This is a genomic window from Streptomyces sp. NPDC111507, from assembly GCF_055638955.1.
The window spans coordinates 565,694-676,852 of the sequence record NZ_JBVKBU010000004.1; the positions used below are offsets into that span (position 1 = coordinate 565,694).

General features: G+C 70.2%; 109 protein-coding genes, 1 tRNA gene and 1 riboswitch (1 of these 111 running past the window's edge). Of the genes, 50 read left to right on the forward strand and 60 right to left on the reverse strand.

Translation table 11 applies throughout. From position 1 onward, the window contains the following. Positions 1-5: 5 nt before the first annotated feature. From ACZ7M2_RS20255 to thrC, 5 genes are all read right to left on the reverse strand, one after another. Positions 6-1,130, reverse strand: coding sequence for an NADH:flavin oxidoreductase (locus tag ACZ7M2_RS20255; RefSeq protein WP_471596403.1), 1,125 nt, complete (start codon positions 1,128-1,130; stop codon positions 6-8). A 190-nt stretch (positions 1,131-1,320) separates the two neighbouring features. Continuing rightward, positions 1,321-2,943 (reverse strand): chaperonin GroEL, encoded by a 1,623-nt coding sequence (gene groL / locus ACZ7M2_RS20260; protein WP_075027029.1) that lies wholly within the window; start codon positions 2,941-2,943, stop codon positions 1,321-1,323. Between the two features lie 365 nt (positions 2,944-3,308). Further along, complete coding sequence (locus ACZ7M2_RS20265) at positions 3,309-3,515, reverse strand: cold-shock protein (RefSeq protein ID WP_019057200.1); 207 nt, start codon at positions 3,513-3,515, stop codon at positions 3,309-3,311. A gap of 460 nt (positions 3,516-3,975) precedes the next feature. Further along, positions 3,976-4,251: a MoaD/ThiS family protein gene (locus ACZ7M2_RS20270; protein WP_075027028.1), complete on the reverse strand. Its 276-nt coding sequence runs from the start codon at positions 4,249-4,251 to the stop codon at positions 3,976-3,978. 114 nt (positions 4,252-4,365) lie between these two features. After that, on the reverse strand, positions 4,366-5,694 hold the full coding sequence (thrC, locus tag ACZ7M2_RS20275; RefSeq protein ID WP_471596404.1) for a threonine synthase: 1,329 nt from the start codon (positions 5,692-5,694) through the stop codon (positions 4,366-4,368). Between the two features lie 17 nt (positions 5,695-5,711). Next, positions 5,712-5,858: riboswitch (SAM riboswitch) on the reverse strand. Positions 5,859-6,045: 187 nt separating this feature from the next. Between thrC and ACZ7M2_RS20280 the strand changes: the two genes are divergently transcribed. Both ACZ7M2_RS20280 and ACZ7M2_RS20285 read left to right on the forward strand, forming a co-directional pair. Further along, positions 6,046-6,990 (forward strand): glucosyl-3-phosphoglycerate synthase, encoded by a 945-nt coding sequence (locus tag ACZ7M2_RS20280; RefSeq protein WP_471596405.1) that lies wholly within the window; start codon positions 6,046-6,048, stop codon positions 6,988-6,990. A 111-nt stretch (positions 6,991-7,101) separates the two neighbouring features. After that, the gene (locus ACZ7M2_RS20285) at positions 7,102-8,490 is read left to right on the forward strand and encodes an alpha,alpha-trehalose-phosphate synthase (UDP-forming) (RefSeq protein WP_471596406.1); all 1,389 of its coding nucleotides are present in this window, start codon (positions 7,102-7,104) and stop codon (positions 8,488-8,490) included. Positions 8,491-8,556: 66 nt separating this feature from the next. On the opposite strand, the gene otsB is transcribed toward ACZ7M2_RS20285, so the two are convergent. From otsB to ACZ7M2_RS20300, 3 genes are all read right to left on the reverse strand, one after another. Continuing rightward, complete coding sequence (gene otsB / locus ACZ7M2_RS20290) at positions 8,557-9,423, reverse strand: trehalose-phosphatase (protein ID WP_471596407.1); 867 nt, start codon at positions 9,421-9,423, stop codon at positions 8,557-8,559. A gap of 63 nt (positions 9,424-9,486) precedes the next feature. Beyond that, a complete protein-coding gene (locus tag ACZ7M2_RS20295; protein ID WP_067371767.1) occupies positions 9,487-9,714 on the reverse strand; it encodes a DUF3263 domain-containing protein in 228 nt (75 codons plus the stop codon). A gap of 34 nt (positions 9,715-9,748) precedes the next feature. Next, the gene (locus ACZ7M2_RS20300) at positions 9,749-11,026 is read right to left on the reverse strand and encodes an ABC transporter substrate-binding protein (protein ID WP_471596408.1); all 1,278 of its coding nucleotides are present in this window, start codon (positions 11,024-11,026) and stop codon (positions 9,749-9,751) included. Between the two features lie 149 nt (positions 11,027-11,175). On the opposite strand from ACZ7M2_RS20300, the gene ACZ7M2_RS20305 reads away from it, so the two are divergent. From ACZ7M2_RS20305 to ACZ7M2_RS20315, 3 genes are all read left to right on the forward strand, one after another. Continuing rightward, positions 11,176-12,135 (forward strand): ROK family protein, encoded by a 960-nt coding sequence (locus ACZ7M2_RS20305; RefSeq protein WP_471596409.1) that lies wholly within the window; start codon positions 11,176-11,178, stop codon positions 12,133-12,135. Continuing rightward, complete coding sequence (nagA, locus tag ACZ7M2_RS20310) at positions 12,135-13,280, forward strand: N-acetylglucosamine-6-phosphate deacetylase (RefSeq protein WP_471596410.1); 1,146 nt, start codon at positions 12,135-12,137, stop codon at positions 13,278-13,280. The genes ACZ7M2_RS20305 and nagA overlap by 1 nt, the downstream gene beginning before the upstream one ends. A 147-nt stretch (positions 13,281-13,427) precedes the next feature. Continuing rightward, the gene (locus tag ACZ7M2_RS20315) at positions 13,428-14,357 is read left to right on the forward strand and encodes a 1-phosphofructokinase family hexose kinase (protein ID WP_352044069.1); all 930 of its coding nucleotides are present in this window, start codon (positions 13,428-13,430) and stop codon (positions 14,355-14,357) included. A gap of 18 nt (positions 14,358-14,375) precedes the next feature. Here ACZ7M2_RS20315 and ACZ7M2_RS20320 read toward each other — a convergent pair whose 3' ends face one another. After that, positions 14,376-15,362 (reverse strand): carbohydrate-binding protein, encoded by a 987-nt coding sequence (locus tag ACZ7M2_RS20320; protein ID WP_471596411.1) that lies wholly within the window; start codon positions 15,360-15,362, stop codon positions 14,376-14,378. 117 nt (positions 15,363-15,479) lie between these two features. Then, a complete protein-coding gene (gene cdgB / locus ACZ7M2_RS20325; RefSeq protein ID WP_352044067.1) occupies positions 15,480-17,204 on the reverse strand; it encodes a diguanylate cyclase CdgB in 1,725 nt (574 codons plus the stop codon). 429 nt (positions 17,205-17,633) lie between these two features. Between cdgB and ACZ7M2_RS20330 the strand changes: the two genes are divergently transcribed. Continuing rightward, the gene (locus ACZ7M2_RS20330; RefSeq protein ID WP_471596412.1) at positions 17,634-18,143 is read left to right on the forward strand and encodes a flavin reductase family protein; all 510 of its coding nucleotides are present in this window, start codon (positions 17,634-17,636) and stop codon (positions 18,141-18,143) included. Positions 18,144-18,166: 23 nt separating this feature from the next. Here the strand turns inward: ACZ7M2_RS20330 and ACZ7M2_RS20335 are convergent, their stop codons facing one another. From ACZ7M2_RS20335 to arfB, 3 genes are all read right to left on the reverse strand, one after another. Next, complete coding sequence (locus tag ACZ7M2_RS20335; protein WP_471596413.1) at positions 18,167-19,141, reverse strand: sigma-70 family RNA polymerase sigma factor; 975 nt, start codon at positions 19,139-19,141, stop codon at positions 18,167-18,169. Between the two features lie 84 nt (positions 19,142-19,225). Continuing rightward, the gene (locus ACZ7M2_RS20340; protein ID WP_067371743.1) at positions 19,226-19,513 is read right to left on the reverse strand and encodes a hypothetical protein; all 288 of its coding nucleotides are present in this window, start codon (positions 19,511-19,513) and stop codon (positions 19,226-19,228) included. A 128-nt stretch (positions 19,514-19,641) separates the two neighbouring features. After that, a complete protein-coding gene (arfB, locus tag ACZ7M2_RS20345; RefSeq protein ID WP_054235131.1) occupies positions 19,642-20,070 on the reverse strand; it encodes an alternative ribosome rescue aminoacyl-tRNA hydrolase ArfB in 429 nt (142 codons plus the stop codon). 204 nt (positions 20,071-20,274) lie between these two features. Here arfB and ACZ7M2_RS20350 point away from each other — a divergent pair, with 204 nt between their 5' ends. Both ACZ7M2_RS20350 and ACZ7M2_RS20355 read left to right on the forward strand, forming a co-directional pair. Continuing rightward, a complete protein-coding gene (locus tag ACZ7M2_RS20350; protein WP_054235130.1) occupies positions 20,275-20,850 on the forward strand; it encodes a TerD family protein in 576 nt (191 codons plus the stop codon). 495 nt (positions 20,851-21,345) lie between these two features. Beyond that, positions 21,346-21,864: a GNAT family N-acetyltransferase gene (locus ACZ7M2_RS20355; protein ID WP_471596414.1), complete on the forward strand. Its 519-nt coding sequence runs from the start codon at positions 21,346-21,348 to the stop codon at positions 21,862-21,864. 1 nt (position 21,865) lies between these two features. On the opposite strand, the gene ACZ7M2_RS20360 is transcribed toward ACZ7M2_RS20355, so the two are convergent. Further along, positions 21,866-23,281 (reverse strand): M1 family metallopeptidase, encoded by a 1,416-nt coding sequence (locus ACZ7M2_RS20360; RefSeq protein ID WP_471596415.1) that lies wholly within the window; start codon positions 23,279-23,281, stop codon positions 21,866-21,868. A 58-nt stretch (positions 23,282-23,339) separates the two neighbouring features. On the opposite strand from ACZ7M2_RS20360, the gene ACZ7M2_RS20365 reads away from it, so the two are divergent. After that, complete coding sequence (locus ACZ7M2_RS20365; protein ID WP_054232473.1) at positions 23,340-23,840, forward strand: hypothetical protein; 501 nt, start codon at positions 23,340-23,342, stop codon at positions 23,838-23,840. A gap of 31 nt (positions 23,841-23,871) precedes the next feature. On the opposite strand, the gene ACZ7M2_RS20370 is transcribed toward ACZ7M2_RS20365, so the two are convergent. Further along, on the reverse strand, positions 23,872-24,573 hold the full coding sequence (locus ACZ7M2_RS20370) for a pentapeptide repeat-containing protein (RefSeq protein ID WP_471596416.1): 702 nt from the start codon (positions 24,571-24,573) through the stop codon (positions 23,872-23,874). A gap of 184 nt (positions 24,574-24,757) precedes the next feature. Between ACZ7M2_RS20370 and ACZ7M2_RS20375 the strand changes: the two genes are divergently transcribed. Together ACZ7M2_RS20375 and ACZ7M2_RS20380 are read left to right on the forward strand one after the other, a co-directional pair. Next, positions 24,758-25,738, forward strand: a complete 981-nt coding sequence (locus tag ACZ7M2_RS20375; RefSeq protein ID WP_471596417.1) for a zinc-binding dehydrogenase — start codon at positions 24,758-24,760, stop codon at positions 25,736-25,738. A 57-nt stretch (positions 25,739-25,795) separates the two neighbouring features. After that, positions 25,796-27,304 (forward strand): MFS transporter, encoded by a 1,509-nt coding sequence (locus ACZ7M2_RS20380; protein WP_471596418.1) that lies wholly within the window; start codon positions 25,796-25,798, stop codon positions 27,302-27,304. On the opposite strand, the gene ACZ7M2_RS20385 is transcribed toward ACZ7M2_RS20380, so the two are convergent. From ACZ7M2_RS20385 to ACZ7M2_RS20395, 3 genes are read right to left on the reverse strand one after another with little or no spacing between them, the layout of a single operon-like run. Then, positions 27,293-27,793, reverse strand: a complete 501-nt coding sequence (locus ACZ7M2_RS20385) for a GNAT family N-acetyltransferase (protein ID WP_471596419.1) — start codon at positions 27,791-27,793, stop codon at positions 27,293-27,295. The two genes, ACZ7M2_RS20380 and ACZ7M2_RS20385, sit on opposite strands and share 12 nt — an antisense overlap. Before the next feature lie 43 nt (positions 27,794-27,836). After that, positions 27,837-29,246 (reverse strand): NAD(P)/FAD-dependent oxidoreductase, encoded by a 1,410-nt coding sequence (locus ACZ7M2_RS20390; RefSeq protein WP_352044059.1) that lies wholly within the window; start codon positions 29,244-29,246, stop codon positions 27,837-27,839. 10 nt (positions 29,247-29,256) lie between these two features. Further along, positions 29,257-29,910: a rhomboid-like protein gene (locus tag ACZ7M2_RS20395; RefSeq protein ID WP_471596420.1), complete on the reverse strand. Its 654-nt coding sequence runs from the start codon at positions 29,908-29,910 to the stop codon at positions 29,257-29,259. On the opposite strand from ACZ7M2_RS20395, the gene ACZ7M2_RS20400 reads away from it, so the two are divergent. Then, positions 29,909-30,910, forward strand: a complete 1,002-nt coding sequence (locus ACZ7M2_RS20400) for an aminoglycoside phosphotransferase family protein (protein WP_471596421.1) — start codon at positions 29,909-29,911, stop codon at positions 30,908-30,910. The genes ACZ7M2_RS20395 and ACZ7M2_RS20400 overlap by 2 nt on opposite strands. Positions 30,911-30,921: 11 nt before the next feature. Here ACZ7M2_RS20400 and ACZ7M2_RS20405 read toward each other — a convergent pair whose 3' ends face one another. Beyond that, complete coding sequence (locus tag ACZ7M2_RS20405) at positions 30,922-32,661, reverse strand: HEXXH motif domain-containing protein (RefSeq protein ID WP_471596422.1); 1,740 nt, start codon at positions 32,659-32,661, stop codon at positions 30,922-30,924. Between the two features lie 11 nt (positions 32,662-32,672). Beyond that, the gene (locus tag ACZ7M2_RS20410) at positions 32,673-32,843 is read right to left on the reverse strand and encodes a hypothetical protein (protein ID WP_159055261.1); all 171 of its coding nucleotides are present in this window, start codon (positions 32,841-32,843) and stop codon (positions 32,673-32,675) included. Between the two features lie 195 nt (positions 32,844-33,038). Here ACZ7M2_RS20410 and ACZ7M2_RS20415 point away from each other — a divergent pair, with 195 nt between their 5' ends. From ACZ7M2_RS20415 to ACZ7M2_RS20430, 4 genes are all read left to right on the forward strand, one after another. Continuing rightward, on the forward strand, positions 33,039-33,341 hold the full coding sequence (locus ACZ7M2_RS20415) for a trypco2 family protein (protein ID WP_095853951.1): 303 nt from the start codon (positions 33,039-33,041) through the stop codon (positions 33,339-33,341). Between the two features lie 3 nt (positions 33,342-33,344). Then, positions 33,345-34,457 (forward strand): effector-associated domain 2-containing protein, encoded by a 1,113-nt coding sequence (locus ACZ7M2_RS20420; RefSeq protein WP_471596423.1) that lies wholly within the window; start codon positions 33,345-33,347, stop codon positions 34,455-34,457. 131 nt (positions 34,458-34,588) lie between these two features. Further along, complete coding sequence (locus ACZ7M2_RS20425; RefSeq protein WP_470055358.1) at positions 34,589-34,759, forward strand: hypothetical protein; 171 nt, start codon at positions 34,589-34,591, stop codon at positions 34,757-34,759. 17 nt (positions 34,760-34,776) lie between these two features. After that, on the forward strand, positions 34,777-36,591 hold the full coding sequence (locus ACZ7M2_RS20430; RefSeq protein ID WP_471596424.1) for an HEXXH motif domain-containing protein: 1,815 nt from the start codon (positions 34,777-34,779) through the stop codon (positions 36,589-36,591). A gap of 10 nt (positions 36,592-36,601) precedes the next feature. Here ACZ7M2_RS20430 and fxsT read toward each other — a convergent pair whose 3' ends face one another. The 6 genes from fxsT to ACZ7M2_RS20460 form a co-directional block, all read right to left on the reverse strand. After that, a complete protein-coding gene (fxsT, locus tag ACZ7M2_RS20435) occupies positions 36,602-40,528 on the reverse strand; it encodes an FxSxx-COOH system tetratricopeptide repeat protein (RefSeq protein ID WP_471596425.1) in 3,927 nt (1,308 codons plus the stop codon). A gap of 370 nt (positions 40,529-40,898) precedes the next feature. Further along, positions 40,899-42,320 (reverse strand): VMAP-C domain-containing protein, encoded by a 1,422-nt coding sequence (locus ACZ7M2_RS20440; RefSeq protein ID WP_352044052.1) that lies wholly within the window; start codon positions 42,318-42,320, stop codon positions 40,899-40,901. A gap of 431 nt (positions 42,321-42,751) precedes the next feature. After that, on the reverse strand, positions 42,752-42,934 hold the full coding sequence (locus ACZ7M2_RS20445) for a hypothetical protein (RefSeq protein WP_308313883.1): 183 nt from the start codon (positions 42,932-42,934) through the stop codon (positions 42,752-42,754). Positions 42,935-43,253: 319 nt separating this feature from the next. Beyond that, positions 43,254-44,615 (reverse strand): tetratricopeptide repeat protein, encoded by a 1,362-nt coding sequence (locus ACZ7M2_RS20450; protein WP_471596426.1) that lies wholly within the window; start codon positions 44,613-44,615, stop codon positions 43,254-43,256. A 180-nt stretch (positions 44,616-44,795) separates the two neighbouring features. Continuing rightward, positions 44,796-45,470: a YdcF family protein gene (locus tag ACZ7M2_RS20455; protein WP_471596427.1), complete on the reverse strand. Its 675-nt coding sequence runs from the start codon at positions 45,468-45,470 to the stop codon at positions 44,796-44,798. Further along, positions 45,467-46,261: a GntR family transcriptional regulator gene (locus ACZ7M2_RS20460; protein WP_471596428.1), complete on the reverse strand. Its 795-nt coding sequence runs from the start codon at positions 46,259-46,261 to the stop codon at positions 45,467-45,469. The genes ACZ7M2_RS20455 and ACZ7M2_RS20460 overlap by 4 nt, the downstream gene beginning before the upstream one ends. Positions 46,262-46,834: 573 nt before the next feature. On the opposite strand from ACZ7M2_RS20460, the gene ACZ7M2_RS20465 reads away from it, so the two are divergent. The 12 genes from ACZ7M2_RS20465 to ACZ7M2_RS20520 all read left to right on the forward strand — a co-directional run bounded on the left by ACZ7M2_RS20465 (position 46,835) and on the right by ACZ7M2_RS20520 (position 56,212). Then, positions 46,835-46,999, forward strand: coding sequence for a hypothetical protein (locus tag ACZ7M2_RS20465; protein WP_382160643.1), 165 nt, complete (start codon positions 46,835-46,837; stop codon positions 46,997-46,999). 127 nt (positions 47,000-47,126) lie between these two features. Next, on the forward strand, positions 47,127-47,393 hold the full coding sequence (locus tag ACZ7M2_RS20470; RefSeq protein ID WP_358573910.1) for a DUF6284 family protein: 267 nt from the start codon (positions 47,127-47,129) through the stop codon (positions 47,391-47,393). Next, positions 47,390-47,833, forward strand: coding sequence for a Pycsar system effector family protein (locus ACZ7M2_RS20475; protein ID WP_471596429.1), 444 nt, complete (start codon positions 47,390-47,392; stop codon positions 47,831-47,833). The genes ACZ7M2_RS20470 and ACZ7M2_RS20475 overlap by 4 nt, the downstream gene beginning before the upstream one ends. After that, entirely contained in the window at positions 47,830-48,720 is an 891-nt protein-coding gene (locus ACZ7M2_RS20480) for a DUF2637 domain-containing protein (RefSeq protein ID WP_471596430.1), read from the forward strand. Before ACZ7M2_RS20475 ends, ACZ7M2_RS20480 begins: the two co-directional genes overlap by 4 nt. Further along, a complete protein-coding gene (locus ACZ7M2_RS20485) occupies positions 48,720-49,136 on the forward strand; it encodes an RRQRL motif-containing zinc-binding protein (protein WP_471596431.1) in 417 nt (138 codons plus the stop codon). Before ACZ7M2_RS20480 ends, ACZ7M2_RS20485 begins: the two co-directional genes overlap by 1 nt. Next, the gene (locus ACZ7M2_RS20490; RefSeq protein WP_471596432.1) at positions 49,106-49,462 is read left to right on the forward strand and encodes a DUF6251 family protein; all 357 of its coding nucleotides are present in this window, start codon (positions 49,106-49,108) and stop codon (positions 49,460-49,462) included. Before ACZ7M2_RS20485 ends, ACZ7M2_RS20490 begins: the two co-directional genes overlap by 31 nt. A 265-nt stretch (positions 49,463-49,727) precedes the next feature. Further along, complete coding sequence (locus ACZ7M2_RS20495; protein ID WP_471596433.1) at positions 49,728-51,512, forward strand: MarR family transcriptional regulator; 1,785 nt, start codon at positions 49,728-49,730, stop codon at positions 51,510-51,512. Positions 51,513-51,535: 23 nt separating this feature from the next. After that, on the forward strand, positions 51,536-51,985 hold the full coding sequence (locus ACZ7M2_RS20500; protein ID WP_471596434.1) for a hypothetical protein: 450 nt from the start codon (positions 51,536-51,538) through the stop codon (positions 51,983-51,985). 89 nt (positions 51,986-52,074) lie between these two features. Next, entirely contained in the window at positions 52,075-52,959 is an 885-nt protein-coding gene (locus ACZ7M2_RS20505) for a bifunctional DNA primase/polymerase (RefSeq protein WP_471596435.1), read from the forward strand. A gap of 1 nt (position 52,960) precedes the next feature. Beyond that, on the forward strand, positions 52,961-54,436 hold the full coding sequence (locus tag ACZ7M2_RS20510; RefSeq protein WP_471596436.1) for an ATP-binding protein: 1,476 nt from the start codon (positions 52,961-52,963) through the stop codon (positions 54,434-54,436). 436 nt (positions 54,437-54,872) lie between these two features. Further along, complete coding sequence (locus ACZ7M2_RS20515; protein WP_319748683.1) at positions 54,873-55,073, forward strand: helix-turn-helix domain-containing protein; 201 nt, start codon at positions 54,873-54,875, stop codon at positions 55,071-55,073. Continuing rightward, a complete protein-coding gene (locus ACZ7M2_RS20520; RefSeq protein ID WP_471596437.1) occupies positions 55,073-56,212 on the forward strand; it encodes a site-specific integrase in 1,140 nt (379 codons plus the stop codon). The genes ACZ7M2_RS20515 and ACZ7M2_RS20520 overlap by 1 nt, the downstream gene beginning before the upstream one ends. Positions 56,213-56,290: 78 nt before the next feature. Here ACZ7M2_RS20520 and ACZ7M2_RS20525 read toward each other — a convergent pair. Then, positions 56,291-56,364, reverse strand: a tRNA-Thr gene (locus ACZ7M2_RS20525). 225 nt (positions 56,365-56,589) lie between these two features. On the opposite strand from ACZ7M2_RS20525, the gene ACZ7M2_RS20530 reads away from it, so the two are divergent. From ACZ7M2_RS20530 to ACZ7M2_RS20540, 3 genes are all read left to right on the forward strand, one after another. Then, positions 56,590-57,726, forward strand: coding sequence for an ABC transporter ATP-binding protein (locus ACZ7M2_RS20530; protein WP_352044051.1), 1,137 nt, complete (start codon positions 56,590-56,592; stop codon positions 57,724-57,726). Between the two features lie 246 nt (positions 57,727-57,972). Further along, positions 57,973-58,422: a hypothetical protein gene (locus ACZ7M2_RS20535; RefSeq protein WP_352044050.1), complete on the forward strand. Its 450-nt coding sequence runs from the start codon at positions 57,973-57,975 to the stop codon at positions 58,420-58,422. Positions 58,423-58,517: 95 nt separating this feature from the next. Further along, a complete protein-coding gene (locus ACZ7M2_RS20540; protein WP_392928385.1) occupies positions 58,518-59,249 on the forward strand; it encodes a nucleotidyltransferase family protein in 732 nt (243 codons plus the stop codon). A gap of 103 nt (positions 59,250-59,352) precedes the next feature. Here ACZ7M2_RS20540 and ACZ7M2_RS20545 read toward each other — a convergent pair whose 3' ends face one another. From ACZ7M2_RS20545 to ACZ7M2_RS20570, 6 genes are all read right to left on the reverse strand, one after another. Further along, positions 59,353-61,035, reverse strand: coding sequence for a DoxX family protein (locus tag ACZ7M2_RS20545; protein ID WP_471596438.1), 1,683 nt, complete (start codon positions 61,033-61,035; stop codon positions 59,353-59,355). 154 nt (positions 61,036-61,189) lie between these two features. After that, positions 61,190-62,134, reverse strand: coding sequence for a 23S rRNA (guanosine(2251)-2'-O)-methyltransferase RlmB (gene rlmB, locus ACZ7M2_RS20550; RefSeq protein WP_181650868.1), 945 nt, complete (start codon positions 62,132-62,134; stop codon positions 61,190-61,192). Between the two features lie 143 nt (positions 62,135-62,277). Further along, a complete protein-coding gene (cysS, locus tag ACZ7M2_RS20555) occupies positions 62,278-63,678 on the reverse strand; it encodes a cysteine--tRNA ligase (protein WP_471596439.1) in 1,401 nt (466 codons plus the stop codon). Positions 63,679-63,806: 128 nt separating this feature from the next. Beyond that, on the reverse strand, positions 63,807-64,325 hold the full coding sequence (gene ispF / locus ACZ7M2_RS20560) for a 2-C-methyl-D-erythritol 2,4-cyclodiphosphate synthase (protein ID WP_352044046.1): 519 nt from the start codon (positions 64,323-64,325) through the stop codon (positions 63,807-63,809). Then, the gene (gene ispD, locus ACZ7M2_RS20565; RefSeq protein WP_471596440.1) at positions 64,315-65,091 is read right to left on the reverse strand and encodes a 2-C-methyl-D-erythritol 4-phosphate cytidylyltransferase; all 777 of its coding nucleotides are present in this window, start codon (positions 65,089-65,091) and stop codon (positions 64,315-64,317) included. The genes ispF and ispD overlap by 11 nt, the downstream gene beginning before the upstream one ends. Before the next feature lie 435 nt (positions 65,092-65,526). Next, on the reverse strand, positions 65,527-66,009 hold the full coding sequence (locus ACZ7M2_RS20570; RefSeq protein ID WP_003953493.1) for a CarD family transcriptional regulator: 483 nt from the start codon (positions 66,007-66,009) through the stop codon (positions 65,527-65,529). Positions 66,010-66,655: 646 nt separating this feature from the next. Between ACZ7M2_RS20570 and ACZ7M2_RS20575 the strand changes: the two genes are divergently transcribed. Beyond that, positions 66,656-67,339, forward strand: a complete 684-nt coding sequence (locus tag ACZ7M2_RS20575) for a copper chaperone PCu(A)C domain-containing protein (RefSeq protein WP_471596441.1) — start codon at positions 66,656-66,658, stop codon at positions 67,337-67,339. 112 nt (positions 67,340-67,451) lie between these two features. Here the strand turns inward: ACZ7M2_RS20575 and phoP are convergent, their stop codons facing one another. Both phoP and phoR read right to left on the reverse strand, forming a co-directional pair. Further along, on the reverse strand, positions 67,452-68,123 hold the full coding sequence (gene phoP / locus ACZ7M2_RS20580) for a two-component system response regulator PhoP (protein ID WP_010985401.1): 672 nt from the start codon (positions 68,121-68,123) through the stop codon (positions 67,452-67,454). A 5-nt stretch (positions 68,124-68,128) separates the two neighbouring features. Next, positions 68,129-69,406 (reverse strand): two-component system sensor histidine kinase PhoR, encoded by a 1,278-nt coding sequence (phoR, locus tag ACZ7M2_RS20585; protein ID WP_054232435.1) that lies wholly within the window; start codon positions 69,404-69,406, stop codon positions 68,129-68,131. A gap of 238 nt (positions 69,407-69,644) precedes the next feature. Here phoR and phoU point away from each other — a divergent pair, with 238 nt between their 5' ends. The 7 genes from phoU (at position 69,645) to ACZ7M2_RS20620 (ending at position 74,169) form a co-directional block, all read left to right on the forward strand. Continuing rightward, the gene (gene phoU / locus ACZ7M2_RS20590) at positions 69,645-70,334 is read left to right on the forward strand and encodes a phosphate signaling complex protein PhoU (protein WP_054232434.1); all 690 of its coding nucleotides are present in this window, start codon (positions 69,645-69,647) and stop codon (positions 70,332-70,334) included. Between the two features lie 187 nt (positions 70,335-70,521). Next, positions 70,522-70,674 (forward strand): hypothetical protein, encoded by a 153-nt coding sequence (locus ACZ7M2_RS20595; protein WP_167552125.1) that lies wholly within the window; start codon positions 70,522-70,524, stop codon positions 70,672-70,674. An 884-nt stretch (positions 70,675-71,558) separates the two neighbouring features. After that, positions 71,559-71,702 carry a hypothetical protein gene (locus ACZ7M2_RS20600; RefSeq protein WP_471596442.1) on the forward strand — a complete coding sequence of 48 codons (144 nt, stop codon included), beginning with the start codon at positions 71,559-71,561 and terminating at the stop codon, positions 71,700-71,702. A gap of 150 nt (positions 71,703-71,852) precedes the next feature. Then, positions 71,853-72,122: a hypothetical protein gene (locus ACZ7M2_RS20605; RefSeq protein WP_471596443.1), complete on the forward strand. Its 270-nt coding sequence runs from the start codon at positions 71,853-71,855 to the stop codon at positions 72,120-72,122. A gap of 336 nt (positions 72,123-72,458) precedes the next feature. Continuing rightward, on the forward strand, positions 72,459-72,989 hold the full coding sequence (locus ACZ7M2_RS20610) for a hypothetical protein (protein ID WP_471596444.1): 531 nt from the start codon (positions 72,459-72,461) through the stop codon (positions 72,987-72,989). Positions 72,990-73,495: 506 nt separating this feature from the next. After that, positions 73,496-73,825 carry a hypothetical protein gene (locus ACZ7M2_RS20615; protein WP_471596445.1) on the forward strand — a complete coding sequence of 110 codons (330 nt, stop codon included), beginning with the start codon at positions 73,496-73,498 and terminating at the stop codon, positions 73,823-73,825. A 23-nt stretch (positions 73,826-73,848) separates the two neighbouring features. Next, positions 73,849-74,169 (forward strand): hypothetical protein, encoded by a 321-nt coding sequence (locus ACZ7M2_RS20620; RefSeq protein WP_471596446.1) that lies wholly within the window; start codon positions 73,849-73,851, stop codon positions 74,167-74,169. Between the two features lie 175 nt (positions 74,170-74,344). Here the strand turns inward: ACZ7M2_RS20620 and ACZ7M2_RS20625 are convergent, their stop codons facing one another. Continuing rightward, the gene (locus ACZ7M2_RS20625) at positions 74,345-75,106 is read right to left on the reverse strand and encodes a phosphoglyceromutase (protein WP_471596447.1); all 762 of its coding nucleotides are present in this window, start codon (positions 75,104-75,106) and stop codon (positions 74,345-74,347) included. A gap of 152 nt (positions 75,107-75,258) precedes the next feature. Between ACZ7M2_RS20625 and ACZ7M2_RS20630 the strand changes: the two genes are divergently transcribed. Next, complete coding sequence (locus ACZ7M2_RS20630) at positions 75,259-76,512, forward strand: MDR family MFS transporter (protein ID WP_352044038.1); 1,254 nt, start codon at positions 75,259-75,261, stop codon at positions 76,510-76,512. 294 nt (positions 76,513-76,806) lie between these two features. On the opposite strand, the gene ACZ7M2_RS20635 is transcribed toward ACZ7M2_RS20630, so the two are convergent. After that, positions 76,807-77,283 (reverse strand): DUF2000 family protein, encoded by a 477-nt coding sequence (locus ACZ7M2_RS20635; protein WP_471596448.1) that lies wholly within the window; start codon positions 77,281-77,283, stop codon positions 76,807-76,809. On the opposite strand from ACZ7M2_RS20635, the gene ACZ7M2_RS20640 reads away from it, so the two are divergent. After that, entirely contained in the window at positions 77,282-78,082 is an 801-nt protein-coding gene (locus tag ACZ7M2_RS20640; protein ID WP_471596449.1) for a helix-turn-helix transcriptional regulator, read from the forward strand. The two genes, ACZ7M2_RS20635 and ACZ7M2_RS20640, sit on opposite strands and share 2 nt — an antisense overlap. A 63-nt stretch (positions 78,083-78,145) precedes the next feature. On the opposite strand, the gene ACZ7M2_RS20645 is transcribed toward ACZ7M2_RS20640, so the two are convergent. The 3 genes from ACZ7M2_RS20645 to mshA all read right to left on the reverse strand — a co-directional run bounded on the left by ACZ7M2_RS20645 (position 78,146) and on the right by mshA (position 81,849). Then, a complete protein-coding gene (locus ACZ7M2_RS20645; RefSeq protein ID WP_471596450.1) occupies positions 78,146-79,828 on the reverse strand; it encodes a glycosyl hydrolase family 28-related protein in 1,683 nt (560 codons plus the stop codon). Between the two features lie 138 nt (positions 79,829-79,966). Beyond that, on the reverse strand, positions 79,967-80,458 hold the full coding sequence (locus tag ACZ7M2_RS20650; RefSeq protein ID WP_352044034.1) for a type III secretion system chaperone family protein: 492 nt from the start codon (positions 80,456-80,458) through the stop codon (positions 79,967-79,969). A 53-nt stretch (positions 80,459-80,511) separates the two neighbouring features. Further along, positions 80,512-81,849 (reverse strand): D-inositol-3-phosphate glycosyltransferase, encoded by a 1,338-nt coding sequence (mshA, locus tag ACZ7M2_RS20655; protein WP_352044033.1) that lies wholly within the window; start codon positions 81,847-81,849, stop codon positions 80,512-80,514. 267 nt (positions 81,850-82,116) lie between these two features. Between mshA and ACZ7M2_RS20660 the strand changes: the two genes are divergently transcribed. The 3 genes from ACZ7M2_RS20660 (at position 82,117) to ACZ7M2_RS20670 (ending at position 86,118) form a co-directional block, all read left to right on the forward strand. Next, complete coding sequence (locus tag ACZ7M2_RS20660; protein ID WP_352044032.1) at positions 82,117-82,938, forward strand: class I SAM-dependent methyltransferase; 822 nt, start codon at positions 82,117-82,119, stop codon at positions 82,936-82,938. A gap of 402 nt (positions 82,939-83,340) precedes the next feature. Then, positions 83,341-84,423, forward strand: coding sequence for a C40 family peptidase (locus tag ACZ7M2_RS20665; protein ID WP_471596451.1), 1,083 nt, complete (start codon positions 83,341-83,343; stop codon positions 84,421-84,423). A gap of 363 nt (positions 84,424-84,786) precedes the next feature. Beyond that, the gene (locus ACZ7M2_RS20670; protein ID WP_471596452.1) at positions 84,787-86,118 is read left to right on the forward strand and encodes a PP2C family protein-serine/threonine phosphatase; all 1,332 of its coding nucleotides are present in this window, start codon (positions 84,787-84,789) and stop codon (positions 86,116-86,118) included. Between the two features lie 175 nt (positions 86,119-86,293). On the opposite strand, the gene ACZ7M2_RS20675 is transcribed toward ACZ7M2_RS20670, so the two are convergent. The 4 genes from ACZ7M2_RS20675 to rox all read right to left on the reverse strand — a co-directional run bounded on the left by ACZ7M2_RS20675 (position 86,294) and on the right by rox (position 89,575). Further along, complete coding sequence (locus ACZ7M2_RS20675) at positions 86,294-86,629, reverse strand: DUF2516 family protein (protein WP_075026970.1); 336 nt, start codon at positions 86,627-86,629, stop codon at positions 86,294-86,296. A 164-nt stretch (positions 86,630-86,793) separates the two neighbouring features. Then, complete coding sequence (locus ACZ7M2_RS20680) at positions 86,794-87,384, reverse strand: hypothetical protein (RefSeq protein ID WP_471596453.1); 591 nt, start codon at positions 87,382-87,384, stop codon at positions 86,794-86,796. 99 nt (positions 87,385-87,483) lie between these two features. Next, the gene (locus ACZ7M2_RS20685) at positions 87,484-88,011 is read right to left on the reverse strand and encodes a helix-turn-helix domain-containing protein (protein ID WP_352044028.1); all 528 of its coding nucleotides are present in this window, start codon (positions 88,009-88,011) and stop codon (positions 87,484-87,486) included. Positions 88,012-88,123: 112 nt separating this feature from the next. Beyond that, complete coding sequence (gene rox / locus ACZ7M2_RS20690) at positions 88,124-89,575, reverse strand: rifampin monooxygenase (RefSeq protein WP_471596454.1); 1,452 nt, start codon at positions 89,573-89,575, stop codon at positions 88,124-88,126. 139 nt (positions 89,576-89,714) lie between these two features. On the opposite strand from rox, the gene ACZ7M2_RS20695 reads away from it, so the two are divergent. Together ACZ7M2_RS20695 and ACZ7M2_RS20700 are read left to right on the forward strand one after the other, a co-directional pair. Next, complete coding sequence (locus ACZ7M2_RS20695; protein ID WP_471596455.1) at positions 89,715-90,041, forward strand: hypothetical protein; 327 nt, start codon at positions 89,715-89,717, stop codon at positions 90,039-90,041. Positions 90,042-90,379: 338 nt separating this feature from the next. Then, positions 90,380-91,228 carry a nitroreductase/quinone reductase family protein gene (locus ACZ7M2_RS20700; protein WP_471596456.1) on the forward strand — a complete coding sequence of 283 codons (849 nt, stop codon included), beginning with the start codon at positions 90,380-90,382 and terminating at the stop codon, positions 91,226-91,228. 114 nt (positions 91,229-91,342) lie between these two features. On the opposite strand, the gene ACZ7M2_RS20705 is transcribed toward ACZ7M2_RS20700, so the two are convergent. Next, a complete protein-coding gene (locus ACZ7M2_RS20705) occupies positions 91,343-93,460 on the reverse strand; it encodes a HelD family protein (protein ID WP_471596457.1) in 2,118 nt (705 codons plus the stop codon). Between the two features lie 98 nt (positions 93,461-93,558). Beyond that, a complete protein-coding gene (locus tag ACZ7M2_RS20710; protein WP_471596458.1) occupies positions 93,559-94,164 on the reverse strand; it encodes a TetR family transcriptional regulator in 606 nt (201 codons plus the stop codon). Positions 94,165-94,292: 128 nt separating this feature from the next. Between ACZ7M2_RS20710 and ACZ7M2_RS20715 the strand changes: the two genes are divergently transcribed. Beyond that, positions 94,293-95,267 carry a zinc-binding dehydrogenase gene (locus ACZ7M2_RS20715; protein WP_471596459.1) on the forward strand — a complete coding sequence of 325 codons (975 nt, stop codon included), beginning with the start codon at positions 94,293-94,295 and terminating at the stop codon, positions 95,265-95,267. On the opposite strand, the gene ACZ7M2_RS20720 is transcribed toward ACZ7M2_RS20715, so the two are convergent. From ACZ7M2_RS20720 to ACZ7M2_RS20740, 5 genes are all read right to left on the reverse strand, one after another. Then, positions 95,218-96,147 carry a hypothetical protein gene (locus tag ACZ7M2_RS20720; protein ID WP_471596460.1) on the reverse strand — a complete coding sequence of 310 codons (930 nt, stop codon included), beginning with the start codon at positions 96,145-96,147 and terminating at the stop codon, positions 95,218-95,220. The genes ACZ7M2_RS20715 and ACZ7M2_RS20720 overlap by 50 nt on opposite strands. A 40-nt stretch (positions 96,148-96,187) precedes the next feature. Further along, positions 96,188-98,290, reverse strand: coding sequence for a phosphotransferase (locus tag ACZ7M2_RS20725; RefSeq protein WP_471596539.1), 2,103 nt, complete (start codon positions 98,288-98,290; stop codon positions 96,188-96,190). A 320-nt stretch (positions 98,291-98,610) separates the two neighbouring features. Next, positions 98,611-99,516, reverse strand: coding sequence for a GntR family transcriptional regulator (locus tag ACZ7M2_RS20730; protein WP_471596461.1), 906 nt, complete (start codon positions 99,514-99,516; stop codon positions 98,611-98,613). 41 nt (positions 99,517-99,557) lie between these two features. Beyond that, positions 99,558-100,346: an HAD family hydrolase gene (locus tag ACZ7M2_RS20735; protein WP_471596462.1), complete on the reverse strand. Its 789-nt coding sequence runs from the start codon at positions 100,344-100,346 to the stop codon at positions 99,558-99,560. After that, positions 100,295-101,176, reverse strand: a complete 882-nt coding sequence (locus ACZ7M2_RS20740) for a GntR family transcriptional regulator (RefSeq protein WP_471596463.1) — start codon at positions 101,174-101,176, stop codon at positions 100,295-100,297. The genes ACZ7M2_RS20735 and ACZ7M2_RS20740 overlap by 52 nt, the downstream gene beginning before the upstream one ends. A 214-nt stretch (positions 101,177-101,390) precedes the next feature. Here ACZ7M2_RS20740 and ACZ7M2_RS20745 point away from each other — a divergent pair, with 214 nt between their 5' ends. Then, a complete protein-coding gene (locus tag ACZ7M2_RS20745) occupies positions 101,391-101,579 on the forward strand; it encodes a hypothetical protein (protein WP_054232404.1) in 189 nt (62 codons plus the stop codon). Positions 101,580-101,597: 18 nt separating this feature from the next. Here the strand turns inward: ACZ7M2_RS20745 and ACZ7M2_RS20750 are convergent, their stop codons facing one another. After that, entirely contained in the window at positions 101,598-102,518 is a 921-nt protein-coding gene (locus tag ACZ7M2_RS20750) for a winged helix-turn-helix domain-containing protein (protein WP_471596464.1), read from the reverse strand. A 170-nt stretch (positions 102,519-102,688) separates the two neighbouring features. On the opposite strand from ACZ7M2_RS20750, the gene ACZ7M2_RS20755 reads away from it, so the two are divergent. Beyond that, entirely contained in the window at positions 102,689-102,874 is a 186-nt protein-coding gene (locus ACZ7M2_RS20755; protein ID WP_054232402.1) for a hypothetical protein, read from the forward strand. Positions 102,875-103,091: 217 nt separating this feature from the next. On the opposite strand, the gene ACZ7M2_RS20760 is transcribed toward ACZ7M2_RS20755, so the two are convergent. The 3 genes from ACZ7M2_RS20760 to ACZ7M2_RS20770 all read right to left on the reverse strand — a co-directional run bounded on the left by ACZ7M2_RS20760 (position 103,092) and on the right by ACZ7M2_RS20770 (position 106,482). Then, the gene (locus ACZ7M2_RS20760) at positions 103,092-104,348 is read right to left on the reverse strand and encodes a GNAT family N-acetyltransferase (protein ID WP_471596465.1); all 1,257 of its coding nucleotides are present in this window, start codon (positions 104,346-104,348) and stop codon (positions 103,092-103,094) included. 187 nt (positions 104,349-104,535) lie between these two features. After that, positions 104,536-105,513, reverse strand: coding sequence for an asparaginase (locus ACZ7M2_RS20765; protein WP_471596466.1), 978 nt, complete (start codon positions 105,511-105,513; stop codon positions 104,536-104,538). Between the two features lie 237 nt (positions 105,514-105,750). Then, a complete protein-coding gene (locus ACZ7M2_RS20770; RefSeq protein ID WP_471596467.1) occupies positions 105,751-106,482 on the reverse strand; it encodes an RsiG family protein in 732 nt (243 codons plus the stop codon). Positions 106,483-106,740: 258 nt separating this feature from the next. On the opposite strand from ACZ7M2_RS20770, the gene dtd reads away from it, so the two are divergent. Further along, the gene (gene dtd, locus ACZ7M2_RS20775) at positions 106,741-107,178 is read left to right on the forward strand and encodes a D-aminoacyl-tRNA deacylase (protein WP_471596468.1); all 438 of its coding nucleotides are present in this window, start codon (positions 106,741-106,743) and stop codon (positions 107,176-107,178) included. A gap of 27 nt (positions 107,179-107,205) precedes the next feature. Here the strand turns inward: dtd and ygfZ are convergent, their stop codons facing one another. The 5 genes from ygfZ to ACZ7M2_RS20800 all read right to left on the reverse strand — a co-directional run. Continuing rightward, a complete protein-coding gene (gene ygfZ, locus ACZ7M2_RS20780) occupies positions 107,206-108,171 on the reverse strand; it encodes a CAF17-like 4Fe-4S cluster assembly/insertion protein YgfZ (protein ID WP_352044009.1) in 966 nt (321 codons plus the stop codon). A gap of 9 nt (positions 108,172-108,180) precedes the next feature. Next, positions 108,181-108,618, reverse strand: coding sequence for a Fur family transcriptional regulator (locus ACZ7M2_RS20785; protein WP_352044008.1), 438 nt, complete (start codon positions 108,616-108,618; stop codon positions 108,181-108,183). 84 nt (positions 108,619-108,702) lie between these two features. Continuing rightward, positions 108,703-109,278, reverse strand: a complete 576-nt coding sequence (locus ACZ7M2_RS20790) for a heme-binding beta-barrel domain-containing protein (protein ID WP_352044007.1) — start codon at positions 109,276-109,278, stop codon at positions 108,703-108,705. Between the two features lie 248 nt (positions 109,279-109,526). Beyond that, positions 109,527-110,465: a hypothetical protein gene (locus ACZ7M2_RS20795; RefSeq protein ID WP_471596469.1), complete on the reverse strand. Its 939-nt coding sequence runs from the start codon at positions 110,463-110,465 to the stop codon at positions 109,527-109,529. Next, a protein-coding gene (locus tag ACZ7M2_RS20800; RefSeq protein ID WP_471596470.1) for a hypothetical protein crosses the window boundary here: on the reverse strand, positions 110,462-111,159 show its 3' portion. 220 nt of this gene lie beyond the right edge of the window; only the last 698 of its 918 coding nucleotides appear in the window; its start codon lies beyond the right edge, outside the window; it ends in the stop codon at positions 110,462-110,464. The genes ACZ7M2_RS20795 and ACZ7M2_RS20800 overlap by 4 nt, the downstream gene beginning before the upstream one ends.

The following is a 111,159-nucleotide window of genomic DNA, read 5'->3' on the forward strand; positions in this document are numbered from 1 at the left end:
GAGGGTCAGCTGAGCGTGCGCAGCGCCGCCGCGTCGTACGCCTTCAGCTCGTCGAACCGCCCGTCCAGCACCTTCGCCGCCCACTCCGGGTCCTGGAGCAGCGCGCGGCCGATGGCGACCATGTCGAACTCGTCGCGCTCCAGACGGTCCAGGAGTTCGTCGATGCCCTTGACCGGGGCACCCTCGCCCTGGAAGCCCTTGAGGAAGTCGCCGTCGAGGCCGACCGAGCCGACGGTGATGACCGGCTTGCCCGTCAGCTTCTTCGTCCAGCCGGCGAGGTTGAGGTCGGAGCCGTCGAACTCGGAGAGCCAGTAGCGGCGCGTGGAGGCGTGGAAGGCGTCCACACCGGCCTCGGCCAGCGGGGTCAGGATCGCCTCCAGCTCCTCCGGGGTCTCGGCGAGCCGAGCGTCGTACGCCTGCTGCTTCCACTGGGAGTAGCGGAAGAGGACGGGGAAGGAGGGCGACACGGCGGCGCGGACCGCGGCCGCGATCTCCGCCGCGAACTTCGTACGGGCCACGGGGTCGCCGCCGTACGTGTCGGTGCGGCGATTGGTGCCCGACCACAGGAACTGGTCGATGAGGTAGCCGTGCGCGCCGTGCAGCTCGACGCCGTCGAAGCCGATGCGCTCGGCCTCGGCCGCGGCCTTGGCGAACGCCTCGACGACGTCGTCCAGGTCCTGCTGGGTCATGGCCTTGCCGGTGACCTCGGCGTCCGCGGAGCCGACGCCGGACGGGCCGACGGCCGGCGCGTCCGCGAACGGCGGCTGTCCCGCCTCGCGCACCATGCCGATGTGCCACAGCTGCGGGACGATCGTGCCGCCCGCCGCGTGCACGGCGTCGGCGACCTTCGCCCAGCCCGCGAGCTGCTCCTCGCCGTGGAAGCGCGGCACGCGGTCGCTCTGCCCGGCCGAGTCGTGGCCCACGTACGTGCCCTCGGTGACGATGAGGCCCACGCCCGCGGCGGCGCGGCGGGCGTAGTACCCGGCCACGTCCTCACCAGGGACGCCGCCCGGGGAGAACTGCCGGGTCATCGGTGCCATCGCGATCCGGTTCGGGACCGTCAGGCCGTTCAGCGAGACAGGGCGGGACAGGATCTCGGCCGCGCGGGAGGCGGGGGCAGTCGTAGACACGTGTGGGGGCTCCTCGGGTACCGGTTGGTATGTGCGTATGCATTGATCATGCGTCAACGACAACTCCCCGGCCGGTCATGTCATTCCGGCCGCCCGGCACCTCGCCCTGTGACCCCGGACACGCCCGAGGGCGGTACCCCCTGTTTCCAGGAAGTACCGCCCTCGGCAGGAAAACCGATCCTCGGAAGGATCAGAAGTCCATGTCACCGCCCGGCATGCCGCCCGGAGCGGCCGCGGCGGCCTTCTCCGGCTTGTCGGCGATGACGGCCTCGGTGGTCAGGAACAGCGCGGCGATGGAGGCGGCGTTCTGCAGGGCAGAGCGCGTCACCTTCGCCGGGTCGATGATGCCTTCGGCGATCATGTCGACGTACTCACCGGTCGCGGCGTTCAGGCCGTGGCCGACGGGCAGGTTGCGCACCTTCTCGACGATGACGCCACCCTCGAGACCACCGTTGACGGCGATCTGCTTGAGCGGGGCCTCCAGGGCGAGCCGCACGGCGTTGGCGCCGGTCGCCTCGTCACCCGAGAGCTCGAGCTTCTCGAAGACCGAGGAAGCCTGGATGAGGGCCACGCCACCACCGGCGACGATGCCCTCCTCGACGGCCGCCTTCGCGTTGCGAACGGCGTCCTCGATGCGGTGCTTGCGCTCCTTGAGCTCGACCTCGGTGGCGGCACCGGCCTTGATGACGGCCACGCCGCCGGCCAGCTTCGCCAGACGCTCCTGGAGCTTCTCGCGGTCGTAGTCCGAGTCGGAGTTCTCGATCTCGGCACGGATCTGGTTGACCCGGCCCTGGACCTGGTCGGCGGAGCCGGAGCCGTCCACGATCGTGGTCTCGTCCTTGGTGATGACGACCTTGCGGGCACGGCCCAGCAGGTCCAGACCCGCGTTCTCCAGCTTGAGGCCGACCTCCTCGGAGATGACCTCGCCGCCCGTGAGGATGGCGATGTCGCCGAGCATGGCCTTGCGGCGGTCACCGAAGCCCGGAGCCTTGACGGCGACGGACTTGAAGGTGCCACGGATCTTGTTGACGACCAGGGTCGACAGGGCCTCGCCCTCGACGTCCTCGGCGATGATCAGCAGCGGCTTGCCGGACTGCATGACCTTCTCGAGGAGCGGCAGCAGGTCCTTGACGTTGCTGATCTTCGAGTTGGCGATCAGGATGTACGGGTCGTCGAGGACGGCCTCCATACGCTCCATGTCGGTGGCGAAGTACGCCGAGATGTAGCCCTTGTCGAAGCGCATACCCTCGGTGAGCTCAAGCTCCAGACCGAAGGTCTGGGACTCCTCGACGGTGATGACGCCTTCCTTGCCGACCTTGTCCATCGCCTCGGCGATGAGCTCGCCGATCTGGGTGTCGGCGGCGGAGATGGAGGCCGTGGAAGCGATCTGCTCCTTGGTCTCGACATCCTTGGCCTGCTCGAGGAGGGCACCGGAGACGGCCTCGACGGCCTTCTCGATACCGCGCTTGAGAGCCATCGGGTTGGCGCCGGCGGCTACGTTGCGCAGGCCCTCGCGGACGAGCGCCTGGGCGAGAACGGTCGCCGTGGTCGTACCGTCACCGGCGACGTCGTCCGTCTTCTTGGCGACTTCCTTGACCAGCTCGGCGCCGATCTTCTCGTACGGGTCCTCGAGCTCGATCTCCTTGGCGATGGAAACACCATCGTTGGTGATCGTGGGGGCGCCCCACTTCTTCTCGAGGACGACGTTGCGGCCCTTGGGGCCAAGGGTGACCTTGACGGCGTCGGCGAGCTGGTTCATCCCGCGCTCGAGACCGCGCCGTGCCTCCTCGTCGAACGCGATGATCTTGGCCATGTGAAGTGGTCCTCCCGGACTGGGGTGGATTGCTCCGGACCGCGCTGGCGCCCGCGACGGACGGCCTGCCTGCCCCGTGGTTCCTTGCACCACCTGGCCTGCGGGCCTCACCGACCCGGTCCTTCGTTATCACTCTCACCTTCAGAGTGCTAACGCCAATGATTAGCACTCGCCCCTGCCGAGTGCAAGCGCCTTCCCTTGATCCGCAGGTGAGAAGGGGCGCGCAACCCGCGCGTCGCGCCGGTGCGCGAGCGGGCCCACGGCCGTGTCGAGCGGGCCCACGGCCGCGTGCGGACAGGCCGAAGGGCTCGTACCCCAGGGGATACGAGCCCTTCGTCACGTCGAACAGTCAGTCGGCGCGTGCTTCAGCTGGTCGCGAGTCGGACCATGTCCGCCTGCGGCCCTTTCTGGCCCTGCGAGATCTCGAAATCGACCCGCTGACCCTCTTCCAGGGTGCGGTAGCCGTCCATCTGAATCGCGCTGTAGTGGACGAATACATCCGCACCACCGTCGACCGCGATGAAGCCGTACCCCTTCTCCGCGTTGAACCACTTGACGGTGCCCTGAGCCATGCCTAACTCCCCTATTACTGGCCCTTGCACAGGACCGCACTTCGCGGACCCGGGTCAGACCTCACCCCCCAACGGTTGGGGGTGTGCGCCGGAACGCGTCGACCGCGGCTGAATGTATCTGTCCAACTGCCGTCTGCAACAGGTCAATCGGACGAGAATTCCGGGCACGACCGATCGGGAATATGGGGAGAATATGCGAAGATTCAGGGCAAGTCGGGCCCCATAAAAGCCGTATAAGGCTCATAAGCGCGGGACACTTTGGCTATTTCTTGCCGGACTTCGGGCGCGAACTCATATGCGCCCGGCATGCAAAGTGCAGCGCGTTCCCCAACTGTACCGCGCTCAACCATGCAGAATTGCCCCCTCCGCTTCTCTCGCGGAGGGGGCAATTCGATGAACTCTCGGTAATTGGCATTACCAAGGGTAACTATCTCACCCTGGGTAACGACTCGCGAGGCGGTCAGCCGCCGGCGACGGCGGGAATGATCGAGACGCCCGCGCCGTCCGGTGTCGCCGTCTCCAGACCCTGCTCGAAGCGGACGTCGTCGTCGTTCACATAGACGTTGACGAACCGGCGCAGCTTGCCCTGGTCGTCCAGGACGCGCGCGGCGATACCCGTGTGGTTCTTCTCCAGATCCGCGATGACCTCACCGAGGGTCCCACCCTCGGCCGTCACCTCGGCCTGACCACCGGTGTAGGTGCGCAGGATGGTGGGGATGCGGACGGAAACGCTCATTCTTGTGACCTCCGGTCAGGTAAGGGCTTTTAGGGGCGCGGGGCGTGACTGAATATGCGGCTCCGCCGCGTGGGCGCGACCAGCCCCCACCGGCCCGCAGACGAACAACGACGCTTACGCGAGCCCGGCTTCCCGGAAGGAGTCCAGGCTCGGACGAATGGTCGCCGTCAGACCCGTACCCGCCACCGCGTCCAGCGTCTTCAGACCATCACCGGTGTTCAGGACCACGGTGGTCAGACTCGGGTCGAGGAGCCCGTTCTCGATCAGCTTCTTCGTGACACCCACGGTCACCCCACCCGCCGTCTCCGCGAAGATCCCCTCCGTACGCGCGAGCAGCTTGATCGCATCGACGACCTGCTCGTCGTTCACGTCCTCCACGGCCCCGCCCGTGCGCCGCGCGATGTCCAGCACGTACGGCCCGTCGGCCGGGTTGCCGATGGCGAGCGACTTGGCGATGGTGTTCGGCTTCTGGGGCCGTACGACGTCGTGGCCCGCCTTGTAGGCGACGGACACCGGCGAGCACCCCTCGGCCTGGGCACCGAAGATCTTGTACGGCTTGTCCTCGACCAGTCCGAGCTTGATCAGCTCCTGAAGACCCTTGTCGATCTTCGTGAGCTGGGAGCCGGAGGCGATGGGGATCACCAGCTGGTCGGGGAGCTTCCACCCCAGCTGCTCGCAGATCTCGTACGCCAGGGTCTTGGAGCCCTCCGCGTAGTACGGCCGCAGGTTGACGTTGACGAAGCCCCAGCCCTCGCCGGCCGGGTCGCCGATCAGCTCGGAGCAGAAGCGGTTCACGTCGTCGTAGTTGCCCTCGATGCCGACGAGCTCGCCGCCGTAGATCGCGGCCATGACGACCTTGCCCTGCTCCAGGTCGTGCGGGATGAACACGCAGGAGCGGAAGCCGGCGCGGGCGGCGGCGGCACCGACGGCGCCGGCGAGGTTGCCCGTGGAGGAGCAGGAGAGAGTGGTGAAGCCGAACGCGCGGGCGGCCTCGATGGCCTGGGCGACGACGCGGTCCTTGAAGGAGTGCGTCGGGTTGCCGGAGTCGTCCTTGACGAAGAGCTTGCCGGCCTCGACGCCCAGCTCGCGGGCGAGGTTGTCGGCCTTGACGAGCTTGGTCCAGCCGGGGTTGATGTTCGGCTTGTCGGCGACGTCGGCCGGGACGGGCAGCAGCGGCGCATAGCGCCAGATGTTCGCGGGGCCCGCTTCGATGCGCGCCCGGAGTTCTTCGGTTTCGTAGGCCGAGAAGTCGTACGCGATCTCCAGCGGGCCGAAACACTCCTCGCAGGCGAACACGGGGCCGAGCGGCACGCGGTGCCCGCACTCGCGGCAGGAAAGCGCGGCGGCGGGTCCGAGATCCACACCGACTACGGTGGTGGTGTCGCCCGCGACAGGGTTCGTGGTGCTTGCAACGGTCGAATGTGCAACAGTCTGCGCAGCCATGGAGGCGAGGCCCTTTCTCCTCATCTTCCTCACGACGCACTTCGCCGTGAGACGGATTTGGCACCTTCCCGAGCCGGGAGCCTCGCCACATCAATGTGACAGGACCAGCTGGAGGGTTGCCGGGGCTTCATCGGGCCGTATCCCTCTGCCCCTCTGGATGAGCGGTATTCGGTTGTGTCGTGCGGTGGTGCGTGTGGAGCGATGGTCCCCAGATGATCTACGACATGCGATGGTCATCCGCGTTGTTCAAGACTGTAACCGAAGGCCAGGACAGTTGAGATAGTCGTCCGAACCGCGAGATGGATCACACCGTGAGACACCGGGTGATCAGACAGTGAGGAGCCGCAGACCGTGCTGAAGGAAACTGAGCGCTGGCTGAGCAATCGCTCCTGGTCCGTGACCGATCGCCCGCTCCACGGACTCATGTCCGCCAAACGGGCCACGGGCTCCTCGGTGAGCGTCGTCCTGCCCGCGCTGAACGAGGAGGAGACGGTCGGCGAGATCGTCGCCGTCATCCGCCACGACCTGATGCAGCAGGTGCCCCTCGTCGACGAGATCGTCGTCGTCGACTCGGGCTCGACCGACCGCACCTCGCAGGTGGCCGCCGCGGCGGGCGCGCGCGTGGTGCACCGGGACGAGATCCTGCCGCGCATCCCGGCCGTGCCCGGCAAGGGCGAGGTGCTGTGGCGTTCCCTCCTCGTGACGAGCGGGGACATCATCTGTTTCATCGACGCGGACCTGAAGGAGTTCTCCTCGGACTTCGTCTCCGGAATCGTGGGGCCGCTGCTCACCGAGCCCGGTGTGGACCTCGTCAAGGCGATGTACGACCGTCCGCTCGGCGGTGCGGCGGGGCAGGGCGGCCGGGTCACCGAACTCATGGCCCGCCCCCTCCTCAACATGCACTGGCCGCAGCTGGCCGGCTTCGTGCAGCCGCTCGGCGGGGAGTACGCGGCCCGCCGCTCGCTGCTCGAACAGCTCCCCTTCCCCGTCGGGTACGGGATCGAGCTGGGCATGCTGGTCGACGCCCTGCACCTGGTGGGCCTGGACGCGCTCGCCCAGGTCGACGTGGGCGTGCGCAAGCACCGCCACCAGGACGGGCAGGCGCTGGGCCGGATGTCCGCCGCGATCTACCGCACGGCCCAGCTCCGGCTGGCCCGCGGCCACCTGATCCGCCCGGCCCTCACCCAGTTCGAACGGGGCGGGGACGGTTTCGAGCCGCACACGTACTCGGTGGACACGGAGGAACGTCCGCCGATGGTCGAAATCTCCGAATACCAGAAACGAAGGGCGGCGTAGAAGCTCCCCGTCAGGGGCGCGGGGCTGCGCGACAAGCCCCCACCGGCCCGCGGACGGCATACGGCTGAAGGGAACGTTTGAGCGTTTCCACCCGGGGCTAAGTTTCGAGGCATGGCTTCAACGCAAGGCGCCCACAACATCCTCGTCGCCTCCAACCGCGGCCCGGTCACCTACGAGGTCCAGGAGGACGGCTCGCTGCGCGCCAGGCGCGGTGGCGGCGGGCTGGTCTCGGGCCTCTCCGCGATCGGGCCGGACGCGGGGGCCCTGTGGGTGTGCTCGGCGCTCGGCGACGGCGACCGCGAGGCGGTCCGGCGCGGGGTCGCCGAGGACGGCGTACGGATGCTGGACATCGACGCCGACGTGCACGCGGACGCGTACAACGGCATCGCCAACTCCGTGCTGTGGTTCGTCCACCACATGCTGTACCAGACCCCGCTGGAGCCGGTCTTCGACGCGGAGTTCCGGCGCCAGTGGGCGTCGTACGAGGCGTACAACCGCGCGTTCGCCGAAGCACTGGCCGCGGAGGCCGCGCGGGGCGCGGTGGTGATCGTCCAGGACTACCACCTGACCCTCGTCCCCGGGATGCTCCGCGAACTCCGCCCCGACCTGCGGATCGGCCACTTCTCGCACACTCCCTGGGCGCCGGTCGACTACTTCCGGATGCTGCCCGACGACATCGCCGAACAGGTGCTGCGCGGCATGCTCGGCGCGGACCGGCTCGGCTTTCTCACCCAGCGCTGGGCGGACGCGTTCACCGCCTGCTGCGACGCGCTCGTCGGCGGGCTCGGCGACACCCGGATCGGCGTGCACGGGCTCGGCGCGGACGCGGACTTCCTGCGCAGGCGCTCGCACGAGGCGGACGTCGCGGACCGGATGGCCGCGCTGCGCGAGCAGATCGGCGAGGGCCGCAGGACGATCGTGCGGGTCGACCGGACCGAGCTGTCGAAGAACATCGTGCGGGGCCTGCTGGCGTACCGGCAACTGCTGGAGGACCACCCGGAGTGGCGCGAGCGCGTCGTCCATGTGGCCTTCGCCTACCCCTCCCGTCAGGACCTGGCCGTCTACCGCGACTACACGGCCGAGGTCCAGCGGGTGGCGACCCAGATCAACTCCCAGTACGGGACCCCGGGTTGGACCCCGGTCGTCCTCCACGTCAAGGACGACTTCGCCCGCTCCCTGGCCGCCTACCGGCTCGCCGACGTCGCCCTCGTCAACCCCATCCGCGACGGCATGAACCTCGTCGCCAAGGAGGTGCCGGTCGTCTCCGACGAGGGGTGCGTGCTGGTGCTCTCCCGGGAGGCGGGGGCGTACGAGGAGCTGGGCGAGGACGCGGTGGTGGTGAACCCGTACGACGTGGTCGGCACCGCGCGGGCGCTGGACGCGGCGCTGACCATGCCGGTGGGGGAGCGGGCGGAACGTACGAAGCGGTTGGCTGCCGCCGGGACGGCGTTGCCTCCGGCGCAGTGGTTTCTTGAGCAGTTGCGGGAGTTGGAGGGCTGAGTAGGGAGTTTGCCGGCCCCGGGTCGTGGGGGCCGGTCGCGCAGTTCCTCGCGCCCCTACGGGGCGCTAGTGCGCCGCCAACGCTCTCAGCAGGCGTACGACTCCCGCGGGGCCGTCGACCACGAGATCCGCCCGTTCGGCCAGTTCGGTGACTTCCGTGCTGCCGCTGCACACCAGCAGGCCCGGGACGCCGTCCGAGCGGAGTTTGTCGACGGCGGCGAAGGCGGGGAGGTCGCCCAGGTCGTCGCCGGCGTACATGACGGCCTCGGCGTGGACCTCGCGGACGTATTCCAGGAGGGCGACGCCCTTGTCCATGCCCGGGGGACGGAGTTCGAGGACCATCCGACCGGGTTCGACGATCAGGCCGTGGCGGGTGGCGAGGTCGGCGAGGGGTTCGCGCAGTGCCTCGAACGCGGCCAGGGGGTCCTCGGCGCGGCGGGTGTGGACCGCGACCGCGCGGCCCTTCTCCTCGATCCAGGTGCCGTGCCAGGCGCCGATCCCGTCGAGGACCCCGGGCAGCTCGGCGCGGACGGCGGCGACGCCGGGGTGCGGGGCGGGGGCGTTGACGGTGCCGGTGCGGGCGTCCCAGCGTTCGGCGCCGTAGTGGCCGAGGACGACCAGGTGGTCCAGGCCCGGTACGCCGGCGAAGCCGCCGTGGCGGACCGCCACGCCGGCCGGGCGGCCGGTGACGACGGCGACGGAGGCGACCCTCGGGGCGAGGGCCGCGAGGGCGGGAACCGCGTCGGGGTGGGCGCGGGCCTGCTCCGGGTCGGCGACGATGGGGGCGAGTGTTCCGTCGAAGTCGAGCGCGATGACGGCCCGGTCGGGCCGGGTGAGGATGGCGTCGAGGCCGTCGCGTCCGGCGGGGGTCACGGGTGTCGGCAAGGGTTCCGTGACGTCCGGGGATTCCGGGTCTTCCGAGTGGCTGCCCATGCTCCGACCCTATCCGCGTGCCCCCGGGCGCACCCACGGCTCACCGAGTCACACCGGGCGGTGTCAGCGTTCCGCGCGGCGGGTGTCCCGGATGCGGCGGAGGCGGTTGACCGTGATCGGGTCGTGGGCGAGGGCGCGGGGGTCGTCGAGGAGGGCGTTGAGGAGCTGGTAGTAGCGGACGGGGGCGAGGCCGAGTTGCTCGCGTATCGCTCTTTCCTTCGCGCCGGGCCCCGCGAAGGAACGGCGCTCCATGGCGAGGATCCCCCGCTCCCTCCCGCTCAGTTCGTCCATGACCGCACCGTAGCGCCCACCACCGACAGCGCGGCTACCCCGCGGAGTCCATCGTGGTCGCTGTCTGCTGGAGCGAGCCAAGGATCCCGGCCGGGCTGCCGTCCGGGGAGACCGCCTTGCCGATCTGCTTCTTGATGTCGGCGCTGACAGCGGCCCAGGACGTCTTGCCCACCGGATAGAGCTGGGAGGAGGGGAGCTCGTCCAGGAACGGGGCGAGGTCCGCGTCGTCGCTGTCCGCCGCCATCGCCTCGGACGCGGACGTCGTGACCGGCAGCAGGTCGTACTTGTGCGAGAAGGCGAGCACGTTCTTCTCGCTGTAGACGTAGTCGAGGAACGTACCGATCTGATCCCGGTGGCCGTTCTTCTTGAAGGCCATCATCCAGTCGGCGACACCCATCGTGGCCCGGGTCTTCCCGCTGACGCCGGGCATCGGCACCATCCCGAACTTCACGCCCTTGTCGGCGGCCGTCTTCATCAGCGTGGGGTGCCCGTTGAGCATCCCGACCTCGCCGCGCGCGAACGCCGCGAAGGCGTCCGCACGATTGAGCTTCGCGGGCGCGACCGGTCCGGTCAGCCCCTTGCCGACCAGGTCGTCCTTGAGCCAGTTGAGGGTGGCGACGTTCTGGGCGGAGTCGAGGCTGTAGGTGCCGACGTCGTCGGTGTAGCCGTCGCCGCCGCTCAGCAGCCACTGCATGGTCTCGGCCTGCGCCTCCTCGGGACCGAGGGGCAGCGCGTACGGGATCTTCACTCCCCGGGCCTTCAGGGCCCGCGCGTCGGCGGCGAGCTCGCTCCACGTCGTCGGCGCGCTGAGACCCGCGGCGGAGAACAGCTTCTTGTTGTAGAAGAGCAGCCGGGTGGAGGCGGCGAACGGCATGCCGTACTGCACCCGGTTCATCTTCCCCGCATCGGTGAGCTGGGCGACGAAGTCGGCCTGGACGGGTATGGAGAGCACCTCTTCGGCCCTGTACAGGTCGCCCTTGTCGGCGTAGTCGGCGTACGCGCCGATCTGCGCCATGTCGGGGGCGTCGCCCCGCGCCACCATCTCCTTGACCTTGCGGTCGACGTCCGTCCACGGGTAGACGGTGACCTCGACCTTGGTCCCGGGGTGGCCGGCCTCGTACGCCTTCACGAGCTCGTCCCAGTACTTCTGGGAGCTGTTGGCCTTGGAGTCCCCGTAGTCGGCGGCCACGAGTCTGAGGGTCACGTCCCCGGAACCGGCCGAGCCGCCGCAGCCCGCGAGGGTCGCCGTCATGCCCAGCGCGGACGCCGCCGCGATCAGTACCGTCCTACGTCCTGTCCTACGCGCCTGCACCGCACTTCTCCCAACCCCCGGCCGCCCCTGTCCCGAGGCTGCCCGTCTTTGCTTCTGCGTCCGTTGCATCCGTCTCGGAATGCGGATACAAGGTCTACACCACGCGAGTGGACTAGACCTCTCCTGGGGTAAGGGGCGACACTGTCCCCGTGAGACATGTCATCGCCCTCGATGTGGGCGGCACCGGGATGAAGGCCGCCCTGGTCGGGTCGGAGGGCGAGCTCCTCCACCAGGCCCGTCGCGCCACCGGCCGCCAGCGCGGTCCGGACGCCGTGGTCGACGCGATCCTCGACTTCGCGGCCGAGCTGCGCGCGTACGGCGAGCACCACCTCGGCGAGCCCGCGGCGGCCGCCGGAGTCGCCGTCCCCGGCATCGTCGACGCCGGCCGGGGCGTGGCGGTGTACTCGGCCAACCTGGGCTGGCGCGACGTCCCGATGCGCCGGCTGCTCGGCGACCGGCTGGGCGGGGTGCCGGTGGCGCTCGGACACGACGTGCGCACCGGCGGGCTCGCGGAGGGCCGGATCGGCGCGGGACAGGGCGCCGACCGTTTCCTGTTCGTCCCGCTCGGCACCGGCATCGCGGGCGCGATCGGCATCGACGGCGGCGTCGAGGCGGGCGCGCACGGTTTCGCGGGCGAGATCGGCCATGTCGTCGTACGCCCCGGCGGGACCCCGTGTCCGTGCGGGCAGCACGGCTGCCTGGAGCGGTACGCGTCCGCCGCCGCCGTCAGCCAGGCCTGGGCCGAGGCCTGCGGGGACCCGGCGGCCGACGCCGCCGACTGCGCGAAGGCCGTCGAGTCCGGGGACGCGCGGGCGCGGCAGGTCTGGCAGGACGCCATCGACGCACTCGCCGACGGGCTCGTCACCGCGCTCACCCTGCTGGATCCGCGCACGCTGATCATCGGTGGCGGTCTCGCCGAGGCCGGGGAAACCTTGTTCACACCGCTACGGGCCGCCGTCGAGCGGCGCGTCACCTTCCAGAAACTGCCCTCCCTCGTCCCCGCGGCCCTCGGGGACACCGCCGGCTGCCTGGGCGCGGGCCTGCTGGCCTGGGACCTGCTGAATCAGCCGAGCACCGCTTCCCGACCGACTTCGGAGGTAACCACCTGATGGCCCCTAGAACGGTTCTCGCCGGTGCCAGGGTGGTACTGCCCACCGGAGTCGTCGACGACGGTCGTGTGATCGTCGACGGCACACGCATCGCCGGCAGCGCGCCCTCGTCGGCGCGCACACTGGACCTGTCGGGCCACTGGCTCGTCCCCGGCTTCGTGGACCTCCACAACCACGGCGGCGGCGGTGCCTCCTTCACCTCCGGGACCGTCGAGGACGTCCTCCAGGGTGTCCGCACCCACCGGCTGCACGGCACCACCACCCTCGTCGCCTCGACCGTGACCGGCGACATGGACGGCCTCGCCCAGCGCGCCGGGCTGCTCTCCGAGCTGGCCGAGCAGGGCGACATCGCGGGCATCCACTTCGAGGGCCCGTTCATCTCGCCGTGCCGCAAAGGCGCGCACTCCGAGGAACTGCTGCGCGACCCGGACCCGGCCGAGGTCCGCAAGCTGATCGACGCGGCGCGCGGCCGGGCCAGCATGGTCACCCTCGCCACCGAACTGCCGGGCGGCATCGACTCCGTACGCCTGCTGGCCGAGCACGGGGTGATCGCGGCGATCGGGCACACGGACGCGACGTACGAGCAGACGGTGGAGGCCATCGACGCGGGCGCGACCGTCGCCACGCACCTGTTCAACGCCATGCCCACGCTCGGACACCGCACGCCCGGCCCGATCGCCGCCCTCCTGGAGGACGAGCGGATCACCGTCGAGCTGATCAACGACGGCACCCACCTCCACCCCGCCGCGCTCCAGCTGGCGTTCCATCACGCGGGCGCGGACCGGGTGGCGTTCATCACGGACGCCATGGACGCGGCGGGCTTCGGCGACGGCCGCTACCGGCTCGGCCCGCTGGAGGTCGAGGTCAGCGAGGGGGTCGCCCGGCTGGTGGAGGGCGGCTCGATCGCGGGCTCCACGCTCACCCTCGACCGCGCCTTCCAGCGGGCGATGACCGTCGACCGGCTGCCGGTCGAGGACGTCGTCGCGGCCCTGTCCGCCAACCCGGCCCGCCTGCTCGGCCTGTACGACAGGGTGGGCTCGCTGGAACCGGGCAAGGACGCCGACCTGGTGGTCCTGGACACGGAGTTCGCCCTCAAGGGCGTGATGCGCCGGGGCGAATGGGCGGTTGACCCACAACTGGGCTGATTCGCCCTCCGGTTGGAGCGCGATGTGACGTACGGCGGTCGTCCCGGGACTGGGCCGACCGCCGTTGTCTTTGGCATGATCGAGCCTCCGGATTCTCCGGAACTCGTCACTGTCGATCAGCGCATTCATCGGGGGAGGTCGGTCCAGGTGATCCTCACGGTCACACCGAACACCGCTCTCGACATCACCTATCGCGTACGGTCCCTGCGCCCGCACACCGCGCACCGGGTGACCGAGGTGACCGAACGCCCCGGCGGCAAGGGCCTGAACGTGGCCCGGGTGCTCGCCGCCCTCGGCCACGAGGTGACGGTCACGGGCTTCGCGGGCGGCGTGACGGGCCGCGCCCTGCGGGACCAACTCGCGGACACACCCGGGGTGGTGGACGCGCTGATCCCGGTCGTGGGGACGACGCGCCGCACGATAGCCGTGGTCGACACGACGACGGGTGACTCGACTCAGCTCAACGAACCGGGACCGGAGATCGCCCCTGCCGAGTGGGCGGCCTTCCAGGAGGCCTACGAGGTGCTGCTGCGCTCCGCGTCGGCGGTGGCCCTGTGCGGCAGCCTGCCGCCGGGGGTGCCGGTGGGCGCGTACGCGGGGCTGATCCGCGCGGCTCGTGCGGCGGCCGTCCCGGTCCTCCTGGACACCAGCGGCGAACCCCTGCGCCGGGGCGTCGCCGCCCGTCCCGACATCGTCAAGCCGAACGCCGACGAGCTGGCCGAACTCACCGGCTCCCATGAGCCGTTGCAGGCGACCCGGGACGCCCGCAGGCGCGGCGCGCATGCCGTCGTGGCCTCACTGGGGGCTCAGGGCCTGTTCGCCCACACCCCGGACGGCCTCTGGCGCGCCACCCCACCGCGCCGTGTCCACGGCAATCCGACCGGCGCGGGTGACTCGGCGGTCGCGGGCCTGCTGTCCGGCCTGGTGGACCACCTTCCCTGGCCCGACCGCCTGGCCCGCGCCGTCGCCCTCGCCACGGCGACCGTACTGGCCCCTGTGGCGGGCGAGTTCGACCGCCAGGCGTACGACACCCTGCTCGACCAGATCACGGTGACGGCGGACGCGACGGCGGCCTGACCGCCGTGGCTCCGGCGACTACGACTTGACCTGGCCTTCCTTCAGCGACAGCTGGTCGAGGAGGACGTTGCAGCTGTCGCCGTCCCCGCAGGAGATGGTGATCGTGTTGGTGCCCTTGGTGAGGGTGGGATACGCGTAGGTCTTCGTCCAGCCCTTCGCGAAGTCACCGTCGGCGGCGTGCGCGAAGTTGTCCATGCGCAGCTTGGAGCCGAAGACCTTGCCGTTGACGGTGAGCGTCATGGATCCGTCGGCACCGGCCGCGCTGTAGCGGGCGAAGAGGGTGTACGCACCATCCTTGGGGATGCCGTTGACGGTCCAGGTGACCTGGGCTCCGGCAGCGTTGAGGCCGGTCACGTACGTGCCGCCGTCGGACTTGGCACCCGCGACGTCCGACGCCGTCGAGACGCCCGTCCCCAGGTTCAGCGCCTTCGCGTCGATCGTCGGAAGCTCACCGGCGGCCGCCGGCTGAGAGGCCGACGCGCTCGGGGAGGCGCTCTCGGAGGCCGCCGGGGTCGAGCCGCCCGCCGTGACCTTGCTGCTGTCGTTCCCGTTGCCGTTCATCATGGCGACGCCGATGCCGATGACGACGGCGGCGACCACGGCGATGGCGCCGATCAGCAGACCCTTGGTGTTCGGTCCGCGGCCACGACCGCCGCCGCCTCCCGACGACTGCCGGCCGGTCGGGGCCCCGCCGGTGACCGTCTCGGGCGCCGCGTAGTGCGCGTTCGGCTGGCCGTAGGCGCCCTGCTGCGGCACCTGGCCGTACGGTGCGGTCGGAGCGGCCTGCTGGCCGTACTGCGCGGTCGGAGCCTGCTGGCCGTAACCGGGCTGCTGCTGTCCGTACTGGCGTTCGCCGACCGCCCGCACCCGGTTGACCGAGCCGGGGTAGCCGTAGCCGCCGCCTCCGCTGGGCGGAGTGGCGCCGTTGGCCTGACCGTCGGCGTACAGATAGCCGAACGGGTCGTCGTCCTCGGGCGTGCTCGCGCCGTTGTTGCCGGGCGTCATCCCTTGGTCTCCTCAACAGGTGCGGTTCAGATGCGGTACATGGATGAATGGCGAGCCTACCCGCTCCCGGGGGGCCAAACGGGTTGGCTTCACCGCATCAACCCACTGACCTGTGACTTATCCGGCACGCCGATGCTGTTTGGGACGAGACCGTTTCTCGACGTACATCCGTTCGTCAGCGGATTTCAAGACCTCGTCCGCCGTCATGCCACAGTGTGCCCACCCGATGCCGAAGCTGGCGCCCACCCGGACGGCCCGGCCGTCCACACGGATCGGCGGGATGATCGCGTTCCGCAGCCGTACGGCGAGGTCAGCGGCGTCGGCCCGGCCGAGCCCGTCGGCGAGCACCACGAACTCGTCGCCGCCGAGCCTGGCCACCGTATCGCCGTCCCGGACACCGTTGGTCAGGCGTCTGGCGACCTCGATGAGCACCGCGTCGCCCGCGTTGTGCCCGAAGCGGTCGTTGATCGACTTGAAGCCGTCGAGGTCGCAGAAGAGCACCGCGAGCCCCTTGGTGCCGTCGTCCGTCTCACCCTCGGGCGCGATGGTGTGCACATGATGGTCGAAGGCTTCGTACGCGTCGAAGCCCTGCCCGAGGTCGAACCCGTGCCCGCTCCCGTTGCCCGCGGCGCCCGCGCCGCCGCCGAGGTGGTTGTCGTAGGAGTTGTGCTCGGCCGCCTGGTCCGCGAACGGACCGTGCCCATATGCCGCGTCCAGCGACTCGACCGTGCCCGGCTGAAGGGCCCCGGGGCGCCGGCAGAGGCGGGAGCCGAGGCGGGAGCGCAGCTCGGCCGAGTTCGGCAGGCCGGTGAGCGAGTCGTGCGAGGCGCGGTGGGCGAGCTGGAGCTCGCGGCGCTTGCGTTCCTCTATGTCCTCGACGTGCGTGAGCAGGAAGCGGGGGCCGTCGGCGGCGTCCGCGACCACGGAGTTGCGCAGCGAGACCCAGACATAGGTGCCGTCGCGGCGGCCGAGTCTGAGCTCGGCGCGCCCGCCCTCGGCGGACGTCCGGAGCAGGGTGCCGATGTCCTCGGGGTGCACGAGGTCGGAGAAGGAGTAGCGGCGCATCGCGGAGGCGGGCCGGCCCAGGAGGCGGCACAGGGCGTCGTTGGTGCGCAGGATGCGGCCGTGCTGGTCGCCGCCCATCTCGGCGATGGCCATGCCCGAGGGGGCGTACTCGAAGGCCTGCCGGAAGCTCTCCTCGCTGGCGCGCAGGGCCTGCTGCTCCCGCTCGAGGCGGACCAGGGCGCGCTGCATATTGGCTCGTAGACGCGCGTTGCTGATGGCGATGGCGGCCTGGAAGGCGTACATCTGGAGCGCCTCGCGTCCCCACGCGCCGGGGCGCCGCCCATTGCGCGGCCGGTCCACGGACAGGACGCCGATCAGCTCACCGCAGCTGGCGCCGGAGATTCCCGGGGTGTACATGGGCGCGAAGAGGCGGTCGGAGGGGTGCCACTCGTCCTCGAAGCGCGGCGCGGGCCCGTCGGTGTACCACTGCGGTACGTCGTCGTCGTCGAGGACCCAGCCCTCGGTGTGCGGAATGAAGCGCAGATCACCCCAGGCCTCGCCCATGTTCAGCCGGCGGTCCCAGGAGGCGCGGGAGCCGACCCGGCCGGTGATCAACGCTTCGGCGGCGGAGTTGCCGGCGAGCGCGGCGACCACGAGGTCGCCGTCGGGGCGTACGAGATTGACACACGCCAGCTCGTAGCCGAGGCCCGTGACCACGCCGTCGGCGACGGTCTGCAGCGTGTCCGCCAGGCTCCGCGCGGTGTTCATGTCCGCCATCACCTGATGGAGCTGCCGCAGGGTCGCAAGACGGACATAGGGCTCCGACTCGGTCTCCATTCGCCCTCCCCTCGAGACCTCGCAGCAACTCCAGGGTTGTCTTCGGCGTACCTGGTTCTCTTACGGTTCTCTCGCGTACTACTTGGTAGCTTCGTGCATAGCTTCCACGCCACTGAATCACAGCGCGCTGCCCACTCGGTACACAGGGTCAACAAAATATGGCTCCTGTGACTCAAGTCACAGCGGAAGATGAGCAATTGAGTGGGGTTTCTGTATTTCCCCGTGTGTTTACTGAACGCTTATTTGGACGCTGTGTAGACACTGTGCGCAGTTGTGTCCGTCCCGAGACCTAGACCCGGCTTAGGACCAGACTTAGGACCCGGCTCGGACCGAGGTCCGATGTGGCTCCCCGGGGTCGGAGACTAGCGTTTCGGCGTGCTGAACACTCCCTCTGCCGCTCCACTCACCCCCTCCGTGCATGCTGAGGGGGTGAGCAACGACGAGTTCCGTGCCGCCATGACCCGGCTGGCCGCGGGTGTGGTCCTGGTGGCCGCACACGAGCCCGCGCTGGACCCGGAAGGCCCCGGCGGCGAGGACGTCGGCATGACGGCGACGGCCTTCCTGTCCGTCTCCCTGGACCCGCCACTGGTCATGGTCAGCCTGCGCGAGGGCTCCCGCATGGACGACCTGCTCGACGAACAGCCCCTGTGGGCCGTCTCCGTGCTCTCCGAGAGCCAGCGCCACATCGCGGGCCGCTTCGCCATGAAGGGCCGCATCAGCGACCGCCTGCTCTTCGAGGACATCCCGTACGTCCGTGGCGAGGCGTCCGGGGCACTCCTGGTCGGCGGCGCCCTGGCGACCCTGGAGTGCCGCACCGAGCAGCGGGTCGCCGCCGGTGACCACACCCTCGTCATCGGGCGGGTACTGACCGCGTCGGTACCGAGCGGGGACGGCGGACCGCTGCTGTACTTCAAGGGGCGCTACCGGCAGTTGGGCTGACGCCCTTTCTTCGAGGGCCGGGGCTACCGGTCGAGGACGGTGACGTCCAGCCCGGCCAGCCGCTCCGGGTCGTTGAGGATGTCGATGACGGCGATCCTGCCCTGCACGACCGTGAAGGCGAGGACACCGACGGGGCGTCCCTCCACGACCACGACCACACCCGCCGCGCCGTTGACGAGCGCGGGCCGCGCGATCCGGGCCAGGTGCGCGTACCCGCTCGCTCCCGAGGCCACGGCGAGGGCACCGGCCGTCACTCCGCCCTCGCTCCGCGCCACCACGTCCGGGTCGAGCACGGCGACGAGCGCGTCGAAGTCGCCCTCCCGCGCCGCCGCGAGGAACGCGTCCACGACCGCCCGCTGCCGCGCCAGGTCGGGATCGGGCACGGGCGCCCCGCCCTGGACCCTGCGCCGGGCCCGGCTGGCGAGCTGACGGGACGCCGCCGACGTACGGCCCACGAGGGGCGCTATCTCCTCGAAGGGCACCGCGAACAGGTCGTGCAGCACGAAGGCGAGCCGTTCGGCGGGCGTCAGCGTCTCCAGTACGACCAACAGGGCGAGGCCCACCGAGTCGGCGAGCAGCACCTCCTGTTCGGGGTCGATGCCCGAGACGGGGCTGAGCACCGGCTCCGGCATCCGGACACCGGGCCCCTCCGCCAGGGGGCCGAGCGGCTCCTCACCGCGACTTCGGCGGGAGCGCAGCATGTCGAGACAGACCCGGCCGACGACGGTCGTCAGCCAGCCGCCGAGGTTGTCGACCCGGTCGGCGTCGACGCGGCTGAGCTTGAGCCAGGCCTCCTGGACGGCGTCGTCGGCCTCCGAGAGGGAGCCGAGCATGCGATAGGCGACAGCGCGGAGGTGACCGCGGTGGGATTCGAATCGCGCGGCGAGAAATTCGTTCGCGTTCGCGCCGTCCTTCGCGTTGTCGGCCTTCTTCGCGTTCGCGTTCTTCGCATTCTTGTCGTCATTCCCGTTCTCTCCGGGAAATTCGCTGTCGCTCATACGTCACATCTCCTGGTCGCCGCCGCGGTCCGGCACGGACGTGCCCGTCATCGCATTGACGTACCGCGGCCTGCTGATGTGACGTCACGTCTCCGGGACGGCGCTCAGTCGCAGTCGGCTGCCGTCCCCGGAGCGCTCCACTTCGACCTCGTTCACGGAATCGTCCGCGAAGCGGAGGGTGAAGTACGGACTGGCCTCGATCAGGAACTGCATGTCCTCACGCGCACCACTGTCCAGCGGCGCGGAGACGACGGCGTCCCACGCACGGGCGTCGGGCACGGCGGCCTGCCGCAACCGGACGGGGATCCGCGCCAGGCAGGTCGATCGATTGGCCCACCACTCGAGGTGCGCCCTGTCCTCGTATCCGTCCATTCCATGAGATTAGCGACAACTCGGCACAAAGGCCTGTCACCTCAGACCCGCGCAGTGGCCGACACGCCCACGGAAGACACGCGGGTGCCGTGGGTGCCGCGGGGTGCCGCGGGGTGCCGCGGGTGCTGCTAACCCCAGTCGCGTCCGGAGCGGCCCCGCTTGGTGTCGGAGCGCTGCTTCTTCTCGCGCAGCCGCCGCTCGTTGATCCCCCGGGGGATGCGAGTGGCCCGGCGGGGCTTGGGCGGTGGCGCGGTGGCCTCGGCGAGCAGAGAGGCGAGCCGCACGGCCGCGGTCTCCCGGTTGCGCCACTGCGACCGGTGCTCGGACGCGCGGACGCCGATGACGCCGTCGACGAGCCGCCCGGCGAGCTTGGCGAGGGCGCGCTCCTTCCAGACCGGGGGCAGCGCCTCGGTCTTCGCAAGGTCGAACCTCAGCTCGACCTGCGAGTCACTGGTGTTGACGTGCTGTCCGCCGGGCCCGCTGGAGCGCGAGAAACGCCACAGGAGCTCGGCCTCGGGGAGGGAGACGGAGCCGCGGATGACGTAAGGACCAGGCATGGGTCCATGGTCGCGTGGATGTCCGGTCCACGTCACCCCGTTTTCGCCGCCGCGTGTCCGCCAAGAGGGTAAAGAAAGTAAAGAGGGCAGGAACCTTCGACACCCCTCTTGGCGTTCTTAGTGGTAGCTGTAGCTTCGTGCCCGTACGAAGCCCATACGTACGGGCACAGCGCACGTACGCAACGAGGGAAGGGACTCCCAACAATGGCTGTAAGCCTGTCCAAGGGTGGCAACGTCTCGCTCACCAAGGAGGCTCCGGGCCTGACCGCCGTCACCGTGGGCCTCGGCTGGGACGTCCGCACCACCACGGGCACCGACTTCGACCTCGACGCCTCGGCCATCGCGGTCAACACCCAGGGCAAGGTCTACTCCGACGGTCACTTCGTCTTCTTCAACAACAAGCAGACCCCGGACCAGACCATCGTCCACACCGGCGACAACCGCACGGGCGAGGGCGCGGGCGACGACGAGGCGATCAACGTCAACCTGGCGGGCCTCCCCGCCGACGTCGACAAGATCGTCTTCCCGGTCTCCATCTACGACGCGGAGAACCGCTCGCAGAACTTCGGCCAGGTCCGCAACGCCTACATCCGCATCATCAACCAGGCCGGCGGCGCCGAGATCGCTCGCTACGACCTGAGCGAGGACGCCGCCACCGAGACCGCCATGGTCTTCGGCGAGCTGTACCGCAACGGCGCGGAGTGGAAGTTCCGCGCGGTCGGCCAGGGCTACGCCTCGGGCCTCGTGGGCATCGCCCAGGACTTCGGCGTCAACGTCTGATCCGTACAAGGCGGTTGAAGGAGCCCCTGACCCGGGACACCGGGCCAGGGGCTCCTCGCGTTCCCACCGCCCGCGCCCCGCTCCCTGTCCGCATAGGAAGCCACCTCGGCGGCCCTGGTCGAAGCGGGCGCGGACAAGCCCGCCGCACGCTTCGCCAACCGCCCCTTCGCCGAGTACCGGGCCATGGACCCGGAGGGCAACTGGTTCGACCTCTCCGCGCACGGCTTCGGCGTCCCCCGTCCCCCGTCCACCGTTGACGAGACCTGACCGTCCCCGCTCGTCCCCACGTGCCCGACCACCACCGGGCACGGAACCGAGCGACCGGCCTGCACCCCGTGACCACGGGACCGATTGGCCAAGCGGGTCGGGCGAAGTCCGCTGCGGTTCGGCGGCGCCCTGAAGGGGCGCGGGGAACTGCGCGACCGGCCACGATGGAGCCGCAGACGATCGACGGCACCTCCCCGCACTTCCAGCGGAGCGCTTAGCCTGCACCGGGTGATTCTCGAAGCGCTCGTGCCCGGCCACGACATCCCCGTCGCCGTCCTCACCGAACTCACTTCCCTCTACGCCTCCCAGCACGAGTTCTTCTCCCTCAGCGGGGACTTCCCCGACGCCCACGACATCCGGCCGGAGCAGGTCGCGGCGACGCTCACCGAGGAGATGGCACATCCGGGGGCCGAGGTGCTGCTCGCACGAAGCGCGGGGCGACTCGTCGGGGTCGCGATCACCCTCGCGCACCACCCCGACCCCACCGATCCGGATCCGTGGATCGGACTGCTGATCGTGGACGCGCGGGAGCGGCGGAAGGGGTACGGGCGTCAGCTCGCGGCGCTCGTCGAGGAGCGGTTCCGCCGCACCGGCCGGGACGCCACCCGCCTCGCCGTCCTCGACAACAACTCCCAAGGCCTCGCCTTCTGGACCACCCTCGGCTACGAGACGATCGGTCACCGCAAGGACCGCCGGCTGGGTCGCCCCTGCGCGGTACTGCGCAAAGCGCTGAACGGAAGGACCTGAGTCACGCCCGGGGCGGCTTGCCCTCCCCGTACAGCCAGTCCTTCCAGATGCCGCTGAAGTCCTTGTCCGGGGCCTTCTTCTCGACGTAGGCCGTGAAGTCGGCCGTGGACGCGTTGCCGTGGCGGTGGGTGGCGGCCCAGCCCTGGATGATGTCGTAGAACGTGTCGTCGCCGACGGTCCGGCGGATCTTGTGCAGGACCATCGCGCCGCGCTCGTAGACGGGCGCGTCGGAGATGTGGGCCGCGCTGGAGGGCTTGGCGGGCGGGAAGGCCCAGATCGCCTTGTTCTTCTCGGGGGTGTCGTAGTAGTCGCCCCGGTAGAGGGAGTTGAAGATCTCGTCGGCGGTCTCGCCGTCGTGGTCCTCCTGGTACAGCCACTCCGCGTACGTGGCGAAGCCCTCGTTGAGCCACATGTCCTGCCAGGACTTGGGCGTGACGGAGTCGCCGTACCACTGGTGGGCCAGTTCGTGGACGAGGGTGCCGGTGTCCGGGGCACCGGGGAAGACGGGGCGGGTCTGGGTCTCCAGGGCGTAGCCCGCGTCGTCGCCGCCGTCCACGATCGCGCCCGTCGAGGAGAAGGGGTACGGGCCGAAGTTGTACGCCTCCCAGTCCATGATCTCGGGGATCTCGGACAGCACCTTCTTCGCGGCCGCGGTCTGCGTCGGGTCCACCGCCACGTACACGGGCAGGCCGTTCTTCGTCGTCGAGCGCGTGATGACGTACCGGCCGATCGCGACCGTGGCGACATAGCTCGCCATCGGTTCGGCGGTGTGCCAGGTGAAGGTTCTGCGGCCGTCGGCCGCCGTCGTCTCGCTCGTCAACTCTCCGTTGGAGACCGCCTGCAGGTCCTTCGGGACGGTGACGGCTATGTCGTACGTCGCCTTGTCGGACGGGTGGTGGTTGCCGGGGAACCACGCCATCGAGCCGGTGGGTTCACCGAGGGCGAGAGCGCCGTCGGCGGTGGGCAGCCAGCCCTCCTGCGAGCCGTCCGTGTCGGTGAGCGTCTCGGGGGTGCCCGAGTAGCGGACCGTCGCGCGAAACGTCTCGCCCTTGTCGAGATCGTCGTGCGGGCGCACGGTCAGCTCCTGGCCCGCCCGGTTCCAGCGCGCCTCCTTGCCCTCGACGGTGACGGCGGCGACGTCCAGACCCTTCAGGTCCAGGTCGAAGGCGCTGAGGTTCTGGGTGGCCCGGGCGGTGATCTCGGCGATGCCGTCGAGATGGTGCGCCTTGGGGTCGTAGGAGAGGGTCAGGGCGTAGTGCGTGACGTCGTAGCCACCGTTGCCCAGCTTCGGGAAGTACGGATCCCGGACTCCGGTGGCACCGGGCTTGCCGTGCACACCACCGCCGCCGCACGCCGTGAGGGTGAGCGCGAGAGCGAGGGCCGGAGCAAAGCGGCCGGCGACGGAAGATCGGGGCACACCAGCGATCCTACGAGGCCCCGGCAACCCCACCCGGGCCCATGACACCATCACCTACGTGCTCGACATCGGCTACGCCCTCTCCAACCGCTTCCCCGACCCCCCGCAGACCGACTACCGCCGCGCGGACGTCCACGCGCTGCGGCACGACCTGTTCTGCGGTGACGTCTATCTCGCCGACACCAAGGCGGACCGGGAGCTGTCCACGGCCTGGGGATGGGTACCGGTGCTCGACTTCGCGTGGGCCCTGTGCGACATCGTGGAGCAGCTCGACCGGGACCCGCGCGGCAGCCGGGCCTCGCGCCCCCAGCACGCGGAGCTCGACTTCACCGAGTCGACGGACCGCATGCTCTTCGAGCGGCGCTTCGGCTGGGTGGACATCGAGGCCGACTGGATGCCGCGCGACGAGGAGCCGCTGACCTTCTCCCACTCCGCACTGCGCCGCGAGGCCCGCGACTTCCTGCACGACCTGATCGCCGACCTCACGGACCTGCACGACGACCTCGCCGAGAACCCGGCGATCTGGACCCTCCAGGCCCGCTTCCCCCGAGTGGGCTGAGACCCCCGTACCCCCACTCGGCCCCGGCTCATCACGCTCCTGGTCCCGGCCCCCCGTCCACCCGCACCCCCAGCGCCGCGGCGAACACGGGCGCCAGGTCGAGCAACTGGCTCGGGCTGATCACCGCCCCCGCCAGCCGGTCCACGCCCCGCGCGATGTCCAGCTCCGCCGCGTGGCGCAGGTCCACGTCCGTCAGGGTGGCCGCGGTGAGGTCCGCCCCCTTCAGGACGCAGTCCACGAACTCCACGCGCTCCAGCCTGGCGGCCCCGAAATCCGGCTCGACCAGCACGCATCCCTCGAAGACGACGTCCTTGAGCCGGGCCTTGCGCAGGTTCAGATAGTCGATCTTGCCGCCGCGGATCAGGACCCGCTCCAGCACCGCCCCGTGCAGCTGCACCCCGCCCAGGCGGGCGTCCACCAACTCGACGTCGCGCCAGGTCGACTCGGCGAGATCGGTGCCCACGCCCCGTATGCCCGTCAGGACCGAGTCCAGCAGCCGCGCGTGGTGCAGTCGCGTCTCGTCCAGCGCGCACCCCGTCAGGGCGCAGTCCATGAAGGTCGCTCCTCCGCCGTCCTGCCCGACGAAGTCCGCCTCCCGGAACTCCAGCCCGTCATAGTCCCCGTCCGGCTCCAGCTCGGAGCCGTCGTGGGGTTCCAGTGACGGCAGCCGCACCTCCGGCCGCCGCGCCCCCTGGCCCCGCCCACTCGCCCTGCCCGCCGCTTTTCGCACCATGCCCCCCATCGTGCACTCCGCCACTGACAACGCCCCCGACCCGTGCCTGCGGCCACGCACACCCCGCACCCGCGCCTTGACCTCAAGCGCGCTTGAGGCTGAACGCTGAGCCGCACCGCACCGAGCGCTCCAGCACGTACCGAGCGCTCCAGCCCGCCTCAGCACGTCAGCGAGGGAGACCGTCATGCACGCCGTCCGCCTGCACACCTTCGGCCCGGCCGAGAACCTCACCTACGAGAAGACCGAGGATCCCGAACCGGGCCCGGGGCAGGTCCGTATCGCCGTGGCCGCGGCCGGTGTCCACCTCCTGGACGCCGCCCTGCGCGCGGGTGCCCGGGGCCCGGCACCGGCCCCCACCCCGCTGCCCACGATCCCCGGCCGTGAGGTCGCCGGCACCGTCGAGTCCCTCGGCGCGGGCGTCGAAGGCCACTGGCTCGGCAGACGCGTCGTCGCCCACCTCGGGTTCGTCCCCGGGGGCTACGCCGAACTGGCCGTCACCGACGCGGACCGCCTGCACGCGATCCCGGAGAACCTGGACTTCGCCCAGGCCGTCGCCATGATCGGCACGGGCCGCACGACGACGGGGATCCTCCAGTTCGCCGAGCTGGGTCCCGGCTCCGTGGCCCTGATCCCCGCCGCCGCGGGCGGCATCGGCACCCTGCTCGTGCAGTACGCCCGGCACATGGGTGCCACCGTGATCGGTCTCGCGGGCGGCCCGGAGAAGGTGGCCCGCGTCCACGAGAACGGCGCCGACCTGGCCGTCGACTACAAGGACGGCGGCTGGCCGGACCGGGTCCGCGCCCATCTGGACGGGAAGCCGGTCACCGTCGTCTTCGACGGCGTCGGCGGTGATGTCGCCCGCGCCGCCGTCGGCCTCCTCGGCCCCGGCGGGAAGCACCTCGTCTTCGGCTGGTCCGGCGAGGGCATCCAGAGCGGCGGGCCACTGCTCGTGGAGGGGGTGTCCGAGCAGGTCCTCGGCCCCGTGATGCTGCGCGCGGCGGGCGGTCCCGACCCCGTCCGCACGCTGGAGCTGAGGGCTCTCGCCGAAGCCGGCGCGGGTCGCCTCACCCCGGCCGTGACCCGTTTCCCGCTGGCCGCGGCGGCCGGGGCCCACCGGGCCCTGGAGACCCGCGCCACCCTTGGAAAGGTGGTCCTGGAGCCGTGACCAGGATCAACCGTCCGGAAAGATGCGATACATACCAATTCATGGTCTTCTGGGCAAGTGAGCGCCACCCGATCAGGTGAACGCGGCACCCCTGGAATCTCCGAAGGCGCCGACTCCCGCCGCTGGTGGGGCCTGGTGATCATCGCCCTCGCGCAGCTGATGGTCGTCCTCGACGCGACCATAGTGAACATCGCGCTTCCCTCCGCACAGCGCGCCCTGGGCATGTCCGACGGCAACCGCCAGTGGGTCATCACCGCGTACACGTTGGCCTTCGGTGGTCTCCTGCTGCTCGGCGGCCGGATCGCGGACCTCGTCGGCCGCAGACGCACCTTCGTCGTCGGCCTCATCGGCTTCGCGGCCGCCTCCGCGATCGGCGGCGCGGCGGTCAACTCCGCCATGCTCTACGGCGCCCGCGCTCTCCAAGGCGCCTTCGCCGCCGTCCTGGCCCCCTCCGCGCTCAGCCTGCTGACCACCACCTTCACCCAGCCGAAGGAGCGCGGAAAGGCCTTCGGTGTCTACAGCGCGCTCGCGGGCAGCGGCTCGGCGATCGGACTCATCATGGGCGGGCTGCTGACCCAGTACCTGAACTGGCGCTGGTGCCTGTACGTGAACATCCCCATAGCCGTCGTCGGCGTCTTCGGCGCGTTCGCGCTGCTGCCCGACCCCCCGGGCAACACCCGCGCCCGGCTCGACATCCCCGGTGTGCTGCTCGGCTGCGGCGGACTGGTCACGATCGTCTACGGAGTCAGCGAGGCGGAGGCGCGCGGCTGGACGGACCCGCTGGTGCTGGCCTTCCTCGCAGGCGGAATCGTCCTGCTGACCGCGTTCGTGTACTGGCAGACGAGGGCCCCGAGCCCGCTGCTCCCGCTCCACATCATCAAGGACCGCACGCGCGCGGGCTGCTTCCTGACCATGGCCCTCGCCGTCATCGGCATGTTCGGCATTTTCCTGTTCATGACCTACTACCTGCAGGTCGTCCTCGGATACTCGCCCGTGTGGGCGGGCCTGGCCTTCCTGCCCATGACGGCCGCGATCGTCATCTGTACGACGCAGATCTCGGCGCGGCTGCTGCGCCGCGTGGCACCGCGCGTGCTGATGGTCCCCGGAGCGCTCCTCGCGGCCTCCGGGATGCTGTTCTTCACCCACCTCACGGTCGACGCCGACTACGCGGGCCGGCTGCTGCCCGGTCTGATCCTGATGGGCCTCGGCATGGGACTGATCTTCATGCCGGTCTTCGCCACCGCCACCGCCGGGGTCGCCCCGCAGGACTCCGGCGTGACCTCCGCGACCGTCAACACCTCACAGCAGGTGGGTGGTTCGATCGGTACGGCCCTGCTGAACACCATCGCCACCACCAGCGGCGCGGTGTACATCGCCGCGCACCTCACCAGCCCCGCCCGGAAGGCCCTGATCGTCCGCGAGGGCGTCGTGCACGGCTACACGGTCGCCATCTGGTGGGCCGCCGGAATCATGCTCCTGGCCGGTCTGGTCGCGGGCCTCATGGTCACCGCGAGGACCCCCAGACACGCGACCGCACCGGCCCCCGTGCCCGAGTCAGTCCCCTGAACCCGTCTTCCCCAGCTCCCGCAGCGCCCCGTCCGTCAGCCGGTACACCGTCCACTCGTCCTGCGGACGCGCACCCAACGCCTCGTAGAACGCGATGGAAGGCCGGTTCCAGTTCAGGACCGACCACTCCAGACGCTCGTACCCGCGTTCGACGCAGATCCGTGCCAGCTCGGTGAGCAGCGCCTTCCCGTGCCCGCCGCCCCGCGCCCCCGGCCGGACGTACAGGTCCTCCAGGTAGATCCCGTGCACCCCGCGCCAGGTCGAGAAGTTCAGGAACCACAGCGCGAAGCCGACCGGTTCCCCCGCCGCCTCCGCGACGTGCGCGAACGCCGCCGGCCGCTCCCCGAACAGCGCCTCGTGCAGCTGCTCCCGGGAGGCCTTCGCCTCGTCCGGCGCCTTCTCGTACTCGGCGAGTTCACGGACCATCGCGTGGATGACGGGGATGTCGTCGGGGGTCGCGGTGCGAATCATGGGCGCAGTTTCACACACACGTGAAGCACCCCTCGCAGGGGGACAGAGGTCCGCTCGGTGGTCAGTGCCGGCCCGCGACGCGGTCCGCCATGCGTGCGAGCCGCGACGACTGCGCACTGTGTGTGGTGAGTTCGCGGCGGTCGGCCGTGCGGTAGGTGGCGTACATGCCCTGCACGCCCAGCCAGCGAAACGGCTCCGGCTCCCATTTGCGGACCTTGTGGTCGACCCACGGGAGGGTGGTCAGGTCGGTCGGGCCCGCCTGGCCCGAGTCCTGCTGGATCAGGTCCCGCAGGGTGCGCGCGGCGAGGTTCGTCGTCGCGACGCCGGATCCGACGTAGCCGCCCGCCCAGCCGAGGCCGGTGGCGCGGTCCAGGGTGACGGTGGCGCACCAGTCGCGGGGGACGCCCAGGACGCCCGACCAGGCGTGCGCCACCCGTACGCCGGCCAGGGAGGGGAAGAAGCGGACCAGGATCTCGTGGAGGGCGTCGATGGTCGCCTGCTGGGTGCGGCCGTCGTTGTCGGTGCGCGAGCCGAAGCGGTAGGGGACGCCCCGGCCGCCGAGCGCGATGCGGTCGTCGGCGGTGCGCTGGGCGTACATGTAGGCGTGCGCCATGTCGCCGAGCGTCTCGCGACCCTCCCAGCCGATCGTCGCCCACTGCTCCGGGGTCAGCCGCTCGGTCGCGATCATGGAGGAGTTCATGGGCAGCCAGGTGCGCCTCTGGCCCTTCAGGGAGGCCGTGAAGCCCTCCGTGCAGCGCAGGACGTAGGGGGCGCGCACAGTGCCGTACGGCGTGACCGCGTGCTTCGGGCGGATCTCCGTGACCGGCGTCTTCTCGTGGATCGTGACGCCGAGTGCCTCGGCGGCCGCCGCCAGCCCCTTGATGAGCTTCACCGGGTGCAGACGCGCCCCGTGCGGGGTCCAGGCCGAGCCGACCGCGTCCGCGACCCGGACGCGCTCGACGGTCTCCCGGGCGCCGTAGAGCTCGCGGTCCTTCTCACCGTAGGAGAGCTCGTGCTCGTGGAAGGCCTTCAGGCGGGCCAGCTGGGCGGGCGTGTAGGCCACTTCCAGGACGCCGCCCTGGTGGACGTCCGCCTCGATGCCCTCTTCGGCGGTGACCCGGACGACCTCGTCGACCGTCTCGTTCATCGCCTTCTGGAGACGGACCGCCGCCTCGTGGCCGTGCAGCTTGGCGTACCGATCGCGGCCCGCGATGCCGTTGTAGAGCCAGCCGCCGTTGCGCCCGGAGGCGCCGTAGCCGCAGAACTTCTGCTCCAGGACGGTGACACGCAGGAAGGGGGCCGCCTTCTTGAGGTAGTACGCGGTCCACAGGCCCGTGTAGCCGCCGCCGACGATCACGACGTCGGCGGTCGCGTCGCCCGGCAGGGGCTCGCGGGGCTCGGGCAGACCGTCGTCCGCGTACCAGAAGGAGATGCCGCCGTTGGTCGTGCCGCTTCCTGTGCTGCTGCTCATGGGCGGGACGTTAACCCCTGAGGGTGGCCAGTGTCTCCTTCGGATTCCATGCTTTTCCGCGGCCTCTGACCAGCGGATAGCAGCAGAGACCTATCAGGATCGATATGAAATGCCCGAAATCGGTGAAGGTGCGGCCGGTGATCAGCGGCAGGCCGTAGACCGCGAGGATGACCGCCAGATAGAGGTACCGCCACGGCACCGCGACGCGGTACGTGAGGACCCCTATGACGCCCGCCAGCGCGTAGCTCACCCCGATGTCCAGGGTGTCGACCGCCGAGTGCGGCGCCGCCCCGCGCCGGATCGCACCCAGCAGTGCTCCCTCGCTGATCAGCGTAGCCAGGACGTGCGCGGCCACCGCGACCGCCAGCCAGCGCAGGGTGCCCAGCCAGCGCTCCGCCTGGGCGTGGAAAACGGTGAACAGGGCGACGTACGGCAGCCACAGACCGCCGTCGATCCACATCGCACTGGTGATCAGCACCCGTACGGGGTTGTCCGACAGCTCGTGGATGTTCGTGGACCGCTGGCGCAGGAAGTCCTCTTCGAAATCCGGAGTCATGTGGTGCAGAGCCACTGTGGTGACGAAGAGGACCGCCAGCCACACATAGGTGCCGGGGGCACTGCGTAGGTAGTTTTTGGCGCGGTGCAGGGCCCCGTCAATGCTCATGAGCCGCCTCACCGCCGCACGTAGGCTCGGCTCCGTGATCGACGTTCCGGCGGGTCTGGCCGCCTCGCAGGCCACCTACAACGGAGCGGCGGGGCGCGCCTTCGTCGCCGGGCTGCCCGAGCGGGCCGCGCACTTCCTGGAGCGCTGGGAGCTGCGCCTCGACGGCCCCTCCATGCACGGTGTCACGGCACTGGTCCTGCCGGTACTGCGGGCCGACGGCACCCCCGCCGTGCTCAAGCTCCAGCTCCTGGACAAGGAGAGCGCGGGTGAGCCGGCCGCCCTGCGTGTCTGGGACGGTGGCGCGGCCGTACGCCTCCTCGCGCACGACGAGGCCACCTGCACCCTGCTGCTCGAACGGCTCGACCACACCCGCATGTTGACGCATCTCCCCGACACACGCGAGGCCGCCCTGGTCGTCGCGCAGCTGCTGGCCCGGCTGACGGCCGTGCCGGCGCCTCAGGGGATGCGGCGGCTCGGTGACATCGCGGAGGCCATGCTGGAGCGGGTGCCGGGGGCCCTGAGACTGATCGCGGACCCGGCCGGGCGTCGTCTCGTCGAGGACTGCGCGGCGGCGGTGCGCGAGGTGGCGACCGAGCCGGGTGACCGTCTCCTCCACTGGGACCTCCATTACGACAACGTCCTCCAGGACCTCCGGGGCCTCCAGGACCCCGACGGTCTCCAGGACCCCGACGCTCTCCGGGACGGGGGCGCCCGCTCCGTCGGCCGCGGGCCCTGGGTCGCCATTGACCCCAAGCCGCTCGCGGGCGACCCCGGCTTCGACCTCTGCCCGGCGCTCGGCAACCGCTTCGAGCCCGCCGAGATCCGCTGGCGCTTCGACGCGATGACCGACGTCATGGGCCTGGATCGCGAGCGGGCCCGTGCCTGGACCCTCGGTCGTGTCCTACAGAACACTCTGTGGGAAATCGAGGGCGGCCGCCCGCTGGAGGCGGTCCAGCTGGAGATCGCGCGTCGGCTGCGGGGCACCCCGCGCGGAGCCTAGGAGGTCGTCCCTCAGGCCCCGTTCGCGAGGGCGCGCCCCAGTGCCAGCGGATCGGCCTGTCCGTCCAGTTCGCCGTGCAGGGCCATCGCCAGTTCCGGGCGGCCCAGCAGTCCGTCTCCCGCCGGGTCCCCGGCGGCCCGCGCGGCGAGGCCGAGCCCCACCCAGGTCTCGGGGTCGCCCTCGCCGCGGCCGATGCGCGCACGGAACGCGCTCAGAGCCTCGGCGGTACGGCCTTCCACCAGGGCGATGTCCTCGGGGCGCGCGCCGGCGACCACCGCGCCGGGGTCGTCACGGAGCGCCGCGAAGCCCGCGGGGTCCGCCAGCAGCCATCGCAGCAGCACCGCCCGGGTGTCGATGCCCCGCGCCGGACTGCCCGGGACGGGCACGGGCTCGGGCTCGTCCGTCGCCCTGGGCAGCGGGTTTCCGTCGGCCCAGGCTGCCGCGTGGGCGTGGAGGGTCCCCGGCGCGGGCCGTAGATGGCAGGCGCGCCAGGTGGCACGGTGGTCGGCGACCGCCAGGTCGGCCGCGGCCCGGATCCGGGCGTCGACCGGTTCGTCGAGCCAGGGCTCGATGCGCCGCGTCAGCTCGGCCACCAGCCGCCGCCCCAGATCGTTGAGCCCGTCCGCCGAACCGACGGCGCGCAGCGCGTACGCGGTCTGGCTGCGCCACAGCGCGAACTCGAACTGTCCGAGGGCGTGGCCGCGCCGCCGCCAGAACGCGGTGACACCGAAGAAGGCGTACACGCCCTGGAGCAGCCCGCCCAGGGGACGGGGGTCGTCGCGCCAGGGGGCGTAGTGCAGCCGGGTGCCCTGGTCGTCGTACAGGGTGAACAGGTGCATGAAGGCGCTGAGCTTGTTGTGCTGGAACTCGTGCACCAGCGTCGAGGCGAACTGCTCGGCGTCGTCCGGGGCCGATGCCAGGGCGGTGCCGAAGGCGTCGCCCGAGGACGCGCTGTGCGGCCGGAACCTCTCGGCGCGCGGACGGGGCACCACCGACACCAGCCCGCCCGCCAGCGCCTCGGCCACCTCGGTGTCGGTGCGCCGCAGGATGTCCCAGGCGGGGCCGAACAGTTCCTGCCACTCGGCGGTGGAGTCGATCGGTTCCACCCCGGCCGGTCCGCGCAGGTCGCGGTAGGGGTCGGTGTCGTCCAGGAGCAGGGTGCAGCCGTCGGCGCGCAGCTCGGTCAGGGCATGCCAGTCCGGCCCTGCGAGGGGGCGTCCGGCGATCCGCACGGATCCCGCGGAGGCGCTGACCTCGGCCACGTCCCAGTCCGCCCGGCCGGGCACCCGCATCGCCCCGAGCGCGGGCAGGACCACCCAGCCGTGGCGGACCGGGACGTCGGTACGGAACTCCAGGCCGACGCGTACGGCCGCGGTGGCGGCGATCGCGTGGAGGTGCCCGGTGTCCGCCCAGAGGGGTGCGGCGTTCTGGGCCGTCCCGCGCAGCCGGCGCAGCGTGTGCGCCGCCCACACACCCACGGCCGGATACGCCAGCAGGTCTTCCACCGCCTCCTTGGACACGGCCCAGGCGCGCGACAGCAACTTCCAGCCGTCCGCCAAGGGGGGCAGGGGGCCGGCCGGTGCCGTCGCGGCCGAGTCCAGCAGGGCCCGGACGACGAGCAGCCGCCAGCTCCGCTCGCTCACCCGCAGACGGTCCACCGTCGCGGGGCCGCCCCCACCGCGCAGCAGTTCGTCGAACGACTGCGAGGGCAGGACGTGGGGCAGGGCATGGGACCGGGCCGTCTGGTGCACCTCTCGCGCCGCTACGCGTCGCGCTGCGGGTTGTAGCCGCCGAGGCTGCTCGCGGGGTCGTCGATACGGCTGAGCAGCCGGCGCATGGAGCCCTGCGCGGACGGCAGGTCCAACTGGGGCCACGCGTCGAGCGGAACGTCGCTGAGGTCGATCAGCTCGGACTCGACTCCGGACTTCTCCATGGCGGCGCCCCTGTGACAGTGAAGTGATGCGATCAATGCCTTACATATCACTGAATATGGCGTTTCCAGGGATTTCAGGCTACTTGGGTGACCCTATTGCATCAAAGTCGTCACGCAGGGCCACAGCGCGGAATCGGCCCGGATCGGGTGACGGAAGGGCGGTGGGAGCACGGGCGGTGCGGGTAGGGAGCGGGTGTGATTGAACTCGCTGAACTGATCGAGGAGTTGCGCAGGGAACTGACCGCGGCTCGGACGGCCGCGGAGGGGGAGGATCTGTACTTCGAGGTGGGTCCGGTGGAGCTGGAGGCGGCCGTGGTCGTGGAGCGGTCGGCGACGGCGGGCGGCAAGATCCGCTTCTGGGTGGTGGAGGCCGGCGCGGACGGCCGGGTGGCGGACAGCGTCACGCACCGGGTGAAGCTGACACTCGACCCGCGCACCCACAGCGGCGGCGGACGGGCCCCGTGGGTGGGCGGCGCCGAGACCGAACGAGAGCGCTGAGCCGTGGCGGCACAGGATCCGCGCCGCGGACTGGATCCGGTCCGGGTGGCGGAGGTGATGGTGCGGCCCCTCGCGGGGCGGGGCCCCGGGCGGCGCGGTTCCGGCTACCGGGTGGGTCCCTGGTGGGTGCTCACCGCCGCACACGTCGTCCGTGACGCGAGAACGGGAGCCACCGACGTACGGTTCGAGGCGGACCGCGCCGACGAGTGGACCGTGGCCGCCCAGGTGGTACTGGCCTCGGAGAAGGCCGACGTGGCGCTCCTGGAACTGGACGGATCCGCTCCGCACGGCGTCCACGCGGCCGTGACCGAACCTCCCTCGTACGGGGCCGTGCCCGACGCGGACCTCGTCCTGCCGTGCAGCGCGATGGGCTTCCCCCGGTTCAAGCTGCGCGAGGACCGGATGCGACGGCTCGACGACGGCTCGGCGTCCCAGTACCGCGACTCCTGCCACGCGACGGGCATGACCTCGGTGCTGTCCAACCGCCGCGAGGGCACGCTCGAACTCGCCGTCAGCCCGCCGGAGTCGGACGCCGAGCCGGACCGGTCGCCCTGGGAGGGCATGTCGGGCGCGGCCGTCTGGCACGACGACGCGATCGTCGGCCTGGTCAGCGCGCACCACCGCACGGACGGTCTCGGCCGCCTCGCCGCCGTCCGCGTGGACCGCTGGTACGAACTGTTGACCAGGTCCGAACTGGCCCTGCTGCACGAGTGCGCCGGCCTGCCCGCGTCGGCGCCCGAGCTGCCCCGCATCCCGTCCGCACCGACCGCCGCGGACCCGGTCACCCTGGCCGGCCTGCGCGACGACCTGCCGCTGCGCGAACTCGACGGCCTGGTGGGCGCGTTGACGGCACTGCCCACGGTGAGCGACCGCACCACCCTGGCCCTGGTCCTGAACAGCATCAACCCGGCCATCGCGGCCATGAGTCCGAGGACACCGGCGCTGAGACCGGACGTGTTCGGAATCCTGCGGACCTGCCTGCGCTACCCGGGGACCTTGGACCAACTCCTCGAAGCGATACGGTTGATGGAGGGCGACTCCGCCGGGGTGGCCCGCATGGACAAAGAGGCGGTGGAGTTGTCCCGGCGCCACCGTCGAGCCGGTGAGAGCCGCTGACCTGATATCGCGCCGCCCCGCGGGTGCGGGGTTTCATCCTGGGCACGGCGGGCCATTATCAGGGGGATGTGAGCAGCCCGCATCCACAAATGCAGCCGGGGGGAAGGGGTTTGGCCGTCATGGAGCCGTCTGTGGCCGCCGTCGAGTCCAGCCTGGTCGATCTCGCGGGGGTATCTCTTGAAACGCTGCGCTCCATTGACAGCCGGGTCCTCGCCTCGTCGCTGGAGGAACTGCAGCGAAGAATCGACCACCAGATGGCCAGCGTCAGCGGAATCGACGGCGGTGCCGAGCGTTTCGACTGACACCTCCGGGGTCGCTCGTGAGTGCTGAGCCGTCCCTGCCGCATCATCGCCTGCCGCCGGACAGCCTGGCCGAACTCGTCCGTGGTGAGGGTGGCCCGGCCACCCTCACCTCTTTGCTCGGGGCCGAACGCAGCCGTCGTCTGCTGTTGCTGAGGATGCTCGACGACGCCACGGATCTCGGCCCCGCGTGGGACCTCCTCAGCCAGGCGCAGCACCGCGCGCCCGCCCTTGTCGACGACCTGCTCATGTATCCGCAGACGGGCATGTGGCTGGCCACCGCGCTGCACCGGCTGCGGGGGACGGCGTCCGGGACGGAGCCGCCGCTATGGGTGGTGCTCGGCCACTTCTCGGCGCTCGCCGCGGCGGCAGCGCTACGCGCGGAGCTTGACTTCGACATCCAGGTGCCGGCGCGGCACGGCCGGGTGCCCTTACCGACCCTGGGCTGTGCGGTGCTCCCCACGAGCGAACCATGGACGACGGCCACCGTGCGGGCCGAGGCCGGGCGCGCCGTGGTGGAAGCGTCCGGGGCCGGGGTCGTGATACCGCTCCCGTTCGGTTCGGCGGGAGCGGGGTGGCATCCGGTGCGCCGACTGACGGTCGGCCCGGCAGGCCGGCGGCTCGAGATCGCGCTGGACGACGTGGATCCGTACCGGACGTATCCACAGCCGACCGAGCCGCGTCCCCTGTCCGAGGAGGCCGCCGCGCACTGGCGGCAACTGCTGGAGCGGGCCTGGGCGGTGTTGCTGGGAGAGCAGACACGCACGGCGGAGGCCATGCGGCGGAGCGTGTTCTCACTGACACCGACGGCGGCCAGGGAAAGGTTTCGGCCACGCAGTGTGACAGCTGGGGAGGCCTTCGGGGGCATCGAGGCATCGGAACCGGACGACGCCATCGAACTGGCCGTCACCCTCGTGCACGAGTTCCAGCACACCAAACTGGGCGGACTGCTTCATCTGACGCCGCTGCTGACGGACAGCTCCGACGACGGTACGGAGCTGTGGTACGCGCCTTGGCGGGATGACCCCCGGCCTCTTGGGGGGCTGCTGCAAGGTGTTTACGCGTTTGTGGGGATCACTCGCTTCTGGCGCGCGCACCGCACGGCCGCGGCCGCGCAGACCGCCATGGCGCAGTTCGAGTTCGCACTGTGGCGGACCCATGTGGCGACGGCGATGGAGCAGATCCACCGGCATCCGCGCTTCACCCCGCTCGGCACTGCCCTGCTGGACACACTGCGCGCCCACTGCGCGCAGTGGCTGGCGGAGCCGGTTCCCGAGGAGCAACGGGCCCTGGCCCGCTTGTGCACCGACGACCACGTCGCGCGCTGGCGGGCACACCACCTGCGGCCCGCCGCGCCCGCGGTCGACGCGGCCGTACGCGCCTGGCTGGACGGGGCGAGCGGCCCGCCCGGTGCCCTGGCGGCCGAGCCCGAGGTCGTGCCCGATCCCTCGGCGCGCTGGCTGGACAGCCTGGCGATGCTCGTCCGCTACCGCCTCGGCGACACGGACGACGGCCGGCCCTCGCCCGACTGGCCCGAGAAGGCCGCGGCCCGCGTCACCGGCGCGGTGACCGGCGACGCTCTCCTGGCCGCGGGCGACGCCACGGCGGCCCGGCACGCCTACCTGGCGGACCTGGCCGTGGAGCCCGACCGGGCCGGAGCCTGGGCCGGCCTCGGCCGTGCCCTCGCCGTGGCGGACACCGAACCGACGGCGGCCCACCTGCTGTGCCACCACCCCGAACGGGCGCGAGCGGTGCACCGCTCCCTGCGACAGGTCACGGACACCCCACCGGACCCGATCCGCCTCGCCACCTGGCTCGGCTCGCCCCCGGTCTGAGCGGGACGGATCACATCGGCATCGGGTCGATGTCGCAGTCGGTCCGCTTCCTGGCCCGTGCCTGCACGGTCGCCGGGTGGGGAGCGGACTCGGCGGACCTGAGGCGGGGCCCGTCCAGGACCCTCTCCATACGGGCCAGGGTGTCCGCGCGCAGCGCCTCGCCCGCCGCCTCCTCCCCGAGGGTGACGAGGTCCAGGGAGAGGTTCGCCGCACCCACCAACGTGGTCGGGTGGTCCTCACCCAGCCGCGCCCGGCACAACGCCAGGGTCTTCTCGCCGAGTTCGCGGGCTTCTTCCACCTGCCCCAGCGCACTCAGATCGCTCGCCAGGTTGATGGCACAGGCCAGCACGATCGGATGGTTCTCCCCGAGGCGCCCGGTCAGTGACTCCAGCGCCGCCTCGTCGAGTTGCCTGGCCTCCCGCGCCCGTCCCAGCAGCCGCAGCGTCACCGCCAGGTCGACATCGGCCGCCAGGACATGGGGGTGGTCGCCCTGGTAGATGGTGCGGAAGCGTTCGCCGGCCTTCTCGCCGCGATCCCTGGCGGCCTCCAGCTGACCGTTCTGCCGCAACGCCACCGACAGGGCGAGCGCGGCGGTCAGGGACTCCGGGTGCGTGTCGCCATAACGGCGGGTGAACTGGTCGAACGTGTCGCGTGCCAGTTCCAGCGCGGTGACGTGGTCGCCCTCCTTGCGGCAGGCCTCGCTCAGCTGCCGCACGGTCCGCAGAGTCGTGGGGTTACCGGCTCCGAAGGCTGCCCGGTAGCCGTCGACGACCGCCTGCTGCAATGACCGCGCGCCCACGTAGTCACCCGTCTCACGCACGTCGACGGCGACGCTCGCCTCGGTCACCAGTGCCTGCTGGTGATCACGGCCGAACAGCCGTGTCTTCATCGCGTGCGTGTGCCGGTCCAGTTCCAGCGCGCGCTGGAACTCGCCGACCAGCCGGAGGCTCACCCCGAGGTTGTGAGCGGTGACCAGCGTGGTGGGGTCGTCCTCGCCGAAGGCGCGCCGAGCACGCTCATAGGCCATCTCGTCCAGTTCGGCACCGGCACCGAAGTCCCCCTGGTGGCGGCGTACCGCGGCTTCGAGGTTCAGCGCCACCAGCGCGTCCTCGCGCGTGTCCTCCTGGTTCGCGGGCGCGGTGCGGTCGTAGACGTTCCTGAGCTGGGCCACGAGCCGGGAGGCGTCGTCGTAGCGCCCCACCATCAAATACAGGAAGCCCAGCCACCAACCCATCAGAAGCGTCTGCTGGTCCTCCTCCCCGAACAGCCGCTGCCACACCTCCCAGGCCTGCTCCGAGAACTCACGGGCGACCTTGTGATCCCCCCAGTACCAGAGGTACTTGGCGACGTTCATCACGAGCTCGCGGACCCACGGCTGGTCGGACTCGACGGCGCCCGACGCGATGACATGGCCGTAGAGCTCGGCGTAGCGCGGCCAGTTGGCCGACTGGTTGGGCCCCTTGGGGTCGGAGGCGGCCAGCAGGGTGTGGGCCCCATTGCGCATGCGGTTCTGTTCCTCGGGGGTCATGCGGTTGATCAGCACGGCCTGCACCAGGCGGTGCATCTCGATCGAGTTGGTCCGGTGGTCGATGCGGGCGAGGGAGTAGCGGTTGATCTCCCGGATGGCGCGGGCGAGCCGCATCGGGTCGTTGAGGGCCCGGTCGAGTTCGGGGTCGATGCTGGAACCGCCGAGGCCGGAGAAGATCGAACGGGAGATGGGGTCCGGCGCGAAGTACGAACAGAGCTGGAGCAGCCGCAGCGCGGCGAGGCTGCGCGTCTCCAAGTGGTCCAGGGAGACGTTCCACGCGGCCGCGACCGGAAGCTGGTAGTCCGGCGGCGGTGACACCTCAAGGAGTTCACTGCGCTTGTCCTCGAACAGGCGCAGGTACTCCGATACCGGCATCCCCGTCTCCGCACGCCAGGCCGCGGCCTGTTCCAGCGCGAGCGGGAGGTCCCCGAGGGCATCGGCGAGGCGGTCCGCCTCGGCGTCGTCGAGGTCCCCGGGGGAACCCGAACGCCGCAGCAGCTCCTTGCTCTCCTCCCGGGTGAAGACATCGACCTCCAGGGAGGGACCCACGACGCTCCAGCGCCGGTTGCGGGAGGTGACGAGGATGGTGCCACTGCCGCCCGTGGGGAAGTAGTCGCGGACGCGTTCGGGACTGTCGGCGTTGTCGAAGATCAGCAGCCAGCGCGAGTACGGCCGTCCCTCGCGCAGCGCCTCGCGCACCGCGGGTCCGGCGATGTTGGCCTCGGCGCTGGTGCCCAGGCCGAGCCGCTGCGCGAGCTCCACCAGCGCCTGGCCGATCTGCCCGGGGCGCTCGGCGGGGATCCACCAGACGACGTCGTACTCGGACTGGTGCCGGTAGGCGTACTCGATCGCCATCTGGGTCTTGCCGACACCACCCATGCCGTGGATGGCCTCGGGCAGCACGGTGGTCGTGCCTTCCCGCAGGCGCTCCCGCAGTCGTTCCAGAAGGTCCACGCGGCCGGTGAAGTTCGGATTGCGCGGGGGGATGTTCCCCCAGATGCGCGGCTGCGTCGAGCGCGCGCTCTCCACCGCGGGCTGCTGCGTGGTCGCCATGTTCGTGGCTCCTTCTGAAGTTGTCTCGGGCCCCCTCGGGGCGTGTGCGGCATCCCGGTGGGCCCGGGTGGTGGGGTCCTGGTGCCGCGTATGGGTACGTGTGTCCTTGCCCAGGTTGACCGTGTTCTGCAGGTCGTACGCGCGCAGTGCCCGCGCGAGACGCTCGGCCTGGGGCAGGAAGCGCCCGGACAGGGCGCGCAGCGCGGCCAGTTCGATGCGCAGGAACGCCACGTTCCGCGGAGTCACGGGTGGCACGTCGGTCGTCTCGAGGAGTTCGTCCGCGGCGGGCAGGACCGGGTCGGAGCCCTCCGGGACCGCCATCCGCACCCGTACGTCGTGCAGCACCCGGACGGTGTCCCGGCGGCGGGCCAGCGCCAATAACTCCTGGCGGATGTTCGGGCCGAAGGCGAAGACCACGTCGGCCGCGCGTTCGGCCTCCGCGCCCGCGGGCCGCACCAGACCGCTCATCAGCAGCTCGGTGAGATGGGCGGGTCCGGCACCCGGCACCGAAGCCGTCAGGGCGCTCATGACGGGCAGCGCCAGAGGAGCCGCCGCAAGCCGGGTGGCCAGGGCGAACGCGGTGGGCGAGGCGGCGGCCCGGAACTCCGAGACGCGCTCCCACGGGGGTACGGCGCTGGCGGGGTCGGGCACGTCGTCGACCCAGGGCACGGCCCGCGCGGCGTCCGGACGCCGCTTCCAGTCGCGGGCCCGCACGCCTGACATCTCCACGCCGTCCGAGGCCCGGCCCGTCACCAGGTCGACCCAGCCGGTGAGGGAGTGACCGGTCCGCTCCAGGACCGGGACGGGCACCACGCCGGCCCGTGCCGCGGTGTCGTCGTCCACCGGTTCCAGGGGTGAGGTGCGCAGCTCCCAGCCCAGGGAGTCGTTGGGCGCCCAGGGGTGCCCGGAGCGCAGGCGCATGCGGTAGACGTCCAAGCCGGTACGGAACCAGAGCCGTTGGGGTAGCAGGTGCATGACCGCGAGGGGCTCGGAGCGGCCCAGTTCGCGCAGCAGCGGCAGCACCGCGTCCGAACGCCAGCCCGCGGCCAGCCCGTCGGTCAGCACCAGCACCACCCGGTGTTCACCCACGGGCGGGGGCAGGTGCTCCAGCCGGATCCGGCCCGGCTCGGTGTCGTCCGAACTCAGCAGCCGTAAGCGGGTGATCGGGCCCAGTGCCTCCTGGCGGGCGAGTTCGTCGGCCAGTCGGGCGACCGTCTCGTCCCAGACCCGCATGGTCACGTAGTCGTCGACCACGAGCAGTACGTCCGGCGGTACGTCGGGGCGGTCCGCGGAAGAAGCCCGCCCGAGGCCACGCAGGGCGTGCGACACCACGTCGAGTGACGCGTCGTCGGACACCGATGCCGATGCGGATGCGGATACCGATGGTGGTCGTGGACCGTCGTCACACTGCATAAGCGCCCTCAGAGCGTCCGGTCATGCCCGACGACGAAGGGAGCACCGAGGAGGAGTCCCGCAGTCCGCGGGCATGCGTGACATCCACGTGCCAAGCCTGGCAGTGGTCTGCTTGCGGTGCAACATGGCAGGCCACAGGAGACGGTAGAAGGGTCCGAAACTCAATCGCCGGATGGTACTTGCCCCCTGGGGACAGCCGATGGCGCTGTCTCGTCAATAGCCTGACAGTCGGCGCTGACGTGTGCAAGACCGTGCGGCATCCGCCTCCGCGCGCCGGTCGGAGGCCCCTTCCGGGCCATGGGCGCATGATGACCTACACCGGTCCGGGCGGACTCGGCTTGCGCTCGGGGTCGTCGAGCAGAATGGCCAGATGGCGACCCACGTGCAGGTCCCACGCCCCGGGGCCGAGCGCCAGCGCGTCCTTGCGCCACTCCCCGACCCGTTCCGCCAGGCTGCCCAGCCCCCGGTCCTGGAGTATCTCGCCGATGGCGTCCTTGAACTTCGGGTCCCCGCAGTCGTTGCGGTGCCAGATCATCGCGGGCACCCCGGCCCGCAGCCCGGCGAGGACCTCGCGGCGGCCGGTGCCCGACTCGTCGCCCGGGGGCTGGCTGAGCACCAGACACACCGCGTGCCGGTCCTCCTTCAGCTCACGCTCCAGATGGAAGAAGTACGCCTCGTCGTCCGCCGGGCTGCTCCAGTGCGGGTGGCTGTCCGCCGGGCGCTCCCGCAGCTGCCGCCACTTGTGGTGCCAGGGCCGGTGCCAGGCGGCCCGCTGCAGGCGCTCGATGCTGCGCACCACCACCGGATAGTCCATGACCAGCGGGGTCGGGGCCTCGGAGCCGGACTCCTTCGACCACCACTCCACGGGCTCGTTGAGCAGCTCCCAGGGCAGGATGAACTCCAGGATCACCGGCTGCCGCAGGTCGGCCCACTTCTCCTCGGCCTCCTCTATCAGCCGCTCCACCGCGCCCGGAAGCTCCTCCCGGCCCAGGTGGACGGTCTCGCCGCGCACGGGATGCCAGCCCTCGGAGTCGGACTGGCGCCAGTGCGAGAGGTAGTACCGGTCCGGCTCGATGCGGTCCGGCTCGAACTGGATCATCAGATACGCGGGGACGAGGGACGGCGCGGGCTGCGGAAAGTCCGAGTGCTGCCAGTCCGCCAGCAGGCCCTCCATGCCCAGGGCGAGGGTCTGGGTGCGGTTGAAGCGGCGCAGTACCTCGGCGGCCTCCGCCTGGCCGTCCTCCATCAGCCGATCGGCCGACAGCGCCAGGAAGGCCATGCTGGGCGGGAGTTCACCGGCCGGGGAGTTCTCGCCCGCCAGCCGCAGGAAGACCTGCCACCCCGTCTGGCACCACCCTGGCAGCTCCTGGACCCGGGAGCGGCTCGCCCGGCGCGCCATGACGGCCAGATCCGTGGAGCCCATCGCCAGCAGGACGGGCCGCAGGTGCCCGAGATCGGCGTTGTTGAAGAAGTCGACGGCCTCCCACTCGTCCACGAGCGGCCACAGCTCGGCAACCGTCGCCGACTGCTGTTCCACGTACTCCAGCGACCGCACCAGGCAGGCCAGGCCGTCACCGACGGCGGTGCACTCCTTCACCACCTGTAACAGCCACGGCCGCAGCCGGTCCCCGCCGAAGGGTTCCACGGGCGCGGCGAGTTCACCGGCCAGCAGATCCCGCCAGACCTCGCGGCTGCTCCCCTGGCTCACCGTGGCCGACCCCTGCAACGCGTCCACGATGGAGACAATGAGCTCGTTGCGGACCCGATCCGGACTGCGCCCTCTCACCCCGTTACCTCCACACAGCTGGCGCGGCACCCTGATGGTGCCCAACAGGGTAAGGCCGTAAAGCGGGGCATGGCAGGGAAAACCACGGGCATCACCGCGGGATGCCCGTGTTGTTTGCGCTGTTGGAGCCCCCTGTCGGATTCGAACCGACGACCTTCGCTTTACAAGTTCCCCCCAACAGCCCAATGACCAGGGGTGATGCCGTCCGGCCTGGCCTGCGCAGTGCGCGGCGGGTTCTCCCGATACGGCGATGTGCACGGGTGTTGCCGTCAAAGACTGCCGTCACGTCATGGGGCCTCGGAGCTGCGGTTTGGCCTGGCGGAACGCCGACCTGCGCGTTCGCCACGCTCTCGCTCAAGCTCCCGTAGGCCCCCATGGGGTTAGGGACGGTAGTGGTCGGTCATTGTGGGTGAAGAGCTGTGCACTGAAGCAGCGTTGTAGGAGACCCTGTCGTTGTGCGCCTGCAGCCGCCGTGCTTGCTCGATCAGGCGACCGTCGACGTTCTCCGTGTTGCCGTTTCTTCGGCGCAGGAGCACGAAGAGCAGGACCAGTACCGCTGCCACCAACAGACCAAATAGCACGCCGAGCTCGACCACAGACGCCCCCCGAGTGAGTGTGTGACGCCCCACGATAACGAGCAGCCTGAGGGGTGCCTACTGAAGACGGCAGCGCGCTGGTGGCCTGCGCCCGCCTGCAACGGTGGGTCGAGCCATCACCGCATTAGGAGCGAGGTGAGGTGGTCACAAGCCTGACCTGCGGGTTCACTGCCTTGGGCAGATTCGGCGGCGTGTCCCCCTGCGTCCCCTGATTCCCTCTGAGTCCCCGCCCGTTCTGGCACGAGAGTGGCACGGGGACCTGCGCTGGTGACCTTCTCGATGCGAACTATTGGCTGCTCGTTCGCTCAGGTCTGCCGGGCTGGTGGCGTCGTTTCTCCTCCCGTTGGGCGGCCACGTCGGGGATGACGGCAATGGCCTCGGTGAGGCGGCCCTGCCGGATCAGCAGTTCGGCCAGGTCGGTCGCGGCCCGTTCGCCGGGCAATGGGCGTAGGAGGGCGATGGCCTCCTCGACGCGGCCGTCCTGGGCAAGCAGCCAGGCGATGGTCAGCTCGCGGTCCTCGACCCTGTCGGCCGGCAACGCCTGGATCTCCGCGATTGCCTCCCTGGCGCGTCCCGACTCTCCCATCAGCCACCACCGGTTGGACCGGAGCCAGAACTCATCGTTCTCCTCCAGGAATTCGGGGCTGCGCCCTTCCGTGAGTCCAACGGCTCTGTCGTGCAGGCCCCGGTCGGCGAGCACGATCAGGGTCGCCTGGAGAAGGTTCCCGTCGAAGAGGTCGTCGAACGTGTGCTCCACCGCCTCGATCGCGTCGTCTACCCGGCCCTGGCGGATGAGCAGTCCCATCAGTGTGCTCTCGTGCCAGCCCGGATGCTTGGCGGCGATGAGGCCGCGCAGGTACGCCTCCGCTTCCCCGGCTCGGCCCAGGTTCTCCAGGGCCGTCACGTACGGGCTTACGGCGGCGTACCTCTGGGTGTCGGCAAGGTCGCGAAGTTCCTCGACCCGACCGTGTCGGGCCAGCAGCTCGGCATAGAACATGACGTTGTTCTGCGGCCCGTACCGGCGTGCGGCCATGTCCGCGCCGAGCAGCCGGATTGCCTGGTCCGCCCGGCCGGACCGCTCCAAGACCCGGGCCTGTGCAGGGAGGGCACCCCACAGGTCGTCGCACTGCTTCGGGTCGTGCCGGAACTCCTCGGCGATCGGGGCCAGCAGCTCCAACACCCGCTCGTCGCATCCCTGGCCCTCGGTCATCTCCACCAGGGCCCCCAGCAGGCGCCCGCCGCGCAGGTGCGGGCCGAGTACGCCGATCGCGTCGTTCACCCGCCCGGCCCGGACCAGCGCCTCGGCGTAGTCCCGCCACGCGTCGACCGCGTTCTCCTGCGCCCTCTTGGGGTGCGCCAGCTCCAGCGCCTGGTCGACGCGGCCCCACCGCAACAGGACGTCGGCGCCCGCCCGCACCGCCGGCTGCCAACCGGTAGCCGCGAACGGCTCCACCACCGTCCAGGCCCGTCCGAACTCACCCACCGCACACAACCCCCGCACCGCACCCACAGCGCAGAACCAATCCTCACGCTCCCGTGCCGCCTCCACCAGGGCCTCCAGGCCGCCGCGTTCGAGGATCTCGTCCACGATCCGCGGCAGGACACCGCCGAGGTTGCTCAACTGCCACTGCAGATCATCCACATTCACGGGGGCACCCTAGGGTCAGCCGCCGACACACCCGCGACGCGGCTTGCCGGTTGGCCCGCCGAGCCTGTCAGTGGGCCACCCGCTCCCGCCCGGAGGAGCGAAGCGACGACGGGTGCTTGATGAGGCAGGGAAGGTTGGAACGGCACTAGAGCGGCGCTGGGACTGTGATCTGCGCTGGCATCACGCGCCAGGACGGGCGGCAACGTCAGCGGGCAGGAGCCGTCCGGTGAAGCCCTCGGCGCACAGCCGCTCGTAGGCAGCCACGATTGCGTCTGGGACTTCCTGTTCGATGGCCAGACCCCAGCCAGGGAACACGAGCACTCGTTGCAGGGCGCCCACGATCATGTCGATCACCATGTGAGCATCCCCGATGGAGTCGGCATACTCCTCCAAGCCCATCGGCGTGGACGCGCACACCACCTCTACCTCGGCCCAGAGCTTCCGCATCATGGCGTATGAGCGCCGCTCTTCATATGGCTTGCTCACGAGCAGGACTGTGGAGACCGTGATGCCGGCCTCTGCCAGCACCGCTTTCGTGAACTCGATATTCTCGCCGGTGTTCGTTGCTCGCGGCTCCAGGAGTACGGCGGAATCAGGTACCCCGAGTTGCAACGCTCGCTCTCGGTAGTGGACAGCCTCTCCACGCGGCATGCGCGCTCGTGTCGTGGGGCTGGTGGCCCCAGTGAACACGATGACCGGCGCCATGCCTTGGTGGAACAGCTCCGCTGTCACGTCAGCCACCCCCAGGTCGTGGCTGCCCAGACCGACGGCCACCGAGCAGGGCCGCGGGTCGTGGTGCATGCGGTGGTAGTCCCACAGAAGTCGGGCATCCGCCCATGCCTGTGCCGAGATCATTCCTGGCCCTTCCTGTCTTGTGCCGAGTCCGGAACTTTGAAGTCGTACTCCCACGCGAAGCGAGAAGCTGAGTGGATACCCACCGCGAACTCGACCACCGTGCCATCTGCGGTGTACGTGGTCCGGTGAAGCTCGACCACGGGTTCACCGACAGGGAGTTGCAAGAGCTGCACCTCGTCAGCGGTCGGGACTCGGGCGAACAAGGCCTCTCTCATGTGGTCGATCTCGTATCCGGCGTCGTAGAGGACCCGGTATCCGCCGCCACGGCCAGCAGGGCCCGGAGTGGGGTCGACGATGCGTGTTCCCTCGACGTGCTCTGGTCTGTAGTAGCTGGTCAGAGTATGGGTCGGCTGCGTTCCCTCCTTCACGAGGCGGGCACGCGCGTACACCTCAGAGCCGACTGAGACACCTAGCCCCTCCGCCACGAGGCTGTTCGCCTGCACGCGGCCCACGGTCTGCGTCTGCTCGTTGCGCTTATACGCCCGGCCTGAGGCAACGCGGTCAGCGATGAACGCGACCTCGTCCCCGTCACGCCACTTCGCCTTGTCGTAACGGGAGATGCCGAGCCGCTTGAGGGGAGTGCGCGGACGCACCACGGTGCCGTGACCGCGTGTAGAGGTCACTAGGCCTTCAGCCTCCAAAGCCTTGTAGGCCTGATGAACAGTGGCCTTAGAGCCTTCCCCCGCGTCGACCAACTCTCTGATCTGGGGCAACTGGGCGCCCGGTGCGTACTCACCGTTTCTGATCTGCTCCGCGAGCCTGTCCGCCAGGTCGCGCCACTTCGGTGCCACGCAGAACTCCTCTCGACGCGAACCAGTGAACCACAGTCCTAGGACTGTTGACAGTCCTAGGACTGCATGCCATTGTCATCTCGGGTCGCTCGCAGTCCTAGGACAGCGAGTCGGGAGGGCTCTTCTTTGGGCTGCTTCCAGGCCGTGCCGGTTCGGGACAGCTCGCCTCTACGTGGGGTGGGGCCCCCTGCTGGTCGTTCCTTCAGAACTCAACAGTGTGACGACTCGACGGGGTGAGATTCCCCGTCCCCGTGGCGACCCGGGTCAAGGTCGCCGGCGGCCACTTCCCCGCGCACCAGCTCTGGACAACGTCCCTCGGGATCATCCCTCCATTCCTGGAGGTCACCCCTTGGTGATGCCACCTGGTGCGCGCCGCCCTGCTGGCGTCAGAGCAGTGACGATGACGCGCCCGATCCACCGGCTCGGGACCGGTCCGCCGCAGCAACGGCGGACCGGTGAAGCCGATCTCTTCCGCCCCGCCATCCGGCCGCGAGGGCGCCGGATCGAATCCGGCCCGGGGTACTGCGGCCGTCCGGCCGCTGGCAAGTTCCGAAGCACGCAGAGGAGATGCACATGGGCGACAACAAGAGCGCTGCCGTCTTCAACTTCGGCGAGGGCGACATCACGTTCGGCGGGTCCGTGGTGATGGGCGACCAGGTCGGAGTGTCCGGCGGCGTCGTCTACGGCGACGTGGTCATGGGCTCCGCCGCCACGTCCGAGGACACCGACGGCGAGTAACAGGCCTTCCCCGGCTCAACGCCGCGCGCAATGCACGCGGCATTCCACCAATCAACGGCGCACCCCCCGGAGCGGCTACTCCGGGGGGTGCTGTCGGGCCGTACCACCTGTGAGAGGAACACGACCCATGCAGGACATCGTCACTGTTCAGGAAGCCGTTACCGCGTTCGCCGAGTGGCTGGAGCCCACGGACGCCGAGCTGGACGCCATCGACCGTGAGATGCCCGTCATCGAGGCGGACATCGACCTGTTGGACGCGCAGATCATCGCCCTGGACCGCACCCCCAACGAGCTGGACACCCGCCGCATCCGCCGGGCCCGCAGCGTGGCACTGGCCTTGCGGCTGGTACTCGCGAACCGGGTCTCGCCGCTGGTTCCGGGGGTGGGCGCGTGAGCACCCCCCAGACGCTCACCGCCGCGCACGCGGAGGTGAAGGCGGAGATCGCGCGGACCGACAGCAAAACCGGTCTGCTGCTGGCGTTCGTCGGCGCCGTCCTCGCCGGCGCGTGGACCGTCGCCAAGGACGTCCCCCTGACCGTCCCCGCCTACGTCACGGGGAGCCTCGGCATGGGCCTGCTGGTCGCTGCGGCGGGTCTGCTGCTGCGGTCGGTGCGCCCGAACCTGGGCGGTGGCCGTGGCTTCCCGCTGTGGGCGACGCTCACGGCCGAGGAGATCCGCACCATCCTCGCCGACGACCAGGCGGCGGACATCGCAGGACTATCCCGCATCGCCGTCGCCAAGTTCACCGGTCTGCGCCGCGCGGTCGACCTGACCTGTGCGGGCGGCGCGCTGCTCATCCTCGCGGCCCTGCTCACCCTCGGGGGTGCGGCATGAACCGCACGGGAAGGGTCCTTCTGGTGACGGCGCTGGTCGCCGTGGTCGCGATGGCGTTCCGCGTCTCGTGGAACGCGTTGCGGGACATCGCCAACGCCATCGGCGCGGACCACACGGCCGCGATGCTCTACCCGTTCGTGGTCGACGGCCTGATGGCCCTCGCTCTGGTCGCCACCCTGGTCCTGGTCGGTCGGGACCGGACATTCGCGCTGCGAGTGCTGGGCACCTACACACTGGCCTCGCTGGTCCTCAACTACGTGCACGGCCTGGTCCCCGCACTGCATGGGGCCACGGTCGACTGGGGACGGCTGGCCGACTGGGACCCCGCCAACTGGGCCCTGGTGCTGCTGGCAACGTCGCTTCCGGTCGGGTCGATCTACTTCGGCTCCGATCTCGTCGCGAAGGTGCTGCACCACCGCCCCACCCCGATCCCCACCCCGGTCACGAATGCGGAGGAATCGACTGAGACCGTGATGAATCGGTCTATGGCTGACCTCACGGAATCGACTCCCGCTCCCGTCGCCGTAACGGCGGTGCGAATGCCCGATCCGGTGACGGTGGACTTCCTGAAGTCGACTCTCCCGCTCAAGCCCGTACCGACCGCCGTCGCCCCGACTCCCGCCCCGGCGATCGAGCGGCGCGCGGTGGCCGCTGAGTCGCCCCGCCCGCGCCGGGCCACCGGTCGGGTTCCGCAGGTCGCCCGATCGAGCCGGCCGAAGCGCACGCCGGATCAACTGCTGGCCGAGGCCCGCACGGTGACGGCTGATTGGCCGGACGCGAAGCTGACCGCCGAAGGGATCCGCCTCGCGGTCCACACCTCGCCGGCGAACGCCCGGACGCTGCGCGAGACCCTGCGCTCTGAGCGGACCGGCAAGGCGGTCGCCTGATGTCGGCCGCGTGGGGCAAGTGCTTCGACCCGTCCGGCGCCCGCTACGGGGTGCCCACCTACCCGTGGCGACTGGCCCCGGACGGGCTGGCCACGCGCCGGCAGTTACGGGAGCAGGGCCTGCGTCCCGGGGGCCAGCCGATCGCGGCGCAGACCATGCGCGTCAACCGGCGCGCGGGCGGGGTGCGGGTCGCCTACCTCTACCGCCTCGACCTGGCTCTGCCGGTACGGCCTATGACCTCCCGGAAGTGGGGCGCGCTCGCGCTGGCGATGCTCGCCCGCCGCACCTGCCCCAAGTGCCAGATCACCTACAGCTACTGCATGCCTCGCTCCCTCGGCATGTGCGTGCTGTGCGCCTACCCCGACAACGCCCCGGAGGGTGCGTCATGGAACAGCTCCCCGCACACCGTCCGTTGACGGTCGTTCAGCTCCCCGACGGCAGCCACGTCTACGCCGACCCCGCCGCCCTGCCCGCCCATCAGCCCTCCGGGCCGCAGGTGGTGCACATCCACCAGGCGCCGCCGGACCGCACGGTGCAGCGCGTCGCGCTCGGCTCCGGTGTCGGTGCCGGGGCGGTCGCGGCCGGCGTCTACTTCGGCCCGCTGCTCGTCGGCGTCCTGACCGCCATCGCCGCGAACCTCGCGATGCTGGCGTTCATCTCGCTCGTGCTCGGCTGGGCCGTGGTCACCGTGGTCCGCTCCGTCACCACCGGCACCAAGAGCACCGGCCGGAAGGGCCGCTGAAACACCCCAAGGCCGTAGGCGGCCCGTGGGGCGTCCGAGGGGCCTTCCGGGTGGGGTTTGACCCCCGGAAGGCCGTTCGGCCGCCAGAGACCCCGTAGCGACGCAGGGTGACGGAAGTTTCCGTCCTCGCGCGCGCACGCGTAGGGGCCGCCTCGGAAACCAGGAAACCGGAAACACGCTCACTCGCCGTAACCAACAGGTGTGGTGACGGGCCGTCGCAGGGCCCGTCACCACCAACCCACTGATCCCGGAAACGAGGACACCCGTGAGTCACGGACAAGTCTGGCGCACCCACCGCCAGTACGCCGCCACCGCCGCCCGCTGGACCGTTGATCACTGGCGCAAGGAAGCCGAGCGCCGCCGCGCCCTGCGTGCCGAACGCAAGCCGCTCGTGCGCGATGCCCGCCGCGCGCTCGCCACCGCACGCGCCATCGACCCCGAAGGCGTCACCCCCATCCGCCACCGTGCGGAGCGCGAGTTGCGCACCGCCAAGCGGCGGCTGCCCGACCCGCTGTGGCTGTTCGCCACCAAGACCACCGCCGCGCTCGCCGTCGCCGGGTACGTGTGGCTGCCCCGGGTCCCCATGCGCGTGTGGGTGTGGTCGGCCGTCGCCCTCGTCGCCGCCGTCACCGCGCTGAGCGTGTGGATCGCCGTGCGCGAGCGCGACACCACCGGATTGAAGCCCACCGCCGAAGAGTCGGCGCTGCTGAAGCGGTTGCAGCCGCAGCACTGGAAGGAGCACGCCGAACAGCGCGGCCTGGCAGGCACGCTGACCGGCCGGCCCAAGCTGACCGAGGCGGGCATCGTGTGCGCTGTCCGCCTCGACGGGACATGGACAGCCACCAAGCTCCGCAGCGCCGAGGACCACGTGCGGGCGCTCCTCGGGGCCCGCACCACCCTGCGGATACAGATCAAGGCAGGCAAACAGGGAGGCTGGGCCGAACTCATCCTGCGCACCCGTTCCGCCGCTGACGGCGACGACCTGAAGTGGACGCCCGAACGGCGCTCGCTCGGGGTCGACACCGTCACCGGCGACCCGGTGACCGTGCCGCTCGGGGAGCGGCTCCTCATCGCCGGACGATCCGGCGCCGGCAAGTCCGTCGCCTCCCGCCCGCTGCTATTCGACGCGTCCGAGGGCGCCACGAACGCGCTCGTCATCATCGACCTCAAGCGCGTGGAAGGGCGTCTGTGGGACCACCGCGCCCGCGTCGCCTCCACCCCGCGCGACGTCATCGACCTGGTCGATGAGCTGGAAACCGAGATGCTGGACCGTCTCAGCATCCTGCCCAAGGGACAGGACACCTGGACCCCCACCCCCGACCGTCCCCGCATCACAGTCGTCGTGGACGAGGGAGCCGAGGTCATGACGGCCGCTGACAAGGTCCCCTACGAGACCGAGACCAGCGACGGCAAGACCCGCACCGTGAACCGGTCCGCGCTGCCGGGGCTGGAGTCCATCGCGCGGATGGGACGCGCGGCCTGCATCGACCTGTGGTGGATGACCCAGAAGCCCACCATCAATGACGGCATCCCCAAGCAGATCGCCCCGCAGATCGGCGTCTCCATCTGCCTCGCCGTACGCACGCCGGCCGAAGCCCGCGTGGTCCTCGGGGAGGACGCACAGGCCAAGGGCTGGAACGCCGACGAACTCCCCGTGCCGGGTGTGGCGCTGATCCGTAACGGCAAGCGCAAGCCCGACCCAGTCAAGGTCCGCTACATGGACAAGGCCGTCGTCATCGCCCTGCCCGACCGCACCCCCTGGTCCCGGTCCGTCGCTCCCACGGTGGAAGCCGCGGGCGCCCCTGCGCTCACCCTCGTCAAGACCACGGCCCCGGATGCACCCGCCACGGACAGCGCCGTCGCCCGCGTCCTCAAGGCCATCGAGACCGCCGACGAACCGGTCCGCCAGAAAGACCTGGCCACGATCACCGGACTGTCCAAGGGCGCCGTGTCCAAAGCCGTCAAGACCCTCACCACCGGCGGCACCATCGCCCGCGCCCTGGACGGACGACTGACCGCCGCACGCGGCGACGAATCCGCCGCCGCCTGACGTCCGACCCCTGAAGGAGCAACGTGTTCGAGATCCGCGTCATCTGCGACCTCGACGACACCGAACGTGTCGTCGCCGCACTCGACAGCACCTTCACGACCAGCACCGTGACCGTCTACCCCAGTCGGAGCGGCGAGAGGAACCGCCTCTACCTCCGCGCCGACCACAAGCAGACCCCCGAGCAGGACGCCACGGACTGGCCCAACGCCACCCAGGCATACGCCACCGCGCCCGAGCTGGGCGGGGAGCTGGTGTGGATCAGTAATGCCGAGGACCGGGGACGTGAGTGGCTGCTGCGCCGCGCAGCCCTCATGGACCGCATGGCCAGTGGCCTCATCCCCGGCTACACAGCCAGCACCAGCAACGCCCTCGACCTGGCCTCGCGGCTGATGGCTCTGGACGGCGCCGTCGTGGGCTGCAACCCGCGCGCCTACGTCCGCCAGCAGTACGCCCAGTGGGCGAACAGCCACTAGCTACGCCAAGGGCGGCCCCCACGTCTCGCCAAAGAACCGGGGCCGCCCTTGCCAACCAGCCCACTACAGACCTGTTGGAGGTCTCCAGCATGACTCAACCGACCGACATCCGGCGAGGGCGCGGCGTACAGCCGCGCGCGCTGGACCTGCACCTGCGGACGGCCCTCAGCCTGGCAGCCGCCGGTGTGCCGCCGTTGCCGCTGCGCCAGGGGAAGCTGCCGTTCGGGAACTGCCGTGCCTGCGCGAACAACGCGTGCGGCGGTCGGCCGAACATGAAAACCCCCGGCCCCTGCACCTGCCCGGCACCCTGCCACGGCTGGGCCGCCGCCACCACCGACCTCGACGTCATCAACTCGCCGACGTGGGGACGAGCCTGGCGCGAAGCGGCAGCCGTGGCCTACCACCCCGGCGGCGCCGGCCTGACCGTGGTCGACCTCGACAACGCGGCCGCCATCGCATGGGCCCGCGACACCCTGCCCGCCACCTGCATCGTGCCGACGACGCGAGGGCAACACTGGCTCTACCGGGGCGTCATGCCCTCCCACAACGCCGTACGGCACGGCGTGGACATCAAGTCGTCCATGCAGTACGCGCGGTGGCTCGGGCCCGGCACGGGCACCCTCACGGCACTCCCGGACGTCGTCCGCGCGCTGATCGTGAAGGAGCCCACCGCAGTCCGAACGACGGCCGTCACTGTGCCCGCGCCAGCCGGGGGCGGGGAGTGCCCGCACCGCACGCCGACCTACTTGGACCGTGGCATCGCCATGGCGGAACAGCGCATCACCGAGGCCCGTGAGGCGGTGCACGCCACCGTCTACCGGACGTTCCTCGCGGTGCTGTCCACGCACGGCCGGTGCGGCTGCCTCACCGAGGCGCACACCGCGCGGCTGTTCACCGCCGCGCAGGCCAAGGGCGAGTCGCCCCGGCACTGCACGGACGCGTGGACCAACGCCCTGACCACGTTGGGACTGTGACATGTCCGAGGACGAGAAGAACCCCGCCCGCGAAGTCATCGCGGACTACGCGCAGGCCCACTTCCGGTACTTCCGCACTGCCGACGGGACCGTGTACGCGCAGCGGAACGGCCACCCCGTGGCCCGGCCGATGCGCTCCCAGGGCACCACCGGCAGCCACCGCCAAGAACTCATCGTCGGCATGTACAGGGACGGAGTCGGCGTGTTCAACGGGACCGCGCTCAAGGAGGCACTGGACCTGATCGAAGCGCTCGCGCTGTACGAGGACACGCACGCCGTACACATCCGCGTGGCCCCCGGGTTCGACGGGGCGACGTGGCTGGACCTGGGCCGCGATGACGGGCAGTCCGTCCGCATCCATCCTTCGGGCTGGGAGATTCTCACCCCTGACCCGCGTGAGGTGTGCTGGCGGCGCACCCAGCTCACCGGGGAACTGCCCCTGCCCGTCAAGGACACCGACGGCAAGGGCATCGACCTGCTGATGCGGCTGTGCAACTTCGCCAACGCCGAGACTGAGTGCCTGGCCATCGCGTGGCTCATCGGCTGTTTGGGCCCGTCCGTGCCCGTCCCTGCGCCGTTCCTTACCGGGCCTCAGGGCGCGGGCAAGTCCACCGGGGGCCGGATGCTCACCAGGATCATTGAGGGGATGAGCGGTGACCTGCGCCGGGCGCCGAAGGATGAGGAAAGCCTGATCGCGGCGGTGGCGGCGGGGTGGGTCACCGCGCTGGACAACCTCTCCCACGTGACGCCGGATCTGTCGGACGCGATGTGCTGCATCGTGACCGGAGCTGAGAGCGTCAAGCGGGCTCTGTTCACCGACGGAGACGTGTTCCGCGTCGGCTACCGCCGCCCCCTGCTCCTGACCGGTATCGACGTCGGTGTCATTCGGCCCGACCTCGCGGACCGGCTCCTGCCACTGCGGTTGGAGCGGCCCAGCGTCCGTCGCACCGAGGCGGAACTGTGGGCGGAGTACGCGGAGGTCCTGCCGCTCGTTCTCGGCTCGCTCCTGGACCTCACGGTCAAGGTCCGGGCCATGGAGGCGGAGACCCCCACCGACCTGCGGATGGCGGACTTCGCGCACCTGTGCGCGCAGTTCGACGCGGCAACCGGCCTCGGGGCGCTCACCGCCTACCGGGCGAGTCTGGACGACCTGAACGACGACGTGATCGAGGGTGACCTCCTCGCGCAGACCGTCCTCAGGCACGCCGAGACCATCGAGCCGGGCGCGGCGCAGCGGATGACGTCCACGGAGTGGCTGTCCTGCCTCAGCAGCCTCTACAGCGGCGACGACTGCCGCCCCCTTCCCAAAGGGTGGCCCACCACCGGCAAAGTCCTCTCCGACCGGCTCAAGCGCCTCCAACCGACGCTGGCCGCCCGGCGCGTCCTTGTCGACTCGGGCCGCACCAGCGCGGGCCGCTACCTCGAAATGACCCGCACGCTCCCCCCGACCCCGCACGAGCAAGCACGGGCGTTCTAACCCGCGATCCGCACGCACAAGCGAACAGCAAGAGAAGCACGTGCTCCTCTTGCTGTTCGGCGGAACGCCGCCCCAAGGTCGCGCCGCGCAGCGGCCCCTTCTCTGCTCTGTGAGGGCACCGAACTACAACAGGCAGACCCTTCTTTGTACTAAGAAGGAAGACGCTGCGTCATGTGCGTCATGCGGGCCGGAAAGCGGCACCTGACCTGCGCCAACAGGCATGACGCAGACGGCTTGCTCTGCGTCATCCTGCGTCATCTGCGTCATCCGATGACGCACGCCGTGACGCGGCGATGACGCACACCCTAACTGCTGCGTCAAGCAACCCGCAGGTCAGAGCCCCGAATGACGCTACCGACGCAATGACGCAGAAATCCACGCCTCGGACACGTGCGCGCATCTGCTGCCTCCGCAAGGCCCCCAGAGGAGTCCCCGCATGACCACCGCCATGCCCCCGAGCCACGAAGCGCTCAAGGTCCCCGAGGTCATGTCCGCCCTGCGCCTCAGCCGCAGCAAGGTCTACGACCTCATCCGATCCCGTCAGTTGGCGAGCTTCACCGTCGGACGCGCACGGCGGATATCCCCCGACAGCCTGCGCGCCTTCATTCAGGAACAGATCGAGGAGAACGCGGCCTGATGACATCCCGCAAGAGGAACCCGAACGGCGCTGGCAGCATCTGGCAGCGCAAGGACGGGCGCTTTGAGGCGCGCGTCTACGTCCCGCAGCCTGACGGCACCCGCAAGCGCAAAACGGTCTACGGCTCCACCTGGGATGAGTGCGACGAGAAGCGTCAGGAACTCGTTCGGCGCGACCGCCAGGGAATCCCGACGCCTTCCCGGTCGGCAAAGCTCTCCGAGTGGCTGCCGTACTGGCTGGAGGAGTGCATTAGGCCGCAGCGGAAGCGGACCACGTACGTGAAGTACGAGATGCACGTCCGGCTCTACCTGGTACCGCTGTTGGGCAGCCGCCGACTGGAGTCGCTCACCACGGCGAATGTGCGACAGATGATCTCCAAGGTCACAGAGCAAGCGTCGGCAGCAACCGCGAAGGAGGCGCACCGCGTGCTGCGAACGGCCCTGACGGCTGCATGCCGCGACGAGCTGATAAGCCGCAACGTCGTGCAGTTGGTGCCCGCCCCGCGAGTCGAGCCGCGCGAACTGCGCCCCTGGTCGCTGGACGAGACCCTGACGTTCCTGGAAGCGGCGCGGACCGACCCGCTCTATCCGGCGTTCGTTCTGGCCGTCGCACTCGGCTTGCGGCGGGGGGAGATCCTCGGGCTCCAATGGCGGGACGTCGATCTTGACCGACGCACCCTCACCGTCCGGACCACGCTGAACCGTGGCGGCAAGGAGCTGTACCTCGACACGACGAAGAATCGGCGAGCGAGGGTGATCCCCATCCCGCTGATGTGCGTGGCGCCGCTCCGGTGGCAGCGTCTACGGCAAACCGCCCGCCGGGACGCGATCGGCGCGGACTGGCACGACAGCGATCACGTCTTCACGACACGCAGCGGTAGGCCGATCGAGCCGCGGAATCTGTACCGGTCGTTCCTGCGGATCGCGGCGTCCGCTGGTCTGCCGCAGGTGCGCTTGCACGACACCCGCCACGGGTGCGCGTCGCTGCTCTTCGCAGCCGGCGTGGCGCCTCGCACCGTCATGGAGATCTTGGGGCACTCGCAGATCGCGGTGACGATGAACGTCTACACCCACGTGAGCGACGACAACCGTCGGGAAGCCATGGGTCACATGGACCGCCTGCTCAAACGGCGCCGTTAAGCGGGATTGCCGTCAGGAACTGCCGTCAACGCTCCCACGATTTTTGATCGTGGGAGCGTTGTCCCAGGTAGTTCGCGGAGCCCCCTGTCGGATTCGAACCGACGACCTTCGCTTTACAAGAGCGGCGCTCTGACCAGCTGAGCTAAGGAGGCCTGCACGCGTGTGCCCGTGCAGTGTACCCAGGTCCCAGCCGCGCCCTCTCGAAAATTTCCGCGAAGTTCACAGGCCCCCAGCTACTGACAGACCAGGTGAACGCCAGGTACCGTCCTGAGCCAGTTCACTCTCGTGGACTACACCACCGCGAAGGCTTCGCGGTGGACACCACCTTTACAACGGATCGTCCGGCACGTTCCTGCCGGTGAAGGGGGCCCCTCACCATGGCCACTGTCTCGTTCGACAAGGCAACCCGGATCTACCCGGGTTCCGAGAAGCCCGCCGTCGATGCTCTGGAGATCGACATCGAGGACGGCGAGTTCCTCGTCCTCGTCGGTCCCTCCGGCTGCGGCAAGTCCACCTCGCTCCGCATGCTCGCGGGGCTCGAGGACGTGAACGCCGGCGCCATCCGCATCGGTGACCGCGACGTCACGCACCTGCCGCCCAAGGACCGGGACATCGCCATGGTGTTCCAGAACTACGCGCTCTACCCGCACATGACGGTCGCCGACAACATGGGCTTCGCGCTCAAGATCGCCGGTGTCCCGAAGGCCGAGATCCGCCAGAAGGTGGAGGACGCGGCGAAGATCCTCGACCTCACGGACTACCTCGCCCGCAAGCCGAAGGCCCTCTCCGGCGGTCAGCGCCAGCGTGTCGCGATGGGCCGCGCCATCGTGCGTGAGCCCCAGGTCTTCCTCATGGACGAGCCGCTGTCGAACCTCGACGCCAAGCTCCGTGTCTCGACCCGTACGCAGATCGCCTCGCTGCAGCGCCGCCTCGGCATCACCACCGTGTACGTCACCCACGACCAGGTCGAGGCCATGACCATGGGCGACCGTGTGGCCGTGCTCAAGGACGGTCTGCTCCAGCAGGTCGACTCGCCGCGCAACATGTACGACCGCCCCGCGAACCTGTTCGTCGCCGGGTTCATCGGCTCCCCCGCCATGAACCTCGTCGAGGTCCCGATCACGGACGGCGGCGTGAAGTTCGGCAACTCCGTCGTGCCGGTGAACCGCGAGGCCCTGAAGGCCGCCGCGGACAAGGGCGACCGCACCGTCACGGTCGGCGTCCGCCCGGAGCACTTCGACATCGTCGAGCACAACGGCGAAGCCGCCAAGTCGCTGACCAAGGACACCGCGGACGCCCCGGCCGGCCTCGCCGTCTCGGTGAACGTCGTCGAGGAGCTCGGCGCCGACGGTTACGTCTACGGCAGCGCCAAGGTCGACGACAAGCTCACGGACCTGGTCGTCCGCGTCAGCGGCCGCGCGGTCCCGGACAAGGGCGCCACGCTGCACGTCGTGCCGCGGCCGGGCGAGACCCACGTGTTCTCGACCTCCACGGGCGAGCGCCTCTCCGACTGATCGCCCTGATCGCCGCGAAAAGCAAGCCGGGGGGACGAAACCCGCGCCGCGGTCGAATTCACCCAAGTTGACGAAGAGGGCCCCACAGCCTGCTGTGGGGCCCTCTTCGTTGTCGACAAATACCCCGGCAAGCCGGTCATTTCGATCCCTGTACGTCAACTCGCCACCCAGCCAAAGCCGTTCCCCTATCCCCCGAACTGATTACTAAATGTCGCCAAATCATCACCCCGCGCTACCCTCACTCGCGTGAAGCACTCCACCACTAACCAACGGACCCGGCGTGGCCGTGGCCCCGCGCGCCGGATCGGTCGCACCCTCGCCCTCGTTCTGCCTGTCGTCCTGGTGCTTTCCGGGACCCTCGCGGTCACCCGAGTCAACTGGTCGGGGAACTCCTCGGACTCGGTGCTCACCGCCTCCTCCTCGGACGTCTCCTCGCGTGCCGTCTCCCGTGCCCCGCAGGACGTGCTGCGCGACCGGCTCCTGCTGGAGCTCCAGGAGGAGAACCCGGGCGTCGCCCTCACTCACCTCCAGGAGGCCGTGAACGGCCGCCCGTCGCTCGCCAAGCACTGCGTCTCCATCGCCCGCGCCCTCGGCCGCGCCGCGGTCCGCGCGTACGGCCCGACGCGCGCCCAGGCGTTCGCGCGCCCTGTCTGCGACACGTCCTTCGCATCGGGGGTCGCGGCCACGCATCTCTGAGCCCCATCGGCCCCACCTGTTCTGTCAGGTAACAGCTGCCTAAGGGAACGGTTGCCGACAGAAGCCGTGAGCGGGGCGCCACGTACAGTTCGGGCATGACCCATCCGAACGCCGCGTCACGCCCCGTTCAAGCCGTTGTCCTGGCCGGTGGTCAGGGCTCCCGACTGCGTCCCTACACCGACGACCGGCCCAAGCCGATGGTCGAGATCCCCGGCACCGGGACCCCGATCATCGGTCACCAGCTGACCTGGCTCGCCGAGGAAGGCGTCACGGACGTCGTCGTCTCGTGCGGCCACCTCGCCGAGGTCCTCCAGAAGTGGCTGGACTCGGCCGACCTCCCGGTCAACATCACGACGGTCGTCGAGACGGAACCGCTCGGCCGGGGCGGCGGCCTGAAGTACGCCGCCGCGCACCTCCCCCACCCGGACAAGCCCTGGTACGCGACGAACGGCGACATCTGGACCCGTTTCTCGCTGCGCGACATGGCGGACTTCCACACCGAGCGCGACGCCGTCGCGACGCTCGCCCTCGCCCGCCCGCGCATCCCGTGGGGCGCCGTCAAGACCGACGGCTTCGGACGCGTCACGGACTTCATCGAGTCGCCGCCGACCACGTACGAGATCAATGCGGGCGTCTACGTCTTCTCCGCCGAGTTCGCCGAACTGCTCCCCGAGCGCGGCGACCACGAGCGCACCACGTTCCCGCACCTGGCCCGCGAACGCCGCCTGGCCGGCTTCCCGCTCCCGCAGGGCGCCTACTGGCGCGCCATCGACACCGCGAAGGACCTCACGGAGGCGGCGAAGGAACTCGCGGCCCTGGGACGCTGAGAGCGGCCCTGGGACGCTGAGAGCCCCTTTGCGGCAGTACGAGGACGGGCCCCGCACATCTGATGTGCGGGGCCCGTCCTCGTACTGCCAGGGGCGTTACGCCTTACCCGAGGAGACCGCCGACCAGCTTGTCCGAGCCGCCGGAGGTGCCGCCACCACCACCGCCGCCGCTCGAACCGCCGGAGGAGGTGCCGCCGGCCGAGCCGCTGCCGCCGGTGCTGGAGCTGCCGCCGCTGGACGTCGGGCCCGCGCTGGTGCTCGGGGCCTGGTGGACCGGCGAGGACTGCTGGGGCGGGACCTGGCCGGTGCCCTGGGTCTGGCTGGGGCCGCTGGTGACCGTGCCGCCCGTCTCACGGACCGTGGCGCCCGGCGTGGTGGCCGCGCCCGACGGCGAGGAGGAGCTTCCGTGGGTGGGCGCCTTGGCCGAGGCCGAGGGAGTGGTGGCCTTGTGCTGGGGCGTGCCGGGCTCGTCGGGAAGCGGGGAACCGGGCAGTTCGTTGCGCGGGGCCTCGCCCGGTCCCGGCACGACCACCCGGTCGGCGTCACGGACGGCGCCGCCGAGGAGCGAGCCGATGAGGAGCGTGAGGCCGACGACGATGGCCGAGACGAGCGCGCCGCGGCGCAGCACCCGGTGCCGCAGGTCCCAGATGTCGGCGCGGGGCCCGAGCGTGCGCCAGGCCTCGCTCGCGAGGCGTCCGTCGACGGAGTAGACGGGCGCGCCCGCGATGATCAGCGGCGACCAGGCGGCGAGGTAGATGATGTCCGGCGCGTCGTACGCGGGAACCGTCTTCCAGCTGACGGTGACGATGAGCGCGGCCGACAGCATCGCGCCGACCACGGCGGCGACCCGCTGCCACAGCCCGAGCACCGTGAGGACGCCCACGATGACCTGGAGGAAGGCGATGACGAGTCCGGAGCCGACGGGGTGCTGGAGCGCGAACTGACGCAGCGGCTCGGCGACGTCCCAAGGGTGCAGCGTGTTCAGCCACTTGACCATGGAGCCGCGCTTGCCGCCGTCGAAGTAGACGGGGTCGCAGAGCTTGCCCATGCCGGCGTAGATGGAGATGAAGCCGAGGAAGACGCGGAGCGGGAGCAGCACCACGCCGAGGTTCATCCGGCGCCCGGGGTAGTAGGCGTGCCGGACCGGGTCCGAGGCGTGCCGCCTGGCGGGTGTGCCGCCGCCGTCGTCGGGGTCCTCCGCCGCGAACTGCCCGCCCGTGTAGCGCGGTTCGTCGTACGCGCTGTCCACGCTGCGCATGTTCGGCAGCAGCCGGGTCCCCGCGGAGTCGTGGTCGTGGCCGCGTTGGCTGCCGACGAGGGGCGTCTCGACCGTGTCGACGGTCAAGTCGCCCGCGTAGCCCTGGTGTTCGTCGAGGCGGGGGATGACCTGGGTGGCGCCGCCGTCGCCCGTCGGGTCCGCGGCGCCGTGGCGCACGCTGGTGCTGCGCACGGCCTGCAGCAGGCGGTGGGCGCCGGTGTCGTCGGGGTCGGACCGCCCGCTCCAGACGACGGGTGCGCGACGGCGGGCCCCGGCGGCCGGGCCGCCCGCTCTGCCCGCCGTACCGACGACGGGGATCCGCGCGGTGTCGTCGGCGCTCAAGTGCCGTGCGACGCGCCAGGATGGGGTCCGCGTCGCGCCGCCTAGCTGCACGCGGAAGCTCGCATGATTGACGATGACCTGCGCCGGATCGCTCGGCACCTTCACCATGCTCAGCGCGGGAGCGTCGTCGAATCCCGACGAGCGGTCCCCCGTGGGTGTGCGGGGTGTTCTGGTGTCCACACTCATCTAACCGAGTGATGTGTGTTTAGGACACTGCTTTGACTGCGCCGATCTGTCCGGACCGCGTCAAGGTCATCCCGAACATCCCGATTGCCCCACGGGGGTGACTCACTCAGACGTCCGCCCAAACGCCTGTTCAGATATCCGTTCGGACGTCTGTTCAGACGCGTCGGCGCGAGGCCTCGTACAGCACGACTCCCGCCGCGACACCGGCGTTCAGCGACTCGGTGCCGCCCGGCATCGGAATCCGCACCCGGAAGTCGCAGGTCTCGCCGACCAGTCGGGACAGACCCTTGCCCTCGCTGCCGACGACGATGACGACGGGACCGCCGAGGGCCTCCAGATCACCGACCTCGACCTCGCCGTCCGCGGCGAGTCCGACGACGACGAGACCGGCCTTCTTGTACGACTCAAGGGCCCGCGTCAGGTTGGCGGCTCGGGCGACAGGCGTACGGGCGGCGGCACCGGCCGACGTCTTCCAGGCACCGGCGGTCATGCCGGCCGCGCGCCGCTCGGGCACGACGACGCCGTGGCCGCCGAAGGCCGAGACGGAACGGACGACGGCGCCCAGGTTCCGGGGGTCGGTCACGCCGTCGAGGGCGACGATCAGCGGGTCCTGGCCCTCGTCGTACGCGGCGGCAGCGAGGTCCTCGGGGTGCGCGTACTCGTACGGCGGGACCTGGAGGACGAGACCCTGGTGGTTGAGCCCGTTGGTCATGCGGTCGAGCTCGGGGCGCGGGGCCTCCATGAGGTGGATGCCGCCGCGCTCACCGGCGAGCTGGAGCGCCTCGCGCACCCGCTCGTCGTTGTCGATGAACTGCTGCACGTACAGCATCGAGGCGGGCACGCCCTCGCGCAGCGCCTCCACGACCGAGTTGCGCCCGACGACCATCTCGGAGGTGCCCTTGCCGCCGCGCCCGCGCGGGGTGGCGGGACGACGCGCGATCTGCTTCGCCTTGGCGCCCGCGATGCGGTTCTTCTTGTGCCCCTTGCGCATCTCGGCGGGCGGGGTGGGGCCCTTGCCTTCCAGGCCCCGGCGTCGCTGGCCGCCACTGCCGACCTGCGCGCCCTTCTTGCCGGACATGCGGCGGTTGTTAGCGGCCATGACCTACCTGTCTGTGTGAGGCGAGCGTGCGTACGTTCTTGAGGTGTCGTATATGCAGTGTGCCGCCCGGAGGCCCGGGCGGCACAATCGATCAAGGCCCAGGGGCCCCGAGGAGGCCCTGAGAAAGCCCCGAGGGGGCCCGCTCAGCGGGGGCCGAGCGTCCAGCGCGGTCCCTGCGGGCCGTCCTCGATGACCAGACCGGACTGGTTGAGCTGGTCGCGGATGGCGTCCGCGGTGGCCCAGTCCTTGCGGGTGCGGGCGGCCTCGCGCTGGTCGAGGACCATCCGGACCAGGGTGTCGACGACGCCGTGCAGGTCCTCACCGCGGTCGCCCTCGCCGGCCCACTGCTCGTCGAGCGGGTCGAGCCCGAGGACGCCGAGCATGGCCCGCACCTCGGCGAGGCGGGCGACGGCGGCTTCCTTGTCGTCGGCGGCCAGGGCCGAATTCCCCTGTCGCACGGTCGTGTGCACGATGGCGAGCGCCTGCGGGACGCCCAGGTCGTCGTCCATGGCCTCGGCGAAGGCGGGCGGCACCTCGGCGGCGGGCTCGACGACGCCCCCCGCCTTCTCGACGACCCGCTGCACGAAGCCCTCGATGCGCGCGAACGCCGATTCGGCCTCGCGCAGGGCCTCTTCGCTGTACTCGATCATCGAGCGGTAGTGCGGGGTGCCGAGGTAGTAGCGCAGCACGATCGGACGCCACGTCTTGACCATCTCGGAGACAAGTACGGAGTTGCCCAGGGACTTCGCCATCTTCTCGCCGGCGATGGTGACCCAGGCGTTGTGGACCCAGTACTTCGCGAACTCGTCGCCGAAGGCCTTGGCCTGCGCGATCTCGTTCTCGTGGTGCGGGAAGATCAGGTCGATCCCGCCGCCGTGGATGTCGAACGCGGGGCCCAGGTACTTGTGGGCCATGGCGGAGCACTCCAGGTGCCAGCCGGGCCGGCCCCGTCCCCACGGCGTCTCCCAGCTCGGCTCGCCCGGCTTCGCGGTCTTCCACATGGCGAAGTCGCGCGGGTCCCGCTTGCCGGTCTCGCCGACACCGGACGGCTGCTGGAGGTTGTCCAGCTCCTGGTTGGACAGCTGGAGGTACCCGGGGAAGGACCGCACGTCGAAGTAGACGTTCCCGTCCGACTCGTACGCGTGCCCGCGCTCGATGAGCCCGCGCATCATCTCCACCATCTCGGTGATGTGCCCGGTGGCCCGCGGCTCGTAGGTGGGCGGCAGGCAGCCGAGCGCGGCGTACCCGTCGTTGAACGCGCGCTCGTTCTCGTACCCGATCGACCACCAAGGGCGGCCCTGGTCCGCCGACTTGGTGATGATCTTGTCGTCGATGTCGGTCACGTTGCGGATGAACGTGACGTCGTACCCGCGGTACTCGAACCAGCGGCGCATGATGTCGAAGTTGAGGCCCGAGCGGATGTGCCCGATGTGCGGTGCGGCCTGCACGGTGGCGCCACACAGGTAGATCGAGACACAACCCGGCTTGAGCGGGGAGAAGTCACGGATCTGCCGGGCGCTGGTGTCGTACAGGCGAATGGTCACCACTCCAGGGTAGTGGGCCACAGGGAGTGCCCCGCGACCTTCCCTCGCAAGGAGGACTTATTCGTGACATCTGCGGGCGGCCACCGGTCTCTCGACACCTCCGGCATCGAGGACGAGGCCGACGCGCGTCAGGGCGTGCGGGCCACCAGAGCCGTGGCGATCGCCATCAGGCCCTCGTCGCGGCCCGGGAAGCCGAGGCCGTCCGTCGTGGCGCCGGAGACCGACACCGGTGCCCCGACCGCCTCGGAGAGGATCTTCTGCGCCTCGTCCCGTCGTTTCCCGATCTTCGGTCGGGGCCCGACGACCTGGACGGCGACGTTGCCGATGGTGAAGCCCGCCGCTCGGACGATTCGCGCGGCCTCCGTCAGCAGCGTGACCCCGGACGCGCCGGACCACTCGGGGCGACCGGTCCCGAAGTGGGCGCCGAGGTCACCGATCCCCGCCGCCGAGAACAGCGCGTTGCAGGCGGCGTGCGCGACGACGTCCGCGTCGGAGTGCCCTGCGAGCCCCGGCCCCTCGCCCTCCCAGAGCAGCCCGGCGCACCACAGCTCCCGCCCCTCTTCGAAGGCGTGGATGTCGGTACCGATGCCGACCTGCGGCAGCACCATGGGCACCGGCGCGGGTGACTCGGAAGCCTCAGAAGCCATCGTTGGCCCTCCTGCGCGCGAGGACCGCCTCCGCGAGGACGAGGTCCAGGGGACGCGTCACCTTGAAAGCCTCCTCGTGACCCGGCACGACCACCACCCGCTCCCCGAGCTGCTCGACCATGCTCGCGTCGTCCGTCACGTTGTCGGTGACGGTCTCGTGGGCGCGGACGAGGGTGGCGCGGTCGAACCCCTGCGGCGTCTGCACGGCCCGCAGCCGCGCCCGCTCGGGCGTGGCGACGACGGGCTCCGGCATCCCCGGCTCGCTCGCCGGCTCGACCTGCTTGACGGTGTCCGAGAGCGGCAGCGCGGGTACGACGGCGGGCGCGCCGTCGCGTACGGCCTCGATGACGGCGTCGACCGTGTCCACCGGTACGAGCGGGCGGGCCGCGTCGTGCACGAGGACGATGTCGACGCCGGGGGGCAGCGCGTCGAGCCCGTACTTCACGGACTCCTGACGGCTGTCTCCGCCGGGGACGACGAGGAAGTCGGTCCTCCCCCAGCTACCGCCGGGGGTGCCCCCAGGCAGCGCGTGCGTGTCGAGCAGCGCCTTCACCTCGGCGGCACCGTCGGGCGGGGCCACGACGACGACCAGCGACACCGCGCGGGAGGCGGCCATGGCGCGCACCGCGTGGATGAGCATGGGGGTCCCGTTCAGCGCGCGAAGCGCCTTGGGGGCGCCTGGACCGAGGCGCACGCCCCGTCCGGCGGCCGGAATCACGGCCGCCGTGCGGCCTCCGGACAGCGAGGAGCGCGAATCGTCAGACATCGGTTCCTGTCAGGTTTGTGTACTCGGCGTGCTTGGGTATGGCCTGGGCGTGCCCCTTGCTCGAGCGAAGCCGAGAGCTCGGGGCAGTGCCGGGCGCGAGCCCTGACCGGACCCTTCCGTGACATCCGGTCGAGCAAGCTGTCCGGGCCCGGCACGCCAAGTATCGGGGACGCGGGTATCGACGCGGCACCGGGGACGCAGGCCCATGGAACACAGGTGTACTCGGTGTACTCCATGGGACACAGGTGAATTCGGAGCCACACGTTTCCGAAATTGCGCGGGTACGAACATGCCGCAGCGCCCGGCGACAGCCATCGTGTGGAGCGACAGCAATTACGTCATCGGGCACCGCGGCATTTCATTGCGCAGCTGTGCGGCCTTGTGTGGACGCCGGGACGACCGCCGGGTGAGCGGCCACCGTCTCGACTGTCTGCGTCAGGACGCGAGAACCTCGTCGAGCAGGGCTTCGGCCTTGTCCTCGTTGGTGTTCTCCGCGAGGGCGAGCTCGCTCACCAGGATCTGGCGGGCCTTGGCGAGCATGCGCTTCTCTCCGGCGGAGAGTCCGCGTTCGCGCTCACGACGCCACAGGTCACGCACGACTTCCGCGACCTTGATGACATCGCCGGAGGCGAGCTTCTCCAGATTTGCCTTGTAACGACGAGACCAGTTCGTGGGCTCCTCGGCGTACGGCGCGCGCAGCACCTCGAAGACCCGGTCCAGCCCATCCTGACCGACCACATCACGCACGCCGACGAACTCCGCATTGTCCGCTGGCACACGCACCGTCAGGTCGCCCTGGGCGACCTTCAGCACCAAGTAGGTCTTGTCCACGCCTTTGATCTGGCGAGTTTCGATGGCCTCGATCAGCGCGGCCCCGTGATGGGGATAGACCACGGTGTCGCCAACCTTGAACGTCATGTGACAGGTACCCCTTCCGTGGCTATCCAGGGTAACACGGAAACGGCGTCTTCTGAATGGCGTTTTCGCAGGTCAGGGCATATCTCGGGGCTTGACAACCGCGACAGGAACGTGCTGCGAAGAGGGAGCGGAAGAGGGTATTCGCAGGTGGGAGCGGCTGTTCAGGGCAAGAGAAACGCGTACGTTACACACACCGGACGTTCCTGACCAGGGTCTGAACATCCCGGTTTGTCCCGCTCCAGGAGCATGACTTCCGCTACTCCGTTCGGTGAGCGGAGTCGGGTACGAGACGAATCCGGAATTGATCACGGACCGCGCCGATCTACCGATGATCAATTTTCCGGACCGCCGTGGATTCCTTACCGGAAAACCCCAAGTGGATCTCGTCGCTACTCTCGCGGCAACCCGTACAGGCACTTATGTGAATGGCGGACGAACAGAAGCTCAAAGTAGCTGATGAGGCGGACCGGAACCACTCGAGGACCGGGGCGCACGAGCGGCGCAACGGGGCTCGCGGGCGCCAAGGGGCGGGTCGGGTGCGGCGGCGTGGGAACGGCTCGGTAACCTAAGGCCGCTGACAGACCCTTAGGGCGGCTTTACACCGGAGCCGCTCTGCTTCGCCCACGTTCAAGGAGTTGCCGCCGCCGTGAGCAGCAGCCTTCGACGCGGCGCTCTTGCCGCCGCCGCCATTGCGTTCTCGATCGCCTCGCTCGCCGCATGCGGCGCCGGCAACAACGCACAGACGCTGGAGGTCAAGCCGGACAACGCGGCGACCAGCGTCGGCGACATCAAGATCCAGAACGCCCTCGTCATCACCCAGCCCGACACGACGTCCAAAGGCCCGGCGGTGGTCTCCGCGACCGTCTTCAACAACGGCCGCACCCCGCAGACCCTCGACTCGGTCACGATCGGCGGCGACGGCGTCGCCCAGATCACGCCCGCCAAGGGCGGCGGCAAGCTGACCATCCCCGCCGGCGGCCACGTCACCCTGGGCGGCGAGGGCAACGCCTCCGCGGCCCTCAGCAACCCCGGCGCGGCCGTCAAGGACGGCAACGCCCAGCCGATCACCTTCACCTTCAGCAAGACCGGTGACGTGAAGCTGCGCGCGTTCGTCGTCCCGGCCGAGAGCTACTTCACCAAGTGGGGCCCCACCACCATCCCCGCGGCGCCCGGCGCCACGGCCACCGGCTCCGCGACCTCCTCGAAGTCGCCGAAGGCCTCGACCTCGCCGTCCGGCTCCGTCTCGGGCACGCCCGGCGACGCGGCCTCGGCGAGCGCGACGGCCACGGGCACGGCCACCGCGACGGCCTCCTCGTCGGCCGGCCACTGATCCAGCACGCACGAAGGGCGGTACCCCGAAGGGTGCCGCCCTTTGTCGCACGTCCCGCCCTTTGCCCTACGGGTGGGTCGCGTCGCACGTACCGCCGTGAGACGGGTTCGGTCTACGGCTCGAACTTGTAGCCGAGGCCACGCACCGTGACCAGGTATCGCGGCGCGCCCGGGTCCGGCTCGATCTTGGCGCGCAGACGCTTCACGTGGACGTCCAGCGTCTTGGTGTCGCCCACGTAGTCGGCCCCCCACACCCGGTCGATGAGCTGCATACGGGTCAGCACGCGGCCCGCGTTCCTGAGCAGCATCTCCAGGAGGTCGAACTCCTTCAGGGGCAGGTCGACCTTGGAGCCGGAGACGGTCACCACGTGGCGGTCGACGTCCATCCGGACGGGTCCCGCCTCGAGAGCGGCCGGGGTGACCTCCTCCGGCTCCCCGCGGCGACGCAGGACGGCCCGGATACGGGCGACCAGTTCGCGGGAGGAGAAGGGCTTGGTGACGTAGTCGTCGGCTCCTATTTCCAGCCCAACGACCTTGTCGATCTCGCTGTCCTTGGCGGTGACCATGATCACCGGGACGTTGGAGCGGCCGCGCAGCTGGCGGCAGACCTCCGTGCCGGGCAGCCCCGGCAGCATCAGGTCGAGGAGGACGAGGTCGGCGCCGTTGCGCTCGAACTCGTCGAGTCCGTCGGGCCCGGTGGTCGCGATGGCGACCTCGAAGCCCTCCTTGCGGAGCATGTACGACAGGGCGTCGGAGAAGGACTCCTCGTCCTCGACGACGAGCACACGGGTCACGGAAGGACCTCCGGAGCGGGAAGCGGTTCATACGGGGATGTGACGGTGGTCGTCCCGTCGGGCTGCCCGTTCTCGTCCTCATCGTCGAGTCCGGGCATGTCGTGGTCGATCCCGCGGTCGCGGGCCGCGGCCGCCTCAGGCAGCCGCAGGGTGAACGTGGAGCCCTGACCCTCGGAGCTCCACACGGTGACCTCCCCGCCGTGCGAGGCGGCCACGTGCTTGACGATCGCGAGACCGAGACCCGTACCGCCGGTCTGGCGGGAACGGGCCGGGTCGACGCGGTAGAAGCGCTCGAAGACGCGCTCCCGGTCCTTCTCCGAGATGCCGATGCCCTGGTCGGTCACGGCGATCTCGATGAGGTCTCCGCCGGGCGCGGTCACCCGGCGCGCGGCTATGCCCACCCGGGTGCGGGCGGGCGAGTAGTTGACGGCGTTCTCGACGAGGTTGCCGAGGGCGGCGGCCAGCTGGCCCCGGTTCCCCCAGATACTCAGGTCGGCGGTACCGCCGGCGGCCATGGTGATCTGCTTGGTGCCTGCCTGGTGACGGCACCGGTCGATGGCCTCGGCGACCAGCTCGTCCACGCGGACCGGCTCGGCGTCCTCGAGGGGATCGTCGTTCTGCACCCTCGACAGGTCGATGAGCTCCTGGACGAGGTTGGTGAGCCGGGTGGCCTCTATCTGCATACGTCCGGCGAAGCGCTCGACGGCCTCCGGATCGTCCGAGGCGTCCATGACGGCCTCGGAGAGGAGGGAGAGCGCGCCGACGGGCGTCTTGAGCTCGTGGCTGACGTTCGCGACGAAGTCGCGCCGTACCGCTTCGATCCGCCGGGCCTCGGTGAGGTCCTCGACGAGGAGCAGCACGAGCCGGGAGCCCAGCGGGGCGACTCTCGCGGAGACGGCCAGGGCCTCCCCCCGTCCGGTCCCCCGCCTCGGCAGATCCAGCTCGACCTGGCGTATTTCCCCGTCGCGACGGGTGTCGCGGGCCATCTGCATCATCGGCTCGACGGCGAGCTTGCCGCCGCGCACCAGCCCGAGGGCGTACGCGGCTGAGCTGGCCTTGACCACGGCATCGGCCTCGTCGAGGACGACGGCCGAGGACCGGAGCACGGAGAGCACCGTGTCGACGCCCGGCGGAAGCACCGGGTCCGTGTGCAGGGATGTGCGGGTGGGGCGTTTCTGGTCGCGCTCGCTCCAGCGGAACGCCAGCATGGCGATGACACCGGTGAGCACTCCGGCGATCGCTGCCGCTGCGGCGACCGCCGCGTTCACGTCCATGCTCCCAGGTTAGGCATGTCGTCATGCCGACCCACAGCCATCGGAGTGCGACCTCGAACACTCGTCGCCCAGAGTTCACCCAGGAGCCAGGGATGGTTCATTTGGGGTGACGGAAACGGACGCGTACGGGCCGGAACGTGGGAGCGTGGGGTTCACGGGGCCCGTCCGACGGTCCGTCCGGCGGTCAGGGCAGCCCGGCCCCCGGGCCCCAAGCTGACGTAAGAGAGGGACAAACCAGATGCGTGACGCGTACCACGAGGAACTTGACTCGATCGGCGACGGCCTGGTCGACATGGCCCGGCTCGTCGGATCGGCGATCGGGCGCGCCACGACGGCCATCCTCGACGCCGATCTGAAGCTCGCCGAGAGCGTGATCGCGGCCGACCAGAAGGTCGACGATCTCCAGCACGAGCTCGAAGCCCGCGCGATAGCCCTGCTGGCCCGCCAGCAGCCGGTGGCGACGGACCTGCGTATCGTCGTCACCTCGCTCCGCATGTCCGCCGACCTGGAGCGCTCCGGCGACCTGGCCCAGCACGTGGCGAAGCTGGCCCGGCTGCGCTTCCCCGAGCGTGCGATCCCGCACGACCTGCACGCCACGATCCTGGAGATGGGCCAGCTCGCGCAGCGCCTGATGGCGAAGGCGGCCGAGGTGATCATCACGAAGGACGTCGACCTGGCGCTCCAGCTGGAGCAGGACGACGACGAGATGGACCTGCTGCACCGCACGCTCTTCCAGCACCTGCTGGACGACCGCTGGAAGCACGGCATCGAGACCGCCGTCGACGTCACCCTCCTTGGCCGTTACTACGAGCGCTTCGCCGACCACGCGGTGTCGGTGGCCAAGCGCGTGGTGTACCTGGTGACGGGTGAGCACGCGGACGAGCTCCAGCCCGACATTCAGCCGGTCACGGGGGCCGAGGGCGTCTGAGGTCCGGGAGCACCCGGGGCTGCCGTCTCACTCCGGGGGCGCGGGCGAGCCTCAGTGCGCCGTTGATGCGCCCAGGGTAGCGGGCATGCAATGGGGGTAGGCACCCGCGCCTACGCCCGGGCGCCTAGGCGTACAGGCGTAGGCACCGGCCTCGATGCCTCATTGAGGCCTCATTGAGGAGGACACCATGGCCGATTCTCCCGCCACGCCCGACCCGACCCTGGACCGCGACACCGACCAGCCCGCCGACATCAAAAGCCTCCCTCTGTTCGGCGCCTGCGGCTGCGGCTCCGGCTGCGGGTGCGGCTGCCAGTCGGGCAACCCGTGCCAGTGCGGCTGATCACCTAGCCCCACCCAGAGGGGCCCCGTCACCACGACGGGGCCCCTTCTGCATGCGTGTCACTCGGCATACGCGTCACCAGACCGGGACCAGAGCGGGGGCCCCGCCAGGACCTATGGCACTGGTCGCAGTCGAGGATGCTGATGCCCCGATCCACCTCGCCCGCGACGCCCGCGGTGGCGTATGCCGGCGGCGGCCGTCACGGAGGGCCGTCACAGAGGGCCGTCACGGAGGGTTGGCCGCCATTCGGCAGGCCCCGTTCGCGGCGCCGCCCGGCGTACCTGCCTGGGTCAGGGCGCTCACACAGCCCCGCAGGTCACCGTGCACCCCTTGGGTGCAGGCCGTTCTGACGGCGTCTGAGACTTGGACGCCCGTTTGTTGGACCATGTTCGTGCAGGCCGGGATGTCCGCGTGGGCGGCGGGGGCGGCGAAGGCCACGCCGCCGAGTGTGAGGGTCAAACCGGTGAGAACACCGGTGATACGGGCCGCCGTGTGCATGGGAGACACCTGCTCTCCGGGGCTGGTCGGGGATTCGCGGCTTCAAGGCGCCGAGCAGCGGACGCGCCCGGTATACGACCGTGCCCTCGGGCCCCCGCACCCGTCCGCTCGGCAGGACTGCCCCTCCTCTCTTCGACGCTAGAACAACCCGCCGCCGCGCGCACCGCGGCCCGACGGCGGGACACTCCCGACCGGCTCATCCCGCTCGTCCGGGCGGTCCCACCGGTGCGGGGCGCTGCGCTCGGCGATCGCGGGTACGACCACGACCAGTACCGCCGTCTCCCCTTCCTTCCTCGGCGTGAAGCCGTTGACTACCCGACGCGGTACCGACCACGACTCCGGGCTGCGCGCCGGACGCCGGGCACCCCGGGCCCCTCTTCGGCTACGTGCCCCAGGGCGAGATCCTCTTCGAGCTGGAGGGACAGCCGTCCCGGGTGCTCAAGGCCGGTGCCGCCGTGTTCGCGCCGCCGGGTACCCCGGTTCTGACCGTGTTCAGCGCGGAGGAACTGGCCGAACGCGGATGGCCTTGAGTGGCCTTGAGCACTCTTCCCTGACACCTCACGATTCGTAGGGTCCGATCCATTCGAGACTGGCTCGGGGGGCGTGTGGCTGTTCCTGCGACTGGGAGTCGTGTCCTACGCGTGATCCGCGGCATTGGCTCGTGCTTGAAAGAATTCCTGGTGGAACTCGTCGGAGAGGCAGTGCTGACGTTGGTCGCCTGCTGTGCCGTGGCGGGTCTGGCTCTGGCGTTCGTCCGGGGATGGGAGCACAGCCCGCCTCTCACCGAGGGTGCAGGTGGTGTCTTGCTGGTCTTCCTCGGCTATGGCGGCTGGGAACTGCTTCGTCCCGCCAGGCCAGGGCGGCGCGGACGACTGGCCGGCGTGGCGGCCGCCGCGTTCGCCGTGGCCGCTCTCTTCATCGCCTACGCCGCGTCCTGCACGTGCCCCTGAACGGTCGGACTGGACACATGCCTGGCAACCGTCGCGGAGGAAGGGGCGCGGAGGTCGGGGCGCGGACCTTCATCGTCCCCACGCAACTTGGGTGAGTGCTTCCCCTCGGCCGGAGTGCCGAGCACCTGCTGCGAAGGTCCACACGCATACGTGGTCGTCCACCAGACACTCACGTTGCCTGGCGCTCTTCGCTGCTGTGCTACCCGCGTGCTACCACTCGGCTCAGCACAAGAGTTGAACGTGTTCAGAAATGGTGCCAGCATGACGGAGCCGTGATCGGTGAGCGGTTGAGCCGCAGTCGCCTGCCGTGCGGCTTCTTTTGGGGAGGGAAGGGCCATGCTGACCCACTCATCCGGCCTCGCCAGAGGGTGGTGGTGGCATGCGGTGTTCGTCGCCTGTCTGCTCGCGCTCACGGGATGTAGTCCCCGTATGTATGACGAAGTGCCCGCGCTGCATGACGCGAAGCGGGCAGAAGTATCGGGGTCATGGATCGGCTACGACCGGACGAACGTTGTCTTCTGGCCTGACGGGAAGGCCAGCATCCGTCTCTTGGACGGACAGGAATGGGACTTCGACGACAGGTGGCGCCTGTCAGGCACGGGAGCCTGGAAACTGACTGACAAGCGGACCGGATGGAACGACGGCCAGCATGTCCGACTGACTCTCACCTCACGTACCGCGGTCGCGACACGTGTGCCGGAGCCGAACGAGCCGCTTGCCCCGCTGGCGGACCGCTCCCAGACGCCCAAGACCTACACGTGGACATTCGAGTTGCGGCGCGACGACAAGGAAGTACTGGAGCTCTACTTCTTCTTCGGCGACCCGGACTCACGCAGCACATACGTCCTGCAGGGAGGTGAGCCATAGTCCATGGCATCACCGTCCGACCAGACGACCCAGTTGCCGGCAGCCGAAACCCCATCCCCTGGGACGGCGCCCCGCGCTGGAGAAGGACCGCCCTGCGGGCGGGCGTTCTTCCGGCGCCGACTGCCCAACTGCCTGCGGCCAACCGCGCGGCTGGCCGCTTGTCGCGTCACTTGTCGTCCGGCTTGTCGCTCGTCTTGTCTTGTCGCTCGTCGGCTCGCAGGTCGGACCACGTTTCGCGGTCCCCTGCCGAGCGCCTCCACCTCGTCGCGCGACAAGCGACAAGCGCAAGGGCCGCGGCGCGCCTGCTCGCGGGTCATGTCCCTCGTCGTGGTGCAGGGGATCAGTTCTCGGTAGCGCTGGGGAACCTGGGCGAAACCCGTCTAGGGGTAACCCGCGCAGGCGGCCGCGAGGCGCTCGGACAGCCGTTTGCGGCGGCGCGGTGGGGCGGTCAGGGACGTGGCCCGAACTGTGATCTGGCGATTGGGCGCGCACGTTACCGTGCGCGGATGACATTCGAAGATCATGGCCGGTTGGCCCCCCGCACGAACGACGCCTGGGCCGACGCCCTGGCCCGCGCGGTGCAGCTCGCGCTCGCCACGCTGCGGTCGGCTCCCTCGGAGGCGGAGGCGTGGGACGTGACAGCCGGTTCGTTGGAGTGGACGTGCTGGGAGACGGCCGAGCACCTGGCGGACGACCTGTTCTTCTACGGCATGCAGATCGGGACGCCCGGCCTGCCGGCCGGCACCTATGTCCCCTCAAGATGCACCGCCAACGGCCCGAAGGGCCGGTCAACGTCCTCCAGGCCGATCGGGAGCCGGGCCCGTCCGGGCTGCTGACGGTCCTGGAGGCGTGCGGTGCGATGCAGGTCTCCCTGACTCGCACAACTCCCCCGTCGGCCCGCGCCCACCACGCCTCCGGTGCCTCAGACCCGGCCGGTTTCGCGGCGATGGGCATCGTCGAGACCCTTCTCCACACATACGACATCACAGCCGGCCTCGGCTTGGAGTTCACCGCCCCCGACGACCTGTGCGCACTGGTCCTCGGAAGGCTCTTCCCGCATGTGGAGAGCGACGAAGAGCCGTGGCCGACGCTGCTGTGGGCGACCGGGCGGGGTGACCTCCCGGGGCGGGAGCGGCTGGAGAAGTGGCGCTGGTACGGGGAGGTCCGTGAGGCAGAGTGAGGCCCCTCGCGCTCGGAACCACGCGGGGTTGAGGAGCATCGCGCGTCAGCGAGGACTCCAGCGCCGAATCTGCTGCCGACCCAGGCCACCAGCGGCCGGGGAGTCGTCGGTCCCAGGCCGTGAAAATGCCCCTGAGTCGCGCCGTATGCGCAGCTCAGGGGCATGATCAGGAAAGCTACTTCTTCTTGCCCTGGTTCTTGACCGCCTCGATCGCGGCCGCCGCCGCGTCCGGGTCGAGGTACGTGCCGCCGGGGTTGAGCGGCTTGAAGTCGGCGTCGAGCTCGTAGGCGAGCGGGATGCCGGTCGGGATGTTCAGGCCCGCGATGTCGGCGTCGGAGATGCCGTCGAGGTGCTTGACGAGGGCGCGCAGCGAGTTGCCGTGGGCGGCGACCAGGACCGTGCGGCCGGTGAGGAGGTCGGGGACGATGCCGTCGTACCAGTACGGCAGCATGCGGAAGACGACGTCCTTCAGGCACTCCGTGCGGGGGCGCAATTCCGGCGGGATCGACGCGTAGCGCGCGTCGTTCGCCTGCGAGAACTCGCTGTCGTCGGAGAGGGGCGGCGGCGGGGTGTCGTACGAGCGGCGCCACAGCATGAACTGCTCCTCGCCGAACTCGGCGAGGGTCTGGGCCTTGTCCTTGCCCTGGAGGGCGCCGTAGTGCCGCTCGTTCAGACGCCAGGAGCGGTGGACGGGGATCCAGTGGCGGTCGGCGGCCTCCAGCGCGAGCTGGGCGGTGCGGATCGCGCGCTTCTGGAGCGAGGTGTGCACGACGTCGGGCAGCAGGCCGGCGTCCTTCAGCAGCTCACCGCCGCGGACTGCCTCCTTCTCGCCCTTCTCGTTGAGATTGACGTCCACCCATCCGGTGAACAGGTTCTTCGCGTTCCATTCGCTCTCGCCGTGGCGGAGGAGGATCAGCTTGTACGGTGCGTCGGCCATGCGTCCGAGCGTAATGGAAGCCTTCGTCCCCTCGCGCCCCTGCCCGGAAGGCGGACAGTTGACGGCATCTGTTAATTGAGTGGCCCCCGGAGACCTCCCGCTCGTAAGTTGCCATCAGTACATGAGCCGCTTACATCCTTGGGGGACGACCGATGCCACTCGCCGTCATGCGACGCGCCGCCCGAGAGACCGTCTCGGGGCTCCCCCGCGAGTTCTGGTGGCTGTGGACCAGCACCCTGGTCAACCGACTCGGTGCTTTTGTCGCCACTTTCATGGCTCTGTACCTGACGCTCGACCGCGGCTACTCCGCCTCGTACGCGGGTCTCGTGGCGTCCCTGCACGGTCTCGGCGGTGTCGTCTCCTCGCTCGGCGCGGGCGTGATGACCGACCGGCTCGGGCGCCGGCCCACGCTCCTCGTCGCCCAGACCTCCACGGCCGCCTCGGTCGCGCTGCTCGGCTTCATGCACGACCCGGTGAGCATCGCCGCGGTCGCCTTCCTGGTCGGAATGGCCAGCAACGCCTCCCGGCCCGCCGTCCAGGCGATGATGGCCGACATCGTGCGGCCCGAGGACCGCGTCCGGGCGTTCTCCCTCAACTACTGGGCGATCAACCTCGGCTTCGCCGTCTCCTCCATGGCCGCCGGTTTCATCGCCGAGTTCAGCTACCTCGCGGGCTTCCTCATCGAGGCCGGCATGACCCTGGCCTGCGCGCTCCTCGTCTTCGCGAAGCTGCCGGAGTCCCGGCCGGCGCAGAACGCCAAGGAGGCGAGGGACGACGTCGGCCTCGGGACCGTGCTGCGCGACCGGCGCTTCATGAGCGTCGTCGGGCTGTCCTTCCTCGTCGCCCTGGTCTTCCAGCAGGGCTCCGTGGGACTGCCCGTCGCGATGGGCGAGGCGGGCTTCACCCCGGCCGACTACGGCATGGCGATCGCCGTCAACGGCGTCCTCATCGTCGCGCTGCAGATCCCGGTCACCCGTTTCATCCAGCACCGGGATCCGCGCCGGCTGCTCGTGATCTCCTCGGTCCTCGCCGGGTACGGCTTCGGGCTCACCGCCTTCGCCGGGTCGGTCGGCGTCTTCGCGCTCACCGTGTGCGTGTGGACCCTGGCCGAGATCGTCAACGCGCCCACCCAGACGGGCCTGGTCGTGCAGCTCTCCCCGACCCACGGCCGCGGCCGTTACCAGGGCATGTACACCCTCTCCTGGTCACTCGCCGCGCTGATCGCTCCCCTGATGTCCGGTGTGGTCATCGACCGGTTCGGGGCCGAGTGGCTGTGGGGGCTGTGCGCGCTGGTGGGCACGGTGGCCGGGCTCGGGTACGGCCTGCTGATGCGGCGGCTGCCCACGGAGGAACCGGCGGTGGAGACCGGTCCGGCAGTGGCGAAGCCCGAGGTCAGCGCGGCCTGACGCCGACTCGCTGCTCCACCGGCACCCGCTTGTCGCTCTCGGCCGGCACTCCGAGGCGGAGAAACTCCTGCGGACCACGAGAGACCGAGCACGAGGGGCCGGCACGGGAGGCCGGGCACGAGGGACCGGGCGCGGGAGGTCTACGCAGTCGACGGCCGTCTGTACATCAACATCACACAACATCACCCGTTTGCCCGGCGACGCCCCGGCGGCCCAGGGAAAGACCTACGACGCCCGGCAGCTGCGAGCTTCCCTCAAGCGCAAGAGCTCCCCGAAAAAACACCCCCGCTGACCTCACGGACGCATCCGCGCCCCCTTCACCACCTTGTCCACCGCGTTCCGAGGCCCGTACACGGCCAGCCCCACCACATCCAGTCCGACCGTGGCGACAGCCCGCACCGCCGCCCGGTTGTCCCGGTCGTTGCCGGTGCTGAAGAGATCCGACGTGAAGACGGCTCGGGGCAGCGCACGGCTGAGCGCCCTGCCGTGTGCCGCCACAAGGACCTCCTTCGTCCCCTCGAAGACCAGCACAGGCTGCCGGAACATCGGCAGATACGGCACCCCGTCCGCGTCCTCGTACGGCTCCCCGATCACCTCGGGGACCTGCGTTCCCAGGCCGCTGACCAGGAAGGACGTGACGTTCAGACGTTGCCAGGGCTCAAGGTCGTCCCGCAGCAGGACGACGATCTTCGTATCGAAGCGGATCGGTTCGCTGTTCATGGATCGAGACTGCCGACCGCCGTACGACGCCGTCTTGTACGTTCTTTGCATGGTCGCTCAGCCGGAGGTCTCCGCCTGGCGCTCGCGCGTTCCGGGTGTCGTGGAGGTCTTCCACGCCCACTTCACCGAGTACGCCTATCCGATGCACGTGCACGAGGCCTGGACGCTGCTCATCGTCGACGACGGGGCCGTACGGTACGACCTCGACCGGCACGAGCACGGCACCCCGCACGACACGGTGTCCCTGCTGCCGCCGCACGTCCCGCACAACGGCTCCCCGGTCACCGCGCACGGCTTCCGCAAGCGCGTCGTCTATCTCGACGACACACATCTGGGCGAGGACCTCATCGGGTCCGCGGTGGACGGGCCCGACCTGCGAGACCCCGTGCTGCGACTGCGCGTCGGCCAGTTGCACACCGCGCTCGGTCACCCCGGTGACGAACTGGAGGCCGAGAGCAGACTGACGCTCATCGCCGAGCGGCTGCGCACGCATCTGCGGACCGGCACTCCCGCCGCCACCCCGCGCGACTCCCCCACCCTCGCCCGCGCCCTGCGCGAACTCCTCGACGGACACCTCACCCAGGGCATCGGCCTCGATGAGGCCGGGCGGCTCATGCACGCCCATCCCGCCCATCTGGTACGGGCGTTCAGCGGCGCCTACGGCATCGCACCCCACCAGTACCTGATGTCCCGCCGTGTCGAACGGGCCCGCCGTCTCCTCCTCGATGGCCGGCCGCCGGGCGAGGTGGCGTCGGCGACCGGCTTCTACGACCAGTCCCATCTCACCCGGCACTTCAAGAAGTTGGTCGGGGTGACTCCGGGGCGCTACGCACGCTCGAGGCCGGCGTGACCCCGTGGGTACGCTCCGCACCCCTCACGGTCACCTTCACCGGGTACGGCGCACTCGGCCGAGTCAGAGGTCCCGCTGGGCCTCGTACAGATTGCGCGGGCGTACGACGTCCGTGGTCCCGTACAGCTCCAGGCGGGAGTGCAGGTCGCCGGTGAAGTCGGGGACGTCGATCTGGTCGAACTCGGTCACCTCGTTGAGGCCGACGGTGGCGGAGTAGGGCGCCAGACCGTCGATCTTCATCAACCCCGCGCGGCCGTTCGTGACACGTATGTTCCAGTGGGTGAAACGTGCGCCGAAGAGCGGACCGGCGCTCGCGTCGCCGCCGTGCCGCCCGTTGTTGTCGACGGTGATGTCGGTGCGGACGTTGGCGAAGGGCAGACCCCGGTGGGAATCGAAGGTGCCCATCTGGAGGTCGCCGCGCGACCAGACGTTGTAGGAGGAGAGGCCTTCCACGTTGATGCCGTGGAGCTGGGTGTTCGACGGGGCCGGGACCGTGCGCTGTTCGATGGTGAAGTCCTCGACGAGGTTGTCGTGCGAGCCCTCGCGGCAGAAGTACGGGTGGTGCGAGCCGCGGCCCGCCACACGGGTGCGACGCAGGGTGCAGGCGGAGGCGGCGACGAATCCGAAGCCGTTGTCGACGTGCCGGACCGTCACGTCGTCGACCCAGCAGTCGTACGCGCACTGGAGGACGACCCCGTTGTAGCCCTTGTCGAGGAGATGCGGGGACTGCGGCGTCTCGACGGCCTCCAGGGTGAGGCCTTCGACGCCGGAGCCGGTCAGCGGCTCGACGTGGGTGATCAGACGCGGGTCCCACTCGGGGCGTATGTCGAGGGGCAGCGGGCGCTCCAGGGTGACCTTCGTGCCCCGCACCCGCGCGACGCGTACGGGCCACTCGTAGGGGACGTAACTCGTGAGCTTGGTCTTGTCGTCCCAGTAGTACGCCTCAGGGCCCGGACCGCCGCCCGCCATGTGCTCCAGAAGGGTGTGGTCGGCGTCGTCGGCGAGCCGCAGGAGGACGAGCCGGCCCGGCTTCAGCGGGCGGGGGTCGGCGACCGTCACCGACCAGGAGCCGCGGGTGGCGGGGGCCACGGCCGTCAGGGTCTCCCACTCGTCGCGCTTGTTGCCGGTCCAGCCCTCGAAGGGCCAGGCCTTGTCCTTGATGGCGGCGACGAGGGAGTCCCAACGGGCCGTGGGCGCGAGCCAGATGAGGCCGCCCGCCCAGGACCAGGACGACTTGTCGCCGCCGTAGCGGGAGCCGTAGACGCCGATCAGCTCGGTGAGGTTCCTGGTCGCGTACAGCTTCGTACGGTCGCTGCCGGCGCCGCGCAGCACGACGTTCGAGTGGCCGATGCGGATCAGGCCGTCGATGCGGAAGGTGCCGGGCGGGATGAGCACCGTGCCACCGCCGGCCCTCCCGGCAGCGGCGATGGCACGGTTGATCGCGGGCGCGCAGTCCGTGGTGCCGTCCGCGACGGCGCCGTAGGCACGGACATCGGCCACTACGGGGCGGCGGGGGAAGCGCGCCGCCCCGCCCCGGTGGCCGGCCCTGCCGACGTACGGGATCTGCGGGTGGGTGAAGGGGGTGCGGGTGAACTCCCGCCAGACGGTGGGGACTCGACCTGGGTCATGGGGGCGTGCGACAGCGGTCGCGGCCGTCGCCGGTCCGCCGGTCACCGTGGCGGCCGCCACCGCCACGGCGCTGCCGAGCAGGCCCCGTCTGGTGATGCTCACGTACTCCTTGCTCATACCCGCCCGCCTTCCGTCGCATTCCATTGACTTTCATGGATGTGAATGACGTTCAGATCTGCGTCGGCGGTGAGCATGCCACTGAGACCCCTGGCTCGGAAGGGGTCATGCACTACTTAGTTGGACTGGACCTGGAATTCAGCCAGCAGGACGCTGAGTCAGGTGGGTGAACGCATCCAGATTGCGGGTCGATTCGCCGCGGGACACCCGCCAGGCGTACTCCTTGCGGATCGCGGAGGCGAAACCGAGCTCAAGGAGAGTGTTGAAAGCGCCGTCGGCGGCCTCCAGGACCGAACCGAGCAGCCGGTCGACCCCGTCCGGGGTGACCGCGACGAGCGGCAGTTTGCCGACCAGATACACGTCCCCCAGGGAGTCGACCGCGTAACTCACGCCATAGAGCTTGAGATTGCGCTCCAGGAGCCAGCGGTGGACGCCTTCGTGGTTCTCGTCGGGGTGGCGGATCACGAAGGCGTTCAGCGACAGGGAGTGCTTGCCGACGATCAGCGAGACGGTCGTCGAGAGCTTGCGGGTGCCGGGCAGTTTCACGACGTACGAGCCCGCCTTGGGGCTCTCCCACTCCAGCTCGGCCTCGGTGAGGACCTGCTCGATGATCGACGCTGCGTCAGCCATGGAGGGAGCGTACGTCAGACGTCCGGCGGACCGGCCCTCGGGCGGTGCGCGCGTCAGCCCTGATGGGCGCGCACCTTGCGGCGGTGGGCCTGTACGGCCGCCGTGTACACGTCCGCCGTGGCGGCGGCCGCGGTGTCCCAGCCGAAGCGCTGCGCGTGCCGGGCGGCAGCCTCGCCCATCCGTGCCGACAGCGCCTGGTCGTCGGCGAAATCGCGCAGCACGCGCGCGTAGGCGACGGGATCGTGCCCCGGGACCAGGAATCCGGTCTCCTGATGGCGCACGGCGACGGGCAGCCCGCCGACCTCGGCCGCCAGGACCGGCGTGCCGGCCGCCTGTGCCTCGATGGCGACCAGCCCGAAGGACTCGCTGTAGGAGGGCATGACCAGCACCGACGCGGCCCGGAACCAGTCCGCGAGCTGCTCCTGGCCGACGGGCGGCCTGAAGCGCACGACATCGGCGATCCCGAGCCGGGCGGCGAGCTTCTGCAGCCCCTCGGGCTTGGCGAGACCGGTGCCGCTGGGGCCGCCCACCACAGGGACGACGATGTTGCCGCGCAGCTCGGGGCGCTCGTCCAGGAGGACGGCGACCGCGCGCAGCAGCACGTCGGGGGCCTTCAGGGGCTGTATGCGGCCCGCGAAGAGCGGGATCAGCGCGTCCTGCGGGAGCCCGAGGCGGGCGCGGGCGGCGGCGCGGCCGTCGGCCGGGCGGAAGCGGTCGAGGTTGACGCCCGGGTGGACGACGGCCACCTTGCCGGGCTCGGCCTCGTAGTGGCGGGCGAGCTCGTCGGCCTCTTCGGAGGTGTTGGCGATGAGACGGTCGGCGGCGCGCACGATCTGGGTCTCGCCGATGACACGGGCGGCGGGCTCGGGGGTGTCGCCCTCGGCGAGCGAGGCGTTCTTGACCTTGGCCATGGTGTGCATCGCGTGCACCAGGGGCGCGCCCCAGCGTTCGGCGGCGAGCCAGCCGACGTGGCCGGAGAGCCAGTAGTGCGAGTGCACGAGGTCGTAGTAGCCGGGTCGGTGCCCGGCCCAGGCCTGCATGACGCCGTGCGTGAAGGCGCACAGCTGGGCGGGCAGGTCCTCCTTGGCGAGGCCCTCGTACGGGCCCGCGTCGACGTGCCGGACGAGGACGCCGGGGGCCAGTTCGACGGTCGGCGGGAGGGCGGCCGTGGTGGCCCGGGTGAAGATCTCGACCTCGATGTTGATCGCGGCGAGGCGCTGGGCGAGCTCCACGATGTACACGTTCATGCCGCCGGCGTCGCCGGTGCCGGGCTGGTGCAGCGGCGAGGTGTGGACGGAGAGCATCGCGACGCGACGGGGCCTGCGGTGCAGCCTGAGCCGTGAGGGCGTCGCCGGGGAGCGCCGCCCGAGCCTGCTGACGTACTGGCTCACGTGGCGTTCCTCCTCGCTGCGGGCATGCCGGTCGGAGGGCGCACCGCACCCTCCGAAGGGCGGCAACGCCGGAGCGGTCCGCTCCATTTCCCTTCCGCGTTCCCTCCCGCACCCCTTTGCCGAATCATTACCGAGAGTCGCTCAACCGTTCGAGGGCGAGTTGCGTGCGCGGCTCTCCTCCCTTCTTTTCCACAGGTTGGCGGAGGGTCGCCGGAGGTTATCCACAGGCCCACACGGGCTTCCTCCCGGCCGCCTACTCTCGTACGCATGACAACCCGCGCCGCGTCCCGCCCCGTGGGTACGGTGACGCGCGGGACCACCAACCCCAACCGACTGCGCCGCATGGACCGCTGGATCGCGGCCACGCACGGCGCCGAGCTGCGCAGAAGCGCCGACCCGGTGGCGGTCGACCTCGGATACGGGGCGGCTCCCTGGACCGCGGTCGAGCTGCTGACCCGCCTGCGCACGGCCGCCCCCCGCACCCGCGTGGTGGGCGTGGAGATCGAGCCGGCGAGGGTCGCGGCGGCCCGGCCGTACGAGCGCGAGGGACTCGTCTTCCGGCACGGCGGCTTCGAGGTCCCGGTGCAGGGCAGCCCCTCGCTCATCCGCGCGGCGAACGTACTGCGCCAGTACGACGAGGAGCAGGTCGCCGAGGTCTGGCAGCGTCTGTGCGCACGCCTCGCACCGGCGGGCCCCGGCTCCCGGGGCGGGCTGCTCGTCGAGGGCACCTGCGACGAGATCGGCCGCCGGCACGTCTGGGTCGCTCTGGGCCCCGAGGGCCCGCGCACGGTCACCTTCGCCACCCGCCTGGGCTCCCTGGACCGCCCGTCCGACCTCGCCGAGCGCCTGCCCAAGGCGCTGATCCACCGCAACATCCCGGGCGAGCCCGTGCACGCGTTCCTCCGCGACTTCGACCGCGCCTGGGCCGCGGCCGCGCCGTACGCCTCGTACGGCGCGCGGCAGCGCTGGATACGCACGGTCGGCGACCTGACGGCGGACTGGCCGGTCACGGACGGGATATCCCGTCGGCGCCAGGGCGAAGTCACGGTGCGCTGGGAGGCGTTGGCCCCCCGCGGGACCTTCGCGTAAGCGCGGGGCGCGGGGGTGCCGGACAGGCGTGCGACGTCTGGATGACGCACGGGCGTCAAGCGCCGCACAGACATCGGACACCCGGGCGAGGCACGGGCGTTGAAGGCTGGGGTGCGACGAACCGGGACGCACGGGTGTGCGAGACCGGAGTGCCGCGCGGGCGGTTGACGCAGGGGGTCGCGCGGGCGTGCTTCGTCGGTGGAGGGGTAGCCACCGCACGCCCGTGAGCTGCACGGAACGAACTGCGTGACTGACTCGTCACACAGGCGGGGAGATCGTTTCACGGAGGCGGGCCGGGGGGAAGGGAGTTCTTGCCCACCTCTGTCGCATTGCGCGCCGACATGGCACGATCCCCCAGGCGTCCGTAAGTTACTGACGGTAAATCAGTTTGGGGGCGGAGCAATGGGATCCGGCAAGCGGAGCCTGACCACGGCGGCCATGGTTCTGGCCTGCGCCTGCGCGGTGCTGTCAGCACCGGGTGTGGCGCACGCGAGCCCGACACCAGCGCCCACGCGCACACCGACACCGACACCGACAACCTCGCCGGCCGGCAAGGACCTCGAGGCGATCCGCGAGAAGCTGGACGCTCTCTACCACGACGCGGCGGTCGCCACGGACGCGTACAACGCCGCCGAGGAGCAGGCCAAGCAGCAGTCGGCCGAGATCGTCGACCTGGCCCGCGAGATCGTCAAGGGCCAGGACAAGCTGGACGAGTTGAAGGACCGCGCGGGCGCCGCGGCCCGGGCGCAGTACCGGGGCGGCGGACTGCCGCCGGAGATGCGGCTGTGGCTGAGCGACAACCCCCAGCAGTACCTGGACGGCGCGGGGCGGGTGCTCCAGGGCGAGCACGCGACCAAGGGGCTGCTCGCCGAGATGACCCGCACACAGCAGGACTTGGAGCAGTACGCGAAGGACGCCTCCGCGCAGTGGCAGAAGCTGGAGACCAACCGCCAGGCCAAGGCCACGGCGCAGAAGGAGATCAAGAAGCAGATCGCCGCCGCCGAGAAGCTGGAGTCCCAGCTCGAGAAGAAGGAGAAGGAACGGCTGGCGAAGCTCGAGGAGGAGGCCGCGTACAAGGCGCAGACGGCCTGGCTGAGTTCCGGCGTCCTCGCCGAGATCAGCGGCAAGGCGTCCGAGCAGGGCAAGAAGGCGGTGAAGTTCGCCACCGACCAGATCGGCAAGCCGTACGAGTGGGGCGCCGAGGGCCCGGGCTCGTACGACTGCTCGGGGCTGACCTCACAGGCCTGGGCCGCCGCCGGTCACGGCATTCCTCGCACCTCGCAGGAGCAGTGGAAGCAGCTTCCCCATGTCGACGTCAAGGACATGCGCCCCGGCGACCTGATCATCTACTTCGACGACGCCAGCCATGTCGCGATGTACATCGGCGACGGCGCGATCGTGCACGCACCGCGGCCGGGCCGGACGGTGACGATCGCGGGGGCCGGGTCCATGCCGATACTGGGAATCGTACGGCCGGACGCGTGACGGGGCGGGACGGGACGTAGGAAGCCCGGGCGAATCGGGCCGACGATCGGCGTACGGCTTCGGCCTGGATGGCCAAACCGCCATCAACCCCGAAAAAGCGTGCCGCCCTTCGTGATGCACCGCACGTGACCCACCCCACGGTTGTACAGACTCCTCAACCTCGCGGACGTGACGTTCGTCATTCCGGGCATCACCGCATCCTGTCCAAGTGCGGTACAGGATGCGGCATATGACGGTGGCCGCCTGCCGGACGCCGCGACGCACACCATTCCGCTGCGGCGTCCGCTACCGCTATGGTCCCCGTCGGTGGGTCGAGGACCTTCGCCCCACCACGCCCTCGGGGGGAGGGAAGGAACCCACACGATGCCCGTACCCATACCGCGGCAGAGAGCGATCCCGGCCGCGGAGAGCGGTCAGGCTCAAGGCGCGTCCTCACCCGGCGGCCCATCCGGAGAAGCGACCGGCGGCCAGGCCGGGGCAGTACCGGCGCCCCATGCCGCCACGACCCCGGTCGACAGCACCACCAACCTGACCCTGCTGGTCATCGAGGACGACCCGGCGGGCTCGCTCAGCGTGCCCGAGATGCTCGACGCGGCCGGCAAGCCGATCCGCATCCGCACCGCCCGCAACCTCACCGAGGCCGAGCGGCTGCTCACCGACGACGTCCACTGCATCCTGCTCGACCTCGCGCTGCCCGCCCCCGGCCGGGCGGCCGTGAGCGACGACGAGCTGACCACGCTCAAGCACGTGCTGCGGCTCGCGCCCCGGCACGCCGTCCTCGCGCTCACCGCCTCCGGTGACGCCGAGCGCGGCGCGGAGGCGGTGCGCGTCGGCGCCCAGGACTATCTGTTCCGCGACGAGCTGGACGGACGGCTGCTGAGCCGCGCGATCCGGTACGCGGTGGAGCGGAAACGTTCCGACAAGGCCGAGCGCCGACTCACCGAGTCCAGGCTGCGCGCCCAGGAGAACGCCCGCCTGGAGCGCGGCCTGCTGCCGACCCCTCTCCTGGAGGGCTCCTCGCTCCGCTTCGCCGCGCGCTACCGCCCAGGACGCTCCCGCGCCCTGCTCGGCGGCGACTTCTACGACACGGTCCGTACGCCCGACGGCACGGTGCACGCCATGATCGGCGATGTCTGCGGGCACGGGCCCGACGAGGCCGCGCTCGGCGTGGAGCTGCGCATCGCCTGGCGGGCGCTGACGTTCGCGGGCCTGTGCGGCGACGAACTCCTGTCCACCCTCCAGCAGGTCCTGGAGCACGAGCGCGAGAACGACGAGATCTTCGCGACGCTGTGCACGGTGGACATCGCGCCGGACGGGCGTCGCGCCGGGCTCTGCCTGGCGGGCCACCCGTCCCCGCTGATCTCCCGCCCCGGCCGGCCCGCCGAGCTACTGCCGTACGAGAACGGCGGCCCGGCGCTCGGCCTGCTGCCCGGTGCCCGCTGGCCGCGCCGGCAGGTGGAGCTGGGCGGCGAGTGGAGTCTGATGCTCTACACCGACGGCCTGATCGAGGGTCACATCGGCGAGGGCAAGGAGCGGCTGGGCCAGGACGGCATGGTGAACCTGGTACGCCGCCGGCTCGCCGAGGGCCTGGCGGGCGAGGAACTGCTGCGCGCGACGGTGAACGAGGTCAGGGACCTCAACGGCGGAGAGCTGACGGACGACGTGGCGGTACTCCTGCTGGACCGGACGCCGTGACCGCCGTACGGCCATGTGACGGTCACGCCGTGACCGCCGTACAACCGCGTGACGGTCACGCCGTAACCGCCGTGCGACCGCGCGACGGTCGGGCCTGGCCGACGGCCTGGCCCGCGTAACCCTCAGGTCCGCAGGACTGACCGCCGGTGGTCGACTTGAATGTGACCGCCGGGGGTCAGCGGCCTCCGTTGTAGGGGCCGTACGGGCCGTCGCTGCTGCTTCCGCCGCGGCCCCGGCCACCGCCGGAGACCTGACGGAGCGCGGGGCGTACGTCCACGAAGAAGACGATCGTGGCGACCAGCCCCGCGATCTGCAGGAAGATGATCGGGACCAGCAGGTTCACGGCCACCGTGATGCCCAGGATGATCAGCCAGAACATCTTGTTCTGCTTGTCGGCCGCGCGGTACGCGTCTTCGCGGGCCACCGCTGCCATCACCAGTGCCACCACGGCGAGCACCAGCATGGCGAGGAAGATCAGCGACAAGAAGCCGCCGAATGCCGTCAACAGCACTATGCCCACCGCCCGAGTCGATTCATCTCTACGGCCACCGTACCCGCAGAACGGGCCGGGAACTCTGAGAGTGCCCGGCCCGTCGTGCTGACCCTGCGTCCGGACCTTTCGGCCGGATCTTCCCTCCGGACCTTTCGGCCTGAGACGAGGAGTCCCGCCGTCCGCTACTTCACGGGCGGCGTCGTCTTCTTGGCCGTGACCTTGCGGGCCGGGATCTTCTTCGCGACGGGCTTCTTGGCCGGAGAGGGCACGGCGGCGGCCGCGGCCGGCTTCTCCTCGGACCTGACCTCGACCGGCTCGGCCTTCGGCTCGACGGCGATGGCCAGTTCCTCGATCTCCTCGGCGGCCTCGCCACGCCAGGTCTTCACGGTCTGCTCGCCGTGCTCGGCGACCTTCTCGTACGTCTCCTTGGCCTTCACGGCGTACTCGGCGGCGACGCCGACACCGCGCAGGGCGAGGTCCTGGGCGGACTCACCGAGCTTCTTCAGGTCGGTGTCGAGAGTGCTGATGAACTCCGTCACCTTGGCCTGGATGGTCTCCTGCGCTTCCTTCGCGCGGGTGGCGGCCTTCTCCTGGACGGTGTTCGCGTCGATGTTCTTCACGGTCTCGATCCGCGCCGGGGCCTCGGTGCGGATCTGCTCCACGAGGCCGGGGACCTTCTTCGCCTGCTGGACGGCCAGGTCGGCGGTGCCGGCCAGGAAGTACAGCGGGGTGGGGTCCGTGGCGGCCTTGCGGATGTCGTCGGTGATGGCCATGGTGATGGTCCTCCGGTCGCTTTCAGCTGAGGGTTTTGGTGTTCCGCGGCAAGACCGGCAGGCCCGCGTGGGGGCCGGCGGCGCTGCACGTCGTTGTCGTCAACTGGCGGTCTGCTGCGGATCGGCATCGCTGCCGTCGGCCGTGCGGGGGCCCCGGACGGCGGTGTCCGGCGCTTGCTGGGTGCCCGATATGTGCTCTGCCATGCCCTGCGCCTCGTCCTGCGCCATGTCCTGGGTCACGCTCTGGGCCATGCCCTGGGCCAGGTCCGGCGTGATCTCGAATCCGTTCTCCTTGCGGAAGGACTCATAGATCTGGAGCAGCACCTGCTTCTGCCGCTCGTTCAGTGTGGGATCGGCGAGGATGACGGCACGTGTCTCCACCTCGTCCCGGTCCCGCTCGGCGTCGAGGATGCCGGCTCGCACGTACAGCGTCTCGGCGGAGATCCGCAGCGCCTTCGCGACCTGCTGCAGCACCTCCGCGCTCGGCTTGCGCAGCCCGCGCTCGATCTGGCTCAGATACGGGTTGGACACCCCGGCGGCGTCGGCGAGCTGCCGCAGCGACAGCTGCGCGTTGCGCCGCTGATCGCGCAGGTACTCACCGAGATTGCCGACGTTGAGTGATGCCATGACTCCACCTTGCCGCACCTCCGCTAACAATTGCAAGCACCCGCTTGCAAAAGTGCGCTGCGCCACGAAGAGGGTGCCCGCGCGCCGCGCCACGAAGGAGGCGCCCGCGCACTCATCCGGCGGCGGCGCCGAACCACTGGGACAGCCGGCCGACCAGATCCCGCTGGTCTTCACCGACCCACGCCACATGGCCGTCCGGCCGCAGCAGCACCGCGGGCACGTCCAGTTCCTCGCTGACGTCGACGACGTGGTCGACCCGATCCGCCCAGCCCGCCACCGAGAGCCGGCCTGTCTGGTCGAGCAGCAGCCCGCGGCCACCGTGCGTCAGCTCATAAAGGCGCCCCCGCGTCAGCCGCACGTCCCGCATCCGCCGGCCGAGCAGTTCATGGCCCTCGCCGAAGTCGTAGCGGACCCCGACCCCGGTGATCATCCCGGTCACGTACCGGTTCACCTCCTCGAAGTCCATCAGCTTCGACAGCAGCTCCCGCAGCGCGGTCGCACCCGGATCGGTCCCCAGCAGCGTGATCTGCGCGCGGGTGTTGTCCAGCACGCGGGCGCCCACCGGGTGCCGTTCGGCGTGGTAGCTGTCGAGGAGCCCCTCCGGTGCCCAGCCGTTGACCTCGGCGGCCAGCTTCCAGCCGAGATTGAACGCGTCCTGCACGCCGAGGTTGAGCCCCTGCCCGCCGGTCGGCGGGTGGATGTGCGCCGCGTCGCCGGCCAGCAGCACCCTGCCGACCCGGTAGCACTCGGCCTGCCGGGTGGCGTCGCCGAACCGGGACAGCCGGCGCGGCGAGTGCACGCCGAAGTCGGTGCCCGCGACGGCCCGCAGCCGCTGTTTGAACTCCTCGAGGGTCGGCGCGGTCGTACGGTCCTCGGACACGCCCTCGGCGGGCACGATGACGCGGTACGTCCCGTCCCCGTTGGGGATGGTGCCGAACCGCAATTGGGTCTTGCGGACTTCCTCGACGACGGCCGCGACCGTCGCCTGGTCCTCGGTCATCTCCATGTCGCCCAGCAGCGTCTCGACCTTGGCGGGCTCACCGGGGAAACCGACACCGAGCTCCTTGCGCACCACACTGCGACCGCCGTCGCACCCGACGAGGTAGCGCGAGCGCAGGCGCGTGCCGTCCGCCAGCTCGACGGTCACCCCGGACCCGGACCTGGACCCGGCCCCGTCGTCCGACTGACTCAGCCCGACCACTTCGCAGCCGCGCCGGATCTCGGCGCCGAGTTCGAGGGCACGCTCGTCGAGCAGCCGCTCGGTGACCGGTTGCAGGGTGGAGAGACCGTACGGGTGAGCCGTGTCCAACCTCTCCGGCCACGGCTTGCGGATGCCGCCGAAGAAACCGCCGACCTGGAACTTCTCACTGACCGCGAGGAACCGGTCCAGCAGACCGCGCTGATCCATCATCTCGACGCTGCGCGTGTGCAGGCCGCGCCCGCGGGACTCCTTGGTCGGCTCGGCCAACTTGTCCAGCACGACCACGTGCACGCCGTGCAGCCGCAACTCTCCGGCCAGCATCAAGCCCGTCGGTCCGCCGCCGACCACGATCACGTCAATCATCGAACGCCATTCAACGAGAGGGGATTTCGGCCGACCGCAGAGTGGGCAGCCAGTGGGCAGCCCCCTTGGGGTATCCCCCTCGCTTCTCCCGCGTTCTTCCCTCGATCAACCCTCCCGCTCCGCGAGGAACTTCTCCCATGTGCGCTTGCCGGTGTCGGCGTCGGTGAGGGCCCTGCTCCACCCCGACGTGGTCCTGCACGCCGACAAGGCCGTCATCCCCACCCCCGAACCCGTCGTGGTCCGCGGGGCGCACACCGTGGCCAAGGGCGCGATGGCCGCGACCGGCCGCGCCGCGTTCGCCGGGCTCGCGCTCGTCGACGGGACGGTCGGCCTGTCGATGGCTCCGCGCGGCCGGCTTTGCGTGGTACTCGTCTTCGCGTTCACGGACGGTCTGATCACCGAAATCGATGTGATCGCGGAGCCGGAACGACTGGGCCGACTCGAAATCGCCGTTCTCGACAACTGACAGCGAGGAAAATCGCCGAGGCAATCCCGTATTTCACTCGATACGGGATTGCCTCGACGCGCGTACGGCATTACCGTTGCGCCCATGACTGCCGGGTCGGCCTTGTGCCGTGAGCGAGTTGGTTGCCCGGCCTCCGAGTGAGGCCGCGGCGGGGTAGAGCCCCGCCCACCCCGACCACCCCCTCCTTCGCATCACGTCTTCACCCCACCGCGCGTCCGCTTCTTCCGAAATTCCGCTTCTTCCGGAATTCCGCGCGCTCTCCCGCACCCCCCTACCGCGCCGCGCTCCAAAATGCCCCGCGGCAATCCACCCTGCCCGAAAACAAAAGAAAGTGACGCATGCCCAACCCATTCAATCAGCAAGTCATCGAAGAGTTCCGCGCCCACCACGGGAAAGTCGGCGGATATTTCGAGGGTGCCCGGCTCCTCCTGCTCACCACCACCGGCGCCCGCACCAAAACCCCGCACACGACCCCCGTCGGCTACTACCCCGACAACGGCGACCGCGTCATCGTCATCGCCTCCGCCGGGGGCGCGCACCGGCACCCGGACTGGTACCGCAACCTCGTCGCCGATCCGCGCGTGCGGGTCGAGAGCGGCGTCTTCACCTACGACGCCGAGGCCGTCGTCCTCGAGGACGCCGAGCGCGACCGGCTCTTCGCCCGCGCGGTGGAGGCCGACCAGGGATGGGCGGAGTACCAGGCGAAGACGGACCGGGTGATCCCCGTCGTCGCGCTCCACGAGATCCCCGGGGATGGTCCGCCGCACGTCGACGCGGGCTCGCCGAGCGAGGCACTGAGGGTCGTCCACGACGCCTTCCGGCGCGAACTGGCGCTCATCCGCGATGAGTTCGCCTCCTCGGGCAGTTCCCTCGGCGCCCAGCTCCGGATCAACTGCCTCTCCCTCTGCCAAGGCCTGCACCGGCACCACACCGGCGAGGACCTCCATCTCTTCCGTGCCCTCGCCGACGGCCACCCCGGCCTCACCCCGGTCCTGGACCGGCTGCGCGTCGAACACGAGCGGATCGCGGTGCTGATCGAGGAGTTGCGCCGGGTGGTCGACGAGCGGCCCGCGGACCCGGCCCGCGTACTCCCCGAGGTGGTGCGCCTGACGGAGGAGCTGGAAGCCCATCTCGCCTACGAGGAGGAACAGTTGATCCCGGCCCTGGAGGCAGTGGCCACCCCCTGACCCGCTCCTGAAGTCGGCCGGCCTCCGCCGAGTGGCGCGGGCGGTGACCGGACCCCCGTACACCTACCGTGGTCCGGTCACCGCCCCCAGGGAATGGCCCCGCCGGCCGCCGGGTCACCAGGGCAGGGGCCGCGCGTGCACGACCTCGAGCCGCGACACGGCCCGGGTGAGCACCACGTACAGCCGGTGCAGGCCGCGCGCCTCCGCCTCGGCGACGGCCGCCGGTTCGACGGCCACCACATGGTCGTACTCGAGCCCCTTGGCGAGGGTGGCGGGCACCACCGCGACACGTGCGCCCAGTTCCTCGGGCCCCGCCGCCTCGACCCCGGCGGCGCGCAGCGCCTCGCGCACACTCCCGATGTCCGGGTCGGCCGCGATGACGCCGATGGACCCCTCGTGCGCGAGCGCGCCGCGCACCGCGTCGACGGTGGCGGGCAGTACGTCCCGTGCCTCGGCAACCGCGCGGACCGTCAGCTCCCCGTCCCGGCGCAGTGACCGAGCCGGCGGTACGCGCACGTCGAGTCGTGCCAGCAGCCGGTTGGCGAGCCCGACGACGGCTTCCGGCACCCGGAACCCGATCGTCAGCGGCACCACGGCGGCATCCGGCTTCCCGAGATGCCCGAGCAGCTCGCCCCACTCCCGGGCCGCCCAGGGCGTCGTGCCCTGGGCGAGATCCCCGAGCACCGTGAGCGACCCGAAGGGGGCCCGGCGCGCGATCGCCCGGCACTCCATCGGTGACAGGTCCTGCGCCTCGTCGACGACCACGTGGCCGTAGCCTTCCGGGTGTTCGACCAGCCCGGCGACCTCGTCGAGAAGGACGAGGTCGGCGGCCGACCACCGGGCCGACTTGTACGAGCGGGGCGGCTTCGCCCACAGAATCGCCTTCTGTTCGTCGGCGTCCAGCAGCCCATCCGCCGCGCAGGCCAGCGCCTCGGCGTCGGTGAGGAGCCGGGCGAGAACCTCCTCGGGCCGCATCCGGGGCCAGACCGCGTCGACGTACGCGCCGACCGGCCGTGCCCCGGAGACCTTCCGCGCCCAGGCGTTCGTCTGGGGTCCGGCGCGCCATTCGGCCTGTTCCCGCAGACGCCGCACGGCCCGCGTCCGTACCCGCTCGCGCCCGATGCCGTACGGAGGTTCTTCCGCCCGTACGCCGTCCACGATGCGGTTCAGTTCCGCGGCCGACAGCCGCCACCGGTACGAACCGTCCGGCACGACGAGGGGGTCGGCGTACGTGCCGACGTTCCCGTACAGGGCCCGGCGCAGCACCTCCGCCATCCGTGCGTCGTGTTTGACGGCGGCGGCACGCTCGTCGTCGCGCGCCGTGACGGGGTGGCGGGCGATCTCGTCCCCGAGCGTCGACTGCCGTACGCCGCTCTCGCCGAGGGCGGGCAGCACCTCGGCGATGTACGCGAGGAAGGTGGGATTGGGGCCGAGGATCAGCAGTCCGCCGCGACGGATGCGCTGCGGGTGGGTGTAGAGGAGGTACGCGGCCCGGTGCAGGCCGACGGCCGTCTTGCCGGTGCCGGGAGCGCCCTGTACGCACACGGACGTGGCGAGGTCTCCGCGGACGAGGTGGTCCTGCTCGGGTTGGATGGTCGCGGCGATGTCCCTCATGGGGCCGACGCGGGGGCGTTCGATCTCGCCCGTGAGAATGCGGCTCTCCGGAACCGAGGTGCCTTCATGGCCCCGATCCCGATGGCCGTCCTCATCCCGACGGCCGTCCTCACCCCGGTGGCCGTCCCTATCCGGTCGCCCCCCTCCGATGTGTTCGTCCTCCAGGCCGGTGAGGTCCGCCGAGGCCCCCTTGCTCCCCGGCGCCCAGCCGAAGCGCCGGCGCACGGCCACGCCCTGGGGGTCGCGGGCGCTCGCCTGGTAGAAGGCGCGTGAGACGGGGGCGCGCCAGTCGACGACGAGGGGTGGGGCGGCGGGGTGTTCGGTGATGCGCAGGCGGCCGATGTGGTAGCTCTGCCCGGCGTGTTCACCACCGCCGGGTGCGAAGTCCAGCTTGCCGAAGAACAGCGGGCCTTCGGGGAGTTCGCGCAGATCCCTGGCCTGGCCGCGCAGTTGCCTGCCGAGCACTTCGGCGTCGGCACCGGAGGCGGAGACGTCCTCGCCGGTGACGACCTGCTCCTCGGCGCCGTCGACCATCGCGGCGAGGCCGGCCCGGCAGGCGTCGTGGTGGGCGCGTTCATGGGTGAGGGAGCGGGCGAGGGCGGGGTCGGTGGACGTCACTCGGCCAAGGATACCGAATAACGTTACCGAGTAACATTCTTTACCCGGTAGCCCTCTTTGCCCGGTCACTCATCCCCATGAAGCTACGCACAGCGGAGCTACGCGTAGCGCGGCAGACCCGCCTCCAGCTGCGCGAACGCCTCCTCGGCCGCGGCGACCGCGTCGGGCCGCACCTGCTCGACGGCCTCACCGCCGGCGATCCGCCGCCAGTTCTCCAGGGCGAGGACGCGCTGTACGGCGATGATCTGTCCGGCGGCGAGCCGCGCGCCGAGGTCACCGCCGAGCGCCCCCGCGAGCGCGGCTTCGGAGCGCTCCACGTATCTGAACATCCCGGCGGCCAGGGAGGGCGTGCCGTAGAGGAGACGGTGATAGGCCAGGACCTGCGGGGCGTCGTTGAGGCCGGTGACGGGATCGCGGCGCTCCAGCCCGTCGAGGAAGTGACGGCGCAGCGCCGTCAGCGGGGACGGCCCGCCCGCGACCACACGCGCGGGTTCGTCCTCGTGATCGGCGAACCGGTGCAGGACCAGGTCCTCCTTGGTCGGGAAGTACCGGAAGAGGGTCGGCTTGGAGATCTCGGCGGCGGCGGCCACCTCCGCGACGGACACGGCGTCGAACCCCTTCTCCAGGAAGAGTCCGATCGCGATGTCGGAGAGGGCCTGGTACATCCGCTGCTTCTTGCGCTCGCGCAGTCCGATCTCACCCATGCCCCGAGCCTACGCACGCCCCGGCACCTCCTTGCCCCTCCTCGGCTCTCCTTGACCTCAACCAGGCTTCAGGTCGAAGACTGTCCGGCGTTCGGCCCTACCTGTCTTCGGTTTTGAGGAGCGTTGCGATGCGTGCGGTGCAGGTGAAGGAGTTCGGCGGCCCCGAGGTCCTGGTTCCCGTGGACCTTCCCGATCCGGTTCCGGGGCCCGGGGAGGTCGTGATCGACGTGGCGTACGTGGACACGATCTTCGTGGAGACGCAGGTGCGGGCGGGGTGGGGGCGGGAATGGTTCCAGGTGGCTCCGCCGTACGTCCCCGGGGGCGGCGTGTCCGGTGTCGTCGGTGCCGTGGGGGCGGGCGTTCCCGGCGAGTGGCTGGGGCGCCGGGTCACGTCCTATGTCACGGGCAGCTATGCGGAGCGGGCCGTGGCGGCGGTGTCGGCGCTGACGGTGGTACCCGACGACCTGGACCTGCGCAGCGCGGCGGCTCTGGTGCACGACGGCGTCACGGCCAACGGCCTGCTCGACCTGACCGCCGTGGGCCCCGGCGACCGCGTACTGATCCTCGGCGCATCCGGTGGCATGGGCACGCTGCTCGTCCAGCTGGCCCACGCGCGCGAGGCACGGGTGGTCGCGGTGGCCCGCGGGGACGCCAAACTCGCCCTGGTACGGGACCTCGGCGCGGACGACGTGGTGGACGCCACCCGGGACGACTGGGTGTCCGCCGCCCGCAAGGCGCTCGGCGGGGCCGTCGAGGGGGCGGACGTCGTCCTGGACGGTGTGGGCGGCGACCTGGGGGCCGCGGCCCTGCCCCTGGCGGTCGACGGCGGCCGGTTCTCCGCCCACGGGGCGCCGTCGGGCGGCTTCTCTCCCCTCGACACGGAGGAGGCCACCCGCCGGGGGATCCGGCTCTTCGGCATCACCGACGTCCAGTTCAGCCCGACCGACCTGAGCCGCTTCACCTCCGCCGCCCATGCCGAGGCCGCGGCGGGGCGGCTGCGGCCGGTGATCGGGGAGGTGTTTCCACTGGAGCGGGCGGCTCAGGCCCATGCGGCTATTGAGGGGCGGGGGTTGGTGGGGAAGGTGGTGCTGGAGGTGTTGTAGGTGTGAGAGAGCGCCAGCTCGGGGCCGACGACAGGCTCCACAGGTCATCGAGATGCTTGTTCCAGGTGGCGACAACAGACTTCGAGTCCTCGTCGCCCTCCCTAGACCAGACATTGAGGTCGGTGCGGTAGCCCTTGGGGTCGTAGAACTCGGGCTCCGAACTGCGCTGCACGGTCCGGGTGACCACGTCGTAGAGGCCGTGCAGCACCAACTCCCGGTTGAAGACACAGATCTTGTCCCGCGGTATGCCCGGGTAGAGGCGGTACTCGCAATCCGCCGTCACCCGCCCGCCCGAGGTCAGCCGCTCCGCGATCGCCGACAACCGCCGGTCGTACATCTGGCACTGCGCTTCCAGGCCGCTGCGGTAGGCAGGGTCGTCCTGCGGCCTGCCGTCCGGGCCCACCCTCGACGGAACGGTCATCGGCTGCCCGAAGTCCGGGATCAGCACCCTTATGCATACGTGCCTGGTCGGCCCGGGGTCGTCGAGGAGACGTTCCAGGCGGTGGTAGAGCTCGTGGTAGAGCGTCTCACCGGTGTAGCCGAGAAATCTGATGTCCACCGTGCGGGCGCGGAAGGCCTCGGTCACGAAAGTACCCAATTCCTGCGACTTGACCTGGAGACGGGTCGGCCGGCGGAGCGAACCGTCCAGGTCCTTCACCGAGTCGTACAGCACATAGCCGACCAGGCTGAGCAGCGCGCCGCCGAGGAACGCCTTGTCCTGCAGGAAGTCCCCGAGCGGTGTCACGAACTGGGCGGTCACCTCCGTGACGAACAGAACCAGTAACAGGATGCGCGTGACTGCAGGCTCGTAGCGGACCTGGAACTGCTTCAGACGTGTGTTCAGGCCACTCTCGGCAGTGCTGTCCCCGGCGCCGAACATCGACAGTCCCCTCCCCCGTGCCGAAGCGTCCGGCGGAGAGTCAGACGTCCGCGGAGACCCCAGCTGCCCGTTGGCCTCCATGGTCCCCGTGCGGCAGCGCACGGGCAAGATAGGGGTTCGCGATCGGTTTGCCCGGGAGTCCCAGCGCGGCTATGGCTCCGGCGAGGGTCATCGCGTAGGTGTCCACCGCACGGCGGACGTTGGGGGCGTCCAGGCTGTCGCCGGTCACGAGGCGGTCGAGATCCACGTAGGCCGAGCGGACGACTTCCATCCACCGGTACACACGCCAGTCCTCACGCCACCCCTTCGTGCAGTCCTCGGGCAGCAGGCGAGCCCAGCGGGAGAAGAGACGCTCGCGGATCTCCGGACGCGTGGGGGTGAGGTGCATGTGGCGGACCAGGTCGTACAGCGGGTCACCGACGATCGCCATCTCCCAGTCGATGAGCGTCAGCCCACCCGTCTCCCGGCGCACGAGGTTCCACGGATTGAGGTCGCCGTGCAGGAGTACGGGGCGCCGCGGGACCAGGTGGTGACGGTCGAGGATCTCGCCGAGACGATAGCCGTTGGGCAGCCCCAGCTCTCGCGTCAAGTCCCTGGTTGCCTTGGGAAGTTCGTTCACCATGCGGACCAGTTCGTCCTGAAGTCCCCGGTAGAAAAGCAACCAGTTCATATCGGGATCCAGCTCCGCACGGTCTACGAAGGTCAGCGCCCGAAGCTGATCCACGAGATCGTCCGCCTCGTGAGGCCGCAGTCCGTCCGCGGGATGATCCGGAGGACGGAACCCGCCCACCGGCCCCTCGTACGAGTGAATCGTGAACTGTTCGTCCAGGCCGCTGGTACCCAGAACCAGCACTCTCGGGGCGCGTACGGAAACGTTTGACCGCTCGATGGCGCCAAGGACGGCGTGCTCGTTGAGGAACCGGCGCTCACGGGCGTTCGCCGTCCCGATCTTTCGGCGGACCATGACGGGAACAGGGATTCCCGATACCTGTACGGCCGTATTGAGATGGGCCGTTCCCTTGAACACACGGTCCGCGGAAGCGGCCCCCTCCTCGAATAGTGCCTGGCTCACAGCGGCCACGGGCAGCCGTGGATGCAGTGGGACTCGATGGTCGCGTTGCCAGACGATCTGCGAGACCGACCTGTTCCGGTGGCGCCGACCTGTGTGGGACTCGTTCCACCGGAAGAGAATGCGCTCGATCTCGGCTTCGTCCGGCACTTTCATGAGCCGCAACGGTTCCTCGGAGGCGACCAGGGCCCTGTGCACCGTCTGTGTCGCGGCGTCCAGTTCTCGCTGATCGAAGGCGTCGTCGAGCGACATCGCGGCCCGGATCACGTCCGGGTAGACCGACTGGGCACGCTCGAAGGCCACGTAGTGTTTCAGGTCGCGGTCGAGCCCTTGCACCGCCTTGGGCCGCCGTGCGCCCATGACCTCGCGCCACGTCTCGACCACCTCGGACCACTGGTGATCGGGGTACTGCATGCGCACCAGGTGCGTGGCGAGGTCGTGCAGCGGGTCGCCGTAGCTCGCCAGCTCCCAGTCGACACAGAGTAGGGGCGGATCACCGTCGTAGGACACGATGATGTTGTCCCGGTGCAGGTCCGTGTGGAGCAGGCTGAAGGGGCGGCCGACGAGCGCCGGTACCCGTTCCGCGAACCGCACCATCGCATCCGCGGGGACACCCAGCATCGCGAACAGTCCACCGAAGTCCGCCCAGTTGCGCTGCCTGATCTGCTCTTCCGCTGCTGAAGCCAACGCTTGCAGATAGGCCCGGCTGTCCCGGCTGGAACGCGGCCAGGCAGCCGGCAGTGGAGGAAGATGCTGCCGACGCACCTGCGTCATGTCCGCGAGGAGATGCGCGAGCGCGACGACAAGAGCGGAGTCCACCGGCTTGCCATTGGGGCAGACGGTCGACAGCGGCACGCCCTCCACATGACTGAGGATGGTCACGTCACGGCGCTTGACCAGGCACCGCGGTACGTTCGACAGCACGCTCCGGATCGAGTTAAGGATCTCCGCCTCGTCCTGCCAGGTCCTGATGACCACGGGCAGTGCCGAGGAGATCCGTTCCCGCACCGTCACCTGGGCCCCGACGTCACTCGCCACAAGCTGGCGATCGTCCTCCGTGAGCGGCCTCACCATGTAGTTCAGGTTGTGGTGCCCTCGGCCGAACGAGCCGAAGGCCCTGGCATAGCGCACGAAGCTTTCGTATGCCGTGTCCGCCGCGCTTTCCAGAGCCGGTGGGCGGGGCGGGCCGGGGATCGGCGGAACGCCCAAGGGTCACTCCTGGATAACTGTGCGTTGTCGCTGATGTTCATGCATCGCGATGAGGGTGAGCACACCTTAGTGCCCGCCTGAGAGCCCAGCTGAGCCCTCTACGAAATCGGTGCCTACTTGAGAAAGAGTTGTACCTCCCGGAAACACGGAGTTGTTGGAGGCCCGGTCGACTCCTCCGCCTCGTCTCAGGGCGCATCCGCCAGGAGATGCCAGCAGGAGTCGAACCAGGCCTGCATGCTCTCCATGAACACAGACCCGGAGGAGTCCGGATCGCCCTCGTCGTTGACGTGACGGGTCAGGGTCGATCCGAGACCGAGGACGTCCGTGGCTTCGACCTCCACGCCGTCGTCCAGCAGGATGGGCCGCTCCACCACCTGATACGGACCGAACAGCGCCTCGACGCCAGGACGCAGATACAGCTTGAACGCCGGTGCCAGTGGCACATGCCGGATCTCCACCTGCACGGAGGACACCAGACCCTCCGTCTGCAGATCGCGCAGCGCGGCACGCAACGAAATCGTATGCCGCCAGGTGATGGCACGGAGCCGGTCCTGCAACCGGCCCGATTGGTCGGGTTCCGGCTGTGCGGGCTGGTCCTCACCCGGCTTCTTCATACGCGGATAGGGAAGGTCCAGCGACTCCGAGGGCAGCAGTATGCGCAGCTCGATGCGCTCGGGGGTGATCTCCTTGAGCCGGATGTGCTCGGCCTGGAGTCGGATGTGGGCGTCCAGGGACTCCGAGGTGAGGGTGAACACGTCCAGTCGTACGGTCGGCTGGGCGAAGGCCCGTGCGACGAAGGTGCCCAGAGTCGCGCGCACCCGGGGCACTTCCTGTTTCGGGCTGCCCAGGTGGGTCGGGCTTTTCACGACCCGCGATCCGCTGCCCTGACGGGACTTGATCCAGCCTTCGTTGTTCAGCTCTCGCAGTACACGCTGCACGGTGTCGCGGGAAACCCCGAGTTCCTCGGCGAGCTCGCGCTGCGCGGGCAAGTGGGAGTCGATCGTGTACGTGCCGTCGGCGATACGGGTTCGCAGCGTCTCCAGGATGCGCTGGAACTCCGTACCGCCTCCCTCGCCGCGATGCCCCGTCACGCCCCTGACCGTACTCGCCCCCTCCTCCTACCGCAGGTGCCTCACGCCAACCCCCGAAGCACCCTCAGCACCGGCTCCAGTGAGCTCACCACGTCCTCGGCGCCCGCCTCGCGCAGGAGCTTCTCCTTGTAGGCGGTGTGGGCGTAGCCGAGGAAGGGGACGCCGGCCTGGCGGGCGGCCTCGTAGTCCGAGGGGGCGTCGCCGATCATCAAGGCGGCGGCGGGGGCCGCGCCCAGGGCGTTCAGGGCGCGGTTGAGGCAGTGCGGGTCCGGCTTGAGGTGGTGCAGGTCCTGGCCCCGGCCGTAGATGTTGGGGGCGAAGCAGGTGGTGAGGTCCCGGCTCGCGAGGTAACCGGTGGCCGTGCGGGCCGAGTTGTTGGTCGCGATGGCCAGCCGTGCGCCGACGGCGCTCCAGGTACGGATCAGCGGGTCCGCGTACGCGGTGGGCCAGGCGGACGGCACCGCCTTGAGTTCCTGCTGGGTCAGACGTTCCTCCAGCTCGCTCACCAGATCGCTGTGCGGATGGCGGCGGTGGACGGCGTAGAGGACGACCATCGGGTCCGGGTGGACCTGTTCCTCCTCGGTGAGCAGTCCCCGCAGCCCCTGCCGCTCCAGCCACTCCACCAGGTCCTTCGCCACGTCCTCCGCGGAGTGCCCCGCGAACAGCCGACAGATCGGCCCGTCGAAGTCGAAGAGCACAAAGCGAGCGCGTTCGATCACTTCCCGCAAGTTCTCGGTCTCTGCTGCCACAGGTTCAGTCTGCGCCGTATCAGAAGTCACTAGGAGAGTGTCAGGTCCGTGGTGATGGTTTCCCAGAGGGCGTCGAACCACTTCTGGGATTGGTCCACGAACGCGGCGTCCCGCTGACCGGTCCGCTTCTCGAAGGAGAAGAGGAGGGACTCCGAGCCGACGGCGTCGTACATGTCCAGCATTCCGTCGGCCACCTCCTCCTCGCGCCGCATGACCATGTAGTAGGCGATCAGGGCCTCGACGCCGTTGAGCAGGTACAGCTTCACAGGCGGGGTGAAGGGCAGGGCCCGGAACGCCACGCGTACGTCGATGCCGTGCGAGGAACGCAGGGCACGCAGGTTGTGCTGGAGGACGTGGACCTGGGCGTTGCGCTGGGCGAGCCAGCGTTCGTGGACCGGGTCGTCGTCACCGCGGCCGTCGACGGGGACCGGGAAGGCGAGGTTGATGTCCCGGGACGGGAGCAGGATACGGACGTCGATCGACTCCGGGCGGATGCGGCCCTCGTGGATCAGCCGGACCGGTTCGCCGAGCGCCAGCATCAGGGTCTCGGCGGTCAGGCAGGCCGCGTCGACCCGGACGTGCGGCGCGGAGAACGCGTCCGCCAGCCGGGGAGCCAGTCCGACCATCGTCGTCTGCGGCTCGTTCCGTGCCGAGGCCGGCGGCTCCGCGATCCGCGGGGGGCTGCCCTTGCTGACGTTGCTCAGCAGTCCGTCGTCCTGGAGCGCGCGCAGGGCCTGCCGGACGGTGCCCCGCTCGACACCGAACTCCTCTGCCAACTCGGCCTGAGTTGGCAGGCGGTCGCCCGCCTTCAGGTCACCGGCTCGGATCCGATCCCGCAGGACGTCGGCGATCTCCTGGGGCGAGAGCCTTCTGCTGCCGTTCACTGCAACGTTCTCCTGGGTCACGACCAAACGCTACAACTCTCGTCCATCTACGGGGAGTTGTTTGAAAGTTGTTTATGGATAGCAGCCAAGTGGGGACAACTTAATCAGAGTTGGTCACCAACTTAGCCAAGTTGGCGGAAGTTTTGCCTCCCCCACCCGAGTCCGTCACCGACTCACCCGGCCTCACCCTCGCACACCCCAGAGGAACCACCACGCCACAGTAGAAGCAGGAGAACCGCCCATGCCCGCCATAGCCCTTCTCTCCGCCCTCTTCGTCGTCGGCTTCGACCAGTTCGTGCAGTGGCAGTACGGCACGACAGGCGTCATCGGCCTGCTGCTCCTCACCATCGGGATCAAGGCCAAGAGCCCCACCTGCAGCTCCATCGGCGCGGTCGTCCTCGCCCTGATGGTCGCGGGTCCTGCCCTGTGATGTGCAGGGGAGAGTCGGTCAGCTCGAGAGCAGCAGCTTCGAGCTGATGGTCTCCCACAGCGCGTTGAACCAGAGGTGGGACTGCTCCACGAACGTGGTGTCCCGCAGACCGGTCCCCTGCGCGAAGGGGAACAGCATGGACTGGGTGCCCTGGACGTCGTACATCTCCAGGTACTCGTGGTCCACCTCCTCCTCGCGCCTGGTCAGCGTGTAGTAGGCGAAGAGTGCCTCGACCCCGTTGAGCAGGTACAACTTCACCGGCGGGGTGAAGGGGAGCGCGCGGAAGGTGACGTTGACGTCGATGCCGTGCGTGGCGCGCAGGGCGAGCAGGTTGTGACGCAGCACCTGGCCCTGGGCGTTGCGGTTGGTCAGCCAGCTGCGCTGGAGCCGGCCGGCCGTCGAGGCGTCCACCGGCGCGTCCACCGGCGCGGGAAAGGCGAGGTCGATGTCACTGCTCGGCAGCAGCACGCGGACGTCCACCCTGGCCGGTTTTATTCGGCCCGCGTGAATTTGCCGGAGGGGTTCGCCCATGGCAAGGGTGAGCGATATCGACGTCAGGCACAGCGCGTCGATCTCCACGTGCGACGCTTCGAAGGCGGCCGTGATCCGGCCGCCGAGTGCCACCGTGGTGGGCTGCGGTGAGGCTTCCGGGCCGGTCAGAGCCTGTCCCAGGGTGTCGGCGACGGTCGCCGGGCTCCCTTTGGACACATTGACGAGCAGATGTTCCGACTGCAGGATGCGCAGCGCCTGCCGGACCGCCCCGCGTTCGACACCGAACTCGTCGGCCAGCTTGGCCTGCGTGGGCATGCGCTGCCCCGGCCGCAGCTGGCCGGACCTGATCCGGCTGCGCAGCTCGTCGGCCACCTCACGGTGTGACCTCTGTGGCCGTGGTGACCTGTTCCGTCCATTGACGGAGGCGTGTTCCGGCTCCACGACCAAACACTACAACTTCGCGCCATCTTTGGGCAGTTGCGGGATAGGTGGTTATGAGTCGACCCAACGCGGAGATAAGTACCAGTGAGTTGGTTGCCAACTTACACAACATGGTCACACTTCCCGAGGGTTGGCCGCCAGGGCCGTCCTCCCCAGGACCCCAAGGAGGGAACGTCATGCCTCTCATCGCCCTCGCCGTCGCCGCCCTCGCCATCGGATTCGAGCAACTCATCCAGTGGAAGTACGGGCCGCTCGGCATCATCGCGTTCGTCGCGCTGTCCGTCGGCCTCAAGGCCAAGAACACCACCATCAGCGGCATCGGAGCCGTCCTGCTCGTGATGCTGCTCGCCCAGTCCGGCTGATCGGACGCCACCGTCCGGCAGTCCGGCTGACCGGGCTCCCCTCCGGAGGGGAGCCGGGAGCTCGGTCAGTCCGTACCACGCACCACCGCACCACCGCACGGCTACGGATGCAGTGCACCACCACTCACCGACGGAACCGGAAGGAGCACCACACCCCCCTTACAGACCGCACCATTCGGAATCGGAACCGGAATCGGAACCGGAATCAGCATCGGAATCAGAAGATGTCCGGGCACCACGGTCGCCTGGACGTGCGGAGCAGGGCGTCGGCGACGACGGCGGCGCCCTCTCGTTCTTCGTGCACCCGCCCGAGCGCGGCGAGCCGCACCGCCGACTCGTCGCCCAGCCACAGGGCCGCCAGCTCACCCACGTTCAGGGTGAGATCGGCGGCCGTCGTGGTCGGTGCGCAGGCCGCCCCGTCGGGTCCGGCCTCCAGGCGGTAGCGCCCGGCGGACAGTCCGTCCCCGTCGGTGACGTCCAGGACCAAGGTCCCGGACCCCGCGTACGTACGCGCCTCCAGAGCCCGTACGACGTCCAGGATCCGCACCCACAGCCAGTCCGCCTGGGTCGTGATGCGGGCGGCGCGCGGATCGGGGAGGAAGTGCGGGAGCAGGTCGTCGGGGGCCCGCCAGCCGGTCTTGACGTGGGCGATCCAGTCGATCGAGCAGAGGTACCGCCACAGGGCGCGTTCGGCCGCAGGGGTCACCGTGATCAGCCAGTTCACCTCCGCCGTGTTCAGCGGTTGCTTGACGTCGCCCCAGTTGTCGTCCGACTCGTACGAGACCAGGCCCTCGACCTCGCCGGTCGCCGAGCGGTACACGGCGTAGAAGGGCTCCTTCCAGGAGTCGCCGCTCAGACTCAGTGCGCCGGTGTTGATCTGCCACCAGCGCTCGTCGCGGCTGACCGCGCCCGGCTGGGTGCGACGGAGGCGGTCGTGCAGGTCCGGGCCGAGCTTGCGTACGTCCTCGCCGTCCACGAGGTCGATACGGGCGCCGTCGGCCGGCCCGGACCAGCGGGGGTCCAGGCCCGACCTGGAGACGTCGATGGTCCACTCGGTGGCGGTGGTGGCCTGGCCGAAGCCGTACCGCCCGTAGATCGGGTACTCCGCGGCGATGAGGGTGGCGACCACGTCGCCGCGGTCCTTCGCCGCGGTGAGGTCGGTGGCCATCATGCGGGTGAGGAGGCCTCGGCGGCGGTGGGTGGGGGTGACGGAGACGTTGGTGATGGCGTCGGCGGGGACGGGGGTGCCGCCGACGGTGGTGAGCTGCTGCGGGAACGATCGGAAGGTGGCGACACAGCGGCCGGTGTCGAACGCGCCGAGGGTTCGCTGCGGGAGGATGCTCGAACCGCGGTTGGTGATCTCCTGGTCCGAAACGGCCGGGGAGCGTAGGAACCCCGTGTTCAGGGCGCGGATCCAGGCCGCGATCTCGGTCTCTGTGATCGTTCGTACGTCGATGTCTTCGCGACGGCTCATGGGGGCACGCTAGGGCGCCGAGCCCGCCCCTGTCGCACCGTTTTCGCCCCCGCCGCCCCTACCCGGCCCATCCCCGGGGGCTCCGCCCCCAGACCCCTGGGTGGGTTCCTCGGCTGCGGGTGAGTGGGGGCTGACCGCGCGATTCCCCGCGCCCCTGGCGGGGGCGAGGAACGTTTGGGGGCCGGGCCTAGAACGTCGCTCGGATCGCGCCCACCTCGACGCCTCCGCCTGTCAGGGGAGCGTGGCCGATGGTGGAGAGGATGGGGGATTGCGTGCCCAGGAGGGACAGGGCGCGGGCGAGGACGGGCCCGAGTGCTCGGGTGGCGCCGTCGTCGATCTTGAAGGCGAGGGCCCTGCCGTCGGGAAGGGCCACCGCCTGGACCGCCTCCGCGCCCATCTTGGAGAGGGCACCCGGTATCTCGCGCATGAGCCAGGTGTCGGGACGGCGCGTGCCGGCGACGTACTCGGGGTGGGCGCGCATGGCGTCGGCGACACGGCGTTCGGCGGAGCCGGGGGCAGCGAGGACGAAGGACCGGAAGGCACGGGCGAGGCCGGTGAGGCTGATCGCCATCAGCGGCGCACCGCAGCCGTCCGTACCGATCGCCGCCACCGACTCCCCCGCCGCCTCCTCGACCACCGTGTGGATGAGCTGCTGGAGCGGATGCCCGGGGTCCAGGTAGGAGTCCAGGGGCCAGCCTCGCAGCGCGCACACCGCGAGCATCGCCGCGTGCTTGCCGGAGCAGTTCATGGTGACCCGGTCACGGACCGCGCCGCCGGCGAGATACGTCTCCGCCTCCGCCGGGTCCAGCGGCAGATCCGGCGGGCACTGCAACTGCCCGGCGTCCAGCCCGTGCTCGGCCAGCATCTTCTGGACGAGATCAAGGTGGAAGGCCTCCCCGGAGTGGCTGGCGGCGGCGAGAGCCAGCCGTTCGCCGGCCAGGTCCAGCCCCGCCCGCAGCACACCCGCCGCCTGCATCGGCTTGTTCGACGAGCGCGGGAAGACCGGCGCGGTCACCTCGCCCAGCGCCAGCTCGACCGACCCGTCCGCGGCCAGCAGCACCAGGCTGCCCCGATGCCGCCCCTCGACGAATCCCGAACGGACGACCTCGGCGAGAACAGGCGGTATGAAGGGGTCTGCGGGGACGGCGGGAGCGGCGGCGGGCATCGGCGGTGGCCTTCCATGACAGGGACCCGCCCGGTGATCGAACCGCGGCGCCGTACGGGAGGTTCCCGATGGCGTGTGCCCGGCCGAGCCCCACGACCGCGACCCGGGCCGTTCCCGGGCGCGACCGCCGCGACCGCGGAACCGGGCGCGGCCATGGGGCCCGGCCCCGGATGTCCCGGAGCGCCGGCGCCGCCACAGCCCTCGCACGCGCCGCCGGGATCGCCGGGGGCCACCGCGTCACATGAGCAGGTCGTCTACTTGTGCTTCCCCATCACGGTACCTGCGGGCGATCTCGGCGCTGCAATCGTCGGCGGTGCGCTGCAGGTGCTGGCGCCGCCGGGAGACCTGCTGCTCATAGCGCACCAGCCGTCCCATCCCCGCGCCGAGCTCGTCGTCCGTACGTGCTTCCAGGTCCGACAGCTCCACCTCGGCGAGCATGTCCGCGGCCAGCCGCCGGTACTCCTCGCCGTACGGTGTGCCCACTGTCACATGGCGGGCCGACGAACGGTGCCGGGCGGGCGCGTCCGTGAGGATCTCGGGGAGCCGGTCGACGACCGACGCCTCACGGAAACCGGAGCCGGAGCCCGAGCCCGCTCCCCTCACCCCGGCCGGACGCAGCCCCGGACTCGTTCCCAGGCCCGAGACCAGCGGCGCTCCCGGCGTCGCGGAGGGCGCCCGCAGTCCCCCGCGGCGCGCCAGCTCCGCCCGCAGGATGTCGATGCGCCCCTGGAGCAGCCGCCGCACATAGCTGAGGTCGGCCTCGTCGCGCTGCGCGTCGCGCCGCAGGGTCCGCAGTTCGGGCAGCCGCAGCAGGGGCAGCTCGGGCGCGGGTGGGTCCGGGTGCAGCGGGCTGTCGGTGCGCTGCACGGGAGGACGATGAACCCCCGAACGACCGCCTCCCGCCCGCGGACTCGTACGGGTCAACGACACAGCCCCGGGCGGCTGCTGCCCGGTACTCGGTGTGCTCATGTGCCTCTACCGTCCCCTCGACCGGCGCGGTCCACCCCACGGTTGCACCGCAACACACGCATCGTGCCACCCCAAGTGGCCGCTATGTGACCGAGTGCCCCCGATCGGCCCCAGATGGGGGGGTAAGGAGCAAAAAGAAACCCCCAAAGGACCCCTCGAAAGAGGTCAGGGGATCACACGCGAAAGCAATGAACCCCGTGACCCGAAAGCATTGAGCCCCGTGAAGGGGGGTCCGTACCGCACGGCATGATGGTTCCCATGCGTGCGGTGGTGCAGAGGGTGGACGGCGCGAGCGTCGTCGTGAACGGGGAACACGGTCCGGAGACGGTCGGGGCGATCGACGGCGAGGGGCTGTGCGTCCTCGTCGGTGTCACGCACGACGACACCAAGGAGAAGGCGGCCCAACTCGCCCGCAAACTCTGGTCCGTCCGGATGCTGGCGGACGAGAAGTCGTGCTCCGACATCGACGCGCCGCTGCTCGTCATCAGCCAGTTCACCCTGTACGGCGACGCCCGCAAGGGCCGCCGCCCCACCTGGAAGGCGGCCGCCCCCGGCGAGGTGGCCGAACCCCTCGTCGACGAGGTCGTGGCCCAACTCCGCGCGCTGGGCGCCACGGTGGCGACGGGCCGGTTCGGCGCGCAGATGCGCGTCTCGCTGACGAACGACGGCCCGTTCACCGTGCTCCTGGAGATGTGACCCAGGAAGTGCGACCCGCCTGAGCCCCTACGGCTCGACCACGACCTCCTGCGCCGCCGCCGTCGTGTCCGCCAGCAGCCGCGCGTCCAGCGGCACGTTCCGCTTCACCAGGCCGAGCGCGATCGGGCCGAGCTCGTGGTGGCGTACGGAGGTGGTGATGAAGCCGATCTTCCGGCCGTCGGGGCCGTCGTCCGCGAGGCGCAGTTCGGCGCCGTGCGGCGGCAGATGGACCTCGCTGCCGTCCAGGTGCAGAAAGACGAGCCGGCGCGGGGGCTTGCCCAGGTTCTGTACGCGGGCGACGGTCTCCTGGCCCCGGTAGCAGCCCTTCTGGAGGTGCACCGCGGTGCCGATCCAGCCCAGCTCGTGCGGGATCGTGCGGTGGTCGGTCTCGAAACCGAGCCGCGGGCGGTGGTGTTCGACGCGCAGTGCCTCGTAGGCCAGCAGCCCGGCCGCTGGACCGGCCTTCTCGGCGTACGACTCCAGGTCCGTACGCGGCAGGAAGAGATCACGCCCGTACGGCGTCTCGCGTACGACCACGCCCTCGGGGACCTCCGCGATCGAACCGGCCGGCAGGTGCACGACCGCGAAGTCGTCCGTGCGGTCGGCGGTCTCGACACGGTAGAAGAACTTCATCGACTCCAGGTACGCGAGCAGCGCGTCCTGGGTGCCGGGTTCGACGTGGGCCCAGGTCGTGGTGCCGTCGTCGACGAGGTACAGCGCGTGCTCGATGTGGCCGTGCGCGGAGAGGATCAGCGCCTCGGTGGCGCGGCCCGCCGGGAGGTCCGTGACGTGCTGGGTGAGCAGCAGGTGCAGCCAGCTCAGCCGGTCCTCACCGGTGACGGCGACGACGCCGCGGTGCGAGAGGTCCACGAAGCCGTTGCCGTCGGCGAGGGCACGCTGCTCGCGGAACAGGTCACCGTAATGGGCTGCGACCTGTTCATCCACGCCTTCGGCGGGGACGGCGCCGGGCAGGGACAGGAGAGGGCTCTTCATACACCTAGCCTACGACTTGGTAGTTGAACTCTTGAGAGAACAGTCCTTGCACCGGCCGAAGATCGCGAAGTGCTTCATGTCCGTCTCGAAGCCGAACGTGTCCCGGAGCTTCGCGGTGAACTCCGCGGCGACCGAGATGTCGGCCTCGATGACGTTCGTGCAGTCCCGGCAGACCAGGTGGATGTGGTGGTGCCGGTCGGCGAGGTGGTAGGTCGGCGCTCCGTGCCCGAGGTGCGCGTGGCTGACCAGATCGAGCTCCTCCAGGAGCTCCAGGGTCCGGTAGACGGTGGAAATGTTGACCCCCGACGCCGTCTTCCTCACCTCGATGAGGATGTCGTCGGGGGTCGCGTGCTCCAGGGTGTCCACAGCTTCGAGGACAAGCTGGCGCTGCGGCGTCAGCCGGTAGCCGCGCTGCCTCAGGTCGCTCTTCCAGTCGGTGCTCACCACACAGGAAGTCTAGGACCATTCCGGGATGTGACGACCTGAGGAGAGCCGCCGAACCGGCCGCACCACTTCCGAACTGCTTCCTGACTACTTGAAGAACGCGATTCCGTCGTCCGGCATGTCGTCCGGGAGAGCCTTGGCCCAGCGCTCGACGTCCTCCGGAGTGACGACCTTCTTCAGGTGCGCGGACATGTAGGGGCGCAGCTCGACCTCGGGGGTCTGCTTCTCACCGACCCACATGAGGTCGCTCTTCACATAGCCGTAGAGGCGCTTGCCACCGGTGTAGGGACCCGAGGCCGCCGTCCGCGCCACGGCGTCGGTGACCAGGTCGATCTGCGGCGTCTTGGCGGCCAGGTCGCCGTACCAGATCTCGACGACACCGTCGTCGCGGGTCATGACGACCTCGACCTTGCGGTCGGAGTCGACGCGCCAGAAGCCGGACTCGGTCTCCAGCGGCCGGACCTTGTTCCCGTCGGCGTCGAGCACCCAGGTGTGCGACTGGTACTCCAGGAAGTCGCGCCCGTCGTGGGTGAAGGTGACCTCCTGCCCGAAGTTGCACTTCTCGGAGCCGGGGAAGTCGTGAACGCCCGCACCGGCCCAGTTGCCGAGCAGGAAGGCAAGGGGAAGCAGGTCCTTGTGCAGGTCGGACGGGATCTCGATCATGAGCTCGGCAGTTCCTCGATGGGGGTCAGCGCTGGCCCTGGTACAGCTTCTTCACGGCCAGTCCGGCGAAGGCGAGCACGCCGACGCAGACCAGGACCAGCAGGGTTTCGAAGAAGATCTCCACGGGGTGCTCCTCGGATGAGCGGGGTGGGCGGTACAAGAGCCGAGCCCCAGCTTAGTGGGCCGGGGCTCGGGGCTCTCTGCGAGGTACTCCTGGGCGGTTCTCCGCGAGGTACGCCCGGGTGTGTTCAGCCGAGCAGCTGGCTCTGGAGGACCACCGTCTGCTGGAACGGCACCGCCTTCGCGGCGCCCTTGCGGGACTGCACGACCAGGGCGAGGGTGTCCCCGGCCGAGAGGTACGCCTGGCGGACCTGCTCTGCGCCGTACGGCTTGACCTCGTCGTACGCGTGACGGATCACGTCGTCGACCGCGGCACGGTCAGGGAACCGGTCGTCGGCCATCGTCCGCTCGGCGCCGCGCAGCGCGTAGATCGGTGCGGTGTAGCTGGTCAGCCCGGGCGAGTTCACCTCGTCCGCGACGACGACCGAGTCGAACTGCAACAGGTAGATCCGTGTGTGCGTACCGTCCGGCGTCGTCCAGCCGCGCGCCGCGATGTGCCGCAGACCGTTGTCGGTCAGCTGCTGCCCGATCGTCTCCCGGTCGTCCCGCGTGGCGTACTCCGCCAGGAACGTCTTCGTCGCCAGCCAGCCGTCCGTCCCGCGCAGCGCCGCGTCGACGTGTGCGCCCTTCGGGGCGGGCAGCACGAGCCGCCGCAGGTCGGCGTAGTGGGTGCCGGTCCTGTTCGACTCGGCGAGCGGGCGCGGGCTGCCGGAGGGCAGCGGCGGCCGGGTGATCGTCGGGTAGTCCCAGCGCCCGTCCGACTGCGTCGCCAGACCGGGTACGTCGGTGCGGTCCATGCGGGTGATGCCGTACGCGACCGACGTGCCGACCGCCGCGAAGACCGCGGTGGCGGCGGTCCAGCGCAGCAGGGCCCGCAGCACCCGACGGTCCTTGCGCACCGGGGCCGGCGCCTCCTCGGGCGCGGGTGGCAGCGCGACCGGTACCTCGACCGGAGTCGTGGTCCCGTCCTCGACCGGAGTCGGCGTCGCGTCCTCGACGGGCGTCGACGTCCCGTGCTCGACCGGCGTCGCCGCCGCGTCCTCGGCGGAGTTCGTCTGCTCGGTCATACCGCCTCCCCCGGCTCGGCGATGCGGTCGAGCTGCTCACGCAGCAGCATCGCGACACCCTTGGTGTTCAACGGCTTGGCCCCGTAGGCGGTCGCGCTGACCAGCACGTCCCCCTGGTAGGCGGAGCAGACCATCATGTCGAGCTTCTCGTCCTTGTCCTTGGGCGGCAGGAAGCACTCGGCGTTCTTGTGGCCCTTGATCTCGGGCCCCTTGCGGAAGATCTTGAGGGCGTCGAAGAACTCGTTCTGGAACGTCGACATGCCCTTCACCGCCGCCTTGTCCTCGATCTGGGCCAGCTCGACGCTCATGGTGAAGCCGGTGTCGGCATACAGCGTGGAGCTGAACCCGCTGGAGGTGCTGAGGTAGCTGCGCATCGCGATGCCCTTGGTGCGCTGCTTGTCGATCCGCTCCTCCAACTCCCGCCGCTGGGAACGCGGCAGATCGCGCAGCGCCTCCTTGCGCAGCGCGGTGGCCTCGGGCCCGCTGAGCGAGGCGTCGGAGCCGAACTCGCCGATGTCCGGGCCCCGGCTCCAGCCCTCGGTGCCGTAGGGCACGAGCATCGCGGCGAGTCCCGAGGCGGTCTTCGCCGTCTTGGCGTCGTTGGGGGCGGGAACCGGGAAGGTCCAGGAGGGCGCGCCGGGGTCCCGGTCGGCGTCCTGGACGGTCACGACGGTGTACCCGGCGCCGCCGAGGA

Bases quoted from the DNA above. Each gene is read 5' to 3' on its own strand.
- ACZ7M2_RS20370 (WP_471596416.1), bottom strand. From the start codon at position 24,573: ATGGTGCGAAAAGCGGCGGGCAGGGCGAGTGGGCGGGGCCAGGGGGCG.
- ACZ7M2_RS20410 (WP_159055261.1), bottom strand. From the start codon at position 32,843: ATGGAGAAGTCCGGAGTCGAGTCCGAGCTGATCGACCTCAGCGACGTT.
- ACZ7M2_RS20685 (WP_352044028.1), bottom strand. From the start codon at position 88,011: ATGGCATCACTCAACGTCGGCAATCTCGGTGAGTACCTGCGCGATCAG.
- ACZ7M2_RS20710 (WP_471596458.1), bottom strand. From the start codon at position 94,164: ATGGGTGAGATCGGACTGCGCGAGCGCAAGAAGCAGCGGATGTACCAG.
- phoR (WP_054232435.1), bottom strand. From the start codon at position 69,406: ATGGACGTGAACGCGGCGGTCGCCGCAGCGGCAGCGATCGCCGGAGTG.
- ACZ7M2_RS20625 (WP_471596447.1), bottom strand. From the start codon at position 75,106: ATGGCCGACGCACCGTACAAGCTGATCCTCCTCCGCCACGGCGAGAGC.
- ygfZ (WP_352044009.1), bottom strand. From the start codon at position 108,171: ATGAAGAGCCCTCTCCTGTCCCTGCCCGGCGCCGTCCCCGCCGAAGGC.
- groL (WP_075027029.1), bottom strand. From the start codon at position 2,943: ATGGCCAAGATCATCGCGTTCGACGAGGAGGCACGGCGCGGTCTCGAG.
- ACZ7M2_RS20770 (WP_471596467.1), bottom strand. From the start codon at position 106,482: ATGAGCACACCGAGTACCGGGCAGCAGCCGCCCGGGGCTGTGTCGTTG.
- ACZ7M2_RS20630 (WP_352044038.1), top strand. From the start codon at position 75,259: ATGCCACTCGCCGTCATGCGACGCGCCGCCCGAGAGACCGTCTCGGGG.
- nagA (WP_471596410.1), top strand. From the start codon at position 12,135: ATGGCCCCTAGAACGGTTCTCGCCGGTGCCAGGGTGGTACTGCCCACC.
- rox (WP_471596454.1), bottom strand. From the start codon at position 89,575: ATGATTGACGTGATCGTGGTCGGCGGCGGACCGACGGGCTTGATGCTG.
- ACZ7M2_RS20320 (WP_471596411.1), bottom strand. From the start codon at position 15,362: ATGACGCCCGGCAACAACGGCGCGAGCACGCCCGAGGACGACGACCCG.
- ACZ7M2_RS20620 (WP_471596446.1), top strand. From the start codon at position 73,849: ATGCAGGTCTCCCTGACTCGCACAACTCCCCCGTCGGCCCGCGCCCAC.
- ACZ7M2_RS20510 (WP_471596436.1), top strand. From the start codon at position 52,961: ATGTCCGAGGACGAGAAGAACCCCGCCCGCGAAGTCATCGCGGACTAC.
- ACZ7M2_RS20465 (WP_382160643.1), top strand. From the start codon at position 46,835: ATGGGCGACAACAAGAGCGCTGCCGTCTTCAACTTCGGCGAGGGCGAC.
- dtd (WP_471596468.1), top strand. From the start codon at position 106,741: ATGCGTGCGGTGGTGCAGAGGGTGGACGGCGCGAGCGTCGTCGTGAAC.
- ACZ7M2_RS20285 (WP_471596406.1), top strand. From the start codon at position 7,102: ATGGCTTCAACGCAAGGCGCCCACAACATCCTCGTCGCCTCCAACCGC.
- ACZ7M2_RS20650 (WP_352044034.1), bottom strand. From the start codon at position 80,458: ATGGCTGACGCAGCGTCGATCATCGAGCAGGTCCTCACCGAGGCCGAG.
- ACZ7M2_RS20765 (WP_471596466.1), bottom strand. From the start codon at position 105,513: ATGCCCGCCGCCGCTCCCGCCGTCCCCGCAGACCCCTTCATACCGCCT.
- ACZ7M2_RS20595 (WP_167552125.1), top strand. From the start codon at position 70,522: ATGGCCGATTCTCCCGCCACGCCCGACCCGACCCTGGACCGCGACACC.
- ACZ7M2_RS20570 (WP_003953493.1), bottom strand. From the start codon at position 66,009: ATGACGTTCAAGGTTGGCGACACCGTGGTCTATCCCCATCACGGGGCC.
- rlmB (WP_181650868.1), bottom strand. From the start codon at position 62,134: ATGGCCGCTAACAACCGCCGCATGTCCGGCAAGAAGGGCGCGCAGGTC.
- ACZ7M2_RS20545 (WP_471596438.1), bottom strand. From the start codon at position 61,035: ATGAGTGTGGACACCAGAACACCCCGCACACCCACGGGGGACCGCTCG.
- ACZ7M2_RS20790 (WP_352044007.1), bottom strand. From the start codon at position 109,278: ATGATCGAGATCCCGTCCGACCTGCACAAGGACCTGCTTCCCCTTGCC.
- ACZ7M2_RS20390 (WP_352044059.1), bottom strand. From the start codon at position 29,246: ATGAGCAGCAGCACAGGAAGCGGCACGACCAACGGCGGCATCTCCTTC.
- ispD (WP_471596440.1), bottom strand. From the start codon at position 65,091: ATGTCTGACGATTCGCGCTCCTCGCTGTCCGGAGGCCGCACGGCGGCC.
- ACZ7M2_RS20540 (WP_392928385.1), top strand. From the start codon at position 58,518: ATGACCCATCCGAACGCCGCGTCACGCCCCGTTCAAGCCGTTGTCCTG.
- ACZ7M2_RS20725 (WP_471596539.1), bottom strand. From the start codon at position 98,290: ATGGTGAGGCCGCTCACGGAGGACGATCGCCAGCTTGTGGCGAGTGAC.
- ACZ7M2_RS20645 (WP_471596450.1), bottom strand. From the start codon at position 79,828: ATGAGCAAGGAGTACGTGAGCATCACCAGACGGGGCCTGCTCGGCAGC.
- ACZ7M2_RS20520 (WP_471596437.1), top strand. From the start codon at position 55,073: ATGACATCCCGCAAGAGGAACCCGAACGGCGCTGGCAGCATCTGGCAG.
- ACZ7M2_RS20615 (WP_471596445.1), top strand. From the start codon at position 73,496: ATGACATTCGAAGATCATGGCCGGTTGGCCCCCCGCACGAACGACGCC.
- ACZ7M2_RS20720 (WP_471596460.1), bottom strand. From the start codon at position 96,147: ATGTTCGGCGCCGGGGACAGCACTGCCGAGAGTGGCCTGAACACACGT.
- ACZ7M2_RS20270 (WP_075027028.1), bottom strand. From the start codon at position 4,251: ATGAGCGTTTCCGTCCGCATCCCCACCATCCTGCGCACCTACACCGGT.
- ACZ7M2_RS20670 (WP_471596452.1), top strand. From the start codon at position 84,787: ATGCCCGTACCCATACCGCGGCAGAGAGCGATCCCGGCCGCGGAGAGC.
- otsB (WP_471596407.1), bottom strand. From the start codon at position 9,423: ATGGGCAGCCACTCGGAAGACCCGGAATCCCCGGACGTCACGGAACCC.
- ACZ7M2_RS20610 (WP_471596444.1), top strand. From the start codon at position 72,459: ATGCTGACCCACTCATCCGGCCTCGCCAGAGGGTGGTGGTGGCATGCG.
- ACZ7M2_RS20680 (WP_471596453.1), bottom strand. From the start codon at position 87,384: ATGGCCATCACCGACGACATCCGCAAGGCCGCCACGGACCCCACCCCG.
- ACZ7M2_RS20755 (WP_054232402.1), top strand. From the start codon at position 102,689: ATGCCTCTCATCGCCCTCGCCGTCGCCGCCCTCGCCATCGGATTCGAG.
- ACZ7M2_RS20795 (WP_471596469.1), bottom strand. From the start codon at position 110,465: ATGACCGAGCAGACGAACTCCGCCGAGGACGCGGCGGCGACGCCGGTC.
- ACZ7M2_RS20350 (WP_054235130.1), top strand. From the start codon at position 20,275: ATGGCTGTAAGCCTGTCCAAGGGTGGCAACGTCTCGCTCACCAAGGAG.
- ACZ7M2_RS20470 (WP_358573910.1), top strand. From the start codon at position 47,127: ATGCAGGACATCGTCACTGTTCAGGAAGCCGTTACCGCGTTCGCCGAG.
- ACZ7M2_RS20660 (WP_352044032.1), top strand. From the start codon at position 82,117: ATGACAACCCGCGCCGCGTCCCGCCCCGTGGGTACGGTGACGCGCGGG.
- ACZ7M2_RS20640 (WP_471596449.1), top strand. From the start codon at position 77,282: ATGGTCGCTCAGCCGGAGGTCTCCGCCTGGCGCTCGCGCGTTCCGGGT.
- ACZ7M2_RS20455 (WP_471596427.1), bottom strand. From the start codon at position 45,470: ATGATCTCGGCACAGGCATGGGCGGATGCCCGACTTCTGTGGGACTAC.
- ispF (WP_352044046.1), bottom strand. From the start codon at position 64,325: ATGGCTTCTGAGGCTTCCGAGTCACCCGCGCCGGTGCCCATGGTGCTG.
- ACZ7M2_RS20400 (WP_471596421.1), top strand. From the start codon at position 29,909: ATGAGCCGCCTCACCGCCGCACGTAGGCTCGGCTCCGTGATCGACGTT.
- ACZ7M2_RS20530 (WP_352044051.1), top strand. From the start codon at position 56,590: ATGGCCACTGTCTCGTTCGACAAGGCAACCCGGATCTACCCGGGTTCC.
- ACZ7M2_RS20295 (WP_067371767.1), bottom strand. From the start codon at position 9,714: ATGGACGAACTGAGCGGGAGGGAGCGGGGGATCCTCGCCATGGAGCGC.
- ACZ7M2_RS20505 (WP_471596435.1), top strand. From the start codon at position 52,075: ATGACTCAACCGACCGACATCCGGCGAGGGCGCGGCGTACAGCCGCGC.
- ACZ7M2_RS20665 (WP_471596451.1), top strand. From the start codon at position 83,341: ATGGGATCCGGCAAGCGGAGCCTGACCACGGCGGCCATGGTTCTGGCC.
- phoU (WP_054232434.1), top strand. From the start codon at position 69,645: ATGCGTGACGCGTACCACGAGGAACTTGACTCGATCGGCGACGGCCTG.
- ACZ7M2_RS20265 (WP_019057200.1), bottom strand. From the start codon at position 3,515: ATGGCTCAGGGCACCGTCAAGTGGTTCAACGCGGAGAAGGGGTACGGC.
- ACZ7M2_RS20515 (WP_319748683.1), top strand. From the start codon at position 54,873: ATGACCACCGCCATGCCCCCGAGCCACGAAGCGCTCAAGGTCCCCGAG.
- ACZ7M2_RS20375 (WP_471596417.1), top strand. From the start codon at position 24,758: ATGCACGCCGTCCGCCTGCACACCTTCGGCCCGGCCGAGAACCTCACC.
- ACZ7M2_RS20490 (WP_471596432.1), top strand. From the start codon at position 49,106: ATGGAACAGCTCCCCGCACACCGTCCGTTGACGGTCGTTCAGCTCCCC.
- ACZ7M2_RS20635 (WP_471596448.1), bottom strand. From the start codon at position 77,283: ATGCAAAGAACGTACAAGACGGCGTCGTACGGCGGTCGGCAGTCTCGA.
- arfB (WP_054235131.1), bottom strand. From the start codon at position 20,070: ATGCCTGGTCCTTACGTCATCCGCGGCTCCGTCTCCCTCCCCGAGGCC.
- ACZ7M2_RS20395 (WP_471596420.1), bottom strand. From the start codon at position 29,910: ATGAGCATTGACGGGGCCCTGCACCGCGCCAAAAACTACCTACGCAGT.
- ACZ7M2_RS20340 (WP_067371743.1), bottom strand. From the start codon at position 19,513: ATGGACGGATACGAGGACAGGGCGCACCTCGAGTGGTGGGCCAATCGA.
- ACZ7M2_RS20715 (WP_471596459.1), top strand. From the start codon at position 94,293: ATGCGTGCGGTGCAGGTGAAGGAGTTCGGCGGCCCCGAGGTCCTGGTT.
- ACZ7M2_RS20700 (WP_471596456.1), top strand. From the start codon at position 90,380: ATGCCCAACCCATTCAATCAGCAAGTCATCGAAGAGTTCCGCGCCCAC.
- ACZ7M2_RS20745 (WP_054232404.1), top strand. From the start codon at position 101,391: ATGCCCGCCATAGCCCTTCTCTCCGCCCTCTTCGTCGTCGGCTTCGAC.
- thrC (WP_471596404.1), bottom strand. From the start codon at position 5,694: ATGGCTGCGCAGACTGTTGCACATTCGACCGTTGCAAGCACCACGAAC.
- cdgB (WP_352044067.1), bottom strand. From the start codon at position 17,204: ATGGAGACCGAGTCGGAGCCCTATGTCCGTCTTGCGACCCTGCGGCAG.
- ACZ7M2_RS20480 (WP_471596430.1), top strand. From the start codon at position 47,830: ATGAACCGCACGGGAAGGGTCCTTCTGGTGACGGCGCTGGTCGCCGTG.
- ACZ7M2_RS20485 (WP_471596431.1), top strand. From the start codon at position 48,720: ATGTCGGCCGCGTGGGGCAAGTGCTTCGACCCGTCCGGCGCCCGCTAC.
- ACZ7M2_RS20335 (WP_471596413.1), bottom strand. From the start codon at position 19,141: ATGAGCGACAGCGAATTTCCCGGAGAGAACGGGAATGACGACAAGAAT.
- ACZ7M2_RS20760 (WP_471596465.1), bottom strand. From the start codon at position 104,348: ATGAGCCGTCGCGAAGACATCGACGTACGAACGATCACAGAGACCGAG.